General features: G+C 35.6%; 116 protein-coding genes, 1 tRNA gene, 2 rRNA genes and 1 pseudogene (2 of these 120 running past the window's edge). 69 read left to right on the plus strand and 51 right to left on the minus strand.

Features of this window, described 5'->3' with window-relative positions; genetic code table 11:
- From TRESU_RS04625 to TRESU_RS04635, 3 genes are all read left to right on the plus strand, one after another.
- A 23S ribosomal RNA gene (locus TRESU_RS04625) occupies positions 1-1,894 on the plus strand; it begins 1,055 nt to the left of the window's first position.
- Positions 1,895-1,940: 46 nt separating this feature from the next.
- Positions 1,941-2,050 (plus strand): 5S ribosomal RNA (gene rrf, locus TRESU_RS04630).
- A 213-nt stretch (positions 2,051-2,263) separates the two neighbouring features.
- Positions 2,264-2,446: a hypothetical protein gene (locus tag TRESU_RS04635; RefSeq protein ID WP_041611977.1), complete on the plus strand. Its 183-nt coding sequence runs from the start codon at positions 2,264-2,266 to the stop codon at positions 2,444-2,446.
- A 13-nt stretch (positions 2,447-2,459) separates the two neighbouring features.
- On the opposite strand, the gene TRESU_RS14160 is transcribed toward TRESU_RS04635, so the two are convergent.
- The 4 genes from TRESU_RS14160 to TRESU_RS04655 form a co-directional block, all read right to left on the minus strand.
- Positions 2,460-4,220 carry an ATP-binding protein gene (locus tag TRESU_RS14160; RefSeq protein WP_281054712.1) on the minus strand — a complete coding sequence of 587 codons (1,761 nt, stop codon included), beginning with the start codon at positions 4,218-4,220 and terminating at the stop codon, positions 2,460-2,462.
- Positions 4,210-4,872 carry a hypothetical protein gene (locus tag TRESU_RS04645; RefSeq protein WP_041611978.1) on the minus strand — a complete coding sequence of 221 codons (663 nt, stop codon included), beginning with the start codon at positions 4,870-4,872 and terminating at the stop codon, positions 4,210-4,212. The genes TRESU_RS14160 and TRESU_RS04645 overlap by 11 nt, the downstream gene beginning before the upstream one ends.
- Entirely contained in the window at positions 4,841-5,638 is a 798-nt protein-coding gene (locus tag TRESU_RS14165) for a response regulator (RefSeq protein ID WP_013701136.1), read from the minus strand. The genes TRESU_RS04645 and TRESU_RS14165 overlap by 32 nt, the downstream gene beginning before the upstream one ends.
- Positions 5,639-5,750: 112 nt before the next feature.
- Positions 5,751-6,908 carry an ISAs1 family transposase gene (locus TRESU_RS04655; RefSeq protein ID WP_245535656.1) on the minus strand — a complete coding sequence of 386 codons (1,158 nt, stop codon included), beginning with the start codon at positions 6,906-6,908 and terminating at the stop codon, positions 5,751-5,753.
- A 337-nt stretch (positions 6,909-7,245) separates the two neighbouring features.
- Between TRESU_RS04655 and TRESU_RS04660 the strand changes: the two genes are divergently transcribed.
- A complete protein-coding gene (locus tag TRESU_RS04660; protein ID WP_013701137.1) occupies positions 7,246-8,283 on the plus strand; it encodes an ATP-binding protein in 1,038 nt (345 codons plus the stop codon).
- Positions 8,284-8,286: 3 nt separating this feature from the next.
- Complete coding sequence (locus TRESU_RS04665; RefSeq protein WP_013701138.1) at positions 8,287-10,503, plus strand: S8 family peptidase; 2,217 nt, start codon at positions 8,287-8,289, stop codon at positions 10,501-10,503.
- Between the two features lie 103 nt (positions 10,504-10,606).
- On the opposite strand, the gene TRESU_RS04670 is transcribed toward TRESU_RS04665, so the two are convergent.
- The 3 genes from TRESU_RS04670 to TRESU_RS04680 are packed head-to-tail and all read right to left on the minus strand — an operon-like array spanning position 10,607 to position 12,693.
- Positions 10,607-11,263: a hypothetical protein gene (locus TRESU_RS04670; protein WP_013701139.1), complete on the minus strand. Its 657-nt coding sequence runs from the start codon at positions 11,261-11,263 to the stop codon at positions 10,607-10,609.
- A gap of 7 nt (positions 11,264-11,270) precedes the next feature.
- On the minus strand, positions 11,271-12,377 hold the full coding sequence (locus tag TRESU_RS04675) for a HigA family addiction module antitoxin (protein ID WP_013701140.1): 1,107 nt from the start codon (positions 12,375-12,377) through the stop codon (positions 11,271-11,273).
- Positions 12,378-12,381: 4 nt separating this feature from the next.
- Entirely contained in the window at positions 12,382-12,693 is a 312-nt protein-coding gene (locus TRESU_RS04680) for a type II toxin-antitoxin system RelE/ParE family toxin (protein WP_013701141.1), read from the minus strand.
- A gap of 171 nt (positions 12,694-12,864) precedes the next feature.
- Between TRESU_RS04680 and TRESU_RS04685 the strand changes: the two are divergent.
- The 3 genes and pseudogenes from TRESU_RS04685 to TRESU_RS14170 all read left to right on the plus strand — a co-directional run.
- A pseudogene (locus TRESU_RS04685) lies at positions 12,865-13,353 on the plus strand (type I restriction endonuclease); the annotation flags it as partial.
- Positions 13,354-14,103: 750 nt separating this feature from the next.
- Entirely contained in the window at positions 14,104-14,994 is an 891-nt protein-coding gene (locus tag TRESU_RS04695; protein ID WP_052299525.1) for an IS110 family RNA-guided transposase, read from the plus strand.
- The gene (locus TRESU_RS14170; protein ID WP_052299527.1) at positions 14,991-15,248 is read left to right on the plus strand and encodes a hypothetical protein; all 258 of its coding nucleotides are present in this window, start codon (positions 14,991-14,993) and stop codon (positions 15,246-15,248) included. The genes TRESU_RS04695 and TRESU_RS14170 overlap by 4 nt, the downstream gene beginning before the upstream one ends.
- A gap of 439 nt (positions 15,249-15,687) precedes the next feature.
- On the opposite strand, the gene TRESU_RS04700 is transcribed toward TRESU_RS14170, so the two are convergent.
- Entirely contained in the window at positions 15,688-16,389 is a 702-nt protein-coding gene (locus tag TRESU_RS04700; RefSeq protein ID WP_041611981.1) for a type ISP restriction/modification enzyme, read from the minus strand.
- Between the two features lies 1 nt (position 16,390).
- Positions 16,391-16,624, minus strand: coding sequence for a hypothetical protein (locus TRESU_RS04705; protein WP_041611982.1), 234 nt, complete (start codon positions 16,622-16,624; stop codon positions 16,391-16,393).
- Between the two features lie 186 nt (positions 16,625-16,810).
- Here TRESU_RS04705 and TRESU_RS04710 point away from each other — a divergent pair, with 186 nt between their 5' ends.
- From TRESU_RS04710 to TRESU_RS04735, 6 genes are all read left to right on the plus strand, one after another.
- A complete protein-coding gene (locus TRESU_RS04710) occupies positions 16,811-17,215 on the plus strand; it encodes a helix-turn-helix domain-containing protein (RefSeq protein ID WP_013701144.1) in 405 nt (134 codons plus the stop codon).
- On the plus strand, positions 17,196-17,861 hold the full coding sequence (locus TRESU_RS04715) for a hypothetical protein (RefSeq protein WP_013701145.1): 666 nt from the start codon (positions 17,196-17,198) through the stop codon (positions 17,859-17,861). Before TRESU_RS04710 ends, TRESU_RS04715 begins: the two co-directional genes overlap by 20 nt.
- Positions 17,862-18,155: 294 nt before the next feature.
- Positions 18,156-18,914: a DUF4469 domain-containing protein gene (locus TRESU_RS04720; protein ID WP_013701146.1), complete on the plus strand. Its 759-nt coding sequence runs from the start codon at positions 18,156-18,158 to the stop codon at positions 18,912-18,914.
- A gap of 227 nt (positions 18,915-19,141) precedes the next feature.
- The gene (locus TRESU_RS04725; RefSeq protein ID WP_013701147.1) at positions 19,142-20,698 is read left to right on the plus strand and encodes a glycoside hydrolase family 32 protein; all 1,557 of its coding nucleotides are present in this window, start codon (positions 19,142-19,144) and stop codon (positions 20,696-20,698) included.
- Between the two features lie 18 nt (positions 20,699-20,716).
- On the plus strand, positions 20,717-21,700 hold the full coding sequence (locus TRESU_RS04730) for a carbohydrate kinase family protein (RefSeq protein ID WP_013701148.1): 984 nt from the start codon (positions 20,717-20,719) through the stop codon (positions 21,698-21,700).
- 136 nt (positions 21,701-21,836) lie between these two features.
- Positions 21,837-22,529 (plus strand): hypothetical protein, encoded by a 693-nt coding sequence (locus TRESU_RS04735; protein WP_013701149.1) that lies wholly within the window; start codon positions 21,837-21,839, stop codon positions 22,527-22,529.
- An 18-nt stretch (positions 22,530-22,547) separates the two neighbouring features.
- On the opposite strand, the gene TRESU_RS04740 is transcribed toward TRESU_RS04735, so the two are convergent.
- Both TRESU_RS04740 and TRESU_RS04745 read right to left on the minus strand, forming a co-directional pair.
- A complete protein-coding gene (locus TRESU_RS04740) occupies positions 22,548-23,039 on the minus strand; it encodes a ferritin (RefSeq protein WP_013701150.1) in 492 nt (163 codons plus the stop codon).
- Between the two features lie 18 nt (positions 23,040-23,057).
- Positions 23,058-23,438 (minus strand): desulfoferrodoxin family protein, encoded by a 381-nt coding sequence (locus TRESU_RS04745; protein WP_013701151.1) that lies wholly within the window; start codon positions 23,436-23,438, stop codon positions 23,058-23,060.
- A gap of 494 nt (positions 23,439-23,932) precedes the next feature.
- Here TRESU_RS04745 and TRESU_RS04755 point away from each other — a divergent pair, with 494 nt between their 5' ends.
- Entirely contained in the window at positions 23,933-24,274 is a 342-nt protein-coding gene (locus tag TRESU_RS04755) for a hypothetical protein (protein WP_041611985.1), read from the plus strand.
- Here the strand turns inward: TRESU_RS04755 and TRESU_RS14900 are convergent.
- The 3 genes from TRESU_RS14900 to TRESU_RS15520 form a co-directional block, all read right to left on the minus strand.
- Positions 24,259-24,549 carry a hypothetical protein gene (locus tag TRESU_RS14900; RefSeq protein ID WP_148228259.1) on the minus strand — a complete coding sequence of 97 codons (291 nt, stop codon included), beginning with the start codon at positions 24,547-24,549 and terminating at the stop codon, positions 24,259-24,261. The genes TRESU_RS04755 and TRESU_RS14900 overlap by 16 nt on opposite strands.
- 249 nt (positions 24,550-24,798) lie before the next feature.
- On the minus strand, positions 24,799-25,347 hold the full coding sequence (locus TRESU_RS15515; protein ID WP_245535709.1) for an ISAs1 family transposase: 549 nt from the start codon (positions 25,345-25,347) through the stop codon (positions 24,799-24,801).
- Positions 25,289-25,957 carry an ISAs1 family transposase gene (locus TRESU_RS15520; RefSeq protein ID WP_245535710.1) on the minus strand — a complete coding sequence of 223 codons (669 nt, stop codon included), beginning with the start codon at positions 25,955-25,957 and terminating at the stop codon, positions 25,289-25,291. The genes TRESU_RS15515 and TRESU_RS15520 overlap by 59 nt, the downstream gene beginning before the upstream one ends.
- 537 nt (positions 25,958-26,494) lie before the next feature.
- Between TRESU_RS15520 and TRESU_RS15525 the strand changes: the two genes are divergently transcribed.
- The 17 genes from TRESU_RS15525 (at position 26,495) to TRESU_RS04855 (ending at position 44,157) form a co-directional block, all read left to right on the plus strand.
- Complete coding sequence (locus tag TRESU_RS15525) at positions 26,495-26,704, plus strand: hypothetical protein (RefSeq protein WP_013701152.1); 210 nt, start codon at positions 26,495-26,497, stop codon at positions 26,702-26,704.
- A 180-nt stretch (positions 26,705-26,884) separates the two neighbouring features.
- Positions 26,885-29,086: a hypothetical protein gene (locus TRESU_RS04780; protein WP_013701153.1), complete on the plus strand. Its 2,202-nt coding sequence runs from the start codon at positions 26,885-26,887 to the stop codon at positions 29,084-29,086.
- 3 nt (positions 29,087-29,089) lie between these two features.
- Positions 29,090-30,607: a lipopolysaccharide biosynthesis protein gene (locus TRESU_RS04785; RefSeq protein ID WP_013701154.1), complete on the plus strand. Its 1,518-nt coding sequence runs from the start codon at positions 29,090-29,092 to the stop codon at positions 30,605-30,607.
- A gap of 1 nt (position 30,608) precedes the next feature.
- Positions 30,609-31,508 carry a GNAT family N-acetyltransferase gene (locus TRESU_RS04790; protein WP_013701155.1) on the plus strand — a complete coding sequence of 300 codons (900 nt, stop codon included), beginning with the start codon at positions 30,609-30,611 and terminating at the stop codon, positions 31,506-31,508.
- Positions 31,505-32,530 carry a polysaccharide pyruvyl transferase family protein gene (locus TRESU_RS04795; protein ID WP_013701156.1) on the plus strand — a complete coding sequence of 342 codons (1,026 nt, stop codon included), beginning with the start codon at positions 31,505-31,507 and terminating at the stop codon, positions 32,528-32,530. Before TRESU_RS04790 ends, TRESU_RS04795 begins: the two co-directional genes overlap by 4 nt.
- Positions 32,527-33,765: a Coenzyme F420 hydrogenase/dehydrogenase, beta subunit C-terminal domain gene (locus TRESU_RS04800; RefSeq protein WP_013701157.1), complete on the plus strand. Its 1,239-nt coding sequence runs from the start codon at positions 32,527-32,529 to the stop codon at positions 33,763-33,765. The genes TRESU_RS04795 and TRESU_RS04800 overlap by 4 nt, the downstream gene beginning before the upstream one ends.
- On the plus strand, positions 33,762-34,700 hold the full coding sequence (locus TRESU_RS04805) for a polysaccharide deacetylase family protein (RefSeq protein WP_013701158.1): 939 nt from the start codon (positions 33,762-33,764) through the stop codon (positions 34,698-34,700). The genes TRESU_RS04800 and TRESU_RS04805 overlap by 4 nt, the downstream gene beginning before the upstream one ends.
- Before the next feature lie 11 nt (positions 34,701-34,711).
- Positions 34,712-35,803, plus strand: coding sequence for a glycosyltransferase family 4 protein (locus TRESU_RS04810; RefSeq protein ID WP_013701159.1), 1,092 nt, complete (start codon positions 34,712-34,714; stop codon positions 35,801-35,803).
- Positions 35,800-36,786 (plus strand): EpsG family protein, encoded by a 987-nt coding sequence (locus tag TRESU_RS04815; protein WP_013701160.1) that lies wholly within the window; start codon positions 35,800-35,802, stop codon positions 36,784-36,786. The genes TRESU_RS04810 and TRESU_RS04815 overlap by 4 nt, the downstream gene beginning before the upstream one ends.
- Positions 36,786-37,571, plus strand: coding sequence for a glycosyltransferase family protein (locus tag TRESU_RS04820; protein WP_013701161.1), 786 nt, complete (start codon positions 36,786-36,788; stop codon positions 37,569-37,571). Before TRESU_RS04815 ends, TRESU_RS04820 begins: the two co-directional genes overlap by 1 nt.
- 1 nt (position 37,572) lies before the next feature.
- Positions 37,573-38,655, plus strand: coding sequence for a glycosyltransferase family 4 protein (locus tag TRESU_RS04825; RefSeq protein WP_013701162.1), 1,083 nt, complete (start codon positions 37,573-37,575; stop codon positions 38,653-38,655).
- Between the two features lie 344 nt (positions 38,656-38,999).
- On the plus strand, positions 39,000-39,275 hold the full coding sequence (locus TRESU_RS04830; RefSeq protein ID WP_013701163.1) for a DUF7724 family protein: 276 nt from the start codon (positions 39,000-39,002) through the stop codon (positions 39,273-39,275).
- Positions 39,268-39,489 carry a DUF7723 family protein gene (locus tag TRESU_RS04835; protein WP_013701164.1) on the plus strand — a complete coding sequence of 74 codons (222 nt, stop codon included), beginning with the start codon at positions 39,268-39,270 and terminating at the stop codon, positions 39,487-39,489. Before TRESU_RS04830 ends, TRESU_RS04835 begins: the two co-directional genes overlap by 8 nt.
- Positions 39,490-39,491: 2 nt before the next feature.
- The gene (locus tag TRESU_RS04840; protein WP_013701165.1) at positions 39,492-39,773 is read left to right on the plus strand and encodes a DUF4160 domain-containing protein; all 282 of its coding nucleotides are present in this window, start codon (positions 39,492-39,494) and stop codon (positions 39,771-39,773) included.
- 66 nt (positions 39,774-39,839) lie between these two features.
- The gene (locus TRESU_RS04845) at positions 39,840-40,982 is read left to right on the plus strand and encodes a DUF1972 domain-containing protein (RefSeq protein WP_013701166.1); all 1,143 of its coding nucleotides are present in this window, start codon (positions 39,840-39,842) and stop codon (positions 40,980-40,982) included.
- A gap of 87 nt (positions 40,983-41,069) precedes the next feature.
- The gene (locus TRESU_RS04850; RefSeq protein ID WP_041611988.1) at positions 41,070-43,094 is read left to right on the plus strand and encodes an AAA family ATPase; all 2,025 of its coding nucleotides are present in this window, start codon (positions 41,070-41,072) and stop codon (positions 43,092-43,094) included.
- Positions 43,095-43,101: 7 nt separating this feature from the next.
- Positions 43,102-44,157 carry an HNH endonuclease gene (locus tag TRESU_RS04855; protein ID WP_013701168.1) on the plus strand — a complete coding sequence of 352 codons (1,056 nt, stop codon included), beginning with the start codon at positions 43,102-43,104 and terminating at the stop codon, positions 44,155-44,157.
- 106 nt (positions 44,158-44,263) lie between these two features.
- On the opposite strand, the gene TRESU_RS14175 is transcribed toward TRESU_RS04855, so the two are convergent.
- Both TRESU_RS14175 and TRESU_RS15115 read right to left on the minus strand, forming a co-directional pair.
- Positions 44,264-44,794 (minus strand): winged helix-turn-helix transcriptional regulator, encoded by a 531-nt coding sequence (locus TRESU_RS14175; RefSeq protein ID WP_013701169.1) that lies wholly within the window; start codon positions 44,792-44,794, stop codon positions 44,264-44,266.
- Between the two features lie 86 nt (positions 44,795-44,880).
- Positions 44,881-45,030, minus strand: a complete 150-nt coding sequence (locus tag TRESU_RS15115) for a hypothetical protein (RefSeq protein ID WP_013701170.1) — start codon at positions 45,028-45,030, stop codon at positions 44,881-44,883.
- A gap of 418 nt (positions 45,031-45,448) precedes the next feature.
- Here TRESU_RS15115 and TRESU_RS04865 point away from each other — a divergent pair, with 418 nt between their 5' ends.
- The 3 genes from TRESU_RS04865 to TRESU_RS04875 all read left to right on the plus strand — a co-directional run bounded on the left by TRESU_RS04865 (position 45,449) and on the right by TRESU_RS04875 (position 47,897).
- Positions 45,449-46,195 carry a VUT family protein gene (locus TRESU_RS04865; protein ID WP_013701171.1) on the plus strand — a complete coding sequence of 249 codons (747 nt, stop codon included), beginning with the start codon at positions 45,449-45,451 and terminating at the stop codon, positions 46,193-46,195.
- Positions 46,192-46,881 (plus strand): SDR family NAD(P)-dependent oxidoreductase, encoded by a 690-nt coding sequence (locus tag TRESU_RS04870; protein ID WP_013701172.1) that lies wholly within the window; start codon positions 46,192-46,194, stop codon positions 46,879-46,881. Before TRESU_RS04865 ends, TRESU_RS04870 begins: the two co-directional genes overlap by 4 nt.
- A gap of 95 nt (positions 46,882-46,976) precedes the next feature.
- Positions 46,977-47,897 carry a M15 family metallopeptidase gene (locus tag TRESU_RS04875; RefSeq protein WP_013701173.1) on the plus strand — a complete coding sequence of 307 codons (921 nt, stop codon included), beginning with the start codon at positions 46,977-46,979 and terminating at the stop codon, positions 47,895-47,897.
- A gap of 16 nt (positions 47,898-47,913) precedes the next feature.
- Here TRESU_RS04875 and TRESU_RS04880 read toward each other — a convergent pair whose 3' ends face one another.
- Positions 47,914-50,010, minus strand: coding sequence for a [Fe-Fe] hydrogenase large subunit C-terminal domain-containing protein (locus tag TRESU_RS04880; protein ID WP_013701174.1), 2,097 nt, complete (start codon positions 50,008-50,010; stop codon positions 47,914-47,916).
- A 186-nt stretch (positions 50,011-50,196) separates the two neighbouring features.
- Between TRESU_RS04880 and argJ the strand changes: the two genes are divergently transcribed.
- The 13 genes from argJ (at position 50,197) to TRESU_RS14180 (ending at position 64,858) form a co-directional block, all read left to right on the plus strand.
- Positions 50,197-51,468 carry a bifunctional glutamate N-acetyltransferase/amino-acid acetyltransferase ArgJ gene (argJ, locus tag TRESU_RS04885; RefSeq protein ID WP_013701175.1) on the plus strand — a complete coding sequence of 424 codons (1,272 nt, stop codon included), beginning with the start codon at positions 50,197-50,199 and terminating at the stop codon, positions 51,466-51,468.
- Between the two features lie 17 nt (positions 51,469-51,485).
- A complete protein-coding gene (gene argB, locus TRESU_RS04890; protein WP_013701176.1) occupies positions 51,486-52,388 on the plus strand; it encodes an acetylglutamate kinase in 903 nt (300 codons plus the stop codon).
- A gap of 8 nt (positions 52,389-52,396) precedes the next feature.
- Entirely contained in the window at positions 52,397-53,554 is a 1,158-nt protein-coding gene (locus TRESU_RS04895; RefSeq protein ID WP_013701177.1) for an acetylornithine/succinylornithine family transaminase, read from the plus strand.
- 113 nt (positions 53,555-53,667) lie between these two features.
- Entirely contained in the window at positions 53,668-55,389 is a 1,722-nt protein-coding gene (locus tag TRESU_RS04900) for a DUF5312 family protein (protein ID WP_013701178.1), read from the plus strand.
- On the plus strand, positions 55,386-56,162 hold the full coding sequence (locus tag TRESU_RS04905) for a purine nucleoside phosphorylase YfiH/LACC1 family protein (RefSeq protein ID WP_013701179.1): 777 nt from the start codon (positions 55,386-55,388) through the stop codon (positions 56,160-56,162). Before TRESU_RS04900 ends, TRESU_RS04905 begins: the two co-directional genes overlap by 4 nt.
- 113 nt (positions 56,163-56,275) lie before the next feature.
- Positions 56,276-57,640 carry an argininosuccinate synthase gene (locus TRESU_RS04910; RefSeq protein WP_013701180.1) on the plus strand — a complete coding sequence of 455 codons (1,365 nt, stop codon included), beginning with the start codon at positions 56,276-56,278 and terminating at the stop codon, positions 57,638-57,640.
- Between the two features lie 538 nt (positions 57,641-58,178).
- Positions 58,179-58,928: a triose-phosphate isomerase gene (gene tpiA, locus TRESU_RS04915; RefSeq protein ID WP_013701181.1), complete on the plus strand. Its 750-nt coding sequence runs from the start codon at positions 58,179-58,181 to the stop codon at positions 58,926-58,928.
- Between the two features lie 97 nt (positions 58,929-59,025).
- Entirely contained in the window at positions 59,026-59,598 is a 573-nt protein-coding gene (locus TRESU_RS04920) for a chromate transporter (protein ID WP_013701182.1), read from the plus strand.
- A complete protein-coding gene (locus tag TRESU_RS04925; protein WP_013701183.1) occupies positions 59,595-60,158 on the plus strand; it encodes a chromate transporter in 564 nt (187 codons plus the stop codon). Before TRESU_RS04920 ends, TRESU_RS04925 begins: the two co-directional genes overlap by 4 nt.
- Complete coding sequence (locus tag TRESU_RS04930; RefSeq protein WP_013701184.1) at positions 60,159-61,493, plus strand: ASKHA domain-containing protein; 1,335 nt, start codon at positions 60,159-60,161, stop codon at positions 61,491-61,493. It begins immediately after the preceding gene.
- 77 nt (positions 61,494-61,570) lie between these two features.
- Positions 61,571-62,650 (plus strand): peptide chain release factor 1, encoded by a 1,080-nt coding sequence (gene prfA / locus TRESU_RS04935; protein ID WP_041612239.1) that lies wholly within the window; start codon positions 61,571-61,573, stop codon positions 62,648-62,650.
- Positions 62,651-62,658: 8 nt separating this feature from the next.
- A complete protein-coding gene (gene prmC, locus TRESU_RS04940) occupies positions 62,659-63,591 on the plus strand; it encodes a peptide chain release factor N(5)-glutamine methyltransferase (RefSeq protein WP_013701186.1) in 933 nt (310 codons plus the stop codon).
- Entirely contained in the window at positions 63,569-64,858 is a 1,290-nt protein-coding gene (locus TRESU_RS14180; protein ID WP_013701187.1) for an O-methyltransferase, read from the plus strand. Before prmC ends, TRESU_RS14180 begins: the two co-directional genes overlap by 23 nt.
- Here TRESU_RS14180 and TRESU_RS04950 read toward each other — a convergent pair.
- Complete coding sequence (locus tag TRESU_RS04950; RefSeq protein WP_013701188.1) at positions 64,855-66,000, minus strand: iron-containing alcohol dehydrogenase; 1,146 nt, start codon at positions 65,998-66,000, stop codon at positions 64,855-64,857. The two genes, TRESU_RS14180 and TRESU_RS04950, sit on opposite strands and share 4 nt — an antisense overlap.
- A 144-nt stretch (positions 66,001-66,144) precedes the next feature.
- Between TRESU_RS04950 and TRESU_RS04955 the strand changes: the two genes are divergently transcribed.
- Genes TRESU_RS04955 through TRESU_RS04975 form a run of 5 tightly spaced genes read left to right on the plus strand, consistent with a single transcriptional unit; the run spans position 66,145 to position 71,986 of the window.
- On the plus strand, positions 66,145-67,077 hold the full coding sequence (locus tag TRESU_RS04955) for a metal ABC transporter substrate-binding protein (protein WP_013701189.1): 933 nt from the start codon (positions 66,145-66,147) through the stop codon (positions 67,075-67,077).
- Positions 67,077-67,898 carry a metal ABC transporter ATP-binding protein gene (locus tag TRESU_RS04960; RefSeq protein ID WP_013701190.1) on the plus strand — a complete coding sequence of 274 codons (822 nt, stop codon included), beginning with the start codon at positions 67,077-67,079 and terminating at the stop codon, positions 67,896-67,898. The genes TRESU_RS04955 and TRESU_RS04960 overlap by 1 nt, the downstream gene beginning before the upstream one ends.
- Positions 67,899-67,915: 17 nt before the next feature.
- The gene (locus tag TRESU_RS04965; RefSeq protein WP_013701191.1) at positions 67,916-68,761 is read left to right on the plus strand and encodes a metal ABC transporter permease; all 846 of its coding nucleotides are present in this window, start codon (positions 67,916-67,918) and stop codon (positions 68,759-68,761) included.
- A gap of 1 nt (position 68,762) precedes the next feature.
- The gene (locus TRESU_RS04970; protein WP_013701192.1) at positions 68,763-69,410 is read left to right on the plus strand and encodes an HAD family hydrolase; all 648 of its coding nucleotides are present in this window, start codon (positions 68,763-68,765) and stop codon (positions 69,408-69,410) included.
- Positions 69,407-71,986, plus strand: a complete 2,580-nt coding sequence (locus TRESU_RS04975; RefSeq protein WP_013701193.1) for an endonuclease MutS2 — start codon at positions 69,407-69,409, stop codon at positions 71,984-71,986. The genes TRESU_RS04970 and TRESU_RS04975 overlap by 4 nt, the downstream gene beginning before the upstream one ends.
- Here the strand turns inward: TRESU_RS04975 and TRESU_RS04980 are convergent.
- Both TRESU_RS04980 and TRESU_RS04985 read right to left on the minus strand, forming a co-directional pair.
- Positions 71,983-72,453: an arginine repressor gene (locus TRESU_RS04980; RefSeq protein WP_041612242.1), complete on the minus strand. Its 471-nt coding sequence runs from the start codon at positions 72,451-72,453 to the stop codon at positions 71,983-71,985. The two genes, TRESU_RS04975 and TRESU_RS04980, sit on opposite strands and share 4 nt — an antisense overlap.
- A gap of 61 nt (positions 72,454-72,514) precedes the next feature.
- The gene (locus TRESU_RS04985; protein WP_013701195.1) at positions 72,515-74,920 is read right to left on the minus strand and encodes a hypothetical protein; all 2,406 of its coding nucleotides are present in this window, start codon (positions 74,918-74,920) and stop codon (positions 72,515-72,517) included.
- A gap of 120 nt (positions 74,921-75,040) precedes the next feature.
- Here TRESU_RS04985 and TRESU_RS04990 point away from each other — a divergent pair, with 120 nt between their 5' ends.
- Entirely contained in the window at positions 75,041-76,630 is a 1,590-nt protein-coding gene (locus TRESU_RS04990) for a glucose-6-phosphate isomerase (protein ID WP_013701196.1), read from the plus strand.
- A gap of 67 nt (positions 76,631-76,697) precedes the next feature.
- Here TRESU_RS04990 and TRESU_RS04995 read toward each other — a convergent pair whose 3' ends face one another.
- From TRESU_RS04995 to rpsP, 12 genes are all read right to left on the minus strand, one after another.
- Positions 76,698-77,591, minus strand: coding sequence for a TatD family hydrolase (locus TRESU_RS04995; RefSeq protein WP_013701197.1), 894 nt, complete (start codon positions 77,589-77,591; stop codon positions 76,698-76,700).
- A 52-nt stretch (positions 77,592-77,643) separates the two neighbouring features.
- Positions 77,644-77,731 (minus strand) — tRNA-Leu (locus TRESU_RS05000).
- Between the two features lie 75 nt (positions 77,732-77,806).
- Positions 77,807-78,295: a hypothetical protein gene (locus TRESU_RS14185; RefSeq protein WP_013701198.1), complete on the minus strand. Its 489-nt coding sequence runs from the start codon at positions 78,293-78,295 to the stop codon at positions 77,807-77,809.
- Positions 78,296-78,314: 19 nt separating this feature from the next.
- Complete coding sequence (locus TRESU_RS15120) at positions 78,315-78,479, minus strand: hypothetical protein (protein WP_013701199.1); 165 nt, start codon at positions 78,477-78,479, stop codon at positions 78,315-78,317.
- 3 nt (positions 78,480-78,482) lie between these two features.
- Positions 78,483-78,845, minus strand: coding sequence for a YraN family protein (locus TRESU_RS05010; protein WP_013701200.1), 363 nt, complete (start codon positions 78,843-78,845; stop codon positions 78,483-78,485).
- A complete protein-coding gene (locus TRESU_RS05015) occupies positions 78,842-79,105 on the minus strand; it encodes an EscU/YscU/HrcU family type III secretion system export apparatus switch protein (protein ID WP_013701201.1) in 264 nt (87 codons plus the stop codon). Before TRESU_RS05015 ends, TRESU_RS05010 begins: the two co-directional genes overlap by 4 nt.
- Positions 79,102-80,136, minus strand: coding sequence for a hypothetical protein (locus tag TRESU_RS05020; RefSeq protein WP_013701202.1), 1,035 nt, complete (start codon positions 80,134-80,136; stop codon positions 79,102-79,104). Before TRESU_RS05020 ends, TRESU_RS05015 begins: the two co-directional genes overlap by 4 nt.
- Positions 80,137-80,230: 94 nt before the next feature.
- Entirely contained in the window at positions 80,231-80,704 is a 474-nt protein-coding gene (rplS, locus tag TRESU_RS05025) for a 50S ribosomal protein L19 (protein WP_013701203.1), read from the minus strand.
- 9 nt (positions 80,705-80,713) lie between these two features.
- The gene (gene trmD, locus TRESU_RS05030) at positions 80,714-81,526 is read right to left on the minus strand and encodes a tRNA (guanosine(37)-N1)-methyltransferase TrmD (protein ID WP_013701204.1); all 813 of its coding nucleotides are present in this window, start codon (positions 81,524-81,526) and stop codon (positions 80,714-80,716) included.
- Positions 81,527-81,531: 5 nt separating this feature from the next.
- Complete coding sequence (gene rimM, locus TRESU_RS05035) at positions 81,532-82,137, minus strand: ribosome maturation factor RimM (protein WP_013701205.1); 606 nt, start codon at positions 82,135-82,137, stop codon at positions 81,532-81,534.
- Positions 82,137-82,370, minus strand: a complete 234-nt coding sequence (locus TRESU_RS05040) for a KH domain-containing protein (protein ID WP_013701206.1) — start codon at positions 82,368-82,370, stop codon at positions 82,137-82,139. The genes rimM and TRESU_RS05040 overlap by 1 nt, the downstream gene beginning before the upstream one ends.
- A gap of 17 nt (positions 82,371-82,387) precedes the next feature.
- Entirely contained in the window at positions 82,388-82,654 is a 267-nt protein-coding gene (rpsP, locus tag TRESU_RS05045) for a 30S ribosomal protein S16 (RefSeq protein WP_013701207.1), read from the minus strand.
- Between the two features lie 245 nt (positions 82,655-82,899).
- On the opposite strand from rpsP, the gene TRESU_RS05050 reads away from it, so the two are divergent.
- From TRESU_RS05050 to TRESU_RS05085, 8 genes are all read left to right on the plus strand, one after another.
- Positions 82,900-84,084 carry a galactokinase gene (locus TRESU_RS05050; protein ID WP_013701208.1) on the plus strand — a complete coding sequence of 395 codons (1,185 nt, stop codon included), beginning with the start codon at positions 82,900-82,902 and terminating at the stop codon, positions 84,082-84,084.
- 310 nt (positions 84,085-84,394) lie between these two features.
- On the plus strand, positions 84,395-85,924 hold the full coding sequence (gene rny / locus TRESU_RS05055) for a ribonuclease Y (RefSeq protein ID WP_081454807.1): 1,530 nt from the start codon (positions 84,395-84,397) through the stop codon (positions 85,922-85,924).
- A 108-nt stretch (positions 85,925-86,032) separates the two neighbouring features.
- On the plus strand, positions 86,033-87,226 hold the full coding sequence (locus TRESU_RS05060) for a hypothetical protein (RefSeq protein WP_013701210.1): 1,194 nt from the start codon (positions 86,033-86,035) through the stop codon (positions 87,224-87,226).
- 60 nt (positions 87,227-87,286) lie between these two features.
- Complete coding sequence (locus tag TRESU_RS05065; protein WP_013701211.1) at positions 87,287-88,594, plus strand: hypothetical protein; 1,308 nt, start codon at positions 87,287-87,289, stop codon at positions 88,592-88,594.
- Positions 88,595-88,606: 12 nt separating this feature from the next.
- On the plus strand, positions 88,607-90,223 hold the full coding sequence (locus TRESU_RS05070; RefSeq protein ID WP_013701212.1) for an MBOAT family O-acyltransferase: 1,617 nt from the start codon (positions 88,607-88,609) through the stop codon (positions 90,221-90,223).
- A 32-nt stretch (positions 90,224-90,255) separates the two neighbouring features.
- Positions 90,256-91,761, plus strand: a complete 1,506-nt coding sequence (locus TRESU_RS05075) for an AMP-binding protein (protein WP_013701213.1) — start codon at positions 90,256-90,258, stop codon at positions 91,759-91,761.
- Positions 91,748-92,917, plus strand: a complete 1,170-nt coding sequence (locus TRESU_RS05080; protein WP_013701214.1) for a diaminopimelate decarboxylase family protein — start codon at positions 91,748-91,750, stop codon at positions 92,915-92,917. The genes TRESU_RS05075 and TRESU_RS05080 overlap by 14 nt, the downstream gene beginning before the upstream one ends.
- Positions 92,918-92,936: 19 nt before the next feature.
- Complete coding sequence (locus TRESU_RS05085; protein WP_013701215.1) at positions 92,937-93,158, plus strand: acyl carrier protein; 222 nt, start codon at positions 92,937-92,939, stop codon at positions 93,156-93,158.
- A gap of 5 nt (positions 93,159-93,163) precedes the next feature.
- Here TRESU_RS05085 and TRESU_RS05090 read toward each other — a convergent pair whose 3' ends face one another.
- From TRESU_RS05090 to TRESU_RS05105, 5 genes are all read right to left on the minus strand, one after another.
- Positions 93,164-94,057 carry a glycosyltransferase family 2 protein gene (locus tag TRESU_RS05090; RefSeq protein WP_013701216.1) on the minus strand — a complete coding sequence of 298 codons (894 nt, stop codon included), beginning with the start codon at positions 94,055-94,057 and terminating at the stop codon, positions 93,164-93,166.
- Positions 94,058-94,157: 100 nt separating this feature from the next.
- Entirely contained in the window at positions 94,158-94,370 is a 213-nt protein-coding gene (locus TRESU_RS05095; protein WP_013701217.1) for a DUF2281 domain-containing protein, read from the minus strand.
- Positions 94,371-94,529: 159 nt separating this feature from the next.
- Positions 94,530-94,928 carry a hypothetical protein gene (locus TRESU_RS14190; protein WP_013701218.1) on the minus strand — a complete coding sequence of 133 codons (399 nt, stop codon included), beginning with the start codon at positions 94,926-94,928 and terminating at the stop codon, positions 94,530-94,532.
- Between the two features lie 87 nt (positions 94,929-95,015).
- Positions 95,016-95,348 (minus strand): glycosyltransferase family 2 protein, encoded by a 333-nt coding sequence (locus tag TRESU_RS14195; protein WP_013701219.1) that lies wholly within the window; start codon positions 95,346-95,348, stop codon positions 95,016-95,018.
- Positions 95,349-95,406: 58 nt separating this feature from the next.
- A complete protein-coding gene (locus tag TRESU_RS05105) occupies positions 95,407-96,240 on the minus strand; it encodes a glycosyltransferase family 2 protein (protein ID WP_013701220.1) in 834 nt (277 codons plus the stop codon).
- Positions 96,241-96,577: 337 nt separating this feature from the next.
- Here TRESU_RS05105 and TRESU_RS05110 point away from each other — a divergent pair, with 337 nt between their 5' ends.
- From TRESU_RS05110 to TRESU_RS05140, 7 genes are all read left to right on the plus strand, one after another.
- The gene (locus TRESU_RS05110; RefSeq protein ID WP_013701222.1) at positions 96,578-96,946 is read left to right on the plus strand and encodes a sugar 3,4-ketoisomerase; all 369 of its coding nucleotides are present in this window, start codon (positions 96,578-96,580) and stop codon (positions 96,944-96,946) included.
- Positions 96,939-98,036: a DegT/DnrJ/EryC1/StrS family aminotransferase gene (locus TRESU_RS05115; protein ID WP_013701223.1), complete on the plus strand. Its 1,098-nt coding sequence runs from the start codon at positions 96,939-96,941 to the stop codon at positions 98,034-98,036. The genes TRESU_RS05110 and TRESU_RS05115 overlap by 8 nt, the downstream gene beginning before the upstream one ends.
- Positions 98,037-98,044: 8 nt before the next feature.
- Positions 98,045-98,959, plus strand: coding sequence for a glycosyltransferase family 2 protein (locus tag TRESU_RS05120; RefSeq protein WP_013701224.1), 915 nt, complete (start codon positions 98,045-98,047; stop codon positions 98,957-98,959).
- Between the two features lie 9 nt (positions 98,960-98,968).
- The gene (locus TRESU_RS05125; RefSeq protein WP_013701225.1) at positions 98,969-101,668 is read left to right on the plus strand and encodes a YfhO family protein; all 2,700 of its coding nucleotides are present in this window, start codon (positions 98,969-98,971) and stop codon (positions 101,666-101,668) included.
- Positions 101,661-102,017, plus strand: coding sequence for an EamA family transporter (locus TRESU_RS05130; protein WP_013701226.1), 357 nt, complete (start codon positions 101,661-101,663; stop codon positions 102,015-102,017). The genes TRESU_RS05125 and TRESU_RS05130 overlap by 8 nt, the downstream gene beginning before the upstream one ends.
- Before the next feature lie 3 nt (positions 102,018-102,020).
- On the plus strand, positions 102,021-102,365 hold the full coding sequence (locus TRESU_RS05135) for an EamA family transporter (protein ID WP_013701227.1): 345 nt from the start codon (positions 102,021-102,023) through the stop codon (positions 102,363-102,365).
- Between the two features lie 281 nt (positions 102,366-102,646).
- Positions 102,647-105,280, plus strand: a complete 2,634-nt coding sequence (locus TRESU_RS05140) for a YfhO family protein (RefSeq protein WP_245535712.1) — start codon at positions 102,647-102,649, stop codon at positions 105,278-105,280.
- Between the two features lie 74 nt (positions 105,281-105,354).
- On the opposite strand, the gene TRESU_RS15125 is transcribed toward TRESU_RS05140, so the two are convergent.
- The 14 genes from TRESU_RS15125 to TRESU_RS05195 form a co-directional block, all read right to left on the minus strand.
- Entirely contained in the window at positions 105,355-105,492 is a 138-nt protein-coding gene (locus tag TRESU_RS15125; protein ID WP_013701229.1) for a hypothetical protein, read from the minus strand.
- Complete coding sequence (locus TRESU_RS05145) at positions 105,476-105,901, minus strand: DUF6078 family protein (RefSeq protein WP_013701230.1); 426 nt, start codon at positions 105,899-105,901, stop codon at positions 105,476-105,478. The genes TRESU_RS15125 and TRESU_RS05145 overlap by 17 nt, the downstream gene beginning before the upstream one ends.
- A gap of 176 nt (positions 105,902-106,077) precedes the next feature.
- A complete protein-coding gene (locus tag TRESU_RS05150; protein ID WP_013701231.1) occupies positions 106,078-108,126 on the minus strand; it encodes a TRAP transporter permease in 2,049 nt (682 codons plus the stop codon).
- A 16-nt stretch (positions 108,127-108,142) separates the two neighbouring features.
- The gene (locus tag TRESU_RS05155; RefSeq protein ID WP_013701232.1) at positions 108,143-108,658 is read right to left on the minus strand and encodes a DUF1850 domain-containing protein; all 516 of its coding nucleotides are present in this window, start codon (positions 108,656-108,658) and stop codon (positions 108,143-108,145) included.
- Between the two features lie 14 nt (positions 108,659-108,672).
- Positions 108,673-109,623: a TAXI family TRAP transporter solute-binding subunit gene (locus TRESU_RS05160; RefSeq protein WP_013701233.1), complete on the minus strand. Its 951-nt coding sequence runs from the start codon at positions 109,621-109,623 to the stop codon at positions 108,673-108,675.
- Positions 109,624-109,728: 105 nt separating this feature from the next.
- Positions 109,729-110,691: a glycosyltransferase family protein gene (locus TRESU_RS05165; RefSeq protein WP_013701234.1), complete on the minus strand. Its 963-nt coding sequence runs from the start codon at positions 110,689-110,691 to the stop codon at positions 109,729-109,731.
- Positions 110,692-110,925: 234 nt separating this feature from the next.
- Positions 110,926-111,297, minus strand: a complete 372-nt coding sequence (locus TRESU_RS05170; protein ID WP_013701235.1) for a hypothetical protein — start codon at positions 111,295-111,297, stop codon at positions 110,926-110,928.
- On the minus strand, positions 111,287-111,523 hold the full coding sequence (locus TRESU_RS05175; protein ID WP_052299536.1) for a DUF3990 domain-containing protein: 237 nt from the start codon (positions 111,521-111,523) through the stop codon (positions 111,287-111,289). The genes TRESU_RS05170 and TRESU_RS05175 overlap by 11 nt, the downstream gene beginning before the upstream one ends.
- 272 nt (positions 111,524-111,795) lie before the next feature.
- Positions 111,796-111,960, minus strand: a complete 165-nt coding sequence (locus TRESU_RS14670; protein ID WP_081454760.1) for a DUF3990 domain-containing protein — start codon at positions 111,958-111,960, stop codon at positions 111,796-111,798.
- A 608-nt stretch (positions 111,961-112,568) separates the two neighbouring features.
- Positions 112,569-113,480 carry an IS1595 family transposase gene (locus TRESU_RS05180; RefSeq protein ID WP_013700533.1) on the minus strand — a complete coding sequence of 304 codons (912 nt, stop codon included), beginning with the start codon at positions 113,478-113,480 and terminating at the stop codon, positions 112,569-112,571.
- Positions 113,481-113,496: 16 nt separating this feature from the next.
- Positions 113,497-113,826 (minus strand): hypothetical protein, encoded by a 330-nt coding sequence (locus TRESU_RS05185; RefSeq protein WP_013700534.1) that lies wholly within the window; start codon positions 113,824-113,826, stop codon positions 113,497-113,499.
- Positions 113,827-114,079: 253 nt separating this feature from the next.
- Positions 114,080-114,721 carry a hypothetical protein gene (locus TRESU_RS05190; RefSeq protein WP_169309745.1) on the minus strand — a complete coding sequence of 214 codons (642 nt, stop codon included), beginning with the start codon at positions 114,719-114,721 and terminating at the stop codon, positions 114,080-114,082.
- A 1-nt stretch (position 114,722) separates the two neighbouring features.
- Entirely contained in the window at positions 114,723-115,007 is a 285-nt protein-coding gene (locus TRESU_RS14905; protein WP_148228262.1) for a hypothetical protein, read from the minus strand.
- A 51-nt stretch (positions 115,008-115,058) separates the two neighbouring features.
- Positions 115,059-115,066, minus strand: partial view of a lipopolysaccharide biosynthesis protein gene (locus TRESU_RS05195; RefSeq protein ID WP_148228263.1) — the end only. The gene runs 1,459 nt beyond the window's last position; only the last 8 of its 1,467 coding nucleotides appear in the window; its start codon lies off the right edge, out of view — the gene reads right to left on this strand; the stop codon is at positions 115,059-115,061.

Below are 115,066 nucleotides of genomic sequence, written 5' to 3' on the forward strand. Positions count from 1 at the left end.
GCCCCAAAGCCATGCTGAGTGTGAAATGAGGTGCGGATGCGCAGACAGCCAGGAGGTTGGCTCAGAAGCAGCCATTCCTTGAAAGAGTGCGTAACAGCTCACTGGTCGAGCATCCGCGCGCAGACAATGTAGCGGGGCTAAGCATGGCGCCGAAGCCGCGGATTCGCGCCTTATGGCGCGACTGGTAGGGGAGCATTCCGCTGACCCATGAAGGCGCGCCCGCGAGGGGCGCTGGAGGAGGCGGAAGAGAGAATGCAGGCATAAGTAACGAAAAGACGGGTGCGATCCCCGTCCGCCGGAAGCCCGAGGTTTCCAGGGTAAAGGCAATCTGCCCTGGGTAAGCCGGCCCCTAAGGCGAGGGCGAAAGACCGTAGCCGATGGGAAATACGGTCCATAGTCCGATGCTTCCCCATGTTTCGAGGGCAGGACGCATGAGGCGAGGCCAGGCCGGAGAACGGTAGTTCCGGCCGGAGCGGCGAGGCGTCGAGGGCGGCAGGCAAATCCACCGCCCGAGCCGAGCCGTGAGCGAGCGGAGAGAAAGTCGAAGCGAAGCTGGCGCAGCCATGGTGCCGGGAAATACTGTCTAAGGCCAGGCATGGGGGAACCGTACCGCAAACCGACACAGGTGGGCAGGATGAGAAATCCGAGGCGCACGAGCGACCTCGCGTTAAGGAACTCGGCAAAATGCGCACGTAACTTCGGGAGAAGTGCGGCTCATGTTAGAGATGATAATGAGCGGCAGAAAGCAGGCCCAGGCGACTGTTTATCAAAAACACAGCCATCTGCGAACCAGCGATGGGACGTATAGGTGGTGACACCTGCCCGGTGCCGGAAGGTTAAGGGGAGCGGTCAGCCGCAAGGCGAAGCTGCGAACCGAAGCCCCGGTAAACGGCGGCCGTAACTATAACGGTCCTAAGGTAGCGAAATTCCTTGTCGGGTAAGTTCCGACCCGCATGAATGGTGTAACGATTCTGGGCGCTGTCTCAACGCGAGACTCGGTGAAATTTATGTTCCGGTAAAGAAGCCGGATACCCGCAATTAGACGGAAAGACCCCGTGAACCTTCACCGCAGCTTAGCGCTGGGACCCTATTCGGCATGTGTAGGATAGCTGGGAGCCTGCGAGGCGTGGCCGTCAGGCTGCGCGGAGGCGCCGGTGAAATACCAGCCCTGCCGGATGGGGTTTCTAACCCGGCCCCTTGAGCGGGGGCGGGGACAGGGCTAGGCGGGCGGTTTGACTGGGGCGGTCGCCTCCCAAACAGTAACGGAGGCGCGCGAAGGTCCCCTCACTCCGGTTGGGAATCGGAGCGCGAGTGTAAAGGCACAAGGGGGCTTGACTGCGAGGCAGACATGCCGGGCAGGTGCGAAAGCAGGTCTTAGTGATCTGGCGGTTCCGAGTGGAAGGGCCGTCACTTAACGGACAAAAGGTACTCCGGGGATAACAGGCTGATTTTCCCCAAGAGTTCACATCGACGGGAAAGTTTGGCACCTCGATGTCGGCTCATCGCATCCTGGGGCTGGAGCAGGTCCCAAGGGTTTGGCTGTTCGCCAATCAAAGCGGTACGTGAGCTGGGTTCAGAACGTCGCGAGACAGTTCGGTCCCTATCTGTTGCGGGCGTTGGACGCCTGAGTGGGGCTGCCTTTAGTACGAGAGGACCGAGGCGGACAGACCTCTGGCGTGCCGGTTATCCTGCCAAGGGTAGGCGCCGGGTAGCTAAGTCTGGAAGGGATAACCGCTGAAAGCATCTAAGCGGGAAGCCCGCCACGAGACTAGGCGTCCCTAGGGACGTGATCCCCCTGAAGGCCCCCGGGAGAATACCGGGTCGATAGGCCGCAGGTGCAGGCGCGGCGACGCGCACAGCCGAGCGGTACTAATAGGCCGTGAGGCTTGGCCATATTACCGTTTCCTCTGGACACCGCGTCCGTTTTCCTTTGTCTATACGCCGGCCGCCATGGCGGGGAGGACATGCCCGTTCCCATCCCGAACACGGAAGCCAAGCTCCCCTGCGCCGATGATACTGCCCATGGCGGGAAAGTAGGTAGCGGCCGGCTTTTATCTTATACATGCTTTCATGAGGCTGTTTTTTAAGTTGTCAAAACTTCTTAAAAGACAGCTTTTTTTTTGCAGTTTTTATCGTCTTGTTTTTTTCTTTAGGCATTCATTAATCGGTTCAGATGACGGATATTTTGGCGCACGGATATAAGAAACGCTTGTATTTCCATTTGATATGTTGATTTACTTTGTTAAATATGTATAATTTCAATATGACAAAAGAATTTTCAAATTGGACTGATTATGACCATTGGCTTATTGCAGATTATGGAATGATGGTTATAAGCGGCAAAGAAAGAATGGCTACAAATTACGATAAATATTTCATAAATAAAATTGAAGAGATTGATGGAAAGATTGTTGTTGAATATGAGGAAGCCAATACACCAAGATAATTTTTTTTGTTACTTAGCTTACAATATTTTTTATAGTTTCAAAATCAATTTCTTCAACGGCCTCTTTTAAGTTTTCGAATTTTAATTTTAAACTTTCTGGAAGTTTTATATTTGAAAGAATATTTATTTCGTCTTCAATTGATGCAAGGTCACATTCTTCTGCGAATTCTTTTATTTTCATCACTATGTGTGAAAGCTCGTCTTTTGAAACTACTGGAAGTTCTTCTTCATTTTCAATATGCTTGTTGAACCGCGTATTCAGTTCTATTTCAGACATAATACACTTTTCAATAAGTTCTGGCGTTTTGTCCTTTATAAAATCAATATTTTTTTCAGCTGCTGATTTTTCAAGTTTCTCTGTAAGAAAACTCAGTTCGTGGAAACCGCAAATTTTTGCTGAGCTTTTTAACGCATGGACTTCTATTTTGAAAAGTTTTAATGACTGCTCGTTTCCTTCTTCTGCTTCTTGTTGGTATTTACGAATCAGTTTTGCTTTTTGTGGAATTTGATGCAAAAAGGTTTTTAGAATAGCTTCATTTACTGGCTCTGAAAGTTCTCTTTTTTCTGATTCAGTTTTAGCATTTTCAAAAATGCATTTAGAACGTAGAAGCCTTGTCCTCATTATGTGGTCAAGCTTTTGTGCTTCAATTGGTTTTGGAAGAAAATCATCGAATCCGCAAGCAAGAAAATTTTCACGCGCACCGTCTGTTGTATTTGCTGTAAGCGCAACTATGCAGTTTTGTATTCCCTTTTTCTTTTCTTCGCCACGAATTATTTTTGTGGCTTCTTCTCCATCCATAATCGGCATCATGTGATCCATAAAAATAATGTCGAATTTTTCTTGCTCAGTTTTTTTTACAGCTTCCTCTCCATTCATGCATGTTTCAACTTTGCATTTATATTTTGCAAGATAGCCTTGTGCCACGAGAAGATTAACTTCATTGTCATCGACAACGAGAATTTTTGCATTTGGAGCTATGAAAGAGATTGATTCTGTTTTTTTATTTTCTTTTGATTTTCCAATAGTTTGTGGAATTGAAAAGTAAAAATTGCTTCCTTTTCCATATTCACTGTCTACACCGAATGTTCCGCCCATAAGGGAAACAAGCTGCTTTGAAATTGCAAGTCCAAGTCCGCTGCCTTCTTTTTTTCTGTTGTGCTGCAAATCAACTTGCTGAAATGAAGTGAAAAGTTTTTCTAAGTTTTCTTTTTTTATTCCAATTCCTGTGTCTTTTACGGAAAAATCAAGGATAATTTTTTGATTTTCCAAAAAGCTTTCTTTTGATTTTAAGGGTTCATGCAGTTTTACAGTTATTTTGATTTCGCCTTCTTCTGAAAATTTTGCCGCATTTCCTGCAAGATTTAAAAGCACCTGTTTTATTCTTATATCGTCTCCAAAAAGATTGCGCGGAACATTGTTGCTGACATCTATAGAAAGTGCGACTGATTTTGATGCAAGTCTGACTTTTATAATTGATTCAACATCGCTTATTAATGTATCAAGATTGTAGTCTGCAGGAACAATTTCGAGTTTTCCTGATTCTATTTTAGAAAAGTCAAGGATGTCATTTATAATAGTTAGAAGCGTATGCGCAGCGCGGTTTATTTTCTCGAGATAAGTTGCTGTAATCGGAGATGAATCTTTCAGTGCAATTTCTGAAAAACCTAGAATCGCATTCATCGGTGTTCTTATTTCATGGCTCATCGTGGCAAGAAATGTTGATTTTGCCTGATTTGCGCTTTCTGCTTCTGCCCTTGCTTCCCTAAGCCTTATGCTTTGCCCGCAGTATTAAATTCATTTGCCTTACGATTACACAAAAATAGCCTAGCACTACAAAAAGATAGAGATTTGGTTTATAGAATATACTTGGATCTAGTTTTTGTACAAAAAGAATTTCTATTACAATTACTGCTGTTGCTGCTGTAACAAGAGGAATTATAATAACTGGTATCAGATTGAATATGATTACTGAAACAAGGCTGCTTGTAAAATAAAGTGCAAAGTCAAGTTGACTTGTCGTATGAAAATCTGTAATAAGCATAACTACATTCCATGCGATTATAAATGCAACATACAAATGGGAAAGCAAAATAACTCTGCGTTGCCTTGTGTGAAGATTGTTTCTACATGGGCGATTAAAAATATATACTGCGACAGAAGCGCATACTAACAAAATATAAAGTATGTTGTATAGACTTTGCCATTTCATAAAGTCTGGATTTTTTACTATATTGCTGAATAATAATATTGCTGCTTCAAGAATTGCAACGATTGGTGCGACTTTGTCCAATATGGAGCTGTTGTTTAAGGCGGCAAGAAAAGAAAGTTCTTCTCGTTCTGCTTGATTTTGAATTTTATAATCAGATTTTTCTGCTGTCTTGAACTTTATATTTTCAGTTTGTTTCATTTTTTTCAAAAAAGTCATCTATTCTTTTTAAGATTTCTTTCGGCTGCATAGACTTTAGAATATATCCTTCCGGCTTCAGACTCATTGCGCTTTTTACACTTTCTGTATCGCTCACACCTGTAAGAAAAAAAACAGGAATGTCTTTTGTTTTTTCTTCAGAGCGAATCATTTGAAGTGTCTGGATTCCATCGCAAACTGGCATCATGTAGTCAAGAAGAATCAAGTCTGGTTTTTGTGTTCCGAGCAAAGAAATTGCAGATGTTCCAGATTTTGCAACTGTTGTTTTGTAGGATTCTTTTAGTATGCTGATTAAAGCTCTGAGCATAACTGGGTCATCATCAACGATAAGAATATGCTTTCGGCTGTCAGTTTTTTGCTCTGGCTTTTTTAATTTAATTTTGTCGCCTCTTTTTGTATGCATTGATTCAAGTGCAATTGAAATTTTTTCAATAATATTTGACATTGGAGTTGGCGTTATAATGATTCCTATTATGCTTCCGCCCCAAGGCATTATGTAGTCTTTATAGTCAAATTTGTTTCCAATGAAAATAATCGGGAAGTTCTTTGACTTTTCATCTGTAACTATCTTTTGATAAGCTTGTACATCCTCATGTGAAAGTTCATTTGAATATACTGCGATTAAGTCTGGCTGCATTTCGGCAGCTCTGCCAGGAAGCACTATTTTATTAAAATCTTGCATTATGATTTCATAATTTTTTGAAAGTGAATTGAAAATATCACTAGCTGTTTTTGAAATATTTGCAACAAATAAAATTTTATCCATATTTTCAAAATTATATCACAATGCTTTTTTTATGAATAGAATAACCTAAATACGAATCAGGGCAAACGCATGTAAAAACACTTTCTGATAAAATTACAGAAAGTGTGAAATTTTAAAGGAGCCTTAAAACCGTTTGGCGGAACTGGCGGTTTTCCCGAAACCAGATCGTGCGCTTGCTTAAACTGTCCTGTTTTTTATTCTCCGGTTTTTCTGCTTGGCGTAAGATATTTAATGCAAGCCGGCGCATAACTGTCATGTTTTCCGGACTATGATCCTTTCGGTGCCTTTTGTAGTCCTCATTGAAAGTCATATCAAGACACCAGTGAAGGCGGTTTTCAATTCCCCAGTGTAGTCGAATTGATTTTTTCACAAGTTCAATGTTATCAAGTGAAGTTAGAAAAAACCTGATGTCTGTGGAAGTTTTTCCATTTACAGTCCGTTCTTCCCGTGCCATGGCAACAGCCTTAAGTCCCGGCCACTCATCTTTATTCTCCAGCCACGACAGGTTCGTGCACAGGTAATACTGCCTGTTTTCAATTCGTCCATGGTCAGGATTACATTCCTTTTCGCTTTTTATAACTCCGTATTTTGCAAGCTCCTTTTCATCCATAGAGAAAAAGTCTTTTACGGCTTCGTGTGTCGTGCTTTGATTTCCTTTCAAAGAAAGAACATAGTCTGCTTTTTTTTCCTTAATTTTCTCGCAGATTTTTTTCTGGCAGCCCATTGCATCGATTGTGATTATCATTCCCCTTATATCAATCAGTTCCAGAAGCTCAGGAATTGCAGTGATTTCATTTGACTTTTCATCTGTCTTTACCTGCCCAAGAATGAGGGACAGTTCATCTGCCCATGCACTTACAATGTGAATTCCCTTTGCTCCCGTGACCTTGTTTGAGCCGCACATCGTCTTTCCGTCGATGGCAACAATTGTTCTGTCCGGTTCAATTTTTACTTTCTCGTAAATTCCATGAGCCCACTTTATAAAAACTTTCTCGATTTTATCTGCGTTCACATTTCTGAAAACCCGGAGAATTGTGTCGGCACTTGGCGGACCGAACTCAAACTTCACCAGCCCCTTGATGGACTCTTCCGCTTCCTCCGCCCATTCAGCTATGTGCTCAATGTCCTTGATGCCGCTTAGCAGCCCGAACAAAACCAGCAGGAAAATATCAGCCAGTTCAAACTTCCTGCACCTTTTTACTCTAAAATCGTCTATTTCTTCCAGACTTTCTCTTAAAAGCATAATTCCACCCAAGGGGAATTTTACCATTTTGTGCATTTTTTAAATAGTAGTTTAGAGATTTAAAACAAAAAATTTTTACATGCGTTTGCCCTGAATGACTCCTTGACACAAATTCCTTAAACTTTTATTGTAAGGTATTAACTTTTTTGTGACTCGTTCAGAGTTATAAATAATTTTTTAAGGACTATTTGCAGGTGGTGCTGCTTTTAGTCCTTTTTTATTGGAACAACGTTCCAATAGTCTGATGGGACTATATAATAAAGATATATAAAAAAATTAAAGTCGTCAACCAAAAAAATCAATTACGTCCCAAAAATATTGCTTTTTGTCCCTAATGATATTATACTATTCTCTGGAGACCATTATGAAAAAGCGGAATGTCATTAATCTTATAAAATATTATACAGAGCACAATGATATTGCATTTAGAGATGAAGCTTACGAAATTGCAAATGATTTTTATTCTTCTGGAGATAGAGAACTTGCAGAATATGTAATGGCTCTTCTTTCAAGTGCAAACACTTTTGTTCCTCAGATGAGCGAAAGTGATATATCTTTTGTTCATAAAATTGATTATTCTTCTGAACCATTGCCTCTTCCGGAATTAATTAAGAATGATATATTAGGTGTTGTTAATGCTATTGGTCATAATGCGGGAATTAATAAATATCTTTTTTACGGAGCACCGGGAACTGGTAAGACAGAAACTGTAAAACAGGTTGCACGTATTTTAAACCGTGAATTATACATGGTTGATTTTGATAATCTCGTAGACAGTAAGCTTGGTCAGACTACTAAAAATATTGCAAATCTTTTTGCCCAATTAAATTCAGTTGCTCATCCAGAAAGACTTGTCATTCTTTTTGATGAAATTGATGCAATAGCGTTGGATAGAACTAATTCAAATGACTTAAGAGAAATGGGGCGTGCAACTTCGGCAGTATTAAAAGGTTTGGATAGTTTAAATGAACAGTTGGTTGTAATTGCAACAACAAATCTTTTTGACTCTTTTGATAAAGCTTTAATTCGGCGTTTTGATTCATGCATTGATTTTAACAGATATTCAAAAGAAGATTTGCTCGATGTTGCTCAGATTATTCTTGGTTTCTTTCTTAAAAAGTTTGATTTTGCAGGCAAAAATATACGTTTATTTACAAAGATATTAAATCAGATGGATTCTATTCCATATCCAGGTGAACTTAAAAATCTTATAAAAATAGCTATTGCATTCAGCAATCCAAATGATGAGTTTGATTACCTTAAAAGGCTTTATGCTTCTGTAACAAATAATCTTCATCCTGATATTAAAGAATTACAGGAGAAAGGATTTACTGTTCGTGAAATAGAAATTCTATCTGGTATTTCTAAAAGTCAGGTGTCTCGCACTTTGCAGGAGGCTTAAATCATGAATGATATTCTGCAATTAAAAGGTCATTTTGAACAAAGAAGAAATCCAAATAGACCAGGCCCAAGAAATCTCCCTGCGGGACAAACTGTAAAAGTTTCTCATTTGATAGATTTACGTAATCAGCTTATTGATTTGGTTGAATTCTGGAAAGATAAAACTTTATTTTCTAAAGCACTTGTTTCTGTTCATTATACAGATGTCGTAGCTAAAAGTAATCGAATAAAAGATTTATTGTCTGAATCTGTTAATGGGGCAAACGATTCGATTGTTGGTGCTAAGTTTTCAGAAACAGAAGATACTGTAAGGCATATAATCACACATTGTATTAAGCAGGAAACTTTGAAAAAATCTATTAGTGATCTGAATACTTGTATTGATATTCTTAATTCTCAGTTTGACGGGAAAATCTCCGTTGAAACGATAGAACAAATTAACAGAAATATAATCTCTATTGAGGGCCTTCCTAAAACAAAATTCGTTTCGATAATCGTTGATTCTCATTATGTAGATTATTTCGGAATTGAAAAAGACATTGATCCAATAGAAAACCGTTCAGTAATTACTTTGTTCAGAACAGATGTTCGTTCAATCGAAATAATGCGGAAAATAGGAATCTCGGAAACAAAACTTCAGCAGCTTGATGATATTACTTTTGTTATGAATCCGGATCAGTTTGATATTTTGAGAGAACAGGTTCCGTATCTTGTTGCAATGTCTGTAAGTGATATTACAGAAATACCTTCTGTTGATTTTGAAAAAGAAAAATACATTGATTCTGAATTTCCTATTCCTGAACCAACAAATGAACCGGTTGTTGGTGTAATAGATACACATTTTGATAAGAGTGTGTATTTTTCTGATTGGGTAGAATATGTAAACTCAATGTCAAAAGAGCTACCTATAGAAGTGCAAGATTATGATCACGGAACAATGGTTACATCGATAATTGTAGATGGACCGGCTTTGAATCCGCGTCTGGAAGATAATTGTGGACGATTTAGAGTACGTCATTTTGGTGTTGCAAAAAAAGGAAGAAACAACTCTTCTACAATTATGCGTGAAATAAAAAAGATTGTTTCTGAAAATAAAGATATAAAAGTATGGAATCTTTCATTAGGGTCTGAACTTGAAATCAGTAAGAACTTTATTTCACCTGAAGCAGCTATATTGGATCAGATTCAAGTAGAAAATGATGTTGTATTTGTTGTTTCTGGAACAAATAAATCAGAGGAAGAAAATGGTGAAAAACGTTTAGGGTCTCCTGCGGACTCAATTAATTCAATTGTTGTCAATTCTGTAGATTTTGAGGGAAATCCGGCAGCATATTCCAGGGTTGGTCCAGTTTTGTCCTTCTTTAATAAACCCGATTTGTGTTATTACGGCGGAACAAATGAAGACAGAATAACGGTTTATGCACCGTATGGAAAAGCAAAAACCTATGGAACATCTTTTGCCGCTCCATGGATAACAAGAAAAATGGCATTCTTGATTTATAAAATGGGACAAACTCGCGAAGTTGCAAAAGCATTATTAATTGATTCTGCGGCTGGTTGGAAGAAAACCTTACTTGCTTCAAAAATTGCCGGTTATGGTATTGTACCCAAAGATATTACAAAAATTATTCAATCTGAAGATGACGAAATTCGATTTGTGATATCAGATATATCTGAATTGTTTGATACATACAATTTCAATATTCCAATACCTGTTTATCAAGATACACAACCTTTTATTGCAAAGGCAACTCTGTGCTATTTTCCAAGATGTGCAAGAAATCAGGGCGTAGATTATACAGAAACAGAACTGGATCTTCATTTTGGACGAATCAAAGATGATTCAATAAAACCGATAAATAATAATATTCAGAATGATGAAGGAATGCATTTCTTAAAAGAAGGTCGAGCGCGTCAACTTTATAGAAAATGGGATAATATCAAACTTGTAGGAGAAGAATTAAAAGATTCTCCAAGAGCAAGAAAAGTATACGGTGATGGCCGTTGGGGCATTAGTTTAAAGACTAAAGAACGTCTTAATTATGATAAACGTCCTATAAATTTTGGATTAGTTATTACATTAAAAGAATTGAATGGCCAGAACAGACTTTCCGAATTTATACATTTGTGTTCATTGCGAGGATGGCTTGTAAATAGAATCAATATTGAAAATCAGATTGATGTATTTAATAAAGCCGAACAGGATGTTGAGTTTGAATAGTTTTTTGATTTTGCATAAATTGTGCAAAATCAATGTAAATTCTTCATAAAAACATTGAATTTCTTTTCGTATTTTACCTTTAAGGAAAATTAAGTTATTACTTCTACTTACTTTCTGAAGAAATACAGTTTTCAAGATATAGTAAAAGTTCATTAAATTTGTAAGCTCTTTTCTTTTCAAAGAAAATAAACAGTGAAACTACTAGAGGAAATACAAAAATAAAAATTGAAATTGTGCTAAGCGGAGTTTCTAGTTTCGATACTTCCTCGATGTTTTTTGCAAATAAATAAATTAAACTAAATAAACTAACATTCTGTATCCCTTCAAAAAAGAAAGAATATTGATTATCAAAATTTGTTTTTTCAAGTGATAAATATTCTTTAAATTCAGCTAATATTCCTGGATTTTCTATATTTAATTTATCTATCAATTTCATAATTTCTAACTTTGTTTCTTTATAATTATTAAAATTCTGAACAATTGAATGTGCGGAAATTTTTTGAAATTTATATAAATGCTTTGAAGTACAAATAAAACCTATGATTACATAGATTAGCTGAATGGCATAGGAAACAATAAAAACTAACATAGAAATTGTTTCAAACAGTTTCTTTTTTATCAAAATTACTGATACAATTTCGAAAATTAGTGGAATAAATGTAAAAATAATTGTAAGTTTAAAGTCTTTAAATGTAAATGATATACGCCTTTTATCTTTTCCCAAAATTCTTTCAATCAATAAAATCAAATCTTCATTCATAATTTCGCTACCCCTTAATAAACTCTTCGTTAATCTTTTCCTTAGCATTTGTTCTAAGTTTACTGAATTTCTTCCACTCAATAATTTTGTAATGCTGCAAGATTCCCAATACAACAGGAGCTGCAATTTCTAAACTTTGGCTTATCTGCATAAGACGGTCTAATGTAAAATAATGGCGGTACTGAGTTCCTAGCTCAAGAATCTCATCGGTGTGAAGTAATTCAGAAGCTTTAGCATCGGCCTGGATTTCCAGTTCTGAACTGGCACTTGAATCCATATTATCAAGGCAGCCTTGTTTCAGGTGCTTTAAATGCAAAAGAATATGCGAGATTTCGTGAGCAATAACAAACCAGAAGTTATCAACTCTATCGTAGCGGGCTGTATAGACAATGAATGGATTTTCTCCGAGTGTAAAAACTGCGCCATCAAGATATGTTTTTTGCAGATGACTTAGAACAAAAAAGCCAACGCCACAGGAATGTAAATCAGAAATAATTTTATTTATTCCGTCTTTCTGCAAAGTGTAAGAGCAAAGGTTTTCTGCAATTTTTTCTAAGCCTGCTTTATGGTATGAAGGAAGGCTGATTTGTTCTGCATAAATTTTTGCAAATTGATACCACACCTTGCAATATGTCAAAGTGTAATCAAAATCATAGTTTGTCTGGCGGGCGCAGAAGTTCATTGCATAATTTTGGGGAACTGTTTCTTCATTGCCAAAAATGCGTTTTCGTTCTTCTTTTATTCCATAAACTGTTGAAACATCATTTACAAACCAGCCTTTCTTTTTCATTTCGTATACAGGCATAAGTTTTCTGAACTCTGCTTTTGCCTTGGTGATTTCTTTTTTTTCTGATGGCTTTTCTTCCAGCTTTCTAAGCTGATATTTTGCATCAAGGTTCAACCACATTTCTGCAGAAGTAGAAAATGTTTTGCCAAGTAATTCTGCAGTTTCTGGAGTGATAGCCTGCTTATTGTTCAAAATGAGATTTACACTCTTTGTTGATAATCCTAAGATTTCTGCAAGATCATCCTGCTGCCAGCCAAGTTCTTCAAGTGCATCTTTGATAATGTCTCCAGGTCCTGGATTATAAAAAGGCTTTAATGTTTCGGACATGTTCTTAGTCTCCATAATGTTTTGTTAAATCATAAAGGCCAATAATGCCGATTGTGCATTCATTATTGGTCCACTCAATTTCCATTTCCAGGCGCCAGGTTTTGTCCATGCGCATAGAATATCTATTGTTTCCCTGTAGATGTTCAAAACGATACGATGGAAAATTCCATAAATCTTGAATAACTGTAGCCGCAGATAATACATCGACAGCACGAACAAGCTTTTTTACAATTTGAGCCGGTACGTTCTTGTATTTTTTTGAGGAACTTGTCTGGTACAAAAGTTTTAATTCTTCATTAACAAACTTTACTTCCATGTATTGCCTTATACGTAATGTATAATATGTCGGTTTATTTTGAATTGTCAATAGTAAAAAGAGGTCGCGGGTAATATCTACCTTTCCTATTTGCTGTTGGTGAGGTTAGTATGGTATTTTCTGTATTTTGTAGTATAATTTCATAATTGAAGAATAAGGAGTTTTGATTATATGTCCGCCGATTACAACGAAGAAGCCTATGAAAATGCTCTGATTGAGTTGTTCCAGAATATGGGATGGGAGCATGTTTATGGGCCGGAAGTTGAACGCGACTGGCATTCTCCGCTTTATGATTCTGTTCTTGAAGATTCTATCAGGCGTCTTAACCCAAAGGCTGCTCCTGCTGCGATTGACGAGGCGCTTCTTAAACTCCGACATTTTGAAAATGCTGAACTTAAAAAGAAAAACGCCCTTTTTATGGACTACCTGCAGAATGGTATTGAAGTAAGCTTTTCCGCAAATGGTGAAACAAAATCTGACATCATCTATATTGCAGACTTTAATAATCCTTCAAATAATTCTTTTATCGTTGCAAATCAATGGACATTCATAGAAAACTCGAATAAACGACCGGATATCCTTCTTTTCTTGAACGGACTTCCTGTCTGTCTTTTTGAATTAAAATCTCCGAGCCGTGAACAGACTGATGCTAGCGAGGCTGATTCCATTGGCGTTCCCGTCTGCTGTAGCAGACGGTCGGGCTATTCGCGGTTCCGCTGTCGCTCCATTGCCTAAAGGCAACGGCTTCGCCGCCGCTACTATCCCTAACGCAGAAACATTATTTATTTAATTTTAACAGTTCCTTTTCAAACAAATTAAATACAGGTTCTATAACATCTAGAATATGGAACCCATAAACCAAAATCAAAAGAACACTATTATCAAATTTAAAATATTTATTAGAACCATTTGGAACAGGGTATTTGGCACCCCAAATAACCATGTCTGATAAATCTTGCAACACTATTCTCAGTGTCTTCAAATCTTGCTGATACTTAAAAGGTTTGTATTTTTGCGAGAATAATCCAGCATTTTCTGCTATTGAAAGTAAATCATGACACTTTTTTCCCGATTTACCACCTGATATGTTGTGCCATTTGTCAATGACAAAACAAACTTTAATATAAAAAAAGAAAAGGCTTTAGAAATCAAGATTTTCGGCACTAGACCATCCTGATATTCGTGGATTTAAAACTTGAAGACGTAAAGCTCAAGTCTATTACCGACAGGTCAATGATCCGCCAAAAGTTCTTTCTGTCTATTAAGCGGGAGTTCGCAGTAATTTCTTACTGTTTAGCCCATAGACAATATGTAGTGCCATCCAGTTTGTAAAAACGTGGATTTAGCGTCAAAATGTTAATGATAAAAATAACAGTATGGGCATTACCTCATACAAAGTGGAGGCACTACATGGAAAGTATAACACGAAACGAAAAGATTTTGTACGTTGGAATTGATGTTCACAAGGACACCTATTCACTTTGCAGCTTTGATTTTCACAAGAATGAACTTTCTGATGAAATGACAATCAAGGCAACAACGAAAGCTGTAATAAAATACCTGGAGGCAATAAAGAAAAAGCACATGGAAGAAATCCTGTTCGCCTGTGGATACGAAGCAGGACCAACAGGATATGGTCTTTGCCGCGGATTACAAAAGGCCGGTTATGGCTGCGTTGTTATGGCACCGACAACAATGTCGAATCCGGATGGAAAGAAGCGGGTAAAAACTGACAGAATTGATGCGAGGGCAATAGCGAGAATCCTTGCATATAAATCTTACAGTCAGGTTCATCTTCCGAGTGAAGAAATGGAGGCCCTGAAGGAATATACAAGAGCAAGAGATGCAAAGAAGAGAATGTTTAAAAAAGCAAAGCAGGAACTTCTTTCTTTCCAGCTGAGAAACGGGAAATCGTATCCAGAAAGCGGAAATTACTGGACTGAAAAATTCTTCAAATGGATAAAGACCGTTCAGTTCTCAGAAAAATGGATGCAGGAGGCTTTCAATGAGTATCTTGCGGAAGTCTACAGTCTGAAAGCAAAAATTGAGCTAATGGATATGAAAATCAGAGAAATTGCAGAGCTAGAAATCATAAAGGATAAGGTTGATAAGCTTGTGTGTTTCTCAGGTATTGATGTAACTACAGCTGTGGAAACAGTCGTGGAAATCCATGATTTTACAAGATTTGCGACGGCAGCTCAGTTTGTAAGTTATCTTGGCCTTTGTCCTGGAGAAGATTCCAGCGGAAAGACTAAAAATATGCTTCCGCTCAGCTCACGAAAGCGGGGAACAAGCGCGTGAGGGCTTTGTTCTGTGAGTCAGCGAAGGCAATAAAACGGACGAATCCTTACGGGCAGAAATCCAAGAGGATTCTTGAAAGGCAAAAGAATGCAAGCCCTGAAATTGTGGCGTATGCGGATAAGGCAACAAAACGAATCAGAACAAAAATGAAGCATCTTGAAGAACGTGGAAAAAATTACAACGTATCTTCAGCGGCTGGAGCAAGAGAACTTGCATGTTTTGTCTGGGGAATGATGAACGGAAAAATAGCTTAGTTCATTATTCATATTTTAAGTTTTGAAATAAAGAAAAGGTGGCGGAAACGGGGCAGATTTGAGTTATCTTCGTTCCTCCTATGGGCTAAACAGTAAGAAATCCTTGCGAATTCCCGCTTAATAGACAGAAAGAACTTTTGGCGGATCATTGACCTGTCGGTAATAGACTTGAGCCTTACGTCTTCAAGTTTTAAATCCACGAATATCAGGATGGTCTAGTGCCGAAAATCTTGATTTCTAAAGCCTTTTCTTTTTTTATATTAAATTTTGGTTTGTCATTGACAAATGGCACAACATATCGGAAAATGTCTTCTCTTTGAACTTTGTTTCCGTACTTGCTCTGGGCGCGCTCCAAGATAAAGTCGCTGACAGCCTCGTGCTTTACGATTTGCGCGTCGTCCCCAAAAAGAGAGTTCTGTTCCGGCTCGATGGTTTCGTATCAGTAGAGCGGGAAACATTGGGATTTTCCGATAAGTTCATAGTCTGGAATAATGTTTGTTATTATTGCAGAGAATTCTTTTGTAACCCCAATTCCAGAAACACAAATGACTAGATTCTTAGAGTCATATTTTGGAAATAAACTTAATTGTTGGTAAGTACGCTGAATGAATTGCTTGTCATAAATAAAGTTTTGTTTTATAAAAGGACGAAAGTATGCTTCACAGAGTTTTGTATCATCAAATTTATAAACGACATTTTTTTGTAAATCTCTAATAAATAAGTCTGACCATGAAATTTTCGATGAGTTGTAATCCAACACAGCTGTAGCATCTTTCAAGCCTGTTTTTTGAAATTTTTCTCTTTGTACATTATAAAAATCGACCATATTTTGTATTATTTCGGACAACTTCTTTTTTGATAGATTATAAAGAAAAGTATCCTTTGCAGTAAGAATCCCACAAGATTGTGCAGAAAACCATGTTTGAGATTTCGAACTAAATTTTTCCGTAGGCTCTATTTGAATCCAAGTACCGAATTTATCATTTCTCTGGCTAATCCAGTCGCCATGCTCGTTTGGCTTAAGCCTTGTAAACGGCAGATTTTCCATGCCCTTGAAGTTTGTGATTATGTCCAGCTTTTGTTCACGGCTCAGGTAGTCGCCTATGTCGTAGTAGTAAATTTCTGCGTTTTGTTCACTCATCTTATTCTCCATTCTTTTTTACAAGTACGGTTACCGCAATCGGTGTGCGGTTGCCAAGTCCGAACACGTTTCCAGCTTCTTTTTTGCGGAGCTCTCCGCTTGTTCTGCAGTTGCCGCGCAAGTTGAACACATAGATTTTGCTGAATTCTTTTTCCAGGGTTTTTCTAAATCCGTCCTGCGCGTTGCCGTCCAGCCAGCTTCCGTTCGATACGAACGCTATTATACCCCCCCCCATGATAATGAGCAGCCCTTTTTTGAAGAATTATTAAAGTGAAATCCCAGATAACTTATATTTACAAATTTGTGAAAAATATTTTGTAAATTACTTGATTTATTTATAAAAGTTGTATATATTTCACTTAGATGCTAAAACATAAGAATCCAAAAGATTCATTAAAGCCTTAGAACGAGAGGTACATTTATGGGAGTAACGGCGTTTGGAAAAATTTTAAGGAAAAGAAGAATTGATTCTTCAGAAATTCTTGGGGATATGGCAAAGCGGCTAGATGTAAGCGCGGCTTACCTTTCTTCAATTGAAAACGGTCTGCGTGAAATACCGGACTCTTTTGTTGAAAAGATTTCAAAGGAATACGGTCTTTCAGAGGTGGAAAAACAGGAGCTTGAAGAAGCGCAGGCGCAGTCAAAGGGCAGCGTGAATGTCCCCCTTGGCGAGCAGAAGGATTCAAGCGAATATCTTGAGACAGCTGTAATGTTTGCCAAGGATTTTTCAAAGCTTACAGAAGCGCAGGTCAAGCTGATGAAAGAGCTGCTTGAAAAGTTTCAGGCGGAATCTTCGGGAGAGAAAAATGGAAGTGGTGCAGTATGAGACACAATTAAAAGACGTAAAATATTCAGAAACTTTAGTTCTTTCTGAAAACGAGATTAAAATAGCTTCTTTCTGGAGCCACTTGCTTTGCACGGCTACTACGAACCAGAAGTTTGATCCGCTTTTTGTAATGGAAAACATAATTCCCCGTTTTGACAGGACTTTCAATTATCTTATTGAGCCGCAGGATTCCTGGAAGCACGGAAAAGATGTTGCGGCTTTTTACAATGTGGCTCAGAATGTGATTGTCATCAGAAGCGATGTCTACGAAGGCGCGCAGAATGGAAGCTATATCGACGTGATTACGGTTGCGCATGAGGTAGTGCACTGTATCCAGTCGATTATCTTGAGATTCATTAGAATTTTTGAGTGCGCGGAATTCAAAAAGGAGCTTTCAAAAATCAAGGCTGAGCAGATTCAGGAGCATGAGTTTCAGACTGATTCGATAATGCGGCTTTTGTTCTCTCCGGAAGAAATCACAAAGGGCAGAACACAGGAGGAGGTTCTGGACGAGTATGTGCTAAAGCCAGTTCTTTCGCTTCTTTGCATTCTGATAAAGAATGTAGGAAAACAGTTCCTGAATTTGCTAAAGGAAGAAAATGCAAAAAGTCCTGCCTTAAATAAGAACTTCCTGGAGGCGGTCTAAAATGAAAAAGAAATATTGTTTTTTAAGGAGGAAGCGGATGCACAATGGAATTGCCGGTGCTCTTGCAAAAAAAAACTTGAACCTACGCCAATAGATTCAAGCTTTGCAATATTAAGTCAGGATATGCCTAACTAAAAAATAACTTTGTATATCCTACTTTTTATTCTGTCTTTTTGCAAGAGCCAGAACAGCGTGCCGGTAAAATTAGATTGTTAAAATTGCCGGCTAAAACATTGCCGCATGGCAAAAAAATCAAAAGGCTCTTCACGCCATAAGTTGAAGAAGGATATATAAATGGAAAATATTTCTACATTAGAAAACAGCTCATCCTTGGTGAGCATAACATTAAAAGAAAACAAATTGAAAAAAGACGGAACTTATTACGCTACTGTAACGCGCAATAAGGCAAGCTTCAGAAACATTCTTTCAGAGATTGCGGAAGAAAACAAAGGGATTGACCCGTTTATTCTGCAGTACTGCGCAATTCTTCTGCAGAAGAAAATCTTAAAATTTCTTGAACAGGGGAAAGCCGTGAACATTCTTGACCTTGGAACTATGTACATTGCAATGGAAGTTTCTGCAAAGTCAAAAACTGAAGTTTCGCAAAACGGAAAGTTCAAGGTAAGGTTTTCTCCTACAAAACTTACAAGCTCTTCTTTGCAGAATCTTAGCATTGATAAAATCGTCTACAACGACAAGTCTCCTGAAATTGATTCTGTGGCAGACATCAGCACTGAAGAAGAGAATGTTCTTTCGCTAGGTGCACCGGCAAAAATAACCGGCGCAAACCTTAAGCTTGGTAGCGAAGAAAGCGGAATCTATTTTGCGGCTATTAGCTCAGATGAAAAATTGGAAGATTCTTCCACCTGGACAAGAATTGACGATTCAAAAGTATTCCGCAACAAGCCTGCAGAACTGAATTTCTTTGTGTCGCAAACTTTGGATTCTTCTAAAGAATACAAAGTTGTAATAAAAACAAACTACATTTCCGCAAGCGTTACCCGCAAGGAATTTTTGGAGTCCGTCAGCAGCGCTGTAAAAATAAAAGAATAACAACGTTGTAGGAACCTCAATTTTCGCCCGGTTCTTTCATGATTCGTTGTGGGGAACCGGACGTTTTCAATTTTCATCTGCCATACAATTTATAGAAAATTTTTTTTGAACGATGTTATAATAATATTTATCTTAACTGTCATTTTCATGCTTGACGCGGGAATCTTGTTCAGTAGGAATAATGTCATTAAATTTAATTTACAACTCTCTTTTACAGGAGCTGCCCCATGCAGAATTATACACTTGAAGCTGCCGCAAAAAGACAAAATGAAATTCAAGAAAGTTTAAAATCGCAGCCGCAGAATTTTCTGCTACCAGTTTTTCATGCGTTTTCACCTGCGGGATGGTGCAATGATCCGAACGGCTTTTCGTTTTTCGGCGGAAAGTGCCACTTGTTTTTTCAGTATCATCCGTATTCAACGCAGTGGGGACCGATGCACTGGGGACATCTTTGCACTTCGGATTTTGTGCGCTGGGAAATTCTTGAGCCTGCTCTTGCTCCTGATTCCGATTTTGACTGCGAAGGATGCTTTTCAGGAACGGCGATTGAATTTGAAGACAGGCATATTCTTGCGTACACTGGAGTTTCAAAAAATAAAAATGGTGAAACTTTACAGAATCAATGCTTGGCGGAAGGCGACGGTCTTTGCTACAAAAAAATTCTTCAGAACCCTGTGATTAGCGCGGCGAACGTTCCGTTTGAATTTCAGAAAGGAGATTTCCGAGATTCAAAGTTGTGGTGCGAAGACGGAAAATTTTACATGGCTTGTGTCCTCAAAATGCCGGACGGAAAAGGCTCTCTTGTCTGTTTCCGTTCTGAAAATCTTCTTGACTGGAAATTTGTTTCTGTAATTGACAGGAGCAGCGGAAAAAGCGGAATGTGGGAGTGTCCAGACATTTTTAAATTAGACGGAAAGGATGTTGTGATTTTTTCTCCGCAGGAAATGAAGGCTGATTTTGAGAACGGGCTTCACGACGGAAACAACAGCGTCTACATGACAGGATTTCTTAAGCGGCCGGAATTTATTTTTGAGCGTGAAATGCGGACTGAAAATTCCCTTAATTTTGCGCAGATTGACGGCGGAATTGATTTTTATGCACCGCAAACTTGCCTTGCTCCTGACGGACGAAGAATAATGATTGCCTGGATGCAAAACTGGGAATCGTACATTACACCTAAAAATTATCTTTGGTCTGGAATGATGACTTTTCCCCGAGAGCTTGAATTTAAAAACGGAAAACTTTTTCAGAATCCTGTGCGCGAGCTTTTATTATATAGAAAGAAATGCGAATGCGGTGTTGTCTCTGGAACTTCTAGTTTTATAAAAAATGGATTTTCCCATGGCGACATTGAACTTGAATTTTTTTCTGCTTTTGAAAATTCAGCTGACTGCAAAAATCAAGATGAAAAATTTTCTCTTGTGTTAAGCAGAAATGTTGCCGGCAAAAAGTTTTCCGTAGAATTCACTTGCGACTTTGCAGAACAAACGCTTTGCTTTGACCGAAGAAATTCTGTTGAAGGAGGCGGAAAAATAAATTTCCGCAAAATGAAATTTCCGCCGTCTTCGTTCAGAAATGAAAAATCAGCCTATGAAAAAAGGATTTCCTTGCGGATTTTAATTGATGCTTGCTCCATGGAAGTTTTTGTTAATGGCGGAGAGTCGGCATTTACAAATGCGTTCTTTCTTATTCCAGATGCTTTTGTTAGCTCTGAAAATTCCGCGGTGCTTGAAATGTCTGTTTCGGAAAATATTCGCGCTGAATACAAGATTTTTAAAATTTAAATTATGGAGATTTGCAAAATGAAAAATTACGATGTTGTTGCGTTGGGAGAGCTTCTTGTGGATTTTACTCAGAACGGGATAAGTGCGCAGGGAAACTGGCTTATGGAAGCGAACGCTGGAGGTGCTCCGTGCAATGTTCTTGCGATGCTTGCAAAACTCGGGCATTCGGTTTCGTTTGTTGGAAAAGTTGGAGACGATATGTTTGGAAAAATGCTCCAGTCAAAAATTACAAGCCTCGGAATCGGAATTGAAAATCTTGTGTTTTCACAAAAATACAAAACAACGCTTGCTTTTGTTCACACTGCAAATGACGGTGACAGAAGTTTTTCGTTCTATAGAAATCATGGCGCGGATTCGATGCTTGAAAAATCTGAATTAAAACCAGAGTTGATTTCTGATGCGAAAATATTTCACTTTGGAACTTTATCAATGACAAATGAAATTTGCTTTGATGCCACAAAGTTTGCGCTTGAGACAGCAAAAAAATCCGGCGTGCTCCGTTCGTTTGACCCGAATCTGCGGCTTCAGCTTTGGGAAGATGAAAATCAGGCAAAAGAAAAAATTTTATTCGGACTTTCAGAATGCGAAATCTTAAAGATTGCGGCGGAAGAACTTGAATTTGTTTCAGGCAAAAAATCTATTTTTGATGGCGTAAATTGGCTCCGCTCAAAATTCAATATTCCGCTGATTACAGTTACCAAAGGAAAGGACGGAAGTGAAGCATTTTACTCTGACGGAAAAATTTCTTTACATGAAACAGCCGGAACGTTTTCAAATGTAAAAACAATCGACACGACTGGTGCAGGTGACACATTCTGCGCTTGCATATTGCACGAAATTCTTTGCAACGGATATGAATCTTTTTCTGTGGAGCGTCTGCAAAAAATGCTTGTATTTGCAAATGCAGCTTCGTCGCTTGTAACAACAAAAAAAGGCTCGCTTTCAGTAATGCCTGCACGCAGTGAAATTAAGCAGCTTATAAAAGATTTCAGCATGAGATAACGGATAAAAAAATTATAAAGTTTTCGATATTGCCCCTTTGTTCTATTGCAATTCTGGCGGAAAGTGCTATTATTTATATAGCAGCTATATAGAAGCTTTTTTTTATTCGCCAGTTTTGCTTTGCAGGGGAGGGCTTGTGAAGTCTAAAATTCTTGCTGATTTTCTGAATGATCATTTTGTTTTGTTTACAAGTGTTCTCTCTGAGGTTCTCTGCGCGCTTTATGTATGGAAAGGTTTTAGCGAGGGATTTTTCGCAGGAACTTGGATTGTTGCCCTTATGAATTTTCTTTATATTCCAACCGCGTTTTTTTTCAAGCAGAAATGTTTTTCTTATTTTTATCTTGCTTATTCAACAATTCTTGTTTTTATGATTGCTTTTGAAAAAACTTTTTTGTTCAATAATTTTACGGCTCTGTTTATTGTTTGCATTGTAATAATAATAAAGCCAAAGATAAAATATATTGCCATGTCGCTTTACTTTGCGGCAGTATGCGTTGCGTTTTCAATAAACGGAGAGAGTGTGTTTCATTTTCTGATTCACATTGTCCGCAGCATCTGGTTTGTTGGAAGCGTTTTCTTTGTTCTTGAAAATCAGTTTGAACGCAAGCGGCTTGTGCTTTATGAAGATGAAGTGAAAATCTTAGAACAGCTTTGCGATGGAAAAATCTACCAGAAAGAAGTTGAAGGATTCAGCGAAAATACCGTGTACAGAAAACTCAAGGCGGCGCGTGAACGCAACGGAAATATTACCCGTGAGCAGCTAATCTCTTTATTTAAAAAAGAACGCATGGGAAGAAAATCATCAGAAAAAATATTCCGTCAGATTTAGTTTCCATGCTGCATCTTTTTATTGTCGTCCGCCAAGTTCTTTGTCAAGCGCATAAAGGCCTTCTGGTGTTGAGCCGAACATTTTGTATTTGTCTATAAGCTCTTTTGCCTTTTGCTCTTCTTCAAGCTGTTCGTTTATAAACCAATTCAAGAAATTTTTTGCAAACAAGTTTTTTTCTTTTTCAGCTTGAAAGTAAAGCGTGGTTATGAGATTTGTTACATACTCCTCGTGCTCAAGGCTTTGTTTTAGAACTTGAGAAATTGTTTCAGGCTTGTTCTTGGGCGCGCCGATTGGCATAAGTTCCACCGGCTGATTTACTTTGCACAAGTAGTCGTAAATTTTCATTGCGTGTTCTTCCTCTTCTTTTGCCTGCTGCTTGTACCATTCAGCGAATCCTGCAAGTCCTTTCATGTCAAAAAAAGCCGCAAACCCAAGATAAATATAAGCCGACTCAAATTCTTTTTGAATCTGCGTGTTTAGCATTGAAGTTAAAGTTGTAGTTGTGTTCATAAAAATCCTCCGTAAAATTTAGTATTCCGCTTTCCAAAGTCTGTGGATGTTGCAATATTCATAGGCGGCTTCAACTCTCTCCCCGGTCATAACGGCAAAATCTACGCTTGGAGAATTTCCTGGACGAAGCCATTTTTGCTGGATTCCCTTGTCGGTTTGAAGCAAAATCCATTCGATGTAATGCTCTGCTTCCGACGGATGAAGTTTTGAGCCTACAGTAACAGAAACTGTGTTTCCCTCAACTTTAATTACAGGAATGTGCTTTTCCGAAGAGCCGTCTGTTGTTCCTGGCACAAGTTCCTGCATTGCTTCTCCGCAGCAAACTGTTGGAATTCCAGAGTCCTTTACGATGGCGATGATTTTTCCGCAGTGCCTGCAATAATAAAATTTCAACTGCATATAGACCTCCAAGAATTTTGCAAAGCCGGATTGAAAAATAACCACAATTTTTTTGTTGCCTATTATTTTTCTTTTGCCTTGCGTTTACGCTTTTAAGATACCACAAAAAAATCATGTGTAAACAAAAAACGTCCGCAAACGGTCATCAAAAAATCACCATCGGTATGGTGAGAGAAAAAATTATTGCTGCTTATAAATAGGTAGTTTAAATTAGAGGTTTTATGAAGGAAAAATGGAAATTGCTGTTTTATTTTAAAATGTAATTTTAATTTTTATGGTATAGACAATATGGCGAAATTACGGATTAAATATTTTGGACCAATAACAGAAGGTTTTGATTCAGAAGATGGTTTTATAGACTTTAGAAAATTAACTCTTTTTATTGGTGAACAGGGGACTGGAAAAAGTACCGTCGCAAAATTATTCTCTTTATGCAGTTGGCTTAAAAAGGCCTTTTTTTTCGTGGTGATTATGATGTAGCCTCTTTTGGAACTTTGGATTTCTATGAAATTTGCAGAAATCAGCTTCTGGAAGATTCTTTTACTGAAAAAATAGAATTGGAATATGCAGGAAACGCCTGTCATTTTTGGTTTAAAAAAGATGCTTTTTTGGCAGAAGAAATAAAGGTTTCAAGAAATAAATACAAGCGTCCTAAAATAATGTATATACCGTCGGAAAGAAATGTCCTTTCTGTTGTAAAGAATATTGAAGAACTCGATAACCTTCCGCTTTCTGGTTACAAGGCTCTTGTAAATAAATCAAGCGGAGAAACTTTTATTTTGGAAGAAAAATCTGGGAGAGCACTTCCTCTTGTATGTGCCTACAGCGGATTATAGTCAATTTTTCCATCTGCATTGGTAACATCGTATCTTGCTGCACAGTCAGAATTGGAAAGGTTCATGACATCTGGAATTTCAAAGAGCGTTTCAAATGGAACTCTTGCCGAAATAACAACGGTTGCGAATAAATATACAAATTCATTTTTTTCTAAATGTTGTGGAAGAACCAGCGCAGAATCTGTTTCCAGAATCGCAGATGAAAAATTTGGCTTTTTTTTTTGCTGGAAGCGGCAAATGTTAATGATGAAAACAAAATTGTGATGACGACACACAGTTCCTGTGTGCTTTTGTATATAACATTAGCTGCAAAAGCGTATGAACTTATGAACAAAGGTGTTAAATTTGATTTCAGCACGCAAAAACAAAACGAACGGCAATAGGAACGCTGCTAAGTAATGACCAGTTTGCAATGCACAATGTGTAATCTCTTTATTCTCTTGGACATTTGCTGTCCTGGGAGATTCAACAGGGCAAACGCATGTAAAAACACTTTCTGATAAAATTACAGAAAGTGTGAAATTTTAAAGGAGCCTTAAAACCGTTTGGCGGAACTGGCGGTTTTCCCGAAACCAGATCGTGCGCTTGCTTAAACTGTCCTGTTTTTTATTCTCCGGTTTTTCTGCTTGGCGTAAGATATTTAATGCAAGCCGGCGCATAACTGTCATGTTTTCCGGACTATGATCCTTTCGGTGCCTTTTGTAGTCCTCATTGAAAGTCATATCAAGACACCAGTGAAGGCGGTTTTCAATTCCCCAGTGTAGTCGAATTGATTTTTTCACAAGTTCAATGTTATCAAGTGAAGTTAGAAAAAACCTGACGTCTGTGGAAGTTTTTCCATTTACAGTCCGTTCTTCCCGTGCCATGGCAACAGCCTTAAGTCCTGGCCATTCATCTTTATTCTCCAGCCACGACAGGTTCGTGCAGAGGTAATATTGCCTGTTTTCAATTCGTCCATGGTCAGGATTACATTCCTTTTCGCTTTTTATAACTCCGTATTTTGCAAGCTCCTTTTCATCCATAGAGAAAAAATCTTTTACGGCTTCGTGTGTCGTGCTTTGATTTCCTTTCAAAGAAAGAACATAGTCTGCTTTTTTTTTCCTTAATTTTCTCGCAGATTTTTTTCTGGCAGCCCATTGCATCGATTGTGATTATCATTCCCCTTATATCAATCAGTTCCAAAAGCTCAGGAATTGCAGTGATTTCATTTGACTTTTCATCTGTCTTTACCTGCCCAAGAATGAGGGACAGTTCATCTGCCCATGCACTTACATTGTGAATTCCCTTTGCTCCCGTGACCTTGTTTGAGCCGCACACCGTCTTTCCGTCGATGGCAACAATTGTTCTGTCCGGTTCAATTTTTACTTTTTCGTAAATTCCATGAGTCCACTTTATAAAAACTTTCTCGATTTTATCTGCGTTCACATTTCTGAAAATCCGGAGAATTGTGTCGGCACTTGGCGGACCTAACTCAAACTTCACCAGCCCCTTGATGGACTCTTCCGCTTCCTCCGCCCATTCAGCTATGTGCTCAATGTCCTTGATGCCGCTTAGCAGCCCGAACAAAACCAGCAGGAAAATATCAGCCAGTTCAAACTTCCTGCACCTTTTTACTCTAAAATCGTCTATTTCTTCCAGACTTTCTCTTAAAAGCATAATTCCACCCAAGGGGAATTTTACCATTTTGTGCATTTTTTAAATAGTAGTTTAGAGATTTAAAACAAAAAATTTTTACATGCGTTTGCCCTGGAATGTATGTAGAAAATTGATGTTTAAAACAAGATATAACTGATTTTTGAAACCGTTTAGTTTTGCAATTTTGCTACCAATGATTTTTTGCGTTTGAAAAATCCAAAATCTATTTTATCCTTATAAATTCTTCATGAATTTTTTTTATAACGGAAGAAGTGATGTTTTGTTCCAACAATGATAAATTTGTTTTTTCTTGAGAAACAGAAATACTTTCTTCAAAAAGTTGCTTATAGGAAATATTTAGTGCACTGGCAATATTTTGAACAACTTCTAGCGAGGCGGATTTTCTTCCAAGTTCAATTCAAATCCGCTTGAGTCCAGCCAAATTCTTTTCTTATTTTTCTAATATTGTTTCCTAAAACCAAAAGAATATCTGTCATTAAAATTATTATGTTGCTATCAGCAATACTTGAAAATTATCTAAAAGCAATTTATAATATTGAAAATAGCAATATTTAGGAGAAGATTTTGACCCGACACGCCATTCTCTGCGGCTGTGCCTCTGACGGATTCACGCAGAAAAAAATAAACGAAATGTACGATTTTCTCACAAGCAGTTCCGGCGGTGCATGGGCGGAAAAAGAAATTGTGTTTTTCCCGAACGGCGTGAGCGAGGCGATGCTTTCCTTTGTGCTTGAACGGCTAAAAGCGGATAAGGCTGAACAAATTTTTCTATAATATATGTACTTTGTCGCCGGTTGTGGATGAAGATAAGTCGGTGTGGCTGGGTGGAGATGAAATTAGAAAAAGCTTGATTGAGGCGTTCTGTGCGGAGGGTCACGGTCAGGTGGTTTATGACTGTGGCAGGGAATTGGTGAGAGAAGAAGAGGCGGCGATTTTTCAGTTTTGGAGGTCCTTGTGAAAAATAAAAAAAGTAATAACTTAGGAGTATTTATTTTTCTACTTTTTTTAGGATTTCTTTTTAGTGTTTTTGCAGTTGTTCTTTGTAAATATTCATTAAATTTTTCGAATCCATTTCCAATTATACTTTCAATTAGAAGTGGATGTGAAATTGAACATATAGATTTTTCTAGTATGCAGACTCTGTATTTTTCATTTTTTCTTGGCATAATAGGAATTTATTTTACAGTTTTAAGTATTTTATTAAATGCAAGACCAGAACTTTCTATTGGAAATTATTTTTTTTATGTAAAAAATAATTTGTTGTTGTTTCTTTCTGTCTTTACATTTTTAATTGCACTTTTAAATTTAATAATACCTTATTTAAGTATTGAAAGAAAAGTTGGTTTTAATTTTCAGGTCTTTAGTATTTTTGAACTTATATTTTTTATACCTTTTTTATTTAGAACACTTTTTTATATGGAAAATAAAAAATTATGTGCAAAATTATATAAAAAAATTGTTTCTGCCAAAGAAGCTAATATCGATTCTGATATTTCTTTAAAATTCTATTTTGATTTTGTTTATCCTTCATTTCTTGAAAATTCTTTTTCAGTTTTTGATTCAATGCATGAACTTCAAGAAAAAAGAGTAATTCCTGATTACTTAGATTGCAATGTTTTAAATATACTTCTTTCTGATTTTGAATTTAAAAGCAATTATGTTGTTTTAAAGCAAGCGTTAAAGAAAATAGGTGGATATATTACTGCTTATTCAGGCTCAATAAATTTCGGTACTGGTATAACATTGAAACGTAATAATTTAGTAACTTATATAGAAAAATATGAACTTCTATATTTTAAATTATATGAACAATTGTTTTTTTGTAATCAAGTTGAATATCCATACATTTTGGAGGCTGTTGGATTTATAAAAGATTTTCTAACAGATGGAAAAAATAAAGTAAATAATAAAATTCTATTCAGCAATTTTTTCAATATATATAAAAGTATTCTTATAAACTCTAAAAGAATGGTTGTGTTTTCAATGTTTAAATGTGATTCTGTGAACATTCATTCTCATATTCACGATTTTATGATTTTATCTCAAAGTCTTGAAATGAATTATTGTGAAGAGAATCTTGAACTATTGGAAATGCATGAAAAATTTCTTATAGATATTTTTACACATATAATAAATTTAGTACAAATGCAAAGAATTGATAAAAATAATCTGATTTTTGTTTATAGAGGATTAGAACATATAAAAAAAATTGATTTATTCTATATTGATTTTGAGCCATACTTCGAAATATTACCAAGTATTGCGTGGCATAATATTAAGTATTCAAGAAATTATTACATTTCGATTCTTCTTGTTCTTTGCAAAAATAAAAATGAAGAATTTTACAATGAGACTTTAAATAAAATTATTTATAAAAACAATGGAACATCTGATTTAAATACTGTATACAACATATTAAAAGAAAATATTGAATTGATTACAGAAGATGATTTATCATTGTTTTTTAGTACAGATGAAATTTTGAAATCTTTAAAATTTGTAAAAAATGATATTGATTCAAAAGTACGTAATATAAAAACTGTAGAAATAGAATCCTTAAAAAATATTGATGTATCATCAGAATTATCAACAGCTATTGAAAAACTAAAAAATGAATTGAAAATATCTCTTAGACAATTATTAAAAGAAGAATCGGATGGAATAGAAAATGATTCTTTTTATTTTCCATTCAAATTTGATTTTAATGTAAAGCTGTTAAGCGAGCATTTTTTCGAGACTTATACATTTGATTTCTTAAAAGAAACTCTTTGGAAAGTTATTTGTAGTCATTTTATAAAAAATACTGAAAAAATAAAAATTTCTTCAATCAGAGAAATTTCTAATCTGGAAAATGAAAATAAAATCTTTGTTTCGCCAAATTGTTTTGATTCATTAATTGCAGATAAAAAATTTCAGTTCAATGGTAGTCAAATAAATTTTGATAATAAAAAAATCGAAACAATTTATATTAATGAAAACAATAAATATATTATTCCTTTTTCTGAAATTAAAAAGAAAATTTTTTTAACAGATATAATAGATTTTCAAAATAAATCTGAAAAAAACATTGAGAATGGAAATGTTATTATAACTGTAACATTTCATTTAGTTATAAAAGAAACTGAGGAAAAATCAAAAGTTTATATTCTAAATTAAAAAATGCCAAGTACAGCAAAAAAGATTACATTAAATACATTTTTTCTCTATGCGCGTCAGATTCTCAATATATTTGTAAGCCTGTATACGGTAAGAATTGTATTAAATATATTGGGAACAGAAGATTATGGCATTTACAATGTTATTGCTGGAATTGTTGCGACTTTGGGATTTATTAATAATTCTATGTCAAATGCCAGCCAGCGTTATTTTTCTTTTGAGATTGGAAAAAATAGCAATGGACTTTCAAAGCTTTTCTCAATGACAATCATGAGTTATATAGGAATTGCTGTTGTAATTGTTTTGCTTTCAGAGAGCATAGGACTCTGGTATGTTTCAGAGAAAATGATTATTTCAGAAGGAAGAGGTGAGGCGGTTGTTCTTTCATTTCAGTGTGTTATTGCAACTTTTGTATTTTCTTTTATGTCATCTCCTTTTACCGCGTTAATAATTTCAAATGAGAATATGTTTGTTTTTTCTTTTGTCAGTGTATTTGAATCACTTGCAAAATTGATAATGACGGTAGTTTTGACAAAAGTGAATTTTGATAAGCTTATTCTTTATAGTTTTTTAATGATTTTTCCATCTGCAATTTCATTTTTTATTTATATGCTTTTTTGCTTTCTTAAATATAAAAATGTAAAGCTTATAAAATACTGGAATTGGAGTCAAATATGTGGTATGTACATTTATACATTCTCCAATTTGGGTGGCTCAATAATAAATATTTTTAAAATTCAGATTTTGAATGTTTTTATAAACCAAAGGTTTAATTCTAAAGTTGTTGCGGCGAGGGGAATTGCGACAAACATAAGTGGGATAATACAAAGTTTTTCAATAAATTTCTCTACTGCGATAAGCCCATTTGTTACTAAGCAGTTTGCACAAAACAGAAAAAAGGAACTATATGATTTTTTGATTTTATCATGCAAGATCAGTTATTTTATAAATTTTGTTATTGGTCTTCCTGCGTTTTTAGAAATGGAATATCTCTTGAATATTTGGCTGAAAATTCCGCCTGAATATTCTGTTATCTTTTCAAAATTGATAATAGTCGATTGTTGCATAGATTCTCTGACATTGCCTTTGATGGTTGGAATTCAGGCAACTGGAAAAATCTCAAAATATGTTTTTTCTATGTCTGTCTTTAACTTGTTGTATCTTCCTATCTGCCTTATTCTTTTCCATTTAGGTTTTGATGCAACTTCGGCATTAATAGTATCTCCTGTGTTCACATTTTTTTCTATTTTTATACGTATTTTTTACATTTGTAAAAATATGGATTATAAATTCATAAATCTTATATTTAAAATATTAATTCCTGTGATTTTAGTTTCTGTAATTTCATTTTTTATAATGTTTGTTTTTACAGGATTTTTTGTCCAGTCATTCTTCAGACTTTGCGAAACCACTGCTGTTTCTCTTATTGTAAATGTGATTTTGATATTGTCATTTGGACTTAATAGAAATGAAAAATTTTCTGTTTTCTCAAAAATAAAGGCAAGATTGGAGAAGAATTGATATGAATATTTATATAGAAAAACTAAAAACGGAATACTCTCCTGAACTTTTGCCGTTTACATTTAATCAGACAGGAATGCTGTATGATGATTCAAATTATATTCTTTTTTGGGAAGATAAAGAAAGTTGTGGAAAAGTTGGATTTCACGTTGAAAATAAAACAATATTTATGCAGTCATGTCTTGTTGATTTTTATGATAAAGATACTTTTAAGAAAATTATAAAGTATATTTTCAAAACTCTACGACCAAAGGCAATAGAATGCCATTATTCTCTTTTTAACTTTTTTTATAATTTACATTCGGATCATAATTATTCAATAGAGCTTCCTTCAAATTTTAATGAATTGCTTTTAAGAGAAGACAGAAAAAAGAGATACAACCTAAAACGAGAAAGACGAATTCTTTTTGAGATGGGAGTTTCGTTTCGGGAATTACTTGCTTGTGAATTTGAAAATGCAGTTAAAATCTTTTTTGCACAAAAGCGGGTTACACATAATAGAGATTGGGGGCTATCACCTAATGATTTCTTGAAATGGCTAAATATTACAAATATTTATGTTCTTGAAAAGAATGGAGATTTTATTGCCTTTGCAATGTCAGATGAGCATTTCAAAAAAGTTATTTTTGAACAGACAAGTTATGACATAAAATGGAAAAAATATTCACCTGGTTCTGTTATTTATCTTTGTTTTCTTGAAAAGATGATAGAGAAAGGCTATTCAGAAATTTTTCTCGGGGGGGGGCGACATGAATATAAAAAAATGCTTGGAAGTAGAGAGGATTTCACATTTAATGGTGAAATTTCAAGACATTATATTGTTAAGGGATTTTACAACTTTATTCATGGTATAGCTTCTAAAGCAAAACATATATTTGTAAAGGTAGAAAATAAAAAATGAAAACAGGAATAATTACTTTTCACGATACAACTAATTATGGTGCTAATCTTCAGGCATACTCTCTTTTTAAGGCTGTTAAAAATCTTGGGTATGAGTGCGAAATAATAAATTATCAATGCGAAAACATAATAAAAAGAGAACTTCCGTTTATAAATATACATGGTTCAGTGAGAAATTTTATAGGCTCTCTAGTTCGCTATCCTAAACGTGCTATAAAGCATTTTAATTTGTGCCGGTTTATAAAAAGTCATGAGAGACTTTCTCAAAAAATCTACACAAGAAAAAATATATCTGAAGCAAATTCTGTATATGATAATTTTATTGTTGGAAGTGATATTTTATGGAATCTTTCAATTTCGGGAAATGATTTTTCATATTTTCTTGATTTTGCTGGTGATAATAAAGGTAAATTTTCTTATGCAACTTCAATTGGAGAACCATGGACTGAAAAAGAAAAATCAGAAATAAAGAAATGGCTTTCAAGATTTGATGAAATCGCAGTTAGAGAAAAAGAAGCTGTAGATTGGGTAAATGAATTATCAGAAAAAAAAGCGAATTTGGTTTGTGATCCTACGATGCTTATAGAACCAGAAGAATGGGAACATTTTACAAAGAAACAGAAGTTCGGGAAATATGTCCTTATCTATTTACCGAATGAAAAATGCCAAGCAGATGCTAGAAATTTTGCAAGAGCTAATAATTTGAAGATTGTTGAATTAAAATTTTATGATTCGATAGAAATTTTTCTTTCTAAAATAAAATATGCAGAATATATTTTCACAGGATCATATCATGGTTTTTTGTTTTCTTTGTATTTTCATACAAATATAATGTTCTATAATTTTCAGGATACTTCCAGAATGAGGTTTCTGGCGGAAAAATTCAATATAGAGAATCATGATGCAACAAATATTTTAGAGATAAAAGAAATTCCAGAAATTAACTGGGACTTAGTGGATAGAATTAGGGAAGAATTTCAAGATTCTTCATTGGATTATCTAAAAGGAATCTTGAAAAAATGATTTGTCCTGATGAAAAATGCACAGGCTGCGGCGCCTGCGTTTCAATTTGTGCAAAAAAAGCGATTATCCTCAAAGAAGATTTGTATGGATCTCTACGTCCTTTTGTGGATTCTGAAAAATGTATTAATTGTGGATTATGCAAAAAGGTTTGCCCGAATAATCAGAATTTATCTTTTTCAAAAGTGAAAAAAGTTTATGTCGCTTATAGCTTTGATAAGTCCGTTTATAATAAAGCTGCTAGCGGTGGAATTGCTTCTGAACTTTATAAGATTGCTATAAAAAATAATTGGTTTTCGATGGGAACTTGTTTTGATAGGCATACCGGAGTTTTTTATAAAGAAGTAAAAGACGTTTATGATTTAGATTGGGCTTGTAGTTCAAAATATGTTTATTCAAATATGCTTCCAGCATTTAATTGTTATTGCGAGCATCTTTCTAAAAATGAATATGCGATTTTTATTGGTCTTCCTTGTCAATGTGCGGCATTGTATTCATATTTAAATCTGAAGAACAAAAAATTTACAGAAAACCTATTCCTTGTAAATATTATTTGTCATGGAGTTCCAAATTGGAAATTTCTTGACGAACATCTTGATTTCATTGAAAAGAAATCTGAAAAAAGAATTTCAAAAATTTTTTTCCGTAGTAAAACTGCGGATGAAAGTCATAGGGGTGGTAACTCCTATGACTATCATCTGAGATGTATCTCAGATGATAGTCAGGAATTTTATATTTGTGATATGCACAAAAAAGAATCTTACGGAAATGCATTTTTAAGTAATTTAATTTTTCGGGAAAACTGTTATTCGTGCAGCTATGCAAAGCCAGAACGTTTTTGTGATTTGACTATTGGTGATTACGATGGTTTAGGCTGTGAGGTTGAGTATAACAATCCTGTAAAGCAAGTCTCTTGTGTTCTGTGTTACACAGAAAAAGGAAATGTGCTTGTGAAAGAATTAAAAGAATCGTGTTACTTAGAGAATAGACCTTTGCCAGAACCTTTTAAATATAACGGGCAACTGAATTATCCTTCTGTTCCGCATAAAAACAGGGGCAAATTTAAAAATAGTTATTTGCAAACAGAAAACTTTGAATATGCAGTGAAAAAATCATTGATAAGGGAAATGTATTTTTCTTTTAATCTTTTTTCAACTGCAAAACAATTTATAAAAAACAACTTCAAGTTTGTTTATGCAATCTATAAAAAATTCAAAAAAATTGGTGGCTGCAGATGATAAAAAGAATCCTTAGAAAAATGAAGCATTGCATTCAAGATATTGGAACAAAAGGTTATGTGCTTATGTTGCACAGAGTTTCGGAAATTGAATCCAATGGAATTTTTATGAATGAAAATATGAAAGTTTCTCCTAAATTTCTTGAGGAATTTATTTTGAAATATAAAGAAAAATATGATTTTATTTCTTCGACTGAAATAAATGACAGATTAAAAAATAAATCAAAGAAAAAGTTTATTGTTTTTACAATGGATGACGGATATTTAGATAATTATACAACCGCTTTTCCAATTTTTAAGAAATATAATGTGCCGTTCACTGTTTTTGTAGCAAGTGATTTTCCGAATATGAAATGCTTTTTGTGGTGGCATATTCTTGGGGACATGATTAAAAAAAATGACCATATAAAACTTTCGGACGGAAGTATTTATAGTTGTGCCACTTTAGAAGCAAAAAATTTAGTATTTGAACAACTTCGTTCAAAAATTCTTCTGTTAAATTCGCAAAATTTGATAACAAAGTTTTGTAGCCTTTTTGAAATTGATTTGCCTGAATTGCAGACTTTGAATGCGAAATATTGTATGTCTTGGGAAAACATTGTTGAACTTAATAAAAATTCTCTTGTAACAATTGGTGCTCACACAGCACATCATGCAAATTTGAGGGCGATGAAAACAGAAAATGATGTTAAGCGAGAGATAATAGAAGGTTTGAATGAATTTGAGAATCATATCCCAAATTACAAAAAATCGGTTTTTGCTTATCCATTTGGCTCTCCTTTTGAAATTGGAAAAAGAGAAATTGATATTGTTGAAAAAATGGGATTTACAAGTGCCTTTTTAGGCTGCGGACGTGGTGTAAAACAAAAAAGCTGTCATTGGGCAATTCCTCGCATTGCATTTACTGAAGACTTTGATTTTTCAATTTTAAAATAGGAAAAACATTTATGAAAGAAAACTGTCTAACTGCAAAATCGATTTCATTTTTTATGCCCGGCAGCGGAAAGAATCCGAGCGGCGGATATAAAGTTGTTTATGAACAGGCGAACCGGCTAGTTATGGATGGCTGGGAAGTATATATTGTTTATCCTGTTCATACATTTATACGAAAAATAACTTTAAGAAATGTTCTTGGAACAGTTAATAGATATTTAAAAGGTTTTTTGGGAAATAATTTTAAAGCCAAATGGTTTGATTTAGATAGCAGAATTCATGAAATAAAAGTCTTTTCTCTAAAAGAACACAATGTTCCAAAATCAAATTTTTATTGTGCTACAAGTTTGGAAACTTCATATTATTTAAATGAATATAAAATTCCAGCTGATAATAAAATATACTATATCCAAGGCTATGAAACCTGGAATGTCCCTGAGCCCTATACATCGAATTCTTATAAATTTGAAATGAAAAAAATTGCTATAGCTCCTTATCTTGTAGAAAAAGTAAAAGCTAGTGGTAGTGAAGTTAGTTTTATTCCAAATGGCTTTGATTTTAATATTTTTGGAATCGATAATCCTATTGAAAATAGAAATCCTCATATTGGAATGATGATGTATGCTTCAAATAATGATATTAAGCGTTGTTCCGATATGATAGCTGCATTTGAAAAAGTAAAGATTAATATTCCAGATTTAAAAGTTCTTGTTTTTGGAGTTCCTGAAAGACCTAAAAATTTACCTGATTGGTTTGAGTATTATCAGCAACCTGAAAAGTCTTTGCTTAGAAAATTATATAATACTGCTGCAGTTTTTGTTGCCGCTAGCAGAACAGAGGGAATGGCTCTTCCCCCTGCAGAAGCTTTTATCTGTGGCTGTGCACTTTGCTGTACAAATATCGGTGGTTTTGGAATCTATGCAATTGAAGATAAAACGGCATTGCTTAGCCCTGTTTTTGATATTGATAAGCTGGCAGAAAATATAATTTTTTTAATGACACATGATGATGTCAGAATTCAGTTTGCAAAAACTGGTAATGAGCTTATGCGGCAATTTACTTGGGAAAAAGCTTTTGAAAAATTTAAGAAGGTTGTTGAAATATGAAATTTTCTAAGAAATTTTATTTTGACTACATTTTGTTTTTTGGAATAGTTGCTTTATTTCTTTCCCTTTTTTCTGCTTTTAGAATTTTTGGAACCGGTGTAGATTATGTCGGCTACCTTGGAATTTTCTACGGCAATAAGTCCACAGAACCTATGTTCAGGTTATTAAAAATTATTAACAACTTTGTTAATGAAGGGACTGTTACACTTGTTTTTATTTATTTTTTTTGTGCATTTATTGGGCTTTATTTAAAGGGTGTGTTTTATGCTCAATATTCAAATAACTTTTTTATTTCTATATTATTTTATATTTTTACAATTTATTTTCTTCATGAGTATACACAAATTAGAGCTGCAATCGGACTTGGTATTTGTTATCTTTCTGTAAAAGAAATTAACAAAAGAGAATTTACTAAGTTTGCAATTAAAATTCTTTTTGCAATATGCTTCCATTATTCTTCTGTGATTATGTTTGCCGTTTATTTTTACTGCAACTTTTTTAAAAAGCCAAAAAGATATTTTCAGATTTTGTGGATTACATTTATTGCAAGTGTTCTTTTGTATAAATTTTTACACGGACAAAGTCTGTTTATTTTTTTAGGTTCAAATTTATATTCAAAATTATTTTTTTTAGAAAAACTTGGTGCATTGCAAAATATGGCTGATTTTTCAGTGTTTAATATTTGTTATCTCCTTATTTTGATTATGAATACAATTTTTTATTTTTTATATAAGGGTTTTCCGGATAAAAATTATGATTTTACGATTTTTCAATTAAGTTCCTTGTCTGTAATTATATTTTATTGTCTTTTTAATTTAGGCTTTAATGTAGTTACTTTTAGACTTTCAGAATTTTTTATTCCTTTTGTTTTTATTGTTATTCCTAAGATTATTTCTAGGTTCAAAGAAAAAATATTTCTTATGCCATTCGCTGTATTGGTTTTAGCATATTACGCACGGGCATTTTTAAAGGCGGTTTTATAATGAAAAAACTCTATCTTACGGTTCTCTACAAAATAAAATACTCGAATTCCCAGACATTGCGCTCATTTTCGGAATTGCGTTTTGGTGACAACAAGAACAATTTTTTCGTTGTCTGGGATAACTCCCCGGAAAGCGAGACAAAAATTCAAGAACTCAAGGAGTTCCTTAATACTGAGAATGTTGAATATCTTCATACGCCTGACAACACTGCACTTTCAAAAGTTTACAACAGTTGCCTTGAAAAATATTCAGATTTTGATTTTCTCATGATTTTTGACCAGGACTCAAAAATTATCCGCAAGGATTTTGATTTCTATCTTGAAAAAACGATTTCGGAAAATCCTGACGTTAATATTTTTCTTCCGCAGGTTTATTCAAAAAATAAATTGTATTCACCTGGAAAATTCTGGATTTTCAAAGGATGGCACTATAAAAGACTTGCCGCCGGAATCCACAAAGACAATCTTTACACAGCAATTATGAGCGGAACAGGAGTCAGAATTCCATTTCTGAAAAAAAACAAAATCACTTTCAACGAGGAACTTTCACTTTACGGAATTGACACGTGCTTTTTCTCAGATGTAAGAAAAATTGACAGCAGGTTTTATGTCTTGGATGAAAGGCTAGAACATGATTTGTCGGAGAATCATTTGTCAAAAGAAGACAGAAAGAAACATACAAGACTTTATCTTGAAGGTACTTTTATTATGAATAAGAAAAGTTTATTTAAGACATTGATTGTTTATCTTTATGAATTATATCTGAAACTTCATGGAAAAATTTAATATGAAAATCATTTTTGCCCATCTTCTGAACAACTTCACAGGTTCTCCAAAAGTGCTTTCGCTTCTGCTAAAGTCGCTTTCAAATGATAAAAACATAAAAATTTCTCTTCTTACTTCAAAGACAGACGGAATTTTAAACGACATTTCGAATGTTGAATATCATGATAACTTTTACCGCTGGCATGAAAACAAAATTTTGCGCGTTTTTCAGTTTGTTTTGGCTCAGACAAGGAATTTTTTCTTCATACTTTTTGCTGATTTTGACATTCTTTATATGAATACTGTCGTGCCGTTTGGAGCTGCACTTGCCGCAAGGCTCCGTGGGAAAAAAATCATTTACCACATTCATGAAGTTTATATAAATCCTGGATTTTTAAAACGTCTCTACACTAAAGTGATGAAAAAATGTGCGTCAGTAGCTATTTGCGTTTCAAACTATGTTCAAGAACACACTGATTTTTTGCCTTCTGTTGTTGTTTATAATCCGATTGAATTTAGTCCGCTTCCAGAAAATTTAGATGAATATTTAAATGAAAAACTTAAGCGGAAAATAATTTTTATGCCGACTTCTCTAAAAGAATACAAAGGCGTTTTTCAGTTTGTGGAGCTTGCAAGAAAAAATATCGATTATAATTTTGTGCTTTTATGCAGCACGGAACTTTCTGAAATGCAGAAATTCTTTGCAAAAATAGATTTGCCTGGAAATTTAACTCTTGTTGGAAAACAAAAATCTCTTGAAAAATTTTACCGCGAAGCGGCAGTTTCGATGAACTTGTCATTGTATGACAAGTTCATCGAAACATTCGGACTTACAGTCCTTGAATCTTTCGATGCACTTGTTCCTGCTGTTGCCCCGGCTTATGGAGGTCCTAAAGAAATTATTGAAAATGAAAAAAACGGATTTTTAATTAATCCATATAATCTTGATGAAGTGTCAGAGTGTATAAAAAGAATCACAAGCAGTTTTGATATTTATAAAACATTTGCTTTGAATGCAAAAAATCGTGCAAAAGATTTCAGTGAGGAAAAGTTTTTGCATGGAATAAAAAAAGTGATAGAAGAAGTTTATGAGGTGAAAAAATGACAGCCAGTAAATAATTCGATATATGTGAATGTAATGTGTTTGTCAATGTTTGTTTAGGTGCTCTGGCAAATGTTGATATTATGGCTGATTTTTAAAACTATTATTTTTACAGTTCCTTACTGTAAATAATATAAAATTTATAACTTGTTCTTTGACATTTTTATTTTTGAAGGAAAACTTTAGAAAAATTGGAGTTTTTTTTCTTTGATTTGTATGCTATAGTGTTATCAAAGAGGTGTGAAAAAATTACATCCGTGTAATTTTTTTTCACGAGTTTGCAGTGCGAACTTATTCAGCACTTTCTTTCGCTGTCGCTAACGAGAAGTTTTTTTTAAGAGGTTGTTATGGATAAACAAACAGCATATCTTTCAAATGTCGGCACATATACAATTTTTTCTTTTGGTGATTCACGTTTAAAGTTTGTGGCACCATATTCATTAGAGCGATATGAAAGTGTTGTAAAATGGGATGACGGCTATCTGGTTGTAATGGCAAAATATGCACATAATAAAGATGCAGAAGAAGAATACATTGACTTGCGTCCTATTTTAAAAAATCTGTATATAAATCCAGACGAGTTTTTGCATCCAATAAAATCGGTGGAGGTGAAATATGCCTGATTTAAAAAAAATTTCTGATGAAGCTGATATGATTGTCTGTGGTTTTGCGTATAAAAAACAGAGTGACGGTGTACATATCTTTAATTTAAACAATGAGAGCGGAGCCGCAGTTATATCTGCTGACGGCTCTCTTATTGAAACAAATATGGATGATATAGAGTTTTCTATTGCACAAAAGCATTATCTTGAAAATGCAAAATATATGGAGGCATAATCATGCCGAAATATTTTTCGTTTAAGGTTTGCGGATATTATTTGTATTTTACATCAAAGTGCATTATTGAAGCAATGCATGTTCATGCAAGCGATTCAAAACTCACTGAAGAAGGTTCTGCAAAATTCTTTGTAAAAGGAAATGGGGATTCTGTTCTTCAAGAAAAAGGATGCCTTAATGACCGTGAAATAAATAAAATTCAAGCATTTATTAAAGATAATTACCAAAGTATGTATGATAAATGGCAGGAATATAGCAAAGAAGGATTTTACATCGGAAAATAATTTCCTGTTTTCTTTCCAAAAATAAAAATGTCACTGAACGCTTGAAAAAGGCTTTTGGAGGCATTTATGCTTGAAAATAATGAGATGCTGAATCAAGTTCAGCATGACACAAATCTTTGTAAAACTCTCCGTATCTCTGTCATCGGTACTGTTGGTGTGCCTGCCTGTTACGGCGGTTTTGAATCTCTGGTGGACAATTTGCTTGATTTTACGCCTGCGAATGTGGAATATACAGTTTTCTGTTCGGCAAAAAAATATGAAAACAGGCTGGAGTCTTACAAGGGCGCAAAGCTTGTCTATCTTGAAAAGGACGCCAACGGGATCGAAAGCATTTTCTACGATTTTGAAGGAATGAAGCGTTCCTTGAATTCGGACATAATGCTGATTCTGGGTGTTTCCGGGTGTATGTTCCTTTCTTATATCCGCAGGCACTTCCGGGGAAAAATCATCACGAATATTGACGGTCTTGAATGGCGGCGCGACAAATGGAAGTGGTATGCAAAGCATCTTTTGAAATTCAGCGAGAAGATGGCGGTCCGTCATTCTGACATTGTAATAGGCGACAACAAGGGCATTACTGACTACATAAAATCTGAATATTCTAAAATTGTGCAGAACAAGAGCGTTGAGCTGATTGCGTATGGCGGCGACCAGGTTTCGCGTGTTCAGGACAATTCTTTGTTTGAAAGATATCCGTTCTGCCGAGAGCCTTATGCGGTTACTGTCTGCCGGATTGAGCCTGAAAACAACGTTCATGTGATTCTTGAGGCGTTCTCAAAAATGCCGGACGAGACGCTTGTTTTTGTGGGCAACTGGGAAAAGTCGGAATATGGCCGTAGCTTAAAAGAAAAATTCAGCGCGTGCAAAAATATCCTCTTGCTTGACCCGATTTACGAGCCGCATACCGTGAACTGGCTCCGCTCAAATGCCCATGTTTATATTCATGGACACAGCGCAGGCGGAACAAATCCTTCTCTTGTTGAGGCGATGAATCTTTCTCTTCCGATTCTTGCGTTTGACTGCGTTTACAACCGTGCTACAACCGAAGAAAAATGCCTTTACTGGAAAACTTCTGATGACTTGCAGGATCTGATGAAAAATGAAAGCGACAAGTTTGAGAAAATCGCGAGCGAAATGGGCGAGGCTGGAAAACATCTTTACAGCTGGGATCGGATTGCAAAGCAATACAATGCTTTGTATAAAATATAAAATAGATTCACTTCATTTTTATACAAGAAAAAGGGAAAAATTCAGAATCTGAAAGTTACGGATATAAATATATAAAAATGAGGAGATATGAAAATGCATATTATTGGAATAGAATTATTGGATGATAAAAAAGATATTTTTAAGAACTTAAAGCATAAAAATAAGAATTTTAACGATTGGTATTCATTTTGTGGTTATGATTATTGTGAAAAACCTCCCAAAATTGATTCTCCTATCTCATTTTATGTATCAGATAATTTTTATAAATTTAAGAACTCCGATACAAATATAAATATAAGTTGTATTGTTGGGAAAAATGGCTCTGGAAAATCAACATTATTAGATGTTCTTTATAGAATTATAAATAATTTTGCGTTTTGCATTAAGTCTATATTTCCATATAATGGCTGTGATTTAATATATTCTTCAGGATTTTCTGCTGCTTTATATTTTTCAATTTTGCAAGATGATGGAAAAGAGTATGTCGGATGTATAAAAAATATTGATAGTGAAAAACTTATTGTGAAACTTCCAAACGAAAAGGAATTAGAAATATCTATAAAAAATAACAAAGGTGTTTTTGAAGTTGACTCTGGTCTCAGTGCTGAAAATTTTTCTTTGTCAAAATTACAAGATCTATTCTATACAATTGTAACTAATTATAGTATGTACTCTTTTAATCCTGAGGATTTTGAGACTAATGATTTTTATCCAGAAGGAATTTTTCATAAAAACGACGCTTATATAACTCCAATAGTTTTATTACCTTATAGGGATTCTAATGGAGTAATTTTAATAGATAATGAGCGAGACTTAGCAAGACAAAGAATTATTGCGCTTCAGATTTTTTTATATAATTACAAGAATGAAAATCATAAAATTATTAAAAATAAAATACCATTAAAAGTGTCTTATCGATTTGATAAAACTTACATTGAGAATCATGGCGCGGAAGAAATTAAGCTATTGTTCGAAGAATTACAAAATAAAATAAATAATTTTTTAAATAATGATTTAAAAACTAGAGATGAGTATGGAAAAAATTTAATTTGCAATCAACTAAAATATGATAAATATTTTAAATATTTAAAGAATTCTTGGGCAAAAAGAATTTTACAAAAAAATGAAAAAAAAGATTTTTCAGAATTTGAAACTGATAAAGAGATAGTAGATAGTCTGCTGTATTATCTAGCTTGTAAGACATTAAAAACTTGTGCTCATTATGGACTATTTATAAAATATGTTAATTTCAGAAATAATGAACAATTTGCAGATGAAGTGGTGGATGAAATATTAAAAGATAATACATTCATTACCTTAAAACTTAGGCAGTGTTTTAATTTCTTCTCTTTAGATTATAGATATGAAAATGGCTTGTATGAAACTAATTATAAGAAAATAGCAGAAATTTCTTGTGGTGAAGAGAAATGTATTGATGATTATTTTTTGCAGTTACCACCATCGATTTTTGTAACAGATTTAATATTTAAAGATGAATTTACAAAAAAAGAAATAAACTTGTCATCATTTAGCAGTGGAGAGTTGCAGCTGCTGAATAGTTTTAGTTATGTTCTTTATCATTTAAAAAATCTTGAATGTGATAAAACTGAATTAGCAAATAAAAATAATATTGATTATCCTAATTATAAAAATTTTCTTATAGTTTTTGATGAAGCGGAACTATATATGCATCCAGAGTATCAAAGGTTATTTTTATATAGACTTATTGAATCGATAAACAATTGTAATTTTAATACTAAAACACAAATTCAAATTCTTATAGCAACGCATTCTCCTTATATACTAAGTGACATTCCGCTTCAGAATGTTCTCTTGTTGGATAATGGAGAAATTCAGACAAAAAATTTGTTTGAAGACCAGACTTTTGCTGCTAATATATATGATTTATTGCAAAAGCAATTTTTTATTACAGCACCTATTGGTGAAATTGCGAAAAATAGAATAAATGAGATTATTTCTTTTTGTAAAAATGAAACAAGCTTTGAGAATGTAGAAGAAAAAATTCAAATATATGATTCTGTCATAAACAATTTGGGAGATTCATATTTTAAAAACACATTAACTTATATGTTAAACAAGAAGAGGAAATAATTTATCAATGTTTAGGGTATATACAGATTTATTTTATAAAGATATAGAACAAAAAAGGGAATTTGAAGAAAGGTATATTTTTTTAATAAGAAAAACAGCAGAAAATATTCATGTGAAATTAAGAAAAAATGCGAAGTTAGTAAAATTATATAGTTTAATAGATTCCAAAATTAAAAGAATTCATGAAAACTTTGAAAGTTCTGTTTCTGATTTTCCTAAAAACTTTGAAAAATTATTAACACTAACTCCACGAGAAATTGCTTCAGTATATGTAGCATATAAGAAGAATGAAAACTTTAGAAAGACTGTTGATAAAGAATTAGGAATGGTTTACGGTGTAAAAAACGGAAAACATTTTGTCTTGGATTTTTCAAAATTTTCTAGAAATATCGCACAATTTTTTACATTGCCGGATAATGAAAAAGTAATAAATATCAATACTTGCTTTTATTGCAATAAAACTTATATAAATTCATATGAAATTGAGAATTCGAAAAAAAATCAGTTTGATATTGATCATTTTATTCCTAAATCAAGATGTCCATTGTTTTCCTTGAGCTTATACAATTTTGTGCCAAGTTGCCAAGTATGTAATTCAAGAATAAAACAGGCTGGTGAATATTACAAGAAATGTAATGAAGAGCAATTGGAGATGTTGTTTCCATCTAGTGAAAATTATAAATATATGGATTATTTAAGATTCAGAATAATTCCAAAGAAGAACTTATATCAGCAAGATTCAAGAAGTTTTTCATTTTCAGAAATGAAGGATTCTTTTGCTATCGAGTTTGAGAAACTTGATGAGAAAAAATCAGTTTTATTTGAAAAGGAAGCAAATGCGTTTGATATTAAAAAACGATATGAATACCATAAAAAAGAATTTTTAGCATATATAGATAAATTAAGAAAATATCCTGATTCATATTTTTTATGTTATGCAAATATACATGGAATAAATGAAGCAAACAATTTGAATGAGGCAATTTTTAATAAATGTTTTAGAAATCAAGAAAGACAAATATTTCAAAAAATCTATAATGATATTGACTCTCAAATTGAGTGAGATTTTACGACATTGAAGAAGTCCGTTTTCTGTTTTGTTAAATCTATTTTTATCATGCCTTCTTTTATTTCTTTTAGGGTGAAAAAGCCTTTTGAAAGAGTTATAATCAGTATTTCGCTATCAGGTTCAAAAGATTCACACAGCCTTCATTTTCAAGGCGGGTGATTTCTGATTCTTCATTTAATTCTCCTACCACGCAAAGGGCATTTTTCATAACAGGTTCAGTAACTTCTTTTTCAATAAATGTTACGTTCAAGGTCTGGCAGGCATAGATAAGCAGGAATCGGATATAACTCTTGCCGTAAAGAACAAGCGTTGTTATGCCCTGTTTTTTAGATTCGGAAACAAGGTGGCAGAATGTTTCATTATAAGTGTTTGCAATCGCAAATGTTCTCTTTGCAAATTTCTGGCTTCTGGATGTAAGTTCTGCAATTCCGTCAGGAGTAACTGCATAAGAAAGTTTCCGCAGATTTACATTAGTCAGCATAATCCATCCACGCTCAACAAAGCGTTTCAGAACAGCGTTCATAAGCCCGATGGACATACCAGCATTTTCCGCAAGCACACGCTGACTTGCCAAAGGTTCTTCCTCCAAGGTTTTTGCTATGCTTTGTAATGTTGCAACGTCACTATTCATATTATGATTTAATTTAACATAAAAATACTTTTTATCAAAGTGGAAAAATGCTCAGTTTTAAAATGAATGATATGTTAGCTTGAATTTCAGTGTTTTATTATTTTTTCTTTTAGTTCGAAATATTTATCGCGATAGTTATCCATGGCTTCAGACACAGCTTCTGTCGCAAGATAGTCTAACGTTGTTCCAAGTTTGCAGGCAATTTTTACGGTTTCCAGTTCTCGGCTCTGTTTCATGGAACTTTTTTCTCTTTATTTTTCCTCCTTATAAAACTCCGCGTAAGCCCTGCTTGCAACGCAGAGCAAACGCATTATAAATAATTTAAGTAAAGTTTGCGCGAAGGAACGGTTCCTGGGGCAAAAACACTCTGATTGTTGCGACCGGCTTGAGCGGGCAATTCTATAGTTACTTTGCAACAATCAGCGTGTAGCGCATTATTGCGCGATTTTGAACCAGGAAACCGTGTCCGGAAGCCAGTTTTATGCTGAATACATTTATAATGCGTAAGCCCTGCTTGCAACGGATGACTCCTTGCATTTTATACAGAAAAATATTACATTTGTGTTGCGCAGTTTATGATTCCTCATAACTCTCCTGCGCTTTATAAATTAAAATTCTTATGGAGGCTGGCGGTTTTGTTTCCGTTGACATTTTATGAAAAAATTCCTTTCTTTTGTTTCCCGTGAAGCTGACGACTTTAAAATTCTTTTGAGAAACATTCCTTCACTTACAGTTTCAATTTTTATTTTGTCCGTTGTCTGTGCAAATCTTATGGCGAACAAAGAACTTGTAACTTTTAAGTATGCTGCGCTTGACTGCGGATTTGCATTCAGCTGGATTATGTTTTTGTGCATGGACGTAATCTGCAAAAGATGGGGCGCCAAGGCATCAATAAAAATTTCCCTTGTTGCTCTTGCTGCGAATCTTTTTATTTGCGTTTCATTTGCGTTGCTTGCAAAGACTCCGGGAAAGTGGGGCGAATATTATGCTTCTGAGAATTCACTTGTTAATGACGCGCTCAATGCGACTTTTGCGGGTTCTTGGTATGTTGTGCTTGGCTCGTCTGTCGCGTTTGTTTCGTCGTCAGTTGTAAATGCTCTTCTTAACTGCGCAATCGGAAGCCTTTTTAAGTCAGACGGATTTTTTTCATTTGCATCTCGCTCCTATATTTCAACCGCAATAGCCCAGCTTGTTGACAATTTTATTTTTGCCACAATTGTTTCAAAAATTTTCTTTGGCTGGACTTGGATTCAAGTTTTTGTGTGCTCGGCGATTGGGGCTGGCTTTGAGCTTTTGGGCGAAATCTTTTTTTCCGGCTTGGGATATAAAGTTGTCCGCCAGTGGGAAAAAGAAAAAGTCGGGCAGGAATATATTGAATACAAAAAGGCTAATGCAAAATGAAAGTTTTAATCACAGGAACGAGCAGGGGAATCGGAAGAGCGTGCGCCTTAAAGTTTCTTGCTGAAAAAAATGAAGTCATTGGACTTGATGTGTGCCCTGACTCAATAAGCGGCGATTTTTCTGTAAAGAATGCTGAATGCTATAAACATTTTGTTTGCGACATTTCAAAAGAAAATTCTCTTCCTGAAATAAATGGTGTTGAAATTCTTGTGAACAATGCTGGAATTCAAACTGCCAGCAATTTCAGTCTTGATGATATAAAAGTGAATCTTATTGGAACAATAGCGGTTACAGAAAAATATGCGTTTCAGAAAAAAATAAAATCTGTTTTATTCAATGCTTCCGTTTCAGCACTTACAGGAAACGAGTTTGCTTCTTATGCTGCGTCAAAGTCTGGAGTTGTGGGCTACATGAAAAATTGCGCGATTCGGCTTGCAAATGAATACCGGGCGACTTGCAATGCCTTGTGCTTCGGCGGAATTCTCACGGAACTGAACGAGCCGGTTGTTCAAGATAAATCGCTTTGGAAAAAAATCATGGATGTAACTCCGCTAAAACGCTGGGCGACTGCGGAAGAAGCTGCCGACTGGATTTATTTTATGACAGCGGTAAACAAATTTTGCACAGGGCAGGCAATCGATGTTTCCGGAGGAGAACGCAACTGCGCTGACTTGTTCGTGTGGTAGAATTGAATCATGCATATTATGTGATAAAAGAATTAAAAATTACTTCAAAACTTTTTAGTTGACATTGCTGGTATTTTCAATGCTATATTTAAAAAATGAAATTTTCTTCTAGCTGTTTTCTCCGTATTTTCTTATTTGCGCTTTTGTTTTTTCCTTGCTTTGGGTTTTCATTTTCTGCTTTTAATTTAAAAGGTGAAGAGCCTGAATTGCTTTCATTATTTAGAAAGGCTTATCCTGATATTCAGTTTAAAAGTGAGTACAATGCGTTTGCAGGCGACTGGAAAATTTTACTTTCGCTTGAAGACAGAACTGCTGAATTTTTCTGGGCGGACGGAATGTTTTTGCCTGAATCCGAAATTGAAAATAAAAATCTGTACAATTCTTTTCTATATAAATATGATTTTGCTCTGCATGACCCGGCGGATTTTACAGAAGAGGACATTGAAAAAATCCGGCAGTTTAGTTCTACAGAAAACAGAACAAGCGTCAAAGGAACTCCTCCGTTTTTTTACGACTTTGTGTATGACTGTAAGACAAGAGTTTCACTTGAGCAGCACATAAAAAAAATTCCGTTTCTTGGAAAAAGGTCAAATGCGCATGAACGTCTTAGGGAACCGCTTGCAAAAGTTGAAAAAGAAATTCTTGAAAGTTCAAAGTCTGATGCGGAAGTGAAAAATTTTTTAGATACACTTTTAAGCGCGGACAGTTATTCTTGGCGGAACATAAGCGATTCTGGCAACCGTTCATTTCATAGCCTTGGAGTTGCGCTTGATTTGCTTCCAAGAGGCTGGAAGCAGAAAAATGTATACTGGGCATGGAGACGGGATATTGACGGAGACAACTGGATGAGGCTTCCGCTTGAAAGAAGATGGATGCCACCACAAAAAGTAATTGAGATTTTTGAAAACAATGGATTTTTGTGGGGCGGAAAGTGGGTAATCTGGGACAATATGCATTTTGAATACCGCCCAGAAGTTATTCTTTTCAGCAGATTGCGGAATAAGAAGAATCAGTAATCTGCTTGCTCTATTTTTATTTTCCTAGCTCCAAAATGCTTTCTTTTATTGCATTTGTGTCGGTAAGAAGTTTTTCTGTGCGTTCTTTTACTGTTTGAGTAAGTTCGCGCATTGAACCTACCGCCTGCAAAAGCTGTTTTCCGCCTTCGTTCTGTTCTGAAATTGCACGGCGTACAGTCTGTTCCTGCTCAACTACAGTTCCAGAAAGCTGCACAACTTCTGAAAATTCTTTTTGAACGTCCACTGTGTCCTTGAACGTTGCATCGATTAGTTGCTTTACATTTTTTAGGACATCAGAAATTTTGCGTGCTTCCGAGCCTGAATTTTCAGCGAGTTTTCTTATTTCATCGGCTACAACTGCAAAGCCGCGTCCGGAATTTCCTGCGTGAGCGGCTTCAATTGCGGCGTTCATGGCAAGAAGGTTTGTCTGGCTTGCGATTTTCTGAATAACGCTGCTCATTTCGCTAAGTCCGTTTGAGTTTTCTTCAATCTTGGAGACAAGCTCAGCGACATTTTCAATTCCTGTCATTCCTTTTCTTGTTGCTCCGTCAAGAAGCCCCACGGATTCAGCGTTGTGCTCAAGAATTGAATTTATAGAATTTATATTTGCAATCATTTCTTCAACAGCAGAAGATGAAGTTGAAACGCTTTCTGTCATGTCCCGCGCGGCAGTTGCCAATGTTTGGACATCGCGTCCGTTTTCTGTAAGTTTTTCAGATCCGGTTTCAACAACTTTACGCACAGACTGCTTTACTTCTTCTTGATGCTGCTCGTTCATTATGTCCTTTAAAATGTTTGTGTAATGAGTGCAGTTTTCTGGACGGTTCAGCCCGTTGTAAATTGCAACTGCCATCTGCTCGCAGTCTTCATATCCGCAGGCTCCACAGTTTAAAATGTCCGCCTCTGTTTTTTTGTACATATCTCTGTAGATTTTCTGAATTTCTTCCTGCGAAGGCTCTTTGATTTTCTGGTGGAAATATGCACTTCTGTCAACATAGGTTCTGTCGTAAAGTCCGGGCTTCCAAAACTCATCGATTGCCTTATTCAGTTTTTTTAGAGCGGATTTTTTGCTGTGTCCTTTTTGTTCCCAGTATGAGCGGCGGTCATGCATTCGGTTTTCTACAAAAGATTCCATCTCGTCAAGGTGCATTCCCTTGTTTGTGGTTCCGGCACCTTCGTTGCATCCGTTTTCGCAGTTAAGACAGTCAATTAAAGTAAAGCATGGCTTTTTGTTTTTATTTGCTTCTGAAAATTTTGCAAGGTAATGAAAAACTTTTGGGTTTCCTTCGATTTTGCGCGTTTTTTCTGAAATACTCGGAACAAAGCGTTCTGCGGTTCTCATAAGTCCGCCCGGAGTTGAATAAAGAACTCCACGTTCCGCGGCAGGATTTTCGTATTCTACTTTTGGAAATGAATCAATCCTAATGTTTTTTTCTTCCATATAACTTTGGATTGAGCGCATCGTTACTTTGTAGTCGCAGATTCCAGTTTCATCGAACTCGCGCCGTTTTGCATAGCATGGCGAAATTGCCGCGATTTTATATCCGGTGTATTTTGTATAAAATTCTTTTATCATTTTTGCGCAGTGAAGCATGGGACTGTCAGCTGGCGCAAGATATTTTATGAGTTCTGGACGGTAAGTTTCAATAAACGAAACAAGGGCAGGGCAAGACTGAGAAATTACACAGTCTGGATTTTTATTTTTAATATATTCAACATAGGATTTTGTTGTAAGCTCCGCGCCAAAACTTACATCGAAAACAGCTTCTACACCAAGCGACTTTAGAAATCCGTTCAGCTCAAGATCTTTTCCACGGAAGCTAACAATTGCAGCTGGAGCTACAATCGCTACGATTTTCTCACCTTTTTTAAGAGAGTCAAAGAAAAGTTCTGCGTCGTCAATTCCTTTTCTTGCTCCGTGAGTGCAGGCTTCAATGCAAGAGCCGCATCCTATGCAAAGTTTTTCGTCAAAGTCAACGTAGTCGCCAGATCCGTTGTTGCACATTTTTACAGGACACACTGCAATGCACCTTTGGCAGTTTACGCATTTTTCTTTGTCTACGGAAATTACTGAACGATATTTTCCAGTTTGTGTGTTTAGATTTTTTGTCATATCGAACTCGTTTAAAAGCGATTTAGTGAATTTAATTCAGCCAATATATAACGAAAGCTGTTTTTCATCAAGTATTGATGTTTTCTATATATTTTCTATATTTTATTTGTGCGCCTACTGATTTTATTGACATTGTGCGGAAAAAGTTTATAATTATGCAGAACTTTGTAAAAGGAGTGTATAAAAATGCAGTTTATTGATGGCGGAGTTACAGCTCCTAAAGGCTTTACGGCAAATGGAATGCTTTGCAAGATAAAAGAAAGCAGCACAAAAAACGACCTTGCGCTTATTTTTAGCGAAAAGCTTTGCAATGCTGCCGGCGTATTTACACAGAATAAAGTCAAGGCGGAAAGCGTAAAGCTTACAAAAGAAAATATTGCCAACGGAAAGGCTCAGGCTGTTATTGCAAACTCAGGAAACGCAAATGCTTGTACCGGCGAGCAGGGCGCGAAAGTTGCACGAAAAATGGCGAGCCTTGCAGCCGATGTTCTTGGAATAAATTCTGGCGACGTTATTGTATATTCTACAGGCGTAATCGGCAAGCAGCTTCCTGTTGAAAAAATCGAAAAGAATATTCAGTCTTTAAAAGACGGACTTTCCAAGGAAGGTCATAAAGAAGCCCGCACTGCAATAATGACAACGGACACTCATTACAAGGAATGCGCTGTACAAACTGTAATCGGCGGAAAAACTGTAAGAATCGGAGCAATGGCAAAAGGCTCTGGAATGATTCATATAAACATGGGAACGATGCTCAGCGTTATGACAACTGACTGTGCCATTTCTTCCCAGATGCTTGAAAATGCCTTGCGCAAATCTGTTGCCGGAACTTACAACTGCGTTTCAATTGACGGCGATACTTCCACAAATGACAGCCTGACTATTCTTGCAAACGGAATGGCTGGAAACGATGAAATCACGTGCGAAGGCGAAGACTTTGAGATTTTTTACGAAGCCTTGAATGCTATAAATACCCAGATGGCAAAAAAAATTGCAGGAGACGGAGAAGGCGCAACCAAGTTGATTGAATGCAATGTTTCCGGGGCGAAGGACGTTGAAACTGCGCGTGGTCTTGCAAAAGCCGTTATAAGCTCAAGCCTTGCAAAAGCCGCTATTTTTGGAAGCGATGCGAACTTCGGGCGTTTCTTGTGCGCAATGGGATATTCAGGATTTGACTTTTCTCCTGAAAAAACTTCCATAACATTTGAAAGCGCAGAAAATTCCATGCGGACTGGTGCGACTGATTTTATCGGCGAGCAGAAAGGAAAACGAACTTCGCTTAAAGTTTTTGAGAATGGAGTTCCTCTTGACTTTGATGAGGCATTGGCAAAAAAAGTTCTTCAGGAAGCAGAAATAAAAATCAACATTGAATGCAAGGACGGAACCGCTTGCGGAACTGCCTGGGGCTGTGATTTGACTTACGAATATGTTAAAATAAACGGCGATTACAGAACCTAAAACACGGAGCAAAAAAATTGAACACAATTGAACCTAATATAGAAGAAATTGATCCTCGGCTTGATAATGCGCATTGGTCCGATGTGCTTGTTCAGGCTCTTCCGTATTTTAAGCATTGGGTCGGAAAAGTTGTTGTCGTAAAGTACGGCGGAAACGCTATGCTTAATGCGGATTTGAAAAAGCACGTAATGGAAGATATTGTTCTATTAAACACAATTGGAATCCATGTTGTGCTTGTTCACGGCGGCGGTCCTGAAATCAACAATATGCTTGGAAGAGTCGGCAAGGAAAGCAAATTTATAAACGGACTTCGATACACTGACGCAGAAACAATGGAAATTGTCCAGATGGTTTTGACTGGAAAACTGAACAAGGACATTGTTGCTCTTCTTCTTGAGAACGGCGGAAAGGCTGTCGGCTTGAGCGGAGTTGATTCAGGACTTTTGAAGGCTGTGAAAATTCAAAAAGACGGGCAGGACTTGGGCTTTGTCGGGGAAGTTACAGAAGTGAACCCTGAAATTCTTGAGTCGCTTTTGGAGCAGAATTTTATTCCTGTAGTTTCGACCGTTGCCTTGGGCTGCGATGGAGACAATGTCCGTTACAATATAAATGCCGACACTGCCGCTGCGAAAATTGCTGTGGCTCTTCATGCTGAAAAATTTGTTCAGCTTACAAATGTGCCTGGTGTTCTAAAAGACGTGCATGATCCAAAGTCTTTGATTCAGAGGATTCACATTGGAGACGTTGAAAAATATATAGACGAAGGAATAATTGCAGGTGGAATGATTCCGAAGATTGAGTGCTGCATGCTTGCCCGCAACGGTGGTGTTCCTCGCACTCATATTATTGACGGCCGTGTTCCTCATTCACTTTTAATCGAAATGTTCAGCGACCGCGGAATTGGAACTATGATTTACTAGAGGTTAAAATGGGAAGCAAAAAGGTTTTAAATAACTACGGTTCTTTTGATGTTGTTTTTAAGAGCGGCAAAGGCTCTGTTCTTACAGATATAAATGGAAAAAAGTACATTGATTTTCTTGCAGGAATCGCAGTGAATAGCTTGGGACATAATTTTAAGCCTCTTATAAAAGCTGTGTCTAGTCAGGCGAAAAAGCAGATTCATGTTTGCAATTATTTTCTTAGCGACATCGGCGTAAAGTATGCTGATGAGCTTTTGAATGCTACAGGATTTGAAGGCGTGTTCTTTGGAAATAGCGGCGCGGAATCAAACGAGGCTGCGATAAAACTTGCCCGCAAATTTGGTCAGCTTAGCGGCGGCGCAAAAAGAAAAACTATTGTAACGCTGGAGCATTCTTTCCACGGACGCACAATGGCAACTCTTACTGCGACTGGTCAGGATGTTTTTCACCCGGAAACTTTTGCGCCTTATGTTGAAGGTTTTAAAACTATAAAGCCAAATGATTATGGTTCTTTAAAAGACGCTTTTGATGACACGACTGCCGCTTTGATGATGGAGTGTGTTCAGGGCGAGGGCGGCGTTTTTCCTCTTGATAAGGAATGGGCAAAGGCAGCCGCAGATGCAGCAAGAAAAGCCGGCGCAATTGTAATCTGTGATGAAGTTCAAACTGGAATGGGACGCACAGGAACTCTTCTTGCTAGCGAGCAGCTTGGAATAAATCCAGAAGTTGTAACGCTTGCAAAAGCTATTGCCGGTGGAATTCCAATGGGCGCTTGTCTTTACCGCGGAAAAGGAAATGTTTTTGCGGCTGGAGATCATCAGTCTACTTTCGGCGGAAATCCTCTTGCGTGCCGCGCGGCCAGTGTAGTTTTGCATGAGCTTTTAAAGAACGGATTCTTGTCTTCTGTTTCTGAAAAAGGCGAATATATTCAGAACACTGTAAAAAACTGGAATCTGCCTTGCATAGAAGATGTTCGCGGAAAAGGTCTTATGATTGGAATTCAGGTTTCAAAAAATCCTGTGGAAGTTGAAAAACTTTGCCTTGAAAAAGGTGTGCTTTTTTCTACAGCAGGAAAAAATGTCTTGCGCCTTGTTCCGCCTTTGAATATTGGCTACAAGGAAATTGACAAAGGTCTTGCCATCATAAAAGAAGTTCTTGAAAAATAAATAAAAAATCATTATCATTGCTCCCTTGCATTCTTGGGAGCGTTTTTTTAGATATTCTTATAGAAATAAAATCTTTACATTTCCTGTTTCTTTTCATAGAATAGAATCAGATTATGGAAAATAAAAATTTATCAGCAAAAAGCAATTTTGAAGTTCTTGCGTCGAATCTTTCAAAAGAAGAACGCTCTGATATTTTGAGCCAGATTCAGCAGGACAAACTTGATGTTTCTTTTCCTTCTGAAAAATCTGACAATCAGTTTGAGCAGGAAAAGCGCAGAGAGGACAAGCTGACTCTTTCGGAAAAACTTAGGCAAGAGCCGCTTTTGTTCAGGTTCATTTTATGGCTGAAGTCTTTGTTTTTGAATTCAAGCATTGAAACTGTTTATAATAATTCCGTCCTGGCTTCTCTTTCAAAAAATTTGGAACATGATTTTCCTGATGTGATTGACTGCAAAAACAAGCTTCTTCTTTCTGGATTTTATTCCGGGCTTTTGGATTTAAAGCGTGTTCGTGAATTTTTTAAACCTTCGTTTGATTCTCTTGAACAGGATTCAGGTCTGTTTTATTTTTTACTTGGTTTTACCGTGATGCCTGAAATTGTTCAAGATATAAAATCTTCGTGCGATGTTTACAGTTATTCTTTTGAAAAGCCTTTGCCTGCGGACATTAGAAATATTCTTTTTACAAAGCTTGATGGAATTGTTTCTGGAATTTCTTCTGAAAAGAAAATAAAAATGTCTGCTTGCTCCCGTGAATTTGAGCGGCTTAGAATGTTTGTGAAAATTCCGCTTGGCACTGTCATGTCAAAATTTTCTTCCGGCTCTTCCGGGCGCACTTGTTCTTTTTCACAGATAAAAGATGACTTTGACAGCCTTGCAAGAATTCTTTTGGGGCGCTTTGAATGTTCTGACACAACTCTTTCTGTTCTTTTTATGTCTGGAATTCCCCAGAAAGATTTGTGGAACTGCTCGACTTCTTCTTATGAGGAGATTGCAGAGAAAGTAAATTCATCGTCTGCGGAAATTTCTTTGCTGAATACATTTGCAGAAAAAATTCCGCTTAAAAAGTTTGGAAAAGTAATTTCTGAAAATTCCCTTTATTCTCCATTGCCATTGAGTTACAGCGACTTGTGGTTTCAAAAATTCAAGGAACAATGGAAAGTTGTTTTGGACAAGCGGCTTAAAATGTGGAACAAGGATTTTAAAAAATCGGAAATAAAGAAAAAACTCAAAATTTATTTTTCACTTGAAGATTTTCCAAAGTATCCTTCGCGTCCCTGGAAAAAAGTCGGTGCGGACTATACTGAAAAGTATGAAAGCTCGATTGGCTTTTTGAATTATTATTTAAAGAATGAGTTTCCAAAATACAAGCAGCTTTTGAGCACAATTACTTTGGAAGGAAAGTTTTCAATAAAGGAAAATATGTATGAATTTTCTGACATGATTTCCACATTGAATTCTATTATTACAAAAAATGATTTTCTTGTTGAGCGGCTTTCATCTTCTGGAGAATACGGTTCTGAAATTACGCATTATGCTTCTTCTGAAAAAGAGCCAGATAAAGAAAAACTTCGCAGCATTCTTTTTGAAATTGAAGGAAATGCCTTGGATTTGGCTGATATGTTTGCAAAGTTTTTGACCGGCTTTGAAAATCTTTTGTTTGCTATGCTTGGCGAAAAATCAACAGTTTATTACGGACCGCTTGCAAATTTAAATAAGATAATGGGTGCGGACAATAAAGAGTTTAAATTGAATCTTGAAAAATTTGCACACAGCGTAAAATTTGCGTCCGAAGTCTTGCAGGCAATTATAGAAATGGAAAATATTTCAGTATGAGTTTTTTAACAGGAAATTTTTTTTATAACGGAAAGCCTTTGTCTTCTGCGCCTTTATGGGGAATGTCGGTTTTGGAATCTGGAAATATGCGGTTCAGATGGAATGAAACCAATTCTGTGCGTGATAATTTTTTTTCTTCTATTTGTGCTGAAAAAAGAAAAATTGCGCAGCCGGAACTCATACATTCAAAAACTGTTTATGAAGTTTCTAGCGCGGATGAAATTTTTAAAAAGAAGGGAGACGGAATTCTTACTTCAAATAAATTCATCATTCCTGCTGTAACTGTTGCGGACTGCATGCCGATTTTTGTTTATGATAAAAACTCAAATGCATTTGGTGTTCTGCATTCCGGCTGGAAGGGAACTGGAATTGTAAAGGAGGCTTTTTTTATGCTGAATAAAAAATATGGTTCTAATACTGATGACTTTTGCTTTGTTTTGGGACCGCATATAAATTCATGCTGTTATTCTATTGATAAAGATCGTGCTGAATATTTTGCAGAAAATTTTGGAAGCGAATGTGTTTCTTTTATCGATGGGAATAAATATTCATTGAGCCTTGCGGATGCGAATCTTTTTCTTTTGAAGAAAATCGGCATTCCTGATGGAAATGTTTTTGTGAGCAAGGAGTGTACTTGCTGTTTTAAGGAAAACGGAGCGTTTAAGTACGGCTCTTTTAGGCGGCAGACATCATCGCTTCCGCAGGATTTACCTTTGGAAGAAAAGCAGAAACACTTTACTGTCCAAACTGCATTTGTTTTTTATTCATTTTGATATTGCATATTTATTCATAAAAATGTATATTCTATGCATACAGTAATTTTATTTAGAATTTATTCAAACTGAAAATAAGATTGCTGAAAAAAATCTTTATAAGAGGCGTTGTTATGGCAGTTAAAGAAAAAGTTTCTGAAGCAGCAAAGGCTGTAAAATCCACTGCGAAAAAAGCTGTAAAGGCAACAACAAAAGTTGCAAAATCTGCGGCATCAAAAAAGGACAAGGTTGTCTTGGCTTATTCAGGCGGTCTTGATACAACTGTTATCATTCCATGGCTCAAAGAAAACTATGACTATGATGTTATTGCTGTCTGCATTGATGTTGGACAGGGAGATGACTGGAAGGCAATCAAGTCCCGCGCTTTGAAAACTGGAGCTTCTGCTTGTTATGTTGTAGACGCACGTCAGGAATATATTGAAGAATATGTTTGGCCGGCTTTGAAGTCAAATGCAATCTATGAAGATGAATATCTTCTTGGAACTTCTACTGCGCGTCCTCTTATTGGAAAAATTCTTGTTGAATATGCTCGTCAGGAAAAGGCGGTTGCAATCTGCCACGGAGCAACTGGAAAGGGAAATGACCAGGTTCGTTTTGAGCTTGCAATCAAGGCTTTTGCTCCAGACTTGAAAGTTATTGCGGCATGGCGTGATCCAAAATGGAACATGGATAGCCGTGAAGCTGAAATCAAATATCTTGAAGACCGCGAGCTTGAAGTTCCGATGAAAAAAGATCAGTCTTACAGCCGCGATGAAAATATCTGGCACTTGAGCCATGAAGGTCTTGAACTTGAAAAAACAGAAAATGAGCCTAACTACAAGCATATGCTTAAAAATACAGTTGTGCCAGAAGAAGCTCCCGCTGCCGGTGAATATGTTAAGATTGATTTTGAAAAAGGAATTCCTGTTGCAGTTAACGGCAAAAAAATGGATGCCCTTAAGCTTCTTCTTGAGCTTAACAAAATAGGCGGAAGAAACGGAATTGGTCTTGTTGATATCTGCGAAAACCGCTGTGTAGGAATGAAGAGCCGCGGTGTTTATGAAACTCCAGGTGGAGCGATTCTTTATTTTGCGCACAGGATGCTTGAGCATCTTTGCTTGGACCGCGACACATACCATTACAAGCAGCAGCTTTCTATAAAAATTGCAGAACTTATCTACGACGGAAAATGGTTTACAACTTTGTTTGATGCCTGCATGGCGTTTGTTGATAAAACAGAAGAAACTGTTACTGGCTGGGTAAAACTCAAATTGTGCAAGGGTGCAATCCGTGGAGCTGGCTCTTATTCAAAATACAGTTTGTATAATGAAAGTATTGCTTCGTTCAAGACTGGTGAATTGTATGACCACAAAGATGCGCAGGGCTTTATTACTTTGTTTGGCTTGCCTTTGAAAGTTCGCGCTATGATGGAGCAGCAGGTTGGAGAAGGTCAGGCTGTCCTTAAAAGCAAGAAACTTAAGAAACGCCCGACAGAGTAAGCGGACGTATTCATTTTAAATCTGTTTTAGCGAGCCTCCGTCTTGGAATTGAGATTTTAAGACGGAGTTTTTTTATTCAGAGGCAATCTGAAATGAGAAATCATAGTTTCCGCTTTTACGTGCTGAATGTTCCTGTGACTCAAAGTCGTAGCCCGATGATTTGAATAAAAGCGCCGCTGAAAACAATTTATTGTTTCATTATGCGCTCAAACACATGGTTTTTCCGATACTGCAAATGCTCATCCAGGGCAAACGCATTATAAATAATTTAAGTAAAGTTTGCGCGAAGGAACGGTTTCTGGGGCAAAAACACTCTGATTGCTGCGACCACATGAGCAGGCAATTCTATAGTTACTTTGCAACAATCAGCGTGTAGCGCATTATTGCGCGATTTTGAACCAGGAAACCGTGCCTGGGAGCCAGTTTTATACTGAATACATTTATAATGCGTTTGCCGTGTGCTCATCTTTATGCAATTGATTTTAGTTCTTTGTTGGTGTAAAATTATTGTCATTAAATTTTAGACAGGAGTTTGATTATGGCACGTACTCATTATATCGCCGGAAACTGGAAAATGAACACTTCCAAAGCGGAAGCTGTAAAACTTGCATCGGATTTGGTTTCCGCATTGAAAGGAAAGACAAACAAATTTATGATTGGTGTTCCTTTTGTTTACCTTGATGCTGTAAGTCAGGTTGTAAAAGGCTCAAACATTATTCTTGCGGCCCAGGACTGCGCCGCGACTGCAAACGGAGCTCACACAGGCGAAGTTTCAACAGAAATGCTCAAGGATCTCGGAGTTCAGTGTGTAATTCTTGGACATTCAGAACGCCGCCACGAAATTGGTGAGTCTGATGAGCTTATCAACAAAAAAGTTCGCCGTGCTTTAAATGAAGGCTTGGAAGTTGACCTTTGCATTGGAGAACTTCTTGCTGACCGTGAGGCAGGAAACGCAGAGCAGGTTTGCGCATTCCAACTTTCTGCAGATTTGGCTGGCGTAACAGAAGAGCAGATGAAGCGTGTTACAATCGCTTATGAGCCTGTTTGGGCAATAGGAACTGGAAAAACTGCAACTCCAGAAGATGCCGAGGCAATCCACAAATTTGTCCGTGGATACATTGCAAAACTTTACAATCAGAAAGTTGCCGATGAAGTTATAATTCAGTATGGCGGCTCAATGAAAGCTTCAAATGCTCCAGAGCTTTTGGCTCAGCCTGATATTGACGGCGGCTTGATTGGCGGAGCTTCTTTGAAAGCTGAAACATTCGTTCCAATCTGCGAGTGCTAATTTTTCTGCATTGCAAAAGCTGTCCTATGGCCGTAAAAAGCAAAAGGGCAGCTTTTTTCTTGTCAGTTCATGTTTATTTTTATATTATAAAAACATTATGGCTTTGTTCAAAGAACTTGTAGATTTGTTTATTACTTTCTTTAAAATCGGAATTGTAACTTTTGGCGGCGGACTTACAATGCTTCCTCTTTTGGAACGTGTACTGATTAACGAAAAAAACTGGGTTTCCATGGATGAAATTCTTGATTACTATTCAATTGCACAGACAACTCCGGGAATCATTGCGGTAAATGTGGCGACTTTTGTTGGACATAAGCGTGCTGGAACTATCGGCGGAATTTTCGCGACGCTTGGAATGATAACGCCTTCAGTAATCATAATAACTATAATCGCAAAATTCATTTCGAACTTTGAGCAAATCAGCTGGGTTCAAAAAGCAATGAAGGGAATCAATGCTGCGGTTGCGGCGCTGCTTACTTATGCTGTTTTTAATCTCTGTAAGAAAAATTTAAAAAGTCTTTGGAGCGTTTTGCTGTTTTTTGCTTCGTTTGCTTCAATTTATTTTTTCCATGCGCATACAGTTTTAGTTGTTTTGAGCGCGGCTTTTATTGGCGCTGTTTCATTTGCAGTTTCAAAGAAATTTAATTCAGGTGAAGGAATTCAAAAATGAGTCTTTTTCAGTTGTTTTTTGTTTTCATGTATATTGGTTTTTTTGCGGTTGGCGGTGGACTTGTTGCGGCGTCGTTTATGCAAAATGTTCTTGTAAATCAGTACGGACTTATTTCCGCGGAAAAATTTTACAGTATGCTTGCAATCAGCGAAAGCACACCCGGACCGATTGGAATAAATATTGCGACTTATATTGGAACTGAGCTTTATGGAATTCCCGGAGGAATCATTGCAACTATTGGCGAAGTTCTTCCGTCGATTGTTACAATTGTTTTGATTTCAAAATTTTTTTCAAAGTTTCAGGAAAAACCTTTGGTAAAATCAGTATTTAAAACTTTGCGGCCAGTTACAAGCGGACTTGTTTTGTGTGTTCTTGTTCAGGTTTTTACGCTGGCAATTTTAAATTTAAACCCTCAAAATTCTAATTCTGTGGTTCTGCAGGTTTTCAATTTGCCGGCTCTTGCTATTTTTGTGGTTTCGCTATTTGTATTATTTAAAACAAAAGTTCATCCAGTTGTAGTTGTTGCTTTTGGTGCGGTTTTTGGAGTTGTGTTTTTTTAAGTGATTTGTTCAGTTTGCCGGCATTGCGGTTTATGTGAAGGCTCGGAAACAAAAAAAAATGTTTCTGTCCTTGCGGATTTTTCTGGTCTTGAAAATTTAAAAGGCGATAATTCTCTTCCGCTGAATTTTGTTGGAATTGCTTTTGACATTGGAACGACTTCTATAGCCGCAAATATTTTTACGTTAAAAGACGGAATCCTTGTTGCTTCTGTTGGCGAAGAAAATTGTCAGATTGAATTTGGAAGCGATGTTGTTTCAAGAATTTTGTTTTCAAGCAAACCTTCTGGTCTTAAAAAACTTCATGAATCAATTTTATCTCAAATAGAAAGAATTTCAAAAAAACTGATTCTTGCATCTCAAAATTTTTTTGTTGAAAATCGCCGCGGACGGGCAGTGTTAAAGCGTATTGTAATTTCTGGAAACACAGCAATGGAATCATTTGTTCTTGGAATTTCCGCGGTTTCACTTGCGCAGTTTCCTTTTTCGCTTCCAAGCAAATTCGGATTTTCAGTTGAGTCAAATGAACTTGGAAATTTTGAAACCATTCCTCCTGATTGTGAATTTTATTTTGCTCCTGCGATTGAATCTTTTGTTGGCGGCGATACTGTTTGCGCGATGATTGCCTGCGGTTTTTTAGAAAAAGTTGAAAATAAATTTCTTGCTGACATTGGAACAAACTGCGAACTTTGCGTTTATTCTGCGGAGTCGGATAAAATTTTTTGCGCGTCAACTTCAGCCGGACCTGCGTTTGAAGGCTATGGAATTGACTGTGGAATTTCTGCTCAGGAAGGTGCGATTGCAAAAGTTGAATTTCTTAAAAACAATGAAATAAAATGCTTTGTGCTTGGAAATGGAAAGGCGATTGGAATTTGCGGAACTGGAATTTTAAGCGCAATTTCAGAATTTTTAAAAAGCGGAATAATTGATTTTTTTGGAGCATTTGTTTCAGGAAAAGAAAAAATTATTCTTCAGAATGAAATTTATATTTGCCAAAAAGATATAAGAAATTTTCAGCTTGCAAAGTCAGCTGTTTTAACTGGACTTGAAATTCTTTCTGAAAAATCAGGATGCAAATCCGGAACTCTTTATTTGGCTGGAGGCTTCGGTTCGCTTCTTGATATAAAAGATGCCTGCGCTGTAAAAATGATTCCAAGTTTTCTTTCTGAAAAAACTTTTGCTGCTGGAAATGCTTCTCTTTGCGGAGCTTCGATTTTGCTTTTAAATTTAGGTTTAAGAAAATCTGCTTGTGAACTTGCAGAAAATTCAGTTCATGTAGATCTTGCGCAAGATAAATCCTTTGAAAATCTGTATATAAAAAACTTGAATTTTAAATAGCCATTTTTGCTTAGTTTCAAATTTCGCGGTTCATTGCTTTTTTTATAGAAACTCGATATATTTTATAGACTATGGACTTGATAAAAAAACTTGAAGATCTTTCTGTGCGTTACACTGTTGTTTCAGAACTTATTGGAGATGCCTCTTTAATTAAGGATCAAAAAAAATATAAAGAAACAATGCGTGAGCATCAGCAGCTTACAGAACTTATGTCGCTTTACGATGAATATAAAAAAATTCTAAAAGGAATTGAAGATGCGACTGTCCTCATAACAGAAGAGGAAGACCGCGATATGAAAGAGCTTGCAAGAGAAGAACTGAAAGAACTTGAGGAAAAAAAGCCTAAGCTGGAAGAAGAAATAAAACTTAAGCTAATTCCACCAGATCCTCTTGATGAAAAAAATATTATTCTTGAAATTAGAAGCGCAGCTGGTGGAGATGAAGCAAGCCTTTTTGTTCGTGATTTGTGGGAAATGTATATGCATCTTGCAGAACGCAAAGGCTGGAAAACTGAAACGATGGAAGCTCAGGAAACTGAAGTCGGTGGATTCAATAAAATTGTAACATCAATTGCTGGAAAATTTGTTTATGGAACTTTAAGGTGGGAAAGCGGAGTTCATCGTGTTCAGCGAGTTCCTGCAACAGAAAGCCAAGGACGACTTCAGACTTCAACCGTAACGGTCGCGGTTTTGCCGGAAGCAGAAGAAACTGAAATTCAAATTCGTCCAGAGGATGTCCGCGTTGACGTTATGCGTGCCGGTGGTCCTGGCGGTCAGTGTGTTAACACAACGGATTCTGCAGTCCGCTTGACTCATATTCCTACTGGAATTGTTGTTATTCAGCAGGATGAAAAAAGTCAGCATAAAAACAAAGACAAGGCGTTCAGGGTTTTGCGTGCACGTCTTTTCGATCTTGAAGAAAGCAAGCGTCAGTCGGAGCGCGCGGATGCAAGAAAAAACATGGTTGGAAGCGGCGCCCGCAGTGAAAAAATCCGCACTTATAATTTTCCGCAGGACAGAGTTACAGACCACCGCATAAATTTGAGCTTACACAATTTGCCTTCATTTATGATGGGCAACATGGATGAGATGCTGGATGCGCTGAATGTATATGCAAAAGAAGAGCAGTTAAAAGACAGTTCTGATCTTGTAAACTGAAATTTAAAATGACAATAAGCCAAGCCAGAAAGTTTGCATTATCAGAATTAAAATTCAGCCCAAGTCCTATTCTTGATGCGGATGTTATTTTAAAATGGATTTTGAAATGTGATCAGACTTTTATTCTTTTTCATTCTGAAACAGAACTTTCTGAGCTGCAAAAAAATATTTTTTGTTCTTCAATTGAAAAAAGAAAAACTGGCTTGCCTGTTGCTTATATTACAGGAATAAAAGAATTTTTCGGATCTGATTTTGAGGTTGACAAAAATGTTCTTATTCCCAAGCCGGACACAGAATTGCTTGTTGAAAATGCTGTTAATTTTATTGAAGAAAAATTTCATGCGTCTTCTGACTGTAAGATTCTTTCTGTCTGTGATATGTGTTCTGGAAGCGGATGCGTTGGAATCAGCATTTTAAAATTTATAGAAGAAAAAAAAATTATTCCAAAATCATTGCTCCCTAAAATTATTTTTGCAGACATAAGTAAAAAAACTCTTGATATTGCAAAAAAAAATTCTTTGCGTTTGCTTAGCGAATTTGCTTTTGAAAAAACTGTTTTTGTTCAAAGTAATCTTTTTGAAAATTTAGGGCAAAGCAGAAACGGTCTTTTTGATGTCATTGTTTCTAATCCTCCGTACATTCCTTATTCTCAAACTGTTGAGCTTTTAAAAGACGGAAGAAGCGAGCCTTCGCTTGCGTTATGCGGCGACATTGATTTGAATGGAAATCTTACAAACTTTGACGACGGACTTGAAATTATACGGAACTTGATTTTTCAGTCAGTTGATTTTTTAAATCCGGGCGGAATTTTGATTTTAGAAACTGGCGAATACAATGCTTTTCAAACTAAAAAAATAATGGAAGATTCAGAATTCAAAGATGTAAAAATTTATAAAGACTTGGAAGGACAGTTTAGAAATGTCAGCGGAATTCTTGCTTGAAATAAAATCTCTTGCGCATAAAAATAATGTTCCCATTATGCAGGATGCAACTTCTGAATTTATTTTCAGTTTTATAAAAAAACATAATGTGAAATCAGTTTTGGAAATTGGAACTGCTGTTGGATATTCTGCTATTCAGTTTGCGCTTGTTGATGAAAGTGTAAAAGTTACGACAATTGAAATCGACATTGACCGCACTATTCAGGCAATCAAAAATGTGGAAAAATGCGGTTTGAAAAGCAGAATAAAAATTATAAACAACGATGCCTTGGCTTGCGATATAAATGAAAAATTCGATTTGATTTTTATCGACGCAGCAAAAGCTCAGTACGAAAAATTTTTTGAAAAGTTCAAGGCGAATTTAAATCCAAAAGGCGCAATCATAAGCGACAATTTGCTGTTTCATGGAATTGTTGAAAATCAGAATTTAACCAAAAGTTATAGCACAAAAAAGCTTGTTAGAAAAATAAAACGTTATGTGAATTTTTTGAAAGAAAATATAGAGTTTACAACTGAATTTTATAAAACTGGAGACGGAATTTCTGTCAGCAAGTTTAAAACTGATTATTCAAATTTTATTTCAGAAGAAAATTTTCTTGAAGAAAAAGAATATTTTAAGATTTTTAAAATTGACCAGAAGTGCCTTTTAAAGCTTTTCGATGAAAATGTTTCAAAAGAATTTGCATTGATGGATTTTAGAAATTCCCAGTTTGCATACAATCAAAATATTTCAAAATTTATGCCTTGTGATTTTCTGAAAATAAGCGGTTGCTTTGGAATTGTTTTTCAAAATGATGATGAAAAATTTCCATCGCGGATTTTGAATGAATTTGATAAGAATATTTTTTCTGACAAATTTACTTTGCTTCATGAAAAACTTTTGAGTTTAAATGCGGAAAGTCTTGCAAGCTACAAAGAGCTTCTGCTTTTTATTTTAGGCGGAAATTCAAAAGAAAATTCTTCTGTGATAAGAAAACTGAAAAAACTTCCAGAAGGAAATTTTTTTTGCCAGGGAAATTTCTGTCCAGAAAATATTTTAATTGATGAAAATAAAAATTTGTTTGCCTCAAATTTTCTTTTGTCTTGTAAAGGTCCAAAAGAATTTGACATTGCCAGAACTTTTTATATTTTATCAAAAACTAACTCTGAAAAATCAATTTTAAAATCAGAGGATTATTTAATAAAAATGGAAATTGATAAAGAAAGTCTACTGCCTTTTATCGAAGTTTTCAATGAATTTGAAAATTCTTTCTATGATATTTTTTAGAAAATCAATTTTAAAACATCCGCAATTTTCTTTTTTGTTACAGTTTTTGGATTCAGTTCTGTATATTTGTTTTTTAAAATATTTTCCTGAATAAACAAAACGTCTTCCTTTGAAATTTTTACTTCTTCAACCTTTTTTGCTGCAGAAAGTTCTTTGAAAAATTTTTCAACAGAAGTTACCGCAGTTTTTCTAAATGATTCAGGAGAAGCCGAAGATGAAACTTTTGCTCCCATATTTACTGCGATGGCTTTGTATTTTTGTCCTGTTGAAGCCGCATTGAATTCCATTGACTCCTTAAATATTGGAATTATGGATTTTGAAAAAGAAATGCCAACTGCTGCTTCCACTGAAAGTGATGCTGCTGTTGCAAAAGCCGCGCCTCCATTTGAAAAAGCTATGCCGGTGCAATATTGCGCATAAAGCATATTTTCTATTGCCTTTGAATTTCCTTTTGAGGCTGAAAGCGCATTTTCAGAAATCAACTTTATTGCCTTTAATGCGAAAAAGTCACTTAAGTCCCATGAAGATTTGCAGATAAACGATTCAATGGAAGAAGCCAAAAGCGAGGTGGCTAAAACTGAAAAGTCGTTTTTGTTGGCAACGGAAGCAAGCTCTGTGTCGAAAAAAAATGCTTTTGGAATTGCGTTTGTGTCTGCGCATTCAATTTTTTTCCGCTGCGATTCGTCTTCTAAGATAAAAACGTGGCTGGAATCCCATGGGCTTCCGATTGAAGTGAAAAACATATAAAGAGGAATTGCTTTGTTTTTTGATTTTGCTTTTCTTTCCAATTTTCTTGGATCTGAAATTTCTGGATTTGAAAGAAGAATCGACACTGCCTTTGCAATGTCTGAAACTGATTTTGAGCCTACGGAAATTACTGCGTCAGCCCTGAGTGTTTTTGCTGCGTTCAATGCGGCTCTTGTATCGGAAAGAGAAGCGACTTGGCTTACTCTGTCAAAAATGCTGTATACGATTTTGTTTTTTGCAAGCATTGAGGAAATTTTTTTTAATGCGCTTTGAAATTCGGGGGCTGCTATGATAAAAATTCTTTGAAAATCGCTGTTTTTTATTTCTTCATTGAAATTTTTTAAAGTGTCTGCTCCAAAAAATGAAATTCCTGTTGTGACAATTTGATTCGACATTTTTTTCCTCAAAGATTCAATTCTATTATGAACTGAAATTATATATACGTCAACTAAAATTTGAGCTATTCTTAAAACTAATTGCTATTTATAGTCTTTTTTGTCTTATTGTAAATAATTCTTAGTTCAGATAGAATAGATTTTATGGAAGAAAAAAAATCTCTTAAAATAACCTTAATTTTTACAATTTGTTTTTTTGTGTTTATTGTTTCCTTTTTTTCAGTTTGGAAAGTTTCTTTGTCGGAAAAACGGGTCTCTGCTTCAGCTGATTCTGAAAAAATAAAAATAACGGCATCTTTCTATCCTATTTACATAATGCTTTTGAATTTGACGGATGGAATTGATGATGTTGAAGTTTCGCTTTTGGCTCCTGCTGAAACTGGCTGCTTGCATGATTATCAGCTTACAACTGGCGACATGAAGCTTATTGAAAAATGTGACATTCTTGTTGTGAATGGAAGCGGAATGGAAGATTTTTTTGACAAGGCTTTTTCACTGAAAAAAAATTCAGTTGTGGTTGCTTCTGATGGTTTTAAGCCTTTTGATGGAAATCCTCATGTGTGGGTGAGCGTTTCCGGTGCGATTTACGAAGTGCAAAAAATAACGGAAGGACTTTGTTCGCTTGATTCAAAAAATTCAGAAAGCTACAAAAAAAATTATTTGATTTATATAGAAAAATTAAATGCTCTTGAACAAAAAATGAAGACTTCTCTTGCTCCTTTCGCTGGAAAAAAAATCATAACTTTCCATGAAGCGTTTCCTTATTTTGCAAAGGAATTCGGTTTTGAAATTTCGGCAGTTATTGAGCAGGAGCCGGGAACTGTTCCGAGCGCAAAGGAGCTGGCAAAAATAATTGAAAGTATAAAATCAGTTACGAATCGAGGTGAAGAAGTTGCTCTTTTTGCTGAGCCTCAATATTCTTCAAGCGTGGCGAAAATTATTTCCAATGAAACCGGACTTTCAGTTTATGAGCTTGATCCGTGCGTAAATGGTCAGTTGGAAAAAAACGCATATATTGAAGGCATGGAAAAAAATCTTTCAGTTTTGATGAATGCTTTTTCAGAGGAAAAAAAATAATGCCTTGCCTTGTTGGAAAATCTCATGTCTGCTGCACACGGATAGAAAACTTAAGTGTAAAAGCTGGCGGTGAATATATTTTAAAAGATATAAATCTTCATTTGCATTGCGGCGAGCTTACTGCGATTGTTGGAAGAAACGGCGCAGGAAAAACAACTTTTATAAAGGCACTGCTGAATACAATTCCTCATTCAGGAAATATAATTTTTGAAGGTGAAAGGTGCGCGGGAAATTGCGGAAAAGATCACACAACTGACCATGACCGTTTTTGCACTTGCCGAAAAAGAATTCCTTACACTACAACTAAGCCTGTGTTTGGCTATGTTCCTCAGACTCTTTCTGTTGAGCCGGGAAGTCCTGTCTGCGTTGAAGATTTGGTTTTTGCTTGCACTTCAAAAAGACCTGTGTGGCTAAGGCACAGAAAAAAAGATATTGAAGCCGCTTCTGAAATTCTTTCATGCACAAATTCCCATCAGCTTTTAAAACGCAGAGTCTGTGATTTGTCTGGCGGAGAACTTCAGCGTGTCATGCTTGCGCTTGCGATAAATCCTTTGCCGGATATTTTGCTTTTAGATGAGCCTGTAAGCGGTGTTGACAGAGTAGGGCTGAAATCTTTTTACGAGCTTGTTTCTTCTATACGCCGTGATTTTGACATAACGATTCTTTTGATAAGCCATGATTTGGATTTGGTGGCGCGCCATGCTGACAGAGTCGTTTTTATAAATAATGCCAGTGCGGTCGTTGGAACTGTAAAAGATGTTTACCGCCAAAAAGATTTTATGGAAGTTTTCGGACATATTATGCTTCCTGATGAATATTAAAAACCGGAGTGAAATTTATGCAGCTGATTTATTCTTTTTTGGATTTTGTTTTTCCTTTTGAATGGCTGTCTCCTGCGTTTATGAAAAATGCTCTGATTGCCATTGTTATTGCAGGTCCGCTTTTTGGCGCTTTGGGAACTTATGTTGTTTCAAACAGGATGAGTTTTTTTAGCGATGCGATTGGGCATTCAGCTTTGACAGGAATTGCGATTGGCGTTCTTTTTGGAATTCACGATGTTACAATTTCTATGGTTTTGTTTTCGATGCTGCTCGGTTTTTCTATAATTATGGTCAAGTCAAAAGGAAAATCTTCCAGCGACACGATTATTGGGGTTTTTTCTTCAACATCAGTTGCGCTTGGAATTGTGCTTTTGTCTGCCGGCGGAAATTTTTCAAAGTATCAAAAATATCTTGTGGGCGACATTCTTAGCATTCAGCCAAACGAAATTCTTTTTTTATTTTTCTGCGCAATTGCACTTCTTCTTGTTTGGATTTTTTTCTACAACAAAATGCTGATTGTTTCTCTTCATTCATCATTTGCAAAAAGTCGTGGAATAAAAACAGTTTTCATAGAACAAGTTTTTGCTTTGCTGACAGCTGCGATTGTTTCTGTCTGCATACGCTGGACCGGACTTCTTGTGATTAACAGCATGCTTGTACTTCCGGCTGCTTCGGCTCGATTCGTGAGCAGAACTTCAAGACGCTATCTGATTGTTTCAGAATTGATTTCTCTTGCTGGCGGAATTGCAGGACTTTGTTTTTCGTATTATACTGGATCGGCTAGCGGAGCTTCGATTGTTTTAGTAAACTCAGCATTTTTTTTAATTTGCTTTATAATTTCATTTTTGAAGAAGAATAGTTAAAATGACAAAAGCTGTAATTTTTGATTTGGATGGAACTCTCCTTAATACACTTGATGATTTGGCGGACAGTTGCAATGAAACTTTGCGCCAGATGAATTTTCCTTTGCGCTCGATAGATGAAATCCGGCAATTTGTTGGAAATGGAATCGCAAAACTTATGGAGCTTGCAATTCCTGATGGAAAAGAAAATCCTGAATATGAAAAATCAGTTTTATTAATGAAGGAGAACTATGAAAAAAATTGGCAGAACAAAACTCGGCCTTATGATGGAATTTTAGATTTGATTTCAACTTTGCATAGAATGGAAATAAAAACGGGAATTGTTTCGAACAAGCCTGACGCTCAAGTTAAAGAACTCGCGGAATATTATTTTTCTTCCAGCATAAAACGAGAAACTGCGGTCGGAGATATTGAAGGAAGAAATAGAAAGCCCGCGCCGGATTCTGTTCTGGAAGTTATGCGGATTCTTGAAGTTGGCAAAAATGAAACAGTTTATGTAGGTGATTCTGATGTTGATATAAAAACTGCAAAAAATGCGGGGATTCCTTGCATAAGTGTGACTTGGGGATTTAGAGATAGAAATTTTCTTTTGAATTCTGGAGCGCAAAACCTTGCAGACAAACCTGAAGAAATTTTAAAATATTTATGAGCGGTGAAAAAGATATTTTTCTGAAGGGGCAGGTTGCCCATGATTTTGATTTTTATAGAATAAGAGAAAAAGTTGCTTCTCTTGCGGTAAGTGAAGAAGGCAAATTTTTTTTGCTTTCAAGGGAAAGTTCTTCTGATATTGATAAAGTTTCAAAACTGAAATCTTTGGGACGTGAATGGAATAATTATTTAAATTCACGATTTCCTTCCGCATTGAAATCTTGGCCACCTGTAAAAGAAATTTTTTCAGTACTAAAAGTTGATGGAGCTTCTCTTTCACATGAGCAAATCTTTTCACTTGGACTTTTTTGCACTTACACTGATGAAACTTGCGGCTGCATAAAATCTGCTTCTCTTGAACTTGAAATTCCAGAGCTTTTTAAAATTGCGCAGTCAATGCCTTCGTTGGAAAACGCTAGAAATAAAATTTTTTCTGTTATCGATATTTCAACTGGTGAAATAAAAGATTTGCCAGCCATCAGGGAAATCAGAAAAAAAATTGCTTCGCTTCATAGAGAAATTGAATCTGCATTAAAAAAATATACTTCTGATTCAACATTGAATTCCGTATTGCAAAACAATGTTCCGGCGTTAAAAGCTGACCGTGAGCTTCTTGCAGTCCGTTCGGATCATAGAAACTATATTAAAGGAATTGTGCATGAAGTGAGCTCTTCCGGGCAAACTCTTTATATTGAGCCTGAAGAAATTGTGAGGGCAAACAATCAACTTGTTCAGGAAGAATTTAATTTGCAGGCTGAACTTAAAAAAATTTTTAAGGAACTTTCTGACAGTTTAAGAGAGTATTGTTCTGATTTTCTTTTATGCCATGATTCAATGCTGCTGCTCGATTCAACTTGTGCTGCCGCAAAATATCAATCAGAAGTTCATGGAGTTTTTGCTGAAAATTATGATACTGAAAAAGAGTCGCCTTTGATTTTAAATGCGCGCCATCCACTTTTGGCAGAAAAAGCTGTTCCTGTAACAATTAACTTTATGTTTGGAAAAAAAGTTATGATTATTACAGGACCGAACACAGGTGGAAAAACTGTAACGTTAAAAACTGTCGCGCTTTTTTCATTGATGAATCAGGCCGGTTTTCCTATTCCTGCTGATGAAGGCACAAGGCTTCCTTTTTTCAATTCAATTTTTGCGGACATTGGAGATGAACAGTCAATCGATGAGTCTTTGAGCACTTTTTCTAGCCGCATGAAAAATATTGCGCTAGCCTTGGAAAATGCCGATGAAAAAAGTCTTGTGCTGTTGGATGAGCTTGGAACAGGAACTGATCCTCTTGAAGGTGGTGCGATTGCCATGGCAGTTCTTGATTCTTTGCTTGAAAAAAATTCTTTTGTTCTTGTTACAACTCATCATGGAGTTTTAAAAAATTACGGATACACAAATTCAAAATGTGTTAATGCTTCTGTTGAATTCAATTCAGAATCTTTGCGTCCGACTTATAAGCTTCTTGTTGGAGTGTCGGGTGAAAGCCATGCAATTGATATAGCTTTAAATTCCGGTTTGCCGCAAAATGTTGTTGAGCAGGCAAAAAGCTACATTTCAAATCAGCAGGCTGACGTGAGCTCTTTGATAAAAGGTTTGACAGAAAAACATATTGAACTTGAAGAGCTTATAAAAAAACAAAATGAAAAACAGAATGAGCTTTCTCTAAAAGAATTAAAAATCCATTCACGTGAAATAAAAATGCTTCAAAAAGAAATTGAGCTTAATCAGATTGAGCACTCGCAAAGTTCTGCGTTTTTGCAGGAAATGAGAAGTAATCTTGAAAATCTGGTTCGTGTTTTAAGGGAAGGTGAAATTACCCGTGAGAAAACTTTGAGTGTTAGAAAATTTATTTCTGATACAACAAAAGAAATTGACGAGCAGGAAGAAAATATAGAAGAGAAAAAACTTCTTTTGGAAAAAGAAATTTCTAATCTTCAAAATGAAGAAAACAAAATTCTGCAAAATGGAATGCGACTTTCATCTCTAAAAGAAAAAAAATCTTTTTCTTCCAAAAACAAAAAATTAAAAAGCAGGCTTTCAAATTCTGAAGCATTGAAAAATGCCTCTGTTTTAAAAATTGAAAATTCAAATGAAAAGAAGTTCGAAAAAGAAGAACTATTAAAAGAAGGAGCAGAAGTTCTTGCAGGAAATGAAAAGCGAAAAGGTGTTCTTGTTAGAAAAGTTAAAAATGAAATCTGGCAAGTTCAGTTTGGTTCTATGAAAATGAATTTTCCGCAGAATCAAATTATTCCTCTGGAAAATAGAATTGTTGACAGAAGCGTTTCTGTTGTAATTGAACGTGATTCAAAAACTGAAAATAATAATGAAACTCCAAAATTTGAACTTAGACTTTTAGGGATGAGGTCGGGAGAAGCAATAAAATCACTTGAACACCAGCTTGATTTGTGCATGATTAACAATTTTAAAAAGTTTTCTGTTATCCATGGAAAAGGAAACGGAATATTGCAACAGGCTGTGAGTGATTATTTAAATCATTGTCCTTCTGTAAAGGAATTTTATTTTGCAAGACCAGAAGAGGGCGGAACTGGAAAAACTTACGTTGAGCTTTTTTAAATTTCAAGTTCTGGAATTTTTTCCTTTAGCTTTTCAAGAAAATTTTTCACCTGAACACCTTCTCTAAGGCAGGCAAAAATGCAGTTTTCTCCTGCTATAGTTCCGATTATTTCATTGAGGTTCATTGCGTCAAGCGCGTTTGCAACACTGTCTCCGTGTCCGCCAAAAGTTTTTATTACAATTATATTTCCGCTGGCTTCAATGCTTACATATCCGCGCAAAAAATCTCGTATATAAATTTGCTCGCTTTCCTTTTCAATTTCATCTTCCGGGATTGTATAGACATATCCATTATGTCCGTCGCTTATTTTTCCAACTTTCATAAGCTTTAAATCTCTGGAAAGTGTTGCCTGCGTAACTTCAAATCCTTCATTCTGCAGATAATTTAAAAGCTCATCCTGACTTTCTATTCTGTTGTTTTTTATTAATTTTCGAATTGTCTTTAGTCTCAAAATTCTGTCTTTCAAAATATACCTCGGAATATACACAAGTATGAATAAATATACATTTTGTGTCAAGGCCTTTTTTTTACAATGTTCCTTCAAATAAAATCTTTTTTCCTGATAGAATTTTGAGCGTTTTGCCATTCCATTCAATTGTTCCTTTTTTATTCGAAATCCTTTTGAATGCCTTGTTTTCTTTTAAATCAATTTCTGAAATTTCTTCGGAAATAAATTCTGCATTAAGCACTAATGGTGAAGCCTCAAAATTTTTCTTGTCATTTAAGAATTCTAAAATTTTTTTTGCGCTGTTTTTTAAAACTATAGTTACAACCGTTCCGTTTTTCGTTTTTAAATAATATGCCGGCAGATATGAAACATCGTTGAATTGCTCTATTGCAATATTGTTTTTGCTGAGTTCCATTTTCATTTTTCTAGGAAGCGAAACTTCATCAAAATATTCTGAAAAAGAATTTCTTAAATTCGGATTTAATGTGCTATATATTTCATTGTTGTCAAAATCTTGAATTAGTTTTTCGTAGTTTTCAATCCTAAGATCAATTAGCTCAATGACTCTTCTATAAACAAAATTTCTATATTGAACAAGTTCTTCAAATGAAGAAAAATTTGTCGCAAGCAAATCTGCTCCGTAAGTTGAAAGCTGCTTTATTTTGGGAAAATTTATTTTATTCAAAAAAGTTATTGTTGTTATAAAATCCAGCGCAGAATATCCCCATCTAGTATGCCGTGCAGTTTTTTTCAGTTCTTCAAATTGCTCTAAATCAGAGTTTAAAAGCTCTCTGTATTTTATGTTTTCATTTATTTTGCTTTGAATAAGACTTCTTTCTTGTATTGAATAAGTTCGTCCTTGTTCAAGCAGCAGGTTTTCGTTTTTGAAATCTTTTAAAAGCGGCAATGCGAATTCTGAAATTTTTGGAATTTCTTCAATTCCTTCCCGGGTCATCATAAAAATGTATTTTACAGATTTTGATGAAAATGGCTTTTTTAACAGCTTAGGTCTTTTCGTATTTATGCCGATTTCAAAATATTCTTTTGTGCCTTCTCCTGTAAATGCAAAAAGATTGTGGTTTTTATTTTTAAAAATTTCATCTATTATTTTTTTGAATTCCCCGGAATAATTTTCAAGTTTAGATTCATCAAACTCTGCTGTTATGAAATAGTTTCTTGGAGTTCCGTCGAATCCAGGATTTTTTCTTTTTGGGTAAGTCCATTTTTCTAAAGGAAAAAGTGTGCACGAAAATGTTTGTTCTCCATCGCTGATTTCAAAAATGCATTTGTCCTCGCTCATCAATGAAACGCCTTTTAAACTGCATTTGAAATTCTCTTTTGTTGAATCGCTTATTATGAGATTTCCTGTGTATGAAAATTCAGCTTCTTCGCCAAGCTCGTTTTTTGTTGAATCAAGAAAATCGCTTTCTTCTAAATAAATTTCTTTTTCAACAAATTTCCATTCAGAATCGAAAATGCTTTTTTCATAAAAACCTGTATTGCCGTCTTTGTCTGTTCCTGCAACTCTTAAAATTCTAGCACCGTTTCCTTGACCGTTTTGCGCAATGCTTATTATTTTTGAAAGTCTGCCTTTTCCTTCAATTTGAATTTTTGGCTGCTCAAGCCATTCTTCTGCCGGTAATGCCCAGGGCGAATAGTTTGAAAAATAATTTTTACCTTTTTTCTTTTGCTCAAGCTTATCATAAGTATACTGAAACCACATTGGATCGCAGCCCATTGTATCAAAATCTACAAGCCTTGTGTACATTGTTCCTTTTGCGCCGATTAAAAAAATTGTATCTGCGGAAGCGCTTAAGCTTTCTGAAATAAATCTTCCGTTTAGAGGAACTTGAATCTGTCGGCTAAAATCAGCAGGAAGACCACTGTCTGTAAATCTTATGTGCAGTCCGTCTTCTGTTAAAAAATAAATTGTCTCAAGTCCCATCGTTCCGTAGTGATGTTCGTTTCCGTAAATATCCGTATGGTACAAAACATCTTTTCTGCGACAGCCCATTGACCATGCCCGTTTATTTTTTGTGAATTCATCTTGCTTTAAAAATCCGTTTTCTCCTTTTGGAAAACCAAACGCTCTTTTCCATACAAAAGGAGATTCCGGCGCGCTTCTATCAAGGAAAGTTGTGTAAAGAATTCCGTTGTTGTCAAAAACATAAAGACTGTCTCCGTCTGCGGAAATTTCTGCAACTCGCTCTGGAATTGGAAATTCATCAAGCCCTGTTGTGTTCATTTTAGAATAGGGCAGCCCGGTTTTTAGAAAAAGTCTCCATTTTTTTTCGCTTGGCTTCTTTGCGTAAATTCTTCCGTCTACAATTGTAAAATCAAAATACTTGCAGTGAGACTGCGTCATTGTTCTTAAAAAAATTTCATCAGGAAGAAATCCGCTTGCATCTTGTGAATTTATTTTTAAATCTGAAATTAAAAAAATCGCTGCGATAAAAAATACTTTTTTTATATTGAAGAAATTCATTTTTAACTAATTCTCCAGAACTAAAAATTGTTCATTGTAAATTAAGATTTTAGCATTCTAGCATATAATTTTTTTTTTTGATATACTTGGATTTAAACCATTTTTTAAGAGGCTATCATCATGTCAAATATTGCATGGAATAACTTAGACACATTGGAAAGCTTTAAAAAACTTCAGGCTTTAAAAGACTGTGTTTCAGTTGCAAAAGAGCTTTCAGGGGCAGAAGCTGCAAAGCGTGTCGCTGAATATTCAATTCCTATGGCAGACGGACTTGTTTACAATTATGCTGCAAAGCAAGTCAACTCAAAGATAATTTCAATTTTTGAAGAGCTTGTAAAAGAAAGCCAGCTTTTGGAAAAATTCGAAGCGTTGTACAACGGAGACGTAATCAATACTGGTGAGAAACGAATGGTTCTTCATCAGCTTCTTCGCGGACAGCTCGGAAAAGATGTCGTTGCCGACGGTGTTAACAAGCGTGATTTTTATATAAATGAACAGAAAAAAATTGCTGTCTTTGCTGAAAAAGTTCATTCTGGAAAAATCGTAAACGAGAAGGGTGAAAAATTTACTTCCGTTTGCCAGATTGGTATTGGTGGTTCAGACTTGGGACCTCGCGCAATTTATCTTGCTCTTGAAAATTGGGCAAAGCAGACTGGAAATTTCAAAATGGATGCGCACTTCATTTCAAATGTTGATCCTGATGATGCGGCCTCTGTTCTTCAGTCTATAGATCTTTCAAAGACAATTTTTATTCTTGTTTCAAAGAGCGGAACAACACTTGAAACTTTGACAAATGAATCGTTTGTAAAAGACTTCTTGAAAAATGCCGGTCTTGATCCAAGCAAGCACATGATTGCTGTAACAAGCGAAACTTCTCCGCTTGCAAAAAGCCCGGATTATCTTGAAGCGTTCTTTATGGACGATTATATCGGCGGACGTTATTCTTCTTCATCTGGAGTCGGCGGAGCAATTTTAAGCCTTGCGTTTGGCTCTGAAGTTTTTGACGATTTCTTAAAAGGCGCGGCAGAGGAAGATAAGCTTGCAACTGAAAAAGATGTAAGAAAAAATGCTGCATTAATGGATGCGTTGATTGGAGTTTATGAGCGCAATGTTCAGGAATATCCTTCGACAGCAGTTCTTCCGTATTCACAGGCACTTTCAAGATTTCCTGCTCACCTTCAGCAGCTCGACATGGAATCTAACGGAAAAAGCGTAAACCGTTTTGGCGAAAAAATAAACTATGTAACAGGTCCTGTAATTTTCGGTGAGCCTGGTACAAACGGTCAGCATTCTTTTTATCAGCTGCTTCATCAGGGAACAAATATAATTCCGCTTCAGTTTATCGCATTTAAAGAAAATCAAACTGGAAAAGATGTTGTCATTCAAGATTCCACAAGCCAGACAAAACTTTGCGCAAATGTTGTAGCTCAGATTGTTGCTTTTGCCTGCGGAAAAAATGACGAGAATCCAAACAAATTCTTTGCCGGAGAACGTCCTTCTAGCTTGATTTACGGAAAGCAGGTTAGCCCGAAAACTCTTGGCGCGCTTTTGGCTCATTATGAAAACAAAGTTATGTTCCAGGGATTCCTTTGGAATGTAAACAGTTTTGACCAGGAAGGTGTTCAGCTCGGAAAAACTCTTGCAAAATCAGTTCTTTCAGGAAAAATGGAAGGCGCATTGAAAGCTTATGCAGAGCTTCTCATAAAGTAAGAGACAGTTTTCAAAACTTATCTGATTAAAATGCCGGAAAATTTCATTGCGATTCTTCCGGCGTTTTTTATTTTTTCAGTTTGAAAAGCTCGCTGCAGTTGTCGTCTACAATTTTATTCAGCTTGTCTACGCTTAATCCTATTTTTTCAGAAATAAATTCGTAAGTGTATTTTATTAAAAGCGGATTATTTTCGCTTCCGCGCATCGGAACTGGCGCAAGATATGGAGAGTCTGTTTCAAGAAGAATTCTGTCTTTTGGAACATATTGCAAAAGTTCTATAAGCTCGTCCATTTTTGCTTTTTTTGTATATGTGGTTGCGCCTCCAAATGCAAGATACCAGCCCAAGTCAAGAAATGTTTTTGCCTCGCTAAGTCCGTAAGAAAAACAGTGGATAATTCCTCTGTTGTAATTTGCCGCGCGGAGCACATCGACCGTGTCTTCAAATCCGTCCCGTGAATGCACAATAAACGGAAGATCCAGTTCCTTTGCAAGTTCCAACTGCATTTCAAAAAGCTCTTTTTCGCCAAAGAACATTTCCTTGTCAAAGTCCGATTCGTTGCGTCCGTCTGGTCCGCTTGGATTCCAATGATGGTCAATTCCGCCTTCGCCAATCGCCGCAAGATGAGATGAAAAGCAACTTGAACTTTCCTTGAATTCTTCAATGCTGTCCCTAAGCTCTTCCAGGCACGATTCTCTTTCCTTTATTGAATCTGGATCAGGCCAAATTCCTGAGCTAAAGAAAATCGATTTTTTCAGTTTGCTTTGCAGATTCACATCCGGAATTTCTTCCAGGCAGTTTTCAAGAATTTGCGCGCGCTCAGCCAAGTCCGAGCATTTTGTGCCAATGTCAAGCCCGAAATAAATTCTGTTTTTTGCCATCTGCTCAAGAATTTCAGTTCCGAATTCTTGTGAGTTATTTTCAACCAGATAATGAAAGTGAAAATGCGTGTCTGAAAACATTTCTAAACCTCGAAAAAAAAAGCAGCCTGAAGTTTTCAAGCTGCCTGCTGTTTGCCGGGAACCAGAATCGAACTGGCACGGCAGGTTAAATTGCCGAGGGATTTTAAGTCCCTTGTGTCTACCTATTCCACCATCCCGGCGACGCAAAATATTATATAGAATTCTAAAAGTTCTTTCAACCGCAAAAACAGTTTCTGGCTGAATATATTCAAAAATTATTTGATTTTGCTGTAAAGGTCAGCCATCTCGCTGCGCCATTCAGGTTTCTTGTCTTTTTCTTCCCAGTCGATTATTTTTTTTATTGAAAAATGCTTTGTGTCGCTTGGACTTGCAAAATGAACAATTCCGAATCTGCCTTGCCCGATGTACGTGAGCTTGTCGCCAGTTTCAATTTTTTCATTTTTTGAAATAAGCTCAATTGCGCAGTCAAAGTGAATTAAAGAATCCGCGCCTTTGCTGTTTATTGCGGTCGAAATATCCCGGATAATTTGTCCGCAGACTGAGCATACTGGCTGATTTGCCGATTTGAATTTTTTTATGGCTTCTTCATCATGCTGAATTTGTTCCGGCGACACAGATTTTATTGTAGGACGAAATACTGGCTTCGGAGGCTGAAAATTTTTCCGCTCGTCAAAATCCCTTCTATTGTTGCTGTTGTTTTTCCAGTTTCCGTTGTGTCTTCTTGAATGTCTGTCTCTTCGCATGGCATGAATTATAGTTCAATTACAATTTTTTTTCTATATGAAATTCTACAATATGGCGGCTCATTATAAGCGCGATTCTGTCTACGGCTGAATTTATATAGTTTTCATCCTGAATTTTTTTCTGTAGCTCCCTTATGCGGGGAGAAAGTGCTGAATTTGGCGTTGCATTGTTTACAGCCTGCATTATTTACTCCGAAAAAGCGTTTTCAATATGATAAACCGGATCCAGCCCCGGAACATCAATTGCTATTACATCATAGCGTATGAATCTGTTATTATATTGTCGATGTTTTTTCAGGTAACATTTAGAAGTTTTAATAATCTTTTTTCGTTTTATTGAATTGAGCTCATGCGCAAGAATTTCAGCATTTCCAAGCGGAAGGCTTTTTACTTCCACAAAAACTAAAAAATTCTGTTTTTCCGCTATTATGTCGATTTCTCCTTCCCGAATTCTGAAATTTCTGTCAAGAATTGAATATCCGTTTTTTATTAGAAAATCCCTGGCTTTTTCTTCGCCTGTTATTCCTTTTGTCCGCGTGGATTCTTTCACTGGGCTTTTTCCATATTTTTTATAAAAGTGAAAATTTCTGCAATCGCTTCCCAAGTGCTTTCTGGAATGCATTCGCCAATCTGCCGCATTGAAAGAATATTTGCTGCAATGTCGTTTTCTACAACTGGAATATTGTTTTCCTGCGCAATTTCGACCATCTTTTTTGCGAGAATTCCGCTTTCTTTGGCTGAAATAAAAGGCGCGTCTGCATTTTCAGGATATTTTAAGGATACTGCGAAAAAATTTCTTATCTGTTTCATACAGCAGAATCCTTGAATGGCAGGAAAAGTTCTGAATCAGTGCAAAGACTGTCAGAAAAAGCCAAGGCGGAATAGGTTACTGTCACAGAATCGCCGTTCATGCCGGAACAAAGCAATTCTCCAAGCCGCTCTTCCTCAGAATGAATGTTAGAGGTCAAAAGCGACGGTAATGTACAGAACCGCACTTCCGTAACCTTGCTCTTATTTAAATATAACACAAAAAAAAATTTTTTCCACTCAAATTCGCAATTTATTTGTATTTTTTCTGTTATTTTTTTGTTAAAATCAATTAAAATTCTGATTAATCCTTTTGCTTCGTCTTTTTCAAGCTGCCACAAAAAGGGGAGGATTATCCAGTGCTTTCCAGTTCCGTCTTTTGACTTTATGTGGTTTGCAAGCGTAAGAATTCCGTCTTTGTTTTCTGGAATTTCCTTGTAGATTTTTTTTAGGAAGTTTTCGGTGCTTTTCGCGATTTTTTTTTCTTTGTTGCTGGAATTTTTCCATTTGCCGGGGTCGGTTAAAAGCAAAAATTTTTCTATTAAATTTTCTTCCGGCTCGATTCCTTTTTCCATTAGCATTGCTGAAATTTCCGCCGCTTGTTTTTCTTTTCCCGGAAACAAAGATGAAATTGATTTTGCTTTCCTGATTACTGATTTGTCAAGTTTTACGCCGCTTTGAATCATCTGCTGGACAGTTTTTAGGACAACGGAATCCGATTCAATTCCCGCCGAATTTAAAAATTCCAACAGCGTGCGCGGAAAAACGTCCGCAGCTTTTTGCTCTGAAAGTGTTTTTAGAATGATTTTTGAATCTGCGCCTATTTCGAGCGTGGCTTTGAATGAGTTTCCTTCGGCAAGCGGAATTTTGCTTTTTACGTTGATTTTTGCGCCTTGCAGAAAAACTGTGTAGTTTCCGTTTCCAAGATTTTTTATAACTTTTACAGAAACTTCGTTTCCTGCCGAAAGTTTTTTCTGCGGAATGTTCTGGCTTTGAATGTATGAGCTTTTTATGTTGTCGATTGCTGCGGACATTTTGATAATTTTATAAACATTGATAAAAAAAGGGAAGACACAAAAGTATCTTCCCCTGGATTAAGCTGTAAGAATGTAGGATTTCTTAAAAATCTTATTTCTTTTCTTTTGCTGCTGCGGATGCCGCGGCTTCTTCTGCCTTGTGCTCTGCGTTGATTGCAGCTTCTTTTTTGTCTTCTGCTGCGTTTGCTGCCTTAGCTGCTGCAAGTTTTGCGTTTGCCTTTGGTCCGAGAAGCTCCTTGATTTTTGCAGCTTTTCCAACCTTGTCGCGAACGTAGTAAATCTTTGAGCGGCGAACTTTTCCAAGGCGAACAATTTCAACCTTGATAATGCGCGGGCTGTTTACAGGGAATACACGCTCAACTCCAACGCCATAGCTAGTCTTGCGAACTGTGAATGTCTTTGAAATTCCTGAGTTCTTGAAGCAAATAACAAGACCTTCATAAATCTGAATACGTTTTGTTTTTCCTTCGATGATTTCAAAGTGAACTTTTACAGTGTCTCCTACGCTGAAATATTCTGCGTTAGGTTTCTTCTGCTGTTCTTCAATAGTCTTTATAAGATCCATTTTTATCTCCTATTTGCCGCTGTCTTTTGTTCTTGACTGAACATAACGCAGCTTGCTTTTTTGCTTGCGGTCGTTCTTGTATGTTACAAAGTCCGTAAGCGTCCCGATCATTTTTTCTGCTTCTTCTGTAAGAGTACCGTCAGTTCTTGCCTTTTGAATCAGATCTGGTCTGTTCCGCAAGGTTTTCTGAAGGCTCTTAAAAAGCCGCCACTTTCGGATTTCTTCATGGTTTCCGCTGCTTAAAACAGCCGGCACTTCCATGCCTTTGTATACATTCGGCCTTGTATACTGGGGATATTCCAAAAGGCTGCCTGAAAAACTTTCTTCATCCAAAGATTCGCTGGTTATTACGCCGTCAACAAGTCTGTAAACTGTGTCCACAATGACTGTAGCGGCAACTTCCCCGCTGGACATTACGTAATCCCCTATGGAGATTTCCTCGTCAACGTAGGAGTCAATAATCCGCTGGTCGATACCTTCGTATCTTCCGCAAATCAGGACAATTTCATCTTTCCGGCTGAGTTCCTGGGCTTTTTTCTGTGTAAAAGGCTTTCCGCTTGGCGTAACATAAATAACATGCTTCGTCTTTTTGTATGCTTCTACACTGTCCAATGCCAGTCCTAGAGGTTCCGGGAGCAAAAGCTGTCCAGCGCCTCCGCCGTAGGGAGCGTCATCACAAGTGTGGTGTCTATCAAAGGCAAAATCCCTGATATTGACCAAATCGTAGGCAATAATTCCTTTCTCTACCGCTTTCGCCATGATCGAGCTTGTAAAAAAAGCGCGCGGAATTTCAGGAAATAAGGTCAGCACAGTAAATTTCATAGGAATTACTCCAGAATCCAGAGGTGCATGAGCTGCATAGCTTTATTTTCAATATCGACTTTGCCAATAAACTGGTCTTTGAATGGAACAAAAACTGTTCTTGCTCCGCCATTTTTATTCAGCTTAATCGAATCGTCCAAAAAACTGCAAGCCTCGGACAGCAAAATCTCAACGAGATAACCTGATCCGCCTTCCGTTACGTTTGTGACTGTTCCAACAACTGAATTTTCATCAATTGCCGGTGCGGTATTATCCGCCGTTTCCTTTTTATACCATACCGAGCATCCTTTTAAATCCTCGATATACCACTCATTTTTCTGCAGTTTATGAGCATTTTTGCGTGGAACTACGATTTTCCACCTGTTGTATCTTGCAGCTTCTTCAGGTGAATTTATTCCAGCTAGTTTCATGTACAGAGTGGACGCCGCTTCCTTTGTTGATTCAACTTTGAAAGTTTTTTCAGCTGTTCCGTCTGTCAAAGCCACTTCTTCCATACTTGCAAAATGCCCGTACTCGCCGGAAGTGCTTTCTACTTTGAATTCGCCCGTTATTCCATGGGAACCGCGGACAATGCCAACTACAAACCGCTCTGTCATCGCATTCGATGCCATCAGTCCAGAATTTCCAGGCTGTAATGCTTTCCGTCTTTATTTGACGTTGCGCTTAAAACAGTACGCAGAGCTTTTGCAATACGACCGTATTTGCCAATAACCTTGCCAATATCACCTTGTGCAACGCTTAACTGAAGAACAGGTCCGCGCTCGCCTTCGGTTTCCGTTACAGAGACTGCATTTGGATCATCGACCAATGACTTTGCAATAAATTCAATCAGGTCTTTTTCCATGTTGTGCTCCCTGTAATTTATTTGGTGATTTTTGTTCCGTCAGCAGCCAATCCGCCCTGTCTGAAAATCTTTTTTACGATTTCTGTAGGCTGAGCTCCAACGCTGATCCAGTATTTGGCGCGTTCTTCATTGAAAGAAGTCTGGCTTCCTTCTGCAGCAATTGGATGGTACTGTCCGATTTCTTCGATTGTTGCGCCATCACGTGGTTTTGCTGCGTCAAGGACGACAATGCGGTAGTCTGGGCGTTTTTTTGTGCCCATCTTCTTTAGTCTGATTTTGACCAATTTTTTCCTCCGATATGAGTTTTCCACACTAAACAGTGTGAACTAACATTTTAGTGAAAAGATTCAGTAAATTCAAGAGTTAAAAGCATTTATGGCGCAGTTTCATTGTAAAAAAAATACTTCTGTTCATTTTGCGCAACTGATTGCTCTTTGCTTTTTCCTTTAACTTGCTAACTGAAAAATTCTTTGTTATCATAAAGTCATCTTTAAGAACTCACTTTAATTTTTGAATTGCGAGGTTTCAAATGGCTGAATTGTATAATCCAAATTCGCTTCCTGCTGATTTTGTAAAGTTTTACGGCGGAACAGAAGATTCTGTAAAGATTTTTTCTTCACCGGCAAGAATCAATATTATAGGCGAGCATATTGACTACAACGGCGGAAAAGTTTTCCCTGCTGCTATAAACCGCTATCTTTATGTTGCCATCAGAAAACGCAATGACACAAAAGTTGTCTACAACGACCTTAAATTTCCTGGAAAATATGAATTTGACATAAATGACGATTTTAAATATGCCAAGGAAAACGGATATGCAAACTATCTAAACGGAATTCTTTCCCAGATGAAGGAAAAAGGCTTTAAATTTGACTGCGGATTTGAAATTCTCATGGTAAGCAATGTTCCTGCGGCCGGCGGAATTTCATCTTCTTCTGCCCTTGAATGCGGTTTTGCCTATGCTGTAAGCGAAACTTTTGGCTTTGGAATCGACCGTGTTGAAATTGCCAAGCTTGGCCAGATGAGCGAGCATAATTTTATGAACGTAAACTGCGGAATTATGGATCAGTTTATAATTTCCACAGGAAAAAAGAATACAGCAATTGTCCTTGACTGCAACACGCTTGAATATGAATATGTTCCGCTTGAGCTTGGAGACTACAGATTTGTTGTCATGAACACAAACAAGCAGCGCCGTCTTGCAGACAGCAAGTACAACGAGCGCAGAAGCCAGTGCGAGGAGGCCTTGAAGATTCTTCAGGACGGAGGCGTGAAAATTTCCGCGTTGTGCGAGCTTTCTCCAGAGCAGTTGGAAAATTTAAAAGCTTTGATAAAAGATGAACTTCTTGTCCGCCGCGCAAAGCATTGTGTCTATGAAAATCAGCGTGTAAAAGATGCCGTTAGCGCATTAAAAGCCGGAAATCTTGAAAAACTCGGCAAACTCCTGAACGAAAGCCACGAGTCCCTCAAAAATGACTATGAAGTTACAGGAATTGAGCTTGATACTCTTGCGGAAACTGCCCAGAAACAGGACGGATGCATCGGAGCAAGAATGACTGGAGCTGGATTTGGCGGCTGCGGAATTGCGCTTGTTCATAAAGACAAAGTTGAGCAGTTTGTTGAAAATGTCCAGACTGAATACAAGAAAGTTGTAGGATACGAAGCTTCATTCTTTGACTGCGAAAGCGGCGATGGAGTTTCTCACTTCAACTAAAATAGTTAGTCTGAAAGTTGAGTTTTATTAAAAACCATTGTTTAACTTGACTGTCATTCCCGTGCAGTGCGCCGCAAGGCGGACGTTGACACGGGAATCTTTAGTTCTATGGGATTGTCGGGTCAAGCCAGATAATGACAGTAAAGTATAAAATTCAGAATTCGTCTTTTTGAGATTTTCAGGATTTATTTTGCTTTTAAAAGTTATTTTCTTCTATATAATAAACTATAGTATTTGACATTCTCTTTCTTATATATTACTATAATAAATCAATTATTCTAACTAAATGATAGGAGAAAATGAAATGTCAATGAATTTGATATTGTTCATTGTTCTCCCTGTAGCAGGAATACTTCTTGGATGGACAATTCGCTGGGTTTATGCCAGATTTCAACTTTCCGCCTCGGAGCAAAAAGCCGAGCGCGTTAAACAAGATGCAATAAAAGAAGCGGAAGCTCAGAAAAAAGAGATTCTTCTTCAGGCAAAAGAACAACTCATTCAGGACCGTAATCAGCAGGAAAGGGAGAACCGTGAACGCCGTACAGAACTACAGCGTTATGAAAGCCGTGTAAACAAAAAAGAAGAGCTTCTGGAGCAACGAAATCAGGAGTTTGAAAAGCGCGACAAGGAATTTGCTCTAAATGTAGCGGAGCTTCACAAGCGCGAGGCTGTTCTTTCTGAAGAAGAAGGAAAGCTTCGGGTGGAGCTTGAAAGAATTTCGGGGCTTACTGCGGAAGAAGCAAAGGCTCTTATAATCAAGAACCTTGAAAATGACGCCCGCCATGACGCTCAGTCTTTGCTGAACAAGATTGATCAGGAAGCTCAGCTTAATGCAGAAAAAAAAGCGCAGGAAATTCTTGTTTCCGCCATTCAGCGCATTGCAACAGAAACTACAAGCGAAATCACAGTCGCGACAGTTTCTCTTCCAAGTGACGAAATGAAGGGCCGCATTATTGGACGCGAAGGCCGCAACATCCGTTCTTTGGAAACTTTGACTGGCGTTGACATTATTATTGATGATACGCCGGAAGCCGTTGTTATCAGTTGCTTTGATCCTGTAAGAAAGGAAATTGCGCGTGTGGCTTTGGAGCGTCTTATTATCGACGGAAGAATTCATCCGGCTCGTATAGAAGAAATTGTTCAGAAGGTTACCCGCGAAATTCAGCAGAAGATTTACGAGGAAGGCGAAAAGGCTTTGTTTGAGCTTGGTCTGCACAGCATGAGCCAGGAAGCGATAAGAGCTATCGGCCGCCTTTACTTTAGAACAAGCTACGGACAGAATGTTCTTACGCACTCAAAGGAAGTTGCTGAGCTTGCAAGCATTCTTGCCGCAGAAGTCGGTGCAAACAGGGAACTTGCAAAACGCGCGGCATTGCTTCATGACATTGGAAAAGGCGCGGAAAATGACAGCGACCAGAACCATGCAGAAGTTGGTGCGGAAATGGCACGCAAGATGGGCGAAGATCCTCGAGTAGTCAATGCAATTGAAGCGCACCACAACGATTGCGAGCCTCAGACAATAGAAGCTGTTATTGTTCAAGTTGCCGATGCGATAAGCGCAGCCCGTCCGGGAGCAAGACGAGAAACTGTAGACAACTATGTTAAGCGTCTTGAGAATCTTGAGGAAACTGCAAAGAAATTCCACGGAGTAGAGCAGGCCTATGCAATTCAGGCTGGACGTGAACTTCGCATTCTTGTAAACAATGATAAAATTCCAGATGAGCAGGTAAAAGATCTTGCAAAGCAGATTGCAAAGCAGATTGAAACTGACTTGCGTTATCCTGGAAGAATCAAAATTACAATGATTCGCGAAACCCGCATTATTGAATACGCAAGATAATTATTGAGCCCTGGAAAAATTCCGGGGCTTGTTTTTTTTGTATTATTGTGCTGGCGAATTTCAAATAATTTGTTTGACAAAATGCGTTTTAGGGTTCAGGATTTTATTATGACAGATGTTGAAAATCTTGAAAAAATAATCCGCGATATTTTTGGTGTAAGAAAAATCATCAAGAAAAGACGGAACACAAACAAATGCATTCAGCCTCTTAACATTTATCCGCTGAATATGTTTGCCTTCAATTTTATAAACCGCCTTACCCGGCTAAATGAAAAATTCAAGGACAATAAAGATGCGTTAAACACAATCTGCGAGCGTGTAAAAAATCTTGGCGAGGCGAAAGATTCAGGCTGGGCAGGACCTTACAGCGAGCTTGTGGCTTTGGATTTTTATTCGCAGTTTTCAGAGTTCCTTGGAATTTCTTATATAAATCTTCTTGAAATAAAGCGGCACAAGGAAAGCATTCCGGCTAAAAACGGACAGAAAGAAAAAATCGACATTGACTTGTGCCTTTCACTTAAAAATGAAAATCTTTTTACTGATGTAAAGTCGTTCAACTGTGTGCATCAGATTATTTTTGACCGGATTTTTGAAGCGGTGGAAAATTATGCCGCAAAGGAATTTAAGAAAAACATTTTAATCGGCGTAGACAACCTTTCAAGTCTTGACTATCTTGATGTGAAAAATTCCCTTGTTTCAAAACGGCACGAGATTGAGCGGCTTTTGAAAAATGCAGTGAAGAAGAATCAGAATTTTGTTTCGTATTTTTCTGATTCAGGACTTGCGTTTAATTTTAGAATCAGCTGGCCGGGCGAGCTTTTGACTGTAAAAGATTATTCTCCGTTCGCAATGGCTCAGGCTTATAGATACAAATTCCTTGACTACGGAAACAAGCTTGTGGACAACGAATATTCGCTTATAACAATGGTAAAAAATCCTTGGTTCAATGAAGAAACTGTGGACTTTGGAAATTTCAATAATATGTTTTACCGCTCGTTGAGCCGCCGCACTTTTATGGAGCTTGCCAAAAATGATTTTCCTGCAAAAGATTATTCTTCCGCCTATAAAACTGAAAAAATAAAAGTCTGCGATGTTTCAAAAAGCATTGCCGGAATTGTTTTTATTGATGACAACAGCGTGCGATCAAAATATTACAAAAGCCTTTATTCCGCCTACATTTATCTGAATCCGAATTACAAAAACAAAACGCCGCTTTCAATCCGCAGCATAGAAAAATTTTTCCGCAACAAATACGAAGTTCAGATAAAAGATTTTGACGATTTCAAGTGGGATAATTATTAGAAAATTAAAAATGCTCTGCTCTTTTATATAAATGAAAAATGTGTTATAATTTCTTCTATTATGCAGAGACGCTTTGTCCTTTCAGTAAAAATTGTTTTGTTCGGAATTATTTTCTTTGTTTTGTCTTCAATAATAGCTTTTTTTATTAAAAATGATTCTGATGCTTATACTAGAATTCTCATGTATGAATTTAATAATCAAGAAAATATTGATGTGATTTTTTGCGGCGCATCTCATGTAAGCCACGGAATTTATCCAAAATTAGCTGATGAAAAATTCAATTTGAATACATTTTGTACAGGAACACCTTCTCAAGGCATAGATGGAACTTATGCCATTTTATCCGCGGCAGTAAGAAAATATAAAATAAAAAAAGTTTTCTTGGAAATGGATTTTGCTGTGGCCGGCAGAGGTGAAACTCCGTTTTTTCAGAAAACACCTTCTACAAGCGCTTATTTAGTTTCGGAATATTTGAAAGATTCAAGGGTAAAACTTGAATATCTTCTTACTGTAACAAGTCCTAAATATTATTTGAATTCACTTTTGCCAATTGGAAAAGACAAGCTGCTGGATTTAAATCCTTCAGTTATTTTTAAAACAGTAAAGTCAAAAGTAGACGGCTCTTATTATCGGTATGAATATTCTGGAAAAGATTTTTATACAGGAAAAGGTTGTATTTTTGATAGAAAAGTTATTGCCAATGGAACTTTTTCGTCTGGATTTGAAAAACCAATCCCTGTTAAAAATATTTCAAATGAATGGAAAAATACTATTAGAAAAATTGTGAAATTGTGCAAAGAAAACAATATAAGCATTGATTTCTATTCAAATCCAAGCAGCGATTTTTACCTTATGGAAAAAGGCAATTACGATGAATATGTTTCTTTTTTACGCTCTTTTTTAAATGAACTTGGTTACGACTATTATGATTTTAATCTTTGCCATCCAGAATTTTTAAATCTTGAAGACTGTGATTTCAGCGATGACAATCACCTGAACAAAACAGGAATAGAAAAATTTACATCTGTTTTTTGCGATTTCTTTAATGGAAAAATAGAAACTGACAAACTTTTTTATAAAACTTATTCTGAAAAAATTGAAAATCAGCTTCCAAAAATTTATGGTTTAATGCTGAAAGAATCTCCTGATAAAAAATCAATCGAAATAAAACCAGTTATAAATCATGAGGGAGGGCTTGTGACTTATACAGTTTATGCTTTGTACGATGGAAAAGAAGAGATTCTTTTTGAAAATTCTAGCAACAATATTATAGTTTATCCTGCCGCAACTTCTGGAAAAATAAAAATTTTAAGTTTTTATGACGGAATCCTTAATAACACTATTATAGAAGACTACACAGCTTTTTAATTTGGAAATTTTATGAATTTTAGAACTTGGTCATTTTGTTTTTTTCTTGTAATTTCACTTTTTTGTTATTATAAACTTCCAAAGAAATTTCAATGGATTTGTATTTTAATTTCCAGCGTTGTCTTTTATGCTTTTAGTGGAGCTGTAAATCTTATTTTTATTTTATTTAGTTCTTTTTTAACTTTTTATGGAGCTAAAAAAATAACATCATACAATCTTTTGCTTAGAGAAAAAAAATCTGTTTTAACAAAAGAAGATTTTAAAGTTGAAAGAGAAAATATAAAACATATAAAAAGAATTGTTCTTTTGATAGTTCTAATATTAAATATTGGTCTTTTGGCATATTTAAAATATTGGAACGCATTTGTTTCTTTTTTGGGCAATTGTTTTTTACTTAATTTTGATTTCCTGAAATTTTCCGGCTTTAGAGGCATTCTTCTTCCTCTTGGAATTTCATTTTATACATTCCAGACAACTGCATATTTCATGGATATCTATAATGGAAAATATGAAAATGAAAAGAATTTCCTGAAATATTTTACGTTTGTTTCTTTTTTTCCGCAGTTGATAATGGGACCGATTAATCGGTTTGACAAGCTTGGAATTCAGCTGAAAGAAGAGCATGAATTTGATTTTGAAAATATTAAGCATGGTGTGCTTTTGATTTTGTTTGGTGCAATGAAAAAATATTGCATTGCTGACTTGCTTTATACTCGAATTTCTTCTGTTCTTGATCATCCTTATGATAATCTTCCTGGCAGCTTGATTGCTTTTGGAATTTTAGCTTTTTCAATTTATCAATATGCTGATTTTTCTGGCGGAATAGATATGGTTCTAGGAATTTCAAAATTGTTTGGGCTTGAAATGCAACCGAACTTTAAGCAGCCGTATTTTGCAAGAAACCTGGCGGACTTTTGGAGAAGGTGGCATATAAGTTTGGGATTATGGATGAAAGACTATGTTTTTTATCCGCTTGCATTAACTCATTTTATGCAGAACATTGGAAAGTTTTTTTCTGCGCATGGCGGCAAAAAAATTGGCAAGCATTTAGCGCGCACTGTTCCTGCTGGAATTGCAAATATTGTGGTTTTTCTTCTTGTTGGAATTTGGCATGGGCCGGAACTTCATTTTGTTTTATGGGGCTTGTATAATGGTCTTGTAATTGCTTTTAGTGATTTGTTTAAGCCGGCTTTTGAAAAATTATCTTCTATTCTTCATATTAATGTAAAAAGTAAAAGTTTTGTTGTTTTTCAAATAGTCAGAACTTTTATAGTTGTTAACATAGGCGCATATTTTGACAGGATAACAGATGTTAAAAAATGCTTTTTGTATTTGAAGCGGACATTTTTTAATTTTGGCACTTTAGAAATTTACAAATCACAAGCTTATTTAAAAAGTGTTTTCGGTAGTTTTAGATATGTAGAATCTGAACTTGTTTTAATAATTTCAGCTTCGATTATTGTTTTTATAACAAGTTTTCTAAAGGAAAATAAAGTCGATTTGTATACTGCGATACAAAAGAAAAACATTGCATTTAGGTGGAGCGCATATTATGTTCCGTTAATACTCGTTATTCTTTCTATGTCATTTTCTCCGTCAAATCCTGTGTTTATGTATGCCCAGTATTAATCTAAAATTAATAAAATAAGGATGCTTGTAAAATGAAATATACAGTTCTTGATTATCTTGAAAAAACAGCTGAAATATATCCTGATAAAGTTGCGTTTGCAGATGTTAATGATTCTATTACTTGGAAATCTCTTGTTGATGAATCAAAATCTCTTTCTGGTGCAATTGCAAAATATTTTCCAAAAGGAACAGCTGTTCCTGTCATGTGTGAAAAATCAGTTGTTACAGTGAAATTATTTTTTGCTGCTTTATATGCTGGCTGTTTTTATTCTTTTTTCGATTTTTCATTTCCAGATGAACGTTTAAATTTAATGATAAAAACTCTTGAAACTCCATTCATTCTAACAGATAAAAAAAGAGAGAAAAAAGTTCAGAACCTTTGTGCACAGCCGCTTTTTATAGAAGACTTGCTGGCGGAAAATATTTGCTATAATGAAAAAAGACGTAATAATATAATAGATGTAGAACCCGTTTATGCAAATTTTACATCTGGCTCAACAGGTGTTCCTAAAGCCGTTGTAGTTTCTCATCGTTCTGTTATAGATTTTATAAGCTGTTTTACTGAAATTTTTGAAATAACTTCAGATGACAGAATTGCTAATCAAGCTCCTTTTGATTTTGATGTTTCAGTGAAAGATATTTTTTCTGCAGTTTTTACAGGCGCTTCCGTTTATCTTATCCCAAAAATGTATTTTTCATTTCCTGTAAAACTTTTGGATTTCCTTTGTGAGAATCAGATTACAACTCTTATCTGGGCTGTTTCTGCTTTGTGCATAATTTCAACATTGAATGGATTTTCTTATAAAATTCCAACGTCAATAAAAAAGATTATGTTTTCAGGCGAAGTTATGCCGATAAAGCAGCTGAAAATATGGAAAAAATATATTCCAGATGCAAAATATGTAAATCTTTTCGGACCTACAGAAATAACCTGCAACTGTTCATATTTTATAATTCCAGATGAAATTCCAGATGATTATGATATTCCAATTGGAAAGCCGTTCCCTAATGAAAGAATTTTACTTATTGATGAAAATGAAAATCTTATAGCAGAAAATGACACTGAATCAAAAGGTGAAATTTGCGTGTCTGGAACTTGTGTTTCGCTTGGCTACATAAATAATAGCAAAACGAATGAGGTTTTTATTCAGAATCCATTGAACAAAAAATATTTTGAAAGAATCTACAAAACTGGCGATCTTGGACGCTATGGAAAAGATGGAAATCTTTACTATCTTGGCCGCAAAGATAATCAGATAAAGCACATGGGACACAGAATTGAGTTGTCTGAAATTGAAAAAGGAATAGAAAAAATATGCACAATATCAAGGGCTTGCTGTATTTTTTTTGAAAATAAAATAACTGCTTTTTATACAGGCTCTCAAACTGAAAAAAAAGAAATAGTTTTTCAACTGAAATCAATTCTTCCTGCATACATGATTCCAGCTGATTTTCTTTTTATAAAAGAATTTCCTGTAACAAAAAATGGAAAAATTGATAAGAATATTTTAAAAGGACTAATGAATGAAAAGTCATAATTTTAAGGAACTTGCAGAAAAATATGGAACGCCTTTTTATCTTTTTGATTTTGAGATATTAAAAAATCGAATTGAGCTGTTAAATAATAAGCTTCCTAAAAATGCTGAGCTTTGCTATGCTATAAAGGCTAACGCTTTTTTACTTCAGGCTTTGAAAGATTTGAAAATTCTTTTTGAAGTTTGTTCTAATGGGGAACTTTCTATTTGCCATAAATACAATGTAAATCCTAATCATATTGTTTTTTCCGGCGTAGTAAAAACAAAAGAAGATATAAAAAATGCGTGGAAAATGCACGTTAACACAATAACGCTGGAATCTCTTGAACATTGCCGATTTTTAAAAGAAGTTGCAAATGAAGAAAATGGCGATTACATTCAAAATGTTTTAATTAGGCTTTCAAGCGGAAACCAGTTTGGAATGTCAGAAAATGATGTTTTGGATGCTCTGAAAATTTTAAAGCAGTTAAAAAATGTAAATTTTAGAGGCGTTCATTATTTTTCAGGTACTCAAAAAAAATTAAAAAAAATAGAAACTGAAATTCAATATATTCAGGATTATTGTGACAATCTTCAAAAAATGTCTGGAATTGAATTCAATGAAATAGAATATGGTCCGGGATTTTCATTTGATTATTTTGCGCAGCCAGATTTTTCTGAAAACTATAATGACTTTGACGCTGTTGCAGGCTTGTTGGAAAAATCAAAATATAAATTTACAATTGAAGCAGGACGTTTTATTGCATCTTCGTGCGGATTTTATGTTTCAAGGATAATGGATCTAAAATCTACAAATGATGTAAATTATTGCTTGATAGATGGCGGCATAAATCATTTGAATTATTATGGCCAGATAATGGGAATGAAAATTCCGCCTGTTTCTCTTGTAAAAAATAATACTGACGCGAAATCTGATAAATGTGCCAGTTTTGAAATTTGCGGTTCTCTTTGCACAACAGCTGATGTGATTACAAAATGTTTGTCGCTTGATTCTCCTGCTATAGGCGATTTCCTTGTTTTTAAAAACATTGGCGCGTATTCTGTTACAGAAGGCATTTATTTGTTTTTAAGCCATGCGTTGCCGTGTGTGATTTCCTATGATAAAATGGAATATAAAATTTTAAGACAAAGTTTTGAAACATATAAAATAAATTCATAATAATAAGGATGGTTGATTTATGGAAAAATTACTTGAAATTCTTACAGAGCTTAAACCTGATGTAGATTTCTCTACGGAAAAAAATCTTATTGACAATGCTGTTCTTGACTCATTTGACATTGTCCAATTGATTTCTCAGCTAAATGATGCGTTTGATATTGAAATTACGCCAGCTGATATTATTCCTGAAAATTTCAATTCAGCTGAAAGCCTTTGGGCTATGATTCAAAAACTTCAATAAAAATCTTATAAGCTGTTTTTAATTTTAAAAAGTAATTTATAAAGGTTAAAAACAGCCAGCAAATATTTTGCAAAGTTTGCAGCATTTGGATTATATTTGAAAATTATTTTCATCTCATCTTTTGGATTTTTCCTTGTTTTGCAGACAAAAGATGCTTTTTTCCTAAAAAAACTTTCGACAATTTCCGGGTCAGAAAGAATTGCCTCTTTGTGTTTTTCAAAAAGCATTTCCATTCCTCTTACACCTTTTTGAGGATTTTTTGTTATGGAATCTTTTTGCTGGTAGACATCAACAAGAACTGCTTGCTGATAATATAATTTATATTTTTTTACTAAATCAAGGGAGAGTGCCCAGTCTGTAAATCTAGGTTGGTTTTCATCAAATAGAACATATTTAAAACATTCTGCTTTTCCAATGATTGTCTGGGATGTAGTACAGTTGTATTTCAATAATTGCTTATATGAAACAAAACCTTCTTTTACTAATTTTTCATTCGGATGATTATATAAATATTTGTGAGTATCTTCATCGTTTACGGCAGTCTGACAGCATAAAATGTCCGCATCAACTTCTTGAAATTTATTCATCTGGACTTCTAGTTTATTCAGATGCCATATATCATCACTGTCGTGATGGGCGATATATTCACCAGAACTTTCTTTTATGCCAGTGTTTCTCGCCGCATTTTGCCCTTTGTTTTTAGGATGTCTGATAACTTTTAGCCTTTTATCATTGATTTTTTCCAAAATGTCGATTGTATCATCAGTTGAGCAGTCGTCAACAACAATCAACTCGATATTCTTGTAAGTCTGATTCAAAACAGAGTTTACCGAGGCTAGAATTGTATTTTTTCTGTTGTAAGTCGGAATAATTACAGATACTAATGGTTCGTTTTTCATGGTTTTTATTTCCAAATAGATTTTATTGGATATTTCAGAATTGTAAGTTTTTCTGTTTGATCAAAACTAAATAGTAAAATGTTTGTATCTATTAAATACACTAAATATAATCCTTGAAACATTCTGGAGTTTTATCAAAATCTTCTGTCATAAAGATTTTGCCTTTCAAGCCACCTAGTTTTCTTTTGGGCTTCTTTTCTATTTTCGGATTATGTTTTAACAAATCTGCAATAAATGATAAAAGCGTTATTTTTTCATCATAAGAACATTCTTTTATCTGTTGTGTAAGTGTTGAAAATGCAATATCACTCATTTTAAGCCCTCCAATAGAAAATATTTTTACTGTGCTTATTCTAACACAAAACTATTTTCTTGTCAGTTGTAATTTACAACTGCTATATAACACAACTATTTTTCTAGAAAATATTCGTAAAGTTTGAAGTGAAAAAGCATTTTGTTTTTTAAGTGAAATTCAATATAATCTTAGCTTTATTAAAATTAATTTAAGAAAATCTTTTATTATATTTTTCTTCATTTTATCAACAACCTTTAGCTTTTTATAGAATTTAATATTATTTTCGTCAAATATACATTCATTTCTAGTAAATAAAGAATCTTCAATCGTTTCTGGCATCCTGTTCCAAGCGCTTACATCAGTTCTTTTCTTTGTTGCTGCGCGATCTTTTATTCTTTTTTCTATTTGCTGCGGACTTCGATATTGATAATGTTTTACAAGTATTTTTTCTGGTGCCATAATACCGATATTCATAGGATATTGGCTTGCAACTCCATTGTCCCATTGTATATTTTTTCTATATCTAAAAAATCTGCCTTCTGACCAGCATGTCGGTTTTAAATATTTTATATACATTTTATCTTCTTCAAAGTTTCCAGAAAAATCATATTCTTTTAAATCCTCTTTTGTAAGAACATAATCAATAGATTTTTTAGAAACCCATTAGAATCTTTTTGGTATTCTTTGCAAAAAATCTCTGGGATTCTCAATATAAAATTCATCTGCATCCAGCGCATAACACCACCAGTCTTCTTTTGTAGAAAGATGTCGGAATTCATTAAAAACATCAGCTCTCATTCCTCTTCTGAATGAGCCAAAATCTTGTTTCCATGGAGTGATTATTTCATTCTTCATGGATTTTATAATTTCCCAGGTTCCGTCGGTTGAACCATTGTCTATTATAAAGATTTTATCAGCCCACTTTTCAGCTTCTTTTAAAACATAGCCAACAATATCGGCTTCATTTTTTACAAGCATTATCGCAAAGATTTTCATATCCACATTTTAGGGGCACTTTTAGTTTGTCCATTTGCTGCGGATATGTTTTTTTTGCTTAGAAAAGTTTTAAGGCAATTCCAATCCGCAGAATAATTCTTTTAAGCAGTGGCTGCTGTAAAGAATTGCGGACAGGTATTTCTCTGTACCCCCCCCCATGAGATTTTATGTCGTTGTTATCAAGCAGGCAATTTTTTTTGTCTGCTAAAAGTTCTTTGTAATTTGTCTCTTTTACGTGTCTGAAGCAAATTCCGTCTTTTTTGTTTGCAAGTGAATTGCGTAAATCAAGCCTTGCTTGCATTTGCTTTGGAGAGCGGAACTGATAATGCTTTACAAGTATTAACTCTGGCGCTAAAAGTCCTGCGAATTTAGGGTAGTGTGATGTGGCGTCAAAATTCCATTTTAATGATTTTCTATAGCGGAAGAATCTTGGTTCGCTCCAGCAGCTATTCTTTAAATGCATTATATGTTCTTTATCTTTTTCAAAATCTCCGGAAAAATCATACTCTTCCACATCTTCTGTTGTTAAAACGTAGTCAAGAGATTGTTTTGCAACTAATGAATACTTTTTAGGAATCTTCGCAAGAAATTCTTTTGGATTGTCATAATAAAATTCGTCTGCATCAAGTTTAAAGCACCACCAGTCTCCGTCGCTTGCTTCATGTCTGAATTCATTGAATACATCTGCTCTAAGTCCGTTTGAATAAGGTCTGAAATCCTGCTTCCATGGCACAACTATGTCATCTGCAAGGGACTGTATGATTTCCCATGTTCCGTCGGTTGAACCGTTGTCCATTATGAATATTCTGTCAGCCCAGGTTTTTGCGTCAAGAATAACACTTTTTACTATGTCAGCCTCGTTTTTCACGAGCATTATGGCAAATATTTTCATATAGTCCTTGTTAAATATTTTTATTTAAAATGCTATCTACATACAGTAAATCTGCACTTATATCTATTTTGTTGTTTTGAAAGCAATTTACCTTCAAGGATTTCAATATACAGATATTATAATATCATATATTTTATCTTTTATAAAGAAAAAATGTATAAGTGTTTCTTTTCATAAAAAACTTCTCTATATACAAATTAATCTTAAAACTATATAATAATATAAATTTATTATTCGGAGATACAATTCATGTATGTTTCCATATTTAATGCAAGATTTTTGACGGGGGGGGGACAAGTAGTCTTCCGTTTTGTTCTATCTGTGCCAGAGGAAAATTATGGCGCAGATAATTAATCTTCCTACCTTTTCAGATGAGCGCGGCTCTCTTACTGTTATAGAAAAACTTCTTCCATTTGAAATCAAGCGCATTTACTACATCTACAATGCAAAAGAAAAACGCGGTGGACACAGGCATTTAAAGACAACCCAGGCTCTCGTTTGTCCAAAAGGCTCATGCGAAATTTTTATAAATAACGGAAATTCGGAACAGACTGTTCTTCTTGATTCTCCAGAAAAATGTCTTATCCTTTCACCAGAAGACTGGCACTCAATGGACAAATTTACATCAGACTGCGTGCTTCTTGTTTTGGCATCTGAATTTTTTGATAAAGCTGATTATATAGAAGAGGAGTATCCACGTGATTGAGTATGAAAATTTAGGAAAGTTGAATAGACCTTTCTTTGACGAATATAAAAAATCTTTCGAAACTGTTCTTGATTCAGGATGGTATATTTTAGGAAATCAGGTTGCTGAATTTGAAAAGGAATTTGCTGCTTTCTGCGGCGTAAAATATTGTGTTGGTGTTGCGAACGGACTTGAGGCTCTTACAATTTCATTGAAAGCTTTCGATTTTCCGGCTGGTTCAGAAGTTATTGTTCCTTCAAACACTTATATTGCGACAATTCTTGCGATTGTAAATGCTAACTTAAAGCCCGTGCTTGTTGAGCCAGAAATTACAACGTATAACATTGATGTTTCTAAAATTGAAAATGCGATAACATCAAAAACAAAAGCTATTATGCCAGTTCATCTTTATGGAAGAATGGCTAATATGCCGGCAATCATTGAAATTGCTAAAAAATACAATTTGAAGATTGTTGAAGATGCTGCTCAGGCACACAACGCTTCCATAAACGGAAAGAAAGTTGGCTCTTGGGGCGAATTCACAGCATTCAGCTTTTATCCTACAAAAAATCTTGGCGCGCTAGGAGATGCCGGAGCTATAACAACTGACAACGAGGAGCTTTATAATAAAGTAAAAGCTCTTAGAAATTATGGTTCAAATATAAAATATCATAATGAATATATTGGTGAAAATTCAAGACTTTCAGAAGTTCAGGCTTCTTTTCTTAGAATAAAACTGAAAAAACTGGAAGAAATTACATGCCATAAAGAAAAACTTGCAGACATTTATTACTCAATGTTAAGCGGCACAGACTTTATTCTTCCGGCAAAACTAGAAGGGTATCGTCACGTTTATCATATCTTTAATATCCGCTCAAAAAGGCGTGATGAACTAAAATCGTTTCTTCTTGAAAATGGTGTAAAAACTGAAATTCATTATCCTGTTGCTCCAAACAGACAGCTTGCCATGAAAGGAATTCTTGATAATTTTGAAACTCCTATAGCAGAAGAAATCCATAACACAACATTGAGCCTGCCGATTTCATATTTTCACACAGAACAGGATATTGAGCAGGTTTGCGATGTTTTAAGAAAATTCAACAATAAATAAGGAAAATTATGAAACTTTCTATTTGCATTCCTGTTTATAACGGAGCTGATACAATCTGCCCCCTTATGGAAAATTTGGACTCAACGTTTTCTAATATTGAAAAAGAAGTTGTTCTTGTGAATGATGGCAGCCGCGATAACAGCGCAGAAGTGTGCAAGGATTTGTGTAAAAAATATGATTATGTGAAGTTTATAAATCTAAGGCGAAATTTCGGTGAGCATAATGCCGTGATGTGCGCTTTGAATTATTGCACAGGAGACTATGCGGTAATTATTGATGATGATTTGCAGAATCCTCCGGAAGAAATTTTTAAACTTTTGAATGAAATCGAAAAAGGCTATGATGTTGTTTATTCAAAATATCATGTGAAAAAACATCATTGGTTTAGAAATTTTGGAAGCAAAGTGAATGATATTTTTGCAACATGGCTTATCGGTAAACCGAAAAATCTTTATTTGTGCAGTTTTAAAATTATAAACCGGGCGATGATTGACGAGTTGAAGAAATATAAAGGGCCGTTTCCTTATATTGACGGACTTTTGCTTAGGGCAACAAACAATGTTTCTTCTGTGTTTGTTGAGCATAAGGCAAGAACTCAAGGCAAATCTAATTACACGTTAGGAAAACTTCTGAATTTATGGCTTAGTATGTTTATAAATTTTTCAATAAAGCCAATGCGTTTTATTACAATTACAGGTTTGACTATTTCGTTTATTTCTGTGGTTATGGCGTTGTTTTTTATTGTAGAAAAAATTTTAAATCCGCAGACAGTTCCTGGCTGGACAACTATAATCGTTCTGCTTCTTTTCTTTGGCGGACTGCAGAGTACTTTTCTTGGAATAATTGGCGAGTACATTGGAAAGAACTATCTTGATCAAAACAATACACCTCAGTGGGTTGTAAAAGAAACATTTGGAGTCTGATTATTTATTATGGAAAATGTTATTGAAAAAAAGTCGTTGTTAAAAAATGTTTATGCAAAATATTCCTTGCTTTTCTGCCTGTTAGTTCCTTTATGTTTTTTCCAATTTTTTGTATATGGAAAATCGTTTCTTGTTCATGATGGTCTTAATGAGCATACAGCATTCCTAGCTTTTTATGGTGAATGGCTTAGAAATATAATATGTAATATTTTTCATGGAAAATTTATTGTTCCGACTTTCTCTTTTTCTTTAGGATTTGGAGCAGATGTTATATCGACTTTGAATTGGTTTTGTGTTGGAGATCCTTTAAATCTTGTTTCTGTTTTTGTTCCAAAAGAAGGCTCTTATGTTCTCTTTGTTGTACTGGCTATTATTCGCCTTTATTTGATGGGCATTGCTTTTATTGTTTTTTGCAGGAAGAAGACATTCTTTAATACATCTGTTGTTTTTGGTGCTTTGGCATACTCTTTTTGCGGGTATGCGATTTTTGTCGGTCTTAGGCATCCTTATTTTTTAAATCCTATGATTTACTTTCCAATGCTTTGTCTTGGAATTGATTTTATTTTAGAAAAAAAGAGTCCATTTCTTTTTATAATAACAGTCTTTATTTCTTGTGCATGTAATTATTACTTTTTTTATATGCTTTCTATTTTCGTCTTTATATACGCAATCGTGCGTTTTTTCTTTGTTGACACTTCAGATAAAAAAATAAATGCTTTTGTTAAAGTTTTTTTTAAAACTGCCGGATTTTATTTTATAGGTGTCGCCTTAGCAGCATTTATTCTTTTTCCAAATATTTACGGTTTTTTTACAGCGTCAAGAACAACTGAAAAAATCAATGTTTCGTTGCTTTATGATTTTAATTATTATGCAAATTTGTTTTTTTCACCTTCAGCTCCACCATCATTTGGCTCGTACGGAAATTTGGGATTTGCTGCGCCGGTTTTATTGTTCTTGCTTTTTTTATTTACTCAGAAAGATTCAGTTTCAAAACAATTGAAAATTTATCTTTTGATTGGACTTGCATTTTTTGTTGTTCCATTTTTAGCTCATGTTACAAACGGATTTAATTATATAACGAACAGATGGTCTTTTATTTTTGCATTTCCTGTTTGTATTGCATTTGTCCATGTTTTTCCAAAATTCTGTTCTGCCTCAAAAGAAAATATAAAATTGCCTATATTTCTTGTAATGGCACACTCGTTAATTATATTGGCAGTTTGCTGTATAGACAGAAATGTAAGGCAACAATATTTTGTTTGCTATGCATTTTCATTGATATTTTTAATTTCAACTTATTTGCTTTTTGTAAAGAATAAAAATACATTCTTGCAAAAATTTATCTATTTCTTTGTGTTTTTAGGAATTATTGTAAATTCAAACGTTAGGTTTTCTCCTTACGGGCTTAATTATCTGGAAAAATATACAAATTATGGAAGCTATGAGAAAAATCTAAAATCTAATACTGATATTGAAATAAAAAAGCTTCCAGATGATGATTTTTTTAGATATGATGAAGAGCAAAAGTTTACTGCGAATAATTCAGTTATCTTTGGAACGCATGGAACAAATTATTATTATAGCATTTCAGATATACACTTGATGCAGCTTTATGAAGAGCTTTGCCTTGCAACAACCAACAATATGAGATGTTCAAGCCTGAACCGGCGTTCTGCATTGCAGAATTTGTTTGCAGTAAAATATTTCGTTCTTCCTACGGAAACAGAATACGCACCTGAATACATGACTTTTGTAAAAGAGTTTGATACTTACGGCGGCAGGAAAAAGCTGTTCAAACTGAACAATCCTTCGCCGTTTGCCGTGCCGTATAAAAATGTTTTGTATGCAGATAATAATTTTGAGAATCTGAATCCTATTGAAAAGCAGGAGCTGTTCCTGGACACAGCAGTCATTTATGATGAAAAATCTGAAGACAATACTGATGGGCAGGAGCTAAAACTGAATTCAAAAGTTTTTTGCAAAAATGTTTCTTTTATCGGAAATGATGATGTGAAAATTGAAGAGGGCAAGATAATCACAAGGAAGAAAAACGCGACATTTGAGATTGACTTTTCAGGCGATGAGGATTTCGACTCAGAAAAAGAGCTTTATCTCTTGTTCAAGAATTTCTATTACACGACAGACCGTTATGAGCAGTTTAAGCCGCAGATTAGATTTGTCTCGTCATCAGGCAAAGAAGAAAAGTTCTCATTCGGGATGACAAACGCGAATGACAGCATGGGGCATAACAGAATGCCGTGCTTCGGTCTGCAAGAGTGCAAGTCTGGAAAATTCTTTGTTACGCTTGAAAACAAAGGCGTGTATGAATTTGATGAAATATCAGTTTTCGCACTTGATATTTCCGATAGAGATGAAAAGTTTAATTCGATAGATAGAGAGGAAATCAGCAATCTTGCATTTGTGGAAAATAAAATTTCACTTGAGACTTCATTGAATGAAAAACAGTTCGTAAGATTTTCAATGCCATACTCAAAAGGCTGGAAGATTTTTATAGACGGCAAAGAGACAAAGTCTTATAGATGCGACATTGCATTTATAGGAACGTTTGTGGATGCAGGAAATCATTCGGTTGTCCTGAAGTACAGCACGCCGTTCTTGGCTGCAGGGCTTGTCACGTCATTTATAGGATTGATTGCTCTTGTTGCTTTATGTTTTTATTTAAAATCAAGAAAAAAAGAAAATGAATAAGAAAATATTATCTTTATTAAAACTGCATCTTTTGGTTATTGTATATTCCTTAAGCACAGTTTTTTCAAAATTCGCAGGGCAGCAGGAATTTCTTTCGTCAAAGTTTATTATATTTACATTTTTATTATTTTTATGTCTTGGAGTCTATGCTTTTTTTTGGCAAAAAATTCTTTCAAATTTTAATCTTTCTGTTGCTTATGCAAACCGTGCGGCTGATTTGCTTTGGGGAATTATTTTAGGAGCAGTGTTTTTTGCGGAAAAAGTTACTTTCACAAAAGTAGTCAGCGTCATTCTTGTCTTTTTAGGAATAATTCTTGTTATACGTTCTGAAAAAACAAAAGGGGTTTGATCAATGGATGAAAAAATGATTTTTTCTGCAGTTTTCCTTTTAGGAGTTTTGATTTCAAGTTTTTCACAAATTCTTTTAAAAAAAAGTGCAGGGCAGAATGGAAGTTCCGGAATAAAAGCTTATTTGAATCCTCTTGTTATAATTTCATACAGCCTTTTTGTATTCTCAACATTGCTTTCGTTGTTGTGCCTAAAATTCATACCTTTATCAAAAGCTCCAGTCCTTGATTCTGCCTCTTATATTTTTGTAGCGGTTTTAAGCAGATTTTTTTTCAATGAAAAGCTTAATGTTCAAAAGGTCGCCGGTTTTATTTTTATTATAGCTGGAATTTTTGTTTCAAGTTTTTAAGATTGATTTAGTGTTTTGTTATCTAAAAGTGTTTATATACAATTTTACTTAATAAATATATAATAGTTAAAATTTTTTATTTGGAGATGCGGTTTATGCATATTTTCATATTTAGTTCAAGACATTTGTCGGGGGGGGGGTACAACTAACCCCTTGTTTTATTAATTCTGTGCTGGAGAAAAACGATGGCACAGAAAAATAATTTATTGACCTTTCCGGCAAAGCGGAATTTTAATTGCTTTCAACTAAAAACTTTTTTAATCTATTCCTTGCTTTTCTGCTTGTTAGTTACTTTATGCTTTTTTCAGTTTTTTGTATATGGAAAATCGTTTTGTTCTGGTGATGGAATTACAGAGCATACGGCATTTCTTGCATTTTATGGAGAGTGGCTTAGGACTATAGCATATAATTTTATTCATGGAAAATTTATTGTTCCAACTTTTTCATTTTCACTTGGATTTGGAGCGGATATTATTTCAAGCCTGACTTGGTTTTGCATTGGAGATCCTCTAAATTTGCTTTCGATATTTGTTCCTAAAAATGGGACTTATATTCTTTTTGTGTTTCTTGCGGTTCTTCGTTTTTATCTTAGCGGGATTTATTTTATATTTTATTGCAATACTCATAAATTTCAAAAAAATATTATTCCATTTGGTGCCATCTCTTATTCTTTTTGTGGATATGCGCTTTTTGTTGGTATCAGGCATCCATATTTTTTGAATCCTCTTATTTTTTTGCCATTGCTTTGTATTGGAATTGATAAAATTCTTGATAGAAAAAGTCCGATGTTTTTTATCATTTTTTCATTCTTGGCTTGTGTGTGCAATTATTATTTCTTTTATATGCTTTCTTTCTTTGTCTTTGTATATGCGGCTGTCAGATTCTTTTTCGTAGTGAAAATAGAAAGAAAATTTTTGTGCAAAGAATTTTTTAAAACCTTCTTTAGGGCATTTGGATTTTATATGATAGCTGTTATGATGGCAGCCTTTATATTGCTTCCTAGTGCATACGGATTTTTAACAGCATCAAGAACAACTGAAAAGATAGAAGTTAATTTCTTTTATAGCCTTGCATATTATGCAAATCTTTTTTCATCAGTATCATCTCCAGCTTCTGTTGGTGGATTTTTTGGCAGCATAGGTTTTGCTCCAGTTGTGTTTGTTACATTGCTATTTTTGTTCACTTTAAATGATAAAATTTCAAAGCAATTAAAAATTTTTATTTTATTGGGTGTTTTGTTTTTTATTTGTCCTTTTTTTGGACACTTTATCAATGGCTTTAATTATATAACGAACCGCTGGTGTTTTGCTTTTGCTTTTTTAGGTTGTGTGTCTTTTGTTTATGCATTCCCCATATTTTGCAAAAGTTCTTTTAAAGAATTAAAAATTCCGCTGCTTATTGCTGTTGTCCAAAATCTTCTTGTTGTTTTTTCTTGTATAATAAGCCAGGCTAGACGGCAGCATTATGCGTTGTGTTATATATATTCTTTAGCGGTTTTTCTGATTTTGTATTTTCTGATTAAAAAACGAAAAGATATTCGAATTTTTTCTCTTGTTTCAATTTTTATAGGAATTGTTGTAATTGCATTTGTTCGCTATTCTCCTTATGGTCTTTCTTATTTAGATGATTTTAGAGAGTTCGGTATCTATGAAGGCAATGTTGCAAAAAATACTGATATTGAAATTTTAAAATTAAATGATGCAGATTTTTTCCGTTATGACGAAGAAAACAAGTTTACAGCTAATAACGCTGTTGTTTTTGGAACTAAAAGTACGGCTTATAATTACAGCATTTCAGACATTCATCTCATGCAGTTTTATGAGGATATTGCGCTTGCAAAGACATCTTTAATGTCTTGTTCAAGCCTGAACCGTCGCTCCGCGTTGCAAAAACTTTTTGCAGTAAAATATTTTGTTCTTCTTGCGGAAACAGAATACGCGCCTGAATACATGACTTTTGTAAAGGAATTTGATACTTACGGCGGCAAGAAAAAACTGTACAAGCTGAACAATCCTTCTCCGTTTGCCGTGCCGTATAAAAATGTTTTGTATGCAGATAAGAATTTTGAAAAACTGAATCCTATTGAAAAGCAGGAGCTGTTCCTGGACACAGCAGTCATTTATGATGAAAAATCTGAAGACAATACTGATGAGCCGGAGCTAAAACTGAATTCAAAAATTCTACGCAAAAATGTTTCTTTTGTCGGAAACGATGATGTAAAAATTGAAGAAAACAAAATAACTACAAAAAGGAAAAACGCGGCATTTGAGATTGACTTTGCAGGCGATGAGAATTCTGATTCAAAAAAGGAGCTTTATCTCTTGTTCAAGAATTTTTACTACACTACAGACAGTTATGAGCAGTTTAAGCCGCAGATTAGATTTGTCTCGTCATCGGGCAAAGAAGAGTCATTCTCATTCGGGATGACAAACGCGAATGACAGCATGGGACATAACAGAATGCCGTGCTTCGGTCTGCAAGAGTGCAAGTCTGGAAAATTCTTTGTTACGCTTGAAAACAAAGGCGTGTATGAATTTGATGAAATATCGGTTTTCGCGCTGGATATTTCTGAAAGGGATGAAAAGTTTAATTCGAGAGATACTGATGAAATCTCCAGTCTGGCATTTTCGGAAAATAAAATTTCACTTGAGACTTCATTAAATGAAAAACAGTTCGTAAGATTTTCAATGCCATACTCAAAAGGCTGGAAGATTTTTATAGACGGAAAGGAAACAAAATCTTATAGATGCGACATTGCATTTATAGGAACGTTTGTGGATGCAGGAAACCATTCGGTTGTCCTGAAGTACAGCACGCCGTTCTTGGCTGCAGGGGTTGTTTCGTCATTCATAGGACTGATTGCTCTTGTGGCTTTATGTTTTTATTTGAAATCAAGAAAAAAAGAAAATGAATAAGAATTGCAATAGCAAATCAAAATAGGAGTGTATTCTGTAAGAAGAAAACCTAAGCTGCTATGATAAAAAAAATTCTATCTTTCTATTGCTTCTGCTGTTTTACCAACTAAAACATACTGTTTTTCCCAATAAAATACTTTGTTTTTCCAACTAAAACAGTCTGTTGTCTTAGGAAAAACTCTTGCAATTGTATTTTCAATAGCTCCAGTCATAGTCTTCTGTGAATTTTTCGTATTTGACTTCTGCTTCTATTCCGTTTTTTTGGAAGATTTTTGTGAATATCTGCTGGTCGGATGGAAAAAGCGGTTTCTCGCATCTGTAAAACTGATAGTATTTTGTTCTTCCGTATTTTATAAGGAGTTCCTTTTTTATTTCCGCGGCTTTTTTGTTAGGAATATCGTCAAGAATATTTTTTGTTCCCCAGGCAAGCTTTATTTTCTTGTCTGTCCTAAAATAAGGACAGTCCTCATTTTTCTTTGGAAAAAGAAGCGGATTCAAAACATAAATGCCAATATCATTTTTTGTTAATTGCCTGTAGCAAATTTGCCTTAGGCAATTCCCGGACTTTTTGCAAGCTGAATTCGCGCATAATTTATATTGTTCTGGTGGTGTAAGGTTCATTCCTATTAATTATTATACAATAAAAAATCACATTTACTAAAGAGATTTTTTAGAGATTATCGGGTCAATCCCGATAATGACATTAAATTATAAAATTCGATATTCTGACTATTTAAGCAAAAAAATACCTCCCACGTTTTTTAACAAACCTGGGAGGCGGATAACTTTCAATGGCTTTATGCTATTGCTTTTGTGCTGTGTATTTTTTTTAGAATCAACTGGTATGCAATGAGGATTGCAAGCAGGCTTACTCCTATGATGTCGGTTTTTGCCTCTGGAATTACACAGAGAAGTCCGGCAACGGCAAAGAGAATTCTTTCAGCTGCGTCAAATGCAATTATTGTTGTCTTGCGTTTTCCTGAATTGTAGAAAAATCCAGTGTTGTTGAATCCGTAGCCTTCAAGAGCAACGCTGATTCCGAACATTCCGAGAATTGCGGTTACAATTATCATAACGACAGAAAGAGCGGATGCATTTATCATAAGCATTTTGCTGTTGTAGACAAACATATAAGGAATTATAAATGCGCCTATGGCAAGTTTTGTCGCATTCAGGGCGGTTTTCATTGGCTTGGCTTTTGCTATTGCGGCACCGGCAATTGCGGCAAGTGCGACTGGAGGCGTAACATCGGCAATGATTCCAAAGTAGAACGCGAACATGTGGGCTGCAAGCGGCTCTATTCCAAGGCTTATGATTGCTCCTGCTGTAATTGTGGAAGTGATAAGATAGTTTGCAGTTGTCGGAGCTCCCATTCCGAGAATTATTGAAGCAATCATTGTGAATACCAATGTTAGCAAGAGTTTTCCGTGCGCCAGCATGACAAGTCCGTTTCCAAGCCTTAGTCCCAAACCTGTCAGCGTTACAATTCCGATTATGATTCCCGCCATTCCGCAGGCAATCGCCACGCTTATTATTTTTCTTGCGGCAGTGCACATGATTTCAACAATGTCTTTTCCGCCGAAAGAAGGCTTACGCCCATGCGCCAAATCAGAGACAGAAACTCCGAACCCGACTAGAACGCAGGCAATGATTCCCATTAACGCCGCAAAAACCGCAGTCTTTCCTGCGCAGAGGAAATAAATAATCACAACAAGCGGAAGAATCATATAGCCTTTTCTAAGAAGAAGTGGCATAAAGCGCGGAAGCTGTTCCTTTGGAAGTCCTTTAAGTCCGAGCTTTTTTGCTTCAAGATGAACGGTTATAAAAATTCCTGTAAAGTAAAGAATCGCCGGAACAATCGCTGCCTTTACAATCGTTATGTACGGAAGACCGAGGCTTTCCGCCATAAGAAACGCTGCGGCTCCCATGATTGGCGGCATTAACTGACCTCCTGTGGAAGCGGCTGCCTCAACTGCGCCTGCAAATTCGCCTTTGTAGCCAAGTTTTTTCATCATCGGAATTGTGAACGAGCCTGAGCCTACAGTGTTTGAAACAGACGAGCCTGAAACAGTTCCCAAAAGCGCGGAAGACAAAACGGCAACTTTCGCAGGACCGCCGCTTGCTCCTCCTGCAACCGCATTGCAAACGTCAATAAAAAAATGTCCGATTCCGGTTTTTTCAAGAAGCGCGCCGAACAAAATAAAAAGAAAAATAAATGTAGAGCAAGCACCGATTGGAGTTCCCATGATTCCTTCTGTGTTGTAAAAAAGATGGCATACAACACGCTGAAGCGAATATCCTCTGTGATGCAAAAATCCCGGAAGATATTTTCCCGCGAACGCAAACACGATAAAAGAGCCTGCTATAATCATAATCGGAAGCCCTACGATTCTTCGGCAGCTTTCAAAAAGAACAAGGATTCCGACAATTCCTATTGCAACATCTAGCGGCGTGTTGTTTCCAGAGCGTCTTACAAGCGAATCAAAGTTAACGACAATGTAAAGCCAGCAGGCTGCTCCAATCAGTCCAAGCACAATGTCGTACCAGGGAAGCGTGTTCCGGGGACTGTGTTTTGTTGGAGGAAAAAGAAGAAATGCCAGAAGCTGCACAAAAGCTAAATGTGTTGCGCGAAGAACCTGCGCTGTGATTGCTCCAGACAAAGTCGCATACAACTGAAAAAGCACAAAAATAACAGAAATAAAAACTGTAATATACTGACGCCAGCATTTGTGTTCACGGTAAGACTGCTCGCGGTCCAGTTCCTTCATCATTCTCTTCATTTCTTCTTCGTTTGAAGTAGGAAGAATATGTTCAATGTAGTCGTTAGTGCCTTTATTGTTTGCCATTCAAACCTCCAATAATTTATTTTATATGGTGAAAAATATAATCTGCAATCGAAACATTTTTTATCTGAAAGACTATGCTTGTCTGTGGCTCAAAAAAATCAGCAAGAAAATAGTCTGTGTATTTTCCATTTTTGTCTTGAATGGAAATTGCGTGGTTTGCCACAATTCCTACAGCCATTACAAGATTTTCAACAGTTCTGTTTATATTTGAAATTTCGTAGCCTTCATCAGTTGAGTTAAAAACTGCGCCAGGCATTTCCTGCGGCTCCGGGATTCCGGCTCCGTAAGAAACAAAAACAGTTTTGCCGCACACAAGCTTGCGCCCTTTTTCCTTGTAGAAATCTTTTACTCGCCCTTTGTTGACTGAATGCGTGTATGAAATTGAAAATCCGTCCTTAAAGCCATTCATAAAATAAAACCTTTGCGACATATTTTTTCTATTGCTGACTGAAAGAACGGGAAGCGCAGGGAAAAGAAAAATTCCCCCTGCCAAAAGAAGTAAAATAAGAACTGTAAAAAGCCTTTTAGACAAATATTTCCGCCGTATTAGTTCAAGTCAAGCTCACTGAAATATCTTTTTGCACCCGGATGAAACGGAACAGAAACGCCAGTTACAGCTGAGTGCGCGGAAACCTCTTTGCCTTTTGCGTGTGCAGTCGCAAGGTCTGAAAGATTTTCAAACAGAGCCTTTGTCATCTCATAGACAATTTCCTCATCAAGTTTTGCGCTTACAGCAAGTGTCGCCTTGATTGCAAGAGCCTGAGTGTCGGAATCTGTTCCTTTATATGTTCCGCCTGGAATTATTGTCTGAGTGTAATATCCGTATTTTTCGCAGATTTTCTTTGCGGCATCTCCGTCAACTGGAACAAGTGTAAGTCCTGCTGTGAAGGCAAGTTCCTGCAATGCCGCGTTTGGAACACCGGCAGTTATAAAGCAGCCGTCCAAAGTTCCGTTCTGAATTCCTTCTGCGGATTCCTTGAATGAAAGGTTGCTTTTCTTGATGTCGCCGAATGTGAGTCCGTAGCCTTCCATAATCTGCTTTGCGTTGAATTCAACTCCAGAGCCGGCATCTCCAACAGAAATGCGCTTTCCCTTGAAATCTGCGACAGATTTTATTCCGCTGTCTTTTGAAACTGCAATCTGGACAACTTCAGGATAAAGTGTTCCGATTGTCATGATGTTTTCAAGTTTTTCGCCTTCAAAAAGATCTGTTCCGTTGTAAGCGTAGTCCATTACATCGTTCTGGACAATTGCGTATTCTGCTTCACCCTTGTTTATAAGACGAAGATTTTCTGCGGAAGCTCCAGTTGCCTGTGCCGTAACGTTCATATTTTCAATTTTTGTATTCCAAATATTTGCAATTGCTCCGCCGAACGGATAATATGTTCCACCAGTTCCGCCAGTCGCAAGAATGTAGTCTTTTTTAGCATTTGAGCAACCTGAAAGAAGCAGCCCTGCGCAAATCAACAGCACACTAAGTTTTACAATTTTCTTCATAGAAACCTCCAAAAAATCAACAAAAATACTCTAAATTATACTATATAACAGAGTTTTTTTTCAATTGGCGGAGAATGGAGATTTGTGTATGTAAATTTTTTGTTTTTACTTTGAAAACTTCATAAGCAATTTTGCAATTGAATTACAAAAATTAAATAATTTTTTATTGGTCTCGTAAATTCCTCGGAGAAAAACATAGGCTGGCGTTTTTGACATTTCTACAGAATAGAAATCTGTGTTTAAGTCATAAACATCATGAAAGGCTGCTTTTGGATTTGCAAGAATCTTATCAAGTTCTGGATGTTCATCTTCAAGCACAGATCTTATTATTTCATTTTTTGCCATGTCATGCGCATACATTTTCTTGTTTGTGTATAAATGAAGAATTTTTGCATCGTGGATATATGGCATGCAACGACAATTTCTATTTATCTGGCAGTTCCAAATACCGTCAATTTCTGTGATTGCTCCGTTAAGCCTGTAATTTGCTTCGTTTAAAGAAGTCTGGTCAAAAACAGTTCCGTTTGATTTTTCCCGGCTTTCATTCCAAAGTTTATGCCAAAGAGTAAAAAGGGCATCGGATTTTTCTGAGCCATTAACACTCATAAAACCTCCGTTAAAATGCTTGTCATCATAGCCGTCATGCCAGCCAAATTCCTTTGCATTTTTTTCAAAGAAGTCTTTTACTGGACTTTCCGAAATTTTCATGTGGCGGTTTAAAACCATGCCAACAGCAGGTTTTTTAGGCAAGTCTTCAAGTGATTCATAAATAATTGTGTCGCAATCTATATAAACGAAATCTCTTGGCAAATATTTATTCATAGAAGTTTTTATGAATCTTGAACGATCACGGTTGTTGAATTTAGTTGGAACATCAACTGTAATAATATTCACATTGTATTTTTCAAGAATTGTTCTTTTGTCTTTGAATGTAGATTTTGTGTCCTCGTCAACCAAAATATATACATTTGCATATGGCATTACTTTTCTTAATGTCATAACGCTTATTGCTGTCTGTTCGTAAAATGTGTCGTTCGGTGTGCTTATTAAAATATATGCTATGTTCATTAGTTCAGTATATTATTAAATATTTTTTTTTTCAATGAAAAAGTATTTTCAATAAATATGCAACAACATTGCTTAGTGCTTAAAATATGCAAATTACTCATTTCAAATGTGCTTAAAATATGCAATAATATGGCTCTCAGATGAATAAGTTTTTATTTTCTAAGCGATTTGCTTATTGGTCAAAAAACATTCCTTTATATATTCTCGGTTTTGATAGTAAAAGTCTGTGCTGAATCAGCTTATGCTGTCGCTGATCCAGGAATTGTAAACTTTGAACAGGGTTTCAATTATGCTGTCAACATTTTCATTCGGCTGGACATCCTCAATAAGGCGCTCATACACTTCACCTATTGTCCAGTAATCAGGAACTTCATATTTGCATTTTGCAACATTGTCAAAATCGCCTGTTTTTATGGACCACATATTTATAAATTCTTCCGCAACGCTGTCTATCAGCTCGCAATGCAGAACATCTGAATGGGTATATATTCTTTTCACAACACTCTTGCCCAATGTATTTACAATATATGCTCTCTTTTGTTTTTGTCTGCGGCCAATAAATTCGATTAAGCTGCAAGTATAAAACAGCGCGTTATCATTCTTCATCGGTAACCTCGTATGAATCTATGAATTTTAAGCATTTCAAGGCTTCTTCCGTATTGAAGCTTATTTGATGTGTCGGGTATTTGAATTCTACCAAGCTCCAAAAATTTTTCCTGCTGATTTTGCCGTCAATGAAGTTCTGTACATAATTAAAAATAGTGTCATCTGCCATCGGACCTTCAACAATATCATAACAGTGCTTTTTACCGTTTCGGCAGCACCTCTCCACTGCTTGTGAATCTGAAAAATCAACTTAATTTCACTTTATTTTTAAGTTGATTTCATTTTGTTTTTAACTTGATTTCATTTTGTTTTTAACTTAATTTCATTTTGTTTTTAAGTTAATTTCATTTTGTTTTTAAGTTGATTTCATTTTGTTTTTAAGTTGATTTCACTTTGTTTTTAAGTTGATTTCACTTTGTTTTTAAGTTGATTTCACTTTGTTTTTAAGTTGATTTCACTTTGTTTTTAAGTTGATTTTGTTTTGTTTTTAAGTTGATTTCATAAACCATACATACCTTGTTCTGGAGTTGCCCACCTTGCAGCCTGATTTTCAAGCAGCGTACAGTAAAAACCATAATAAAAATCCTTATTATATTTTGCCGGTCTTATTTCAGGAATTTTCACAACTTCCTTGCTTCCATGAAATAAAATTTTATTATTCATGGAATTATTTTAACATAGTTCAGAAGATATTTGAACTTAAATTTTATTCTAATATTAATATTTTACATTTTTAAAATTTTCCAATAAAAATTATTAGTTTTGTATGTTTTATTAAAAAAGTTAATAAGTGTAAAAGAATCATAGTAATTATAAGGATAAGTATATTTATAGAATATTTTGTTAAATATTCATTTCTAATAGGATATAATATTTCTGTACGGAATTATCCCCTAACACACTCTTAGTTATTAAAAAAAACAAGAAATATTACAAACGACAAAACTATATTTCTTGTTTTTTTATTATATGCTAAAATTCAAAATCTTTCCATATTAAATCAAAAAAATGTTCATCATAAAAATCAATGTAATTTTTTTTACACCTCATTAAATTTATCCTTTTAAGAGGCTTTCTGTATCATATTGACAAATAACTTATAAATGCTTAATATTATACAAAAAGCGAGAACATTTGTTCCCTTTGTTAATAAATATCAGATTGCCGTTTCCCAAAAGTATCTGATAATCCGTTTCAAAAGCCTTTCTTTCGCCAAAAAGAAAGGCTTTATCTTTATACTATACATTTCAAGGATTTAAATCAATATTGAATTATGCCGCAAATATCCCCTGCTTTAACAGTACATCAAATGAGCTTGTTCCGTTGTTCTGCCGGAAACAGAATTCGTTTACATATTCCTGCAAGTAGTCTACAGAAACGTGATGATAAATTCCGAGAATTCCACGCTTCAACAGTGCCCAGAACGATTCAATTCCGTTTGTATGAAGTCCGTTGCCGAGGCTGTAAATGCTTTCTAAATGATTTACGCTGATTCTGTAGTAGTTGTTTTTATTTGTGTTTTTATGGTTCATAAAATTGTAGCCTCTAAAATCATCGGTCAGAACCGTTGCGTCTTTCTTGCATACGCTGTCAAGAATATTGAAAAGCTGCTTTCCTGTAAGTTTCTTGCCTTCTTCGTTTGGAAGTGCTACCTTTGCGAATACGTGGCTTGAACTTCTTTCTTTTACACCTACAACAGGAGTTTTTTTAGTTCCACGTCCACGCTTTGAAGGCTCTGTTTCGCCGTTCATTTTTCTAGGTTTACCGCCGATATATGTTTCGTCAATTTCGACCATTGCTTCAAATGCTTTTGACATATCAGTGTTTCCCATTGCAGAGCGTATCTGCTTGAGCATTCTCCACGCTGTTTTATATGTTACGCCGATTTCACGCTGTAACTGCAAGCCGGAAATTCCTTTTTTAGAATTCAAAAATAAATGGATTGCATAGAACCATTTACGCAGGTCTGTTGATGACTTTTCAAAGATTGTGTTTTTGAATGGTGAGAATGTATTATTGCAGTTATGGCAGTTACAAAGTTTTAGATTGTCATTTCTGTGCTGAACACGAACTTTTGAACCGCAGTGAGGGCATATAAGAACATCGTTATATCTGATTTTGAGAAAGTATTTTATAACGGCTTTTTCAGTCGGAAACTTTATCATAAAATCAAAGAATGTCATATATGCCTCCTGCTTTTTAGTTTTTCAAAACAGAATCAATAATCAACCTGCTTACTGTTTTATTCTGTTCTTTTGCTTTTTGTTTTATTGCCATTTCCTCAGATTCAAGGCAGGAAATGACAATCCGTCCGTTTTTATATCCTGTATTATTTGTTGTGCTTCCTTTTTTTCTGCCTGCTCCGGCTCTTGTTCCGCCGTGCTGTGTTGTTTTTTCCATAAAATCACCTACATTATAAACCTTAACGCAATATCCAAAACTTGAAGAATTAAAATTGCTATCAGTATTTTTTCCATTCTGTTCATTATTGACACTCCTATATAATTTGATTATTTTTAAACCGTTCATAGATATTGGCGGTATCTATGAACGGTGGAAAACTAAGCAGACAGCTTAGAAACCAGGTCAAGTATGAACTTTAGAAGTTCTAGCAGAAAAACCAGCAAGGCGATTTTGTCTGCTCTTGACCACAGTTTTTTCTTTTTTCGTTTCACATTTCTATTACCTCCTGATGTTTATAATATAATACATCTTGATTATTATGTCAATAAAAATCAAATAAAAATGTAAAAAAAAATATGAAAATTTGTCGAATTTTATGTTATATTAAGAGTGTATGAGGGGATAATTCCGTTTCTGTAAAATGAGATATTAATAAAATTACAATTTGATTCAAACAAACATAAACTATTGAATTTGAGCCGACAAATGTTAATTCTGATTTTATAAGTTTAAAAATGCCATGAGAAAATAAATTTTCTATAAATTTTGATATGTTTAGAATTATTATAGAAGAAAGTACTGCATTTATCCAAAATAGTGGAATAAAGGCATATTTAGAACTTCTCATATTTATATATCCATTTAAAAATATAAGTATCCCGACAATAAAAGATGATATTATTATTGATAATACTTTCATGTTTAATAAAGAACAAATGATTTTTTCTTCTTTGTGATTTTTTATTAGACGACCTATGTAAAATAATCCGATTCCTACAAAAGCACTGTCAATTGCATACGGCAAGCGAAATGAAAAAACTTTTGTTTCAATTGTTCCAAAAGTAGAAATTAACAAAATTATAAAAAATTTCAAAGAATTATAGGTTATAAATTTTTCAATAAGTAAATAAAATATATCTACAAAAAATAATGCTGTTAAAAACCATAATGCGCCTGCTATAGGTAAAGTATATGTATTTGTCCAAAGTAAATTTTTTAACAATCCAAAATGATATTGCATTTTATTGATTGCAATATACCAAAATATAAAATGAAAGATTCCAAATGAAAAATATGGAACTATTAATGTTTTTGTTTTCTTTAATATATATTCTCTCCCCCCCCCCATGAAGTTCTGATATATTCTTTGATAAATATCCTGAAATAAAGAAAAACATAGGCATATGAAATGCATGAATCCATTTATCAAAAATACTTGAAAACCCAATATGTCCCATAACCATAAAGAGAATACCAATTCCTTTAAATATGTCTATGTGTGTTATTCTATTTATTCTTGCTTCCATAAATAATTAAAATCCTTTTTTTATTTACTGTAATGCAATAAAATGTTTCCATTATTTTT

Source organism: Treponema succinifaciens DSM 2489 (assembly GCF_000195275.1).
GTDB classification, from domain to species: Bacteria; Spirochaetota; Spirochaetia; order Treponematales; family Treponemataceae; genus Treponema_D; species Treponema_D succinifaciens.

What these genes read in the sequence shown, in the direction of transcription:
- TRESU_RS14670 (WP_081454760.1), bottom strand. Translation starts at nt 111,960, where the DNA reads ATGAATAATAAAATTTTATTTCATGGAAGCAAGGAAGTTGTGAAAATT.
- TRESU_RS04785 (WP_013701154.1), top strand. Translation starts at nt 29,090, where the DNA reads ATGCCAAGTACAGCAAAAAAGATTACATTAAATACATTTTTTCTCTAT.
- TRESU_RS04635 (WP_041611977.1), top strand. Translation starts at nt 2,264, where the DNA reads ATGACAAAAGAATTTTCAAATTGGACTGATTATGACCATTGGCTTATT.
- TRESU_RS05185 (WP_013700534.1), bottom strand. Translation starts at nt 113,826, where the DNA reads ATGAACGGTTTAAAAATAATCAAATTATATAGGAGTGTCAATAATGAA.
- TRESU_RS04655 (WP_245535656.1), bottom strand. Translation starts at nt 6,908, where the DNA reads ATGGTAAAATTCCCCTTGGGTGGAATTATGCTTTTAAGAGAAAGTCTG.
- TRESU_RS05145 (WP_013701230.1), bottom strand. Translation starts at nt 105,901, where the DNA reads ATGAACCTTACACCACCAGAACAATATAAATTATGCGCGAATTCAGCT.
- TRESU_RS05165 (WP_013701234.1), bottom strand. Translation starts at nt 110,691, where the DNA reads ATGAACATAGCATATATTTTAATAAGCACACCGAACGACACATTTTAC.
- TRESU_RS04845 (WP_013701166.1), top strand. Translation starts at nt 39,840, where the DNA reads ATGCTTGAAAATAATGAGATGCTGAATCAAGTTCAGCATGACACAAAT.
- TRESU_RS05065 (WP_013701211.1), top strand. Translation starts at nt 87,287, where the DNA reads ATGCAGAGACGCTTTGTCCTTTCAGTAAAAATTGTTTTGTTCGGAATT.
- TRESU_RS05050 (WP_013701208.1), top strand. Translation starts at nt 82,900, where the DNA reads ATGGCTGAATTGTATAATCCAAATTCGCTTCCTGCTGATTTTGTAAAG.
- TRESU_RS05105 (WP_013701220.1), bottom strand. Translation starts at nt 96,240, where the DNA reads ATGAAAATATTTGCCATAATGCTCGTGAAAAACGAGGCTGACATAGTA.
- TRESU_RS04870 (WP_013701172.1), top strand. Translation starts at nt 46,192, where the DNA reads ATGAAAGTTTTAATCACAGGAACGAGCAGGGGAATCGGAAGAGCGTGC.
- TRESU_RS04880 (WP_013701174.1), bottom strand. Translation starts at nt 50,010, where the DNA reads ATGACAAAAAATCTAAACACACAAACTGGAAAATATCGTTCAGTAATT.
- TRESU_RS04975 (WP_013701193.1), top strand. Translation starts at nt 69,407, where the DNA reads ATGAGCGGTGAAAAAGATATTTTTCTGAAGGGGCAGGTTGCCCATGAT.
- TRESU_RS05085 (WP_013701215.1), top strand. Translation starts at nt 92,937, where the DNA reads ATGGAAAAATTACTTGAAATTCTTACAGAGCTTAAACCTGATGTAGAT.
- TRESU_RS04830 (WP_013701163.1), top strand. Translation starts at nt 39,000, where the DNA reads ATGGATAAACAAACAGCATATCTTTCAAATGTCGGCACATATACAATT.
- TRESU_RS04995 (WP_013701197.1), bottom strand. Translation starts at nt 77,591, where the DNA reads ATGTTTTCAGACACGCATTTTCACTTTCATTATCTGGTTGAAAATAAC.
- TRESU_RS04700 (WP_041611981.1), bottom strand. Translation starts at nt 16,389, where the DNA reads ATGAGTGAACAAAACGCAGAAATTTACTACTACGACATAGGCGACTAC.
- TRESU_RS04895 (WP_013701177.1), top strand. Translation starts at nt 52,397, where the DNA reads ATGGGAAGCAAAAAGGTTTTAAATAACTACGGTTCTTTTGATGTTGTT.
- TRESU_RS04715 (WP_013701145.1), top strand. Translation starts at nt 17,196, where the DNA reads ATGGAAGTGGTGCAGTATGAGACACAATTAAAAGACGTAAAATATTCA.
- TRESU_RS04905 (WP_013701179.1), top strand. Translation starts at nt 55,386, where the DNA reads ATGAGTTTTTTAACAGGAAATTTTTTTTATAACGGAAAGCCTTTGTCT.
- TRESU_RS15120 (WP_013701199.1), bottom strand. Translation starts at nt 78,479, where the DNA reads ATGCAGGCTGTAAACAATGCAACGCCAAATTCAGCACTTTCTCCCCGC.
- TRESU_RS04835 (WP_013701164.1), top strand. Translation starts at nt 39,268, where the DNA reads ATGCCTGATTTAAAAAAAATTTCTGATGAAGCTGATATGATTGTCTGT.
- TRESU_RS05040 (WP_013701206.1), bottom strand. Translation starts at nt 82,370, where the DNA reads ATGGAAAAAGACCTGATTGAATTTATTGCAAAGTCATTGGTCGATGAT.
- TRESU_RS04720 (WP_013701146.1), top strand. Translation starts at nt 18,156, where the DNA reads ATGGAAAATATTTCTACATTAGAAAACAGCTCATCCTTGGTGAGCATA.
- TRESU_RS05160 (WP_013701233.1), bottom strand. Translation starts at nt 109,623, where the DNA reads ATGAAGAAAATTGTAAAACTTAGTGTGCTGTTGATTTGCGCAGGGCTG.
- TRESU_RS04660 (WP_013701137.1), top strand. Translation starts at nt 7,246, where the DNA reads ATGAAAAAGCGGAATGTCATTAATCTTATAAAATATTATACAGAGCAC.
- TRESU_RS14175 (WP_013701169.1), bottom strand. Translation starts at nt 44,794, where the DNA reads ATGAATAGTGACGTTGCAACATTACAAAGCATAGCAAAAACCTTGGAG.
- TRESU_RS04670 (WP_013701139.1), bottom strand. Translation starts at nt 11,263, where the DNA reads ATGAATGAAGATTTGATTTTATTGATTGAAAGAATTTTGGGAAAAGAT.
- TRESU_RS04855 (WP_013701168.1), top strand. Translation starts at nt 43,102, where the DNA reads ATGTTTAGGGTATATACAGATTTATTTTATAAAGATATAGAACAAAAA.
- TRESU_RS04925 (WP_013701183.1), top strand. Translation starts at nt 59,595, where the DNA reads ATGAGTCTTTTTCAGTTGTTTTTTGTTTTCATGTATATTGGTTTTTTT.
- TRESU_RS05135 (WP_013701227.1), top strand. Translation starts at nt 102,021, where the DNA reads ATGGATGAAAAAATGATTTTTTCTGCAGTTTTCCTTTTAGGAGTTTTG.
- rplS (WP_013701203.1), bottom strand. Translation starts at nt 80,704, where the DNA reads ATGGATCTTATAAAGACTATTGAAGAACAGCAGAAGAAACCTAACGCA.
- TRESU_RS14190 (WP_013701218.1), bottom strand. Translation starts at nt 94,928, where the DNA reads ATGTATATAAAATATTTAAAACCGACATGCTGGTCAGAAGGCAGATTT.
- TRESU_RS04850 (WP_041611988.1), top strand. Translation starts at nt 41,070, where the DNA reads ATGAAAATGCATATTATTGGAATAGAATTATTGGATGATAAAAAAGAT.
- rny (WP_081454807.1), top strand. Translation starts at nt 84,395, where the DNA reads ATGAATTTGATATTGTTCATTGTTCTCCCTGTAGCAGGAATACTTCTT.
- TRESU_RS14165 (WP_013701136.1), bottom strand. Translation starts at nt 5,638, where the DNA reads ATGGATAAAATTTTATTTGTTGCAAATATTTCAAAAACAGCTAGTGAT.
- tpiA (WP_013701181.1), top strand. Translation starts at nt 58,179, where the DNA reads ATGGCACGTACTCATTATATCGCCGGAAACTGGAAAATGAACACTTCC.
- TRESU_RS05190 (WP_169309745.1), bottom strand. Translation starts at nt 114,721, where the DNA reads ATGCAATATCATTTTGGATTGTTAAAAAATTTACTTTGGACAAATACA.
- TRESU_RS14195 (WP_013701219.1), bottom strand. Translation starts at nt 95,348, where the DNA reads ATGAAAATCTTTGCGATAATGCTTGTAAAAAATGAAGCCGATATTGTT.
- TRESU_RS04745 (WP_013701151.1), bottom strand. Translation starts at nt 23,438, where the DNA reads ATGCAGTTGAAATTTTATTATTGCAGGCACTGCGGAAAAATCATCGCC.
- TRESU_RS04920 (WP_013701182.1), top strand. Translation starts at nt 59,026, where the DNA reads ATGGCTTTGTTCAAAGAACTTGTAGATTTGTTTATTACTTTCTTTAAA.
- TRESU_RS05095 (WP_013701217.1), bottom strand. Translation starts at nt 94,370, where the DNA reads ATGAGTGATATTGCATTTTCAACACTTACACAACAGATAAAAGAATGT.
- TRESU_RS04950 (WP_013701188.1), bottom strand. Translation starts at nt 66,000, where the DNA reads ATGTCGAATCAAATTGTCACAACAGGAATTTCATTTTTTGGAGCAGAC.
- TRESU_RS04910 (WP_013701180.1), top strand. Translation starts at nt 56,276, where the DNA reads ATGGCAGTTAAAGAAAAAGTTTCTGAAGCAGCAAAGGCTGTAAAATCC.
- TRESU_RS04680 (WP_013701141.1), bottom strand. Translation starts at nt 12,693, where the DNA reads ATGGAAGTAAAGTTTGTTAATGAAGAATTAAAACTTTTGTACCAGACA.
- prmC (WP_013701186.1), top strand. Translation starts at nt 62,659, where the DNA reads ATGACAATAAGCCAAGCCAGAAAGTTTGCATTATCAGAATTAAAATTC.
- TRESU_RS04825 (WP_013701162.1), top strand. Translation starts at nt 37,573, where the DNA reads ATGAAAATCATTTTTGCCCATCTTCTGAACAACTTCACAGGTTCTCCA.
- TRESU_RS04820 (WP_013701161.1), top strand. Translation starts at nt 36,786, where the DNA reads ATGAAAAAACTCTATCTTACGGTTCTCTACAAAATAAAATACTCGAAT.
- TRESU_RS04675 (WP_013701140.1), bottom strand. Translation starts at nt 12,377, where the DNA reads ATGTCCGAAACATTAAAGCCTTTTTATAATCCAGGACCTGGAGACATT.
- TRESU_RS05150 (WP_013701231.1), bottom strand. Translation starts at nt 108,126, where the DNA reads ATGGCAAACAATAAAGGCACTAACGACTACATTGAACATATTCTTCCT.
- TRESU_RS05075 (WP_013701213.1), top strand. Translation starts at nt 90,256, where the DNA reads ATGAAATATACAGTTCTTGATTATCTTGAAAAAACAGCTGAAATATAT.
- TRESU_RS05130 (WP_013701226.1), top strand. Translation starts at nt 101,661, where the DNA reads ATGAATAAGAAAATATTATCTTTATTAAAACTGCATCTTTTGGTTATT.
- TRESU_RS04790 (WP_013701155.1), top strand. Translation starts at nt 30,609, where the DNA reads ATGAATATTTATATAGAAAAACTAAAAACGGAATACTCTCCTGAACTT.
- TRESU_RS04645 (WP_041611978.1), bottom strand. Translation starts at nt 4,872, where the DNA reads ATGACTTTTTTGAAAAAAATGAAACAAACTGAAAATATAAAGTTCAAG.
- TRESU_RS04695 (WP_052299525.1), top strand. Translation starts at nt 14,104, where the DNA reads ATGGAAAGTATAACACGAAACGAAAAGATTTTGTACGTTGGAATTGAT.
- TRESU_RS04985 (WP_013701195.1), bottom strand. Translation starts at nt 74,920, where the DNA reads ATGAATTTCTTCAATATAAAAAAAGTATTTTTTATCGCAGCGATTTTT.
- TRESU_RS04730 (WP_013701148.1), top strand. Translation starts at nt 20,717, where the DNA reads ATGAAAAATTACGATGTTGTTGCGTTGGGAGAGCTTCTTGTGGATTTT.
- TRESU_RS04805 (WP_013701158.1), top strand. Translation starts at nt 33,762, where the DNA reads ATGATAAAAAGAATCCTTAGAAAAATGAAGCATTGCATTCAAGATATT.
- TRESU_RS04865 (WP_013701171.1), top strand. Translation starts at nt 45,449, where the DNA reads ATGAAAAAATTCCTTTCTTTTGTTTCCCGTGAAGCTGACGACTTTAAA.
- TRESU_RS04875 (WP_013701173.1), top strand. Translation starts at nt 46,977, where the DNA reads ATGAAATTTTCTTCTAGCTGTTTTCTCCGTATTTTCTTATTTGCGCTT.
- TRESU_RS05180 (WP_013700533.1), bottom strand. Translation starts at nt 113,480, where the DNA reads ATGACATTCTTTGATTTTATGATAAAGTTTCCGACTGAAAAAGCCGTT.
- TRESU_RS15520 (WP_245535710.1), bottom strand. Translation starts at nt 25,957, where the DNA reads ATGGTAAAATTCCCCTTGGGTGGAATTATGCTTTTAAGAGAAAGTCTG.
- TRESU_RS04740 (WP_013701150.1), bottom strand. Translation starts at nt 23,039, where the DNA reads ATGAACACAACTACAACTTTAACTTCAATGCTAAACACGCAGATTCAA.
- TRESU_RS05080 (WP_013701214.1), top strand. Translation starts at nt 91,748, where the DNA reads ATGAAAAGTCATAATTTTAAGGAACTTGCAGAAAAATATGGAACGCCT.
- TRESU_RS04970 (WP_013701192.1), top strand. Translation starts at nt 68,763, where the DNA reads ATGACAAAAGCTGTAATTTTTGATTTGGATGGAACTCTCCTTAATACA.
- TRESU_RS04705 (WP_041611982.1), bottom strand. Translation starts at nt 16,624, where the DNA reads ATGGGGGGGGGTATAATAGCGTTCGTATCGAACGGAAGCTGGCTGGAC.
- TRESU_RS15115 (WP_013701170.1), bottom strand. Translation starts at nt 45,030, where the DNA reads ATGAAACAGAGCCGAGAACTGGAAACCGTAAAAATTGCCTGCAAACTT.
- TRESU_RS04725 (WP_013701147.1), top strand. Translation starts at nt 19,142, where the DNA reads ATGCAGAATTATACACTTGAAGCTGCCGCAAAAAGACAAAATGAAATT.
- TRESU_RS05020 (WP_013701202.1), bottom strand. Translation starts at nt 80,136, where the DNA reads ATGTCCGCAGCAATCGACAACATAAAAAGCTCATACATTCAAAGCCAG.
- TRESU_RS04795 (WP_013701156.1), top strand. Translation starts at nt 31,505, where the DNA reads ATGAAAACAGGAATAATTACTTTTCACGATACAACTAATTATGGTGCT.
- TRESU_RS04965 (WP_013701191.1), top strand. Translation starts at nt 67,916, where the DNA reads ATGCAGCTGATTTATTCTTTTTTGGATTTTGTTTTTCCTTTTGAATGG.
- TRESU_RS04900 (WP_013701178.1), top strand. Translation starts at nt 53,668, where the DNA reads ATGGAAAATAAAAATTTATCAGCAAAAAGCAATTTTGAAGTTCTTGCG.
- TRESU_RS05110 (WP_013701222.1), top strand. Translation starts at nt 96,578, where the DNA reads ATGGCGCAGATAATTAATCTTCCTACCTTTTCAGATGAGCGCGGCTCT.
- TRESU_RS05015 (WP_013701201.1), bottom strand. Translation starts at nt 79,105, where the DNA reads ATGAAACAGATAAGAAATTTTTTCGCAGTATCCTTAAAATATCCTGAA.
- TRESU_RS04665 (WP_013701138.1), top strand. Translation starts at nt 8,287, where the DNA reads ATGAATGATATTCTGCAATTAAAAGGTCATTTTGAACAAAGAAGAAAT.
- TRESU_RS04800 (WP_013701157.1), top strand. Translation starts at nt 32,527, where the DNA reads ATGATTTGTCCTGATGAAAAATGCACAGGCTGCGGCGCCTGCGTTTCA.
- TRESU_RS05060 (WP_013701210.1), top strand. Translation starts at nt 86,033, where the DNA reads ATGACAGATGTTGAAAATCTTGAAAAAATAATCCGCGATATTTTTGGT.
- TRESU_RS05125 (WP_013701225.1), top strand. Translation starts at nt 98,969, where the DNA reads ATGGAAAATGTTATTGAAAAAAAGTCGTTGTTAAAAAATGTTTATGCA.
- TRESU_RS14905 (WP_148228262.1), bottom strand. Translation starts at nt 115,007, where the DNA reads ATGGAAGCAAGAATAAATAGAATAACACACATAGACATATTTAAAGGA.
- TRESU_RS04960 (WP_013701190.1), top strand. Translation starts at nt 67,077, where the DNA reads ATGCCTTGCCTTGTTGGAAAATCTCATGTCTGCTGCACACGGATAGAA.
- TRESU_RS05170 (WP_013701235.1), bottom strand. Translation starts at nt 111,297, where the DNA reads ATGAAGAATGATAACGCGCTGTTTTATACTTGCAGCTTAATCGAATTT.
- TRESU_RS04810 (WP_013701159.1), top strand. Translation starts at nt 34,712, where the DNA reads ATGAAAGAAAACTGTCTAACTGCAAAATCGATTTCATTTTTTATGCCC.
- TRESU_RS04710 (WP_013701144.1), top strand. Translation starts at nt 16,811, where the DNA reads ATGGGAGTAACGGCGTTTGGAAAAATTTTAAGGAAAAGAAGAATTGAT.
- TRESU_RS15125 (WP_013701229.1), bottom strand. Translation starts at nt 105,492, where the DNA reads ATGACTGGAGCTATTGAAAATACAATTGCAAGAGTTTTTCCTAAGACA.
- rimM (WP_013701205.1), bottom strand. Translation starts at nt 82,137, where the DNA reads ATGGCATCGAATGCGATGACAGAGCGGTTTGTAGTTGGCATTGTCCGC.
- argJ (WP_013701175.1), top strand. Translation starts at nt 50,197, where the DNA reads ATGCAGTTTATTGATGGCGGAGTTACAGCTCCTAAAGGCTTTACGGCA.
- TRESU_RS05120 (WP_013701224.1), top strand. Translation starts at nt 98,045, where the DNA reads ATGAAACTTTCTATTTGCATTCCTGTTTATAACGGAGCTGATACAATC.
- TRESU_RS05090 (WP_013701216.1), bottom strand. Translation starts at nt 94,057, where the DNA reads ATGAAAAACGAACCATTAGTATCTGTAATTATTCCGACTTACAACAGA.
- TRESU_RS14185 (WP_013701198.1), bottom strand. Translation starts at nt 78,295, where the DNA reads ATGCGAAGAGACAGACATTCAAGAAGACACAACGGAAACTGGAAAAAC.
- TRESU_RS04955 (WP_013701189.1), top strand. Translation starts at nt 66,145, where the DNA reads ATGGAAGAAAAAAAATCTCTTAAAATAACCTTAATTTTTACAATTTGT.
- TRESU_RS04840 (WP_013701165.1), top strand. Translation starts at nt 39,492, where the DNA reads ATGCCGAAATATTTTTCGTTTAAGGTTTGCGGATATTATTTGTATTTT.
- TRESU_RS05070 (WP_013701212.1), top strand. Translation starts at nt 88,607, where the DNA reads ATGAATTTTAGAACTTGGTCATTTTGTTTTTTTCTTGTAATTTCACTT.
- TRESU_RS04990 (WP_013701196.1), top strand. Translation starts at nt 75,041, where the DNA reads ATGTCAAATATTGCATGGAATAACTTAGACACATTGGAAAGCTTTAAA.
- TRESU_RS04815 (WP_013701160.1), top strand. Translation starts at nt 35,800, where the DNA reads ATGAAATTTTCTAAGAAATTTTATTTTGACTACATTTTGTTTTTTGGA.
- TRESU_RS14180 (WP_013701187.1), top strand. Translation starts at nt 63,569, where the DNA reads ATGTCAGCGGAATTCTTGCTTGAAATAAAATCTCTTGCGCATAAAAAT.
- trmD (WP_013701204.1), bottom strand. Translation starts at nt 81,526, where the DNA reads ATGAAATTTACTGTGCTGACCTTATTTCCTGAAATTCCGCGCGCTTTT.